The sequence below is a fragment of the Microcoleus sp. MOSTC5 genome (genome assembly GCF_036701825.1).
Lineage (GTDB): Bacteria > Cyanobacteriota > Cyanobacteriia > Cyanobacteriales > Microcoleaceae > Microcoleus > Microcoleus asticus.
On record NZ_JAUBRK010000003.1, the window covers coordinates 109,860 to 195,708 of the forward strand.

Annotated in this window: 69 protein-coding genes and 2 pseudogenes; 22 read left to right on the top strand and 49 right to left on the bottom strand. The window is 45.3% G+C overall.

What is annotated here, in order from left to right; translation table 11 throughout:
- Positions 1–238 precede the first annotated feature (238 nt).
- Entirely contained in the window at positions 239–1,144 is a 906-nt protein-coding gene (locus tag QUA54_RS02260; RefSeq protein WP_333197790.1) for an alpha/beta hydrolase, read from the bottom strand.
- A gap of 529 nt (positions 1,145–1,673) precedes the next feature.
- Between QUA54_RS02260 and QUA54_RS02265 the strand changes: the two genes are divergently transcribed.
- On the top strand, positions 1,674–2,291 hold the full coding sequence (locus tag QUA54_RS02265) for a hypothetical protein (RefSeq protein WP_333191631.1): 618 nt from the start codon (positions 1,674–1,676) through the stop codon (positions 2,289–2,291).
- A gap of 68 nt (positions 2,292–2,359) precedes the next feature.
- Here QUA54_RS02265 and QUA54_RS02270 read toward each other — a convergent pair whose 3' ends face one another.
- On the bottom strand, positions 2,360–3,853 hold the full coding sequence (locus tag QUA54_RS02270; RefSeq protein WP_333412934.1) for an IS5 family transposase: 1,494 nt from the start codon (positions 3,851–3,853) through the stop codon (positions 2,360–2,362).
- Between the two features lie 119 nt (positions 3,854–3,972).
- Complete coding sequence (locus QUA54_RS02275; protein WP_333412936.1) at positions 3,973–4,863, bottom strand: hypothetical protein; 891 nt, start codon at positions 4,861–4,863, stop codon at positions 3,973–3,975.
- 394 nt (positions 4,864–5,257) lie between these two features.
- Between QUA54_RS02275 and QUA54_RS02280 the strand changes: the two genes are divergently transcribed.
- The 4 genes from QUA54_RS02280 (at position 5,258) to QUA54_RS02295 (ending at position 9,686) form a co-directional block, all read left to right on the top strand.
- Complete coding sequence (locus QUA54_RS02280; protein WP_333412938.1) at positions 5,258–5,521, top strand: hypothetical protein; 264 nt, start codon at positions 5,258–5,260, stop codon at positions 5,519–5,521.
- A 741-nt stretch (positions 5,522–6,262) separates the two neighbouring features.
- Complete coding sequence (locus tag QUA54_RS02285; protein ID WP_333413043.1) at positions 6,263–7,171, top strand: MBL fold metallo-hydrolase; 909 nt, start codon at positions 6,263–6,265, stop codon at positions 7,169–7,171.
- A 228-nt stretch (positions 7,172–7,399) separates the two neighbouring features.
- A complete protein-coding gene (locus QUA54_RS02290) occupies positions 7,400–8,614 on the top strand; it encodes a bifunctional riboflavin kinase/FAD synthetase (RefSeq protein ID WP_333412940.1) in 1,215 nt (404 codons plus the stop codon).
- Between the two features lie 163 nt (positions 8,615–8,777).
- Positions 8,778–9,686: an AAA family ATPase gene (locus tag QUA54_RS02295; protein WP_172188278.1), complete on the top strand. Its 909-nt coding sequence runs from the start codon at positions 8,778–8,780 to the stop codon at positions 9,684–9,686.
- 392 nt (positions 9,687–10,078) lie between these two features.
- Here QUA54_RS02295 and QUA54_RS02300 read toward each other — a convergent pair whose 3' ends face one another.
- From QUA54_RS02300 to QUA54_RS02375, 16 genes are all read right to left on the bottom strand, one after another.
- Positions 10,079–11,278, bottom strand: a complete 1,200-nt coding sequence (locus QUA54_RS02300; RefSeq protein ID WP_333412942.1) for a glycosyltransferase — start codon at positions 11,276–11,278, stop codon at positions 10,079–10,081.
- A 220-nt stretch (positions 11,279–11,498) separates the two neighbouring features.
- Positions 11,499–11,633 (bottom strand): hypothetical protein, encoded by a 135-nt coding sequence (locus QUA54_RS02305; protein WP_333412944.1) that lies wholly within the window; start codon positions 11,631–11,633, stop codon positions 11,499–11,501.
- Positions 11,634–11,846: 213 nt separating this feature from the next.
- The gene (locus QUA54_RS02310) at positions 11,847–12,152 is read right to left on the bottom strand and encodes a transcriptional regulator (RefSeq protein WP_333412946.1); all 306 of its coding nucleotides are present in this window, start codon (positions 12,150–12,152) and stop codon (positions 11,847–11,849) included.
- Between the two features lie 16 nt (positions 12,153–12,168).
- On the bottom strand, positions 12,169–12,627 hold the full coding sequence (locus tag QUA54_RS02315; RefSeq protein ID WP_333412948.1) for a type II toxin-antitoxin system RelE/ParE family toxin: 459 nt from the start codon (positions 12,625–12,627) through the stop codon (positions 12,169–12,171).
- A 123-nt stretch (positions 12,628–12,750) separates the two neighbouring features.
- Positions 12,751–13,392, bottom strand: coding sequence for a hypothetical protein (locus QUA54_RS02320; protein WP_333412950.1), 642 nt, complete (start codon positions 13,390–13,392; stop codon positions 12,751–12,753).
- A 2-nt stretch (positions 13,393–13,394) separates the two neighbouring features.
- Positions 13,395–14,471: an RAMP superfamily CRISPR-associated protein gene (locus QUA54_RS02325; protein WP_333412952.1), complete on the bottom strand. Its 1,077-nt coding sequence runs from the start codon at positions 14,469–14,471 to the stop codon at positions 13,395–13,397.
- Position 14,472: 1 nt separating this feature from the next.
- Entirely contained in the window at positions 14,473–14,949 is a 477-nt protein-coding gene (locus tag QUA54_RS02330; protein WP_333412954.1) for a hypothetical protein, read from the bottom strand.
- Positions 14,946–15,911: an RAMP superfamily CRISPR-associated protein gene (locus tag QUA54_RS02335; protein ID WP_333412956.1), complete on the bottom strand. Its 966-nt coding sequence runs from the start codon at positions 15,909–15,911 to the stop codon at positions 14,946–14,948. Before QUA54_RS02335 ends, QUA54_RS02330 begins: the two co-directional genes overlap by 4 nt.
- Before the next feature lie 141 nt (positions 15,912–16,052).
- Positions 16,053–16,904 (bottom strand): type III CRISPR-associated RAMP protein Csx7, encoded by an 852-nt coding sequence (gene csx7, locus QUA54_RS02340; protein WP_333412958.1) that lies wholly within the window; start codon positions 16,902–16,904, stop codon positions 16,053–16,055.
- Between the two features lie 21 nt (positions 16,905–16,925).
- Positions 16,926–17,051, bottom strand: coding sequence for a hypothetical protein (locus QUA54_RS02345; RefSeq protein ID WP_333412960.1), 126 nt, complete (start codon positions 17,049–17,051; stop codon positions 16,926–16,928).
- A gap of 44 nt (positions 17,052–17,095) precedes the next feature.
- A complete protein-coding gene (locus QUA54_RS02350; protein WP_333412962.1) occupies positions 17,096–18,262 on the bottom strand; it encodes a putative CRISPR-associated protein in 1,167 nt (388 codons plus the stop codon).
- Positions 18,263–18,311: 49 nt separating this feature from the next.
- Positions 18,312–18,821 carry a hypothetical protein gene (locus QUA54_RS02355; protein ID WP_333412963.1) on the bottom strand — a complete coding sequence of 170 codons (510 nt, stop codon included), beginning with the start codon at positions 18,819–18,821 and terminating at the stop codon, positions 18,312–18,314.
- Positions 18,822–18,823: 2 nt separating this feature from the next.
- Entirely contained in the window at positions 18,824–20,086 is a 1,263-nt protein-coding gene (gene csx10, locus QUA54_RS02360; protein ID WP_333412965.1) for a type III-D CRISPR-associated RAMP protein Csx10, read from the bottom strand.
- Positions 20,073–20,798, bottom strand: a complete 726-nt coding sequence (locus tag QUA54_RS02365; protein WP_333412967.1) for an RAMP superfamily CRISPR-associated protein — start codon at positions 20,796–20,798, stop codon at positions 20,073–20,075. Before QUA54_RS02365 ends, csx10 begins: the two co-directional genes overlap by 14 nt.
- Positions 20,795–23,161 (bottom strand): type III-B CRISPR-associated protein Cas10/Cmr2, encoded by a 2,367-nt coding sequence (cas10, locus tag QUA54_RS02370; RefSeq protein WP_333412969.1) that lies wholly within the window; start codon positions 23,159–23,161, stop codon positions 20,795–20,797. Before cas10 ends, QUA54_RS02365 begins: the two co-directional genes overlap by 4 nt.
- 61 nt (positions 23,162–23,222) lie before the next feature.
- On the bottom strand, positions 23,223–23,429 hold the full coding sequence (locus QUA54_RS02375) for a hypothetical protein (protein ID WP_333412971.1): 207 nt from the start codon (positions 23,427–23,429) through the stop codon (positions 23,223–23,225).
- 114 nt (positions 23,430–23,543) lie between these two features.
- Between QUA54_RS02375 and QUA54_RS02380 the strand changes: the two genes are divergently transcribed.
- A complete protein-coding gene (locus QUA54_RS02380) occupies positions 23,544–23,870 on the top strand; it encodes an MgPME-cyclase complex family protein (RefSeq protein ID WP_333412973.1) in 327 nt (108 codons plus the stop codon).
- On the top strand, positions 23,867–24,604 hold the full coding sequence (locus QUA54_RS02385; RefSeq protein WP_333412975.1) for a hypothetical protein: 738 nt from the start codon (positions 23,867–23,869) through the stop codon (positions 24,602–24,604). Before QUA54_RS02380 ends, QUA54_RS02385 begins: the two co-directional genes overlap by 4 nt.
- A gap of 67 nt (positions 24,605–24,671) precedes the next feature.
- Here the strand turns inward: QUA54_RS02385 and QUA54_RS02390 are convergent, their stop codons facing one another.
- Positions 24,672–26,813, bottom strand: a complete 2,142-nt coding sequence (locus QUA54_RS02390) for a tetratricopeptide repeat protein (protein ID WP_333412977.1) — start codon at positions 26,811–26,813, stop codon at positions 24,672–24,674.
- Between the two features lie 609 nt (positions 26,814–27,422).
- Positions 27,423–28,364, bottom strand: a complete 942-nt coding sequence (locus QUA54_RS02395) for an NAD-dependent epimerase/dehydratase family protein (RefSeq protein ID WP_333191647.1) — start codon at positions 28,362–28,364, stop codon at positions 27,423–27,425.
- Positions 28,365–28,779: 415 nt separating this feature from the next.
- Here QUA54_RS02395 and dnaG point away from each other — a divergent pair, with 415 nt between their 5' ends.
- On the top strand, positions 28,780–30,807 hold the full coding sequence (gene dnaG / locus QUA54_RS02400) for a DNA primase (protein ID WP_333412979.1): 2,028 nt from the start codon (positions 28,780–28,782) through the stop codon (positions 30,805–30,807).
- Positions 30,808–31,088: 281 nt separating this feature from the next.
- On the opposite strand, the gene QUA54_RS02405 is transcribed toward dnaG, so the two are convergent.
- From QUA54_RS02405 to QUA54_RS02420, 4 genes are all read right to left on the bottom strand, one after another.
- Entirely contained in the window at positions 31,089–31,832 is a 744-nt protein-coding gene (locus QUA54_RS02405) for a HalD/BesD family halogenase (RefSeq protein ID WP_333412981.1), read from the bottom strand.
- Positions 31,833–32,124: 292 nt separating this feature from the next.
- Positions 32,125–32,607: an SET domain-containing protein-lysine N-methyltransferase gene (locus QUA54_RS02410; RefSeq protein ID WP_333412983.1), complete on the bottom strand. Its 483-nt coding sequence runs from the start codon at positions 32,605–32,607 to the stop codon at positions 32,125–32,127.
- A 21-nt stretch (positions 32,608–32,628) separates the two neighbouring features.
- Positions 32,629–33,630 (bottom strand): DMT family transporter, encoded by a 1,002-nt coding sequence (locus QUA54_RS02415; protein WP_333412985.1) that lies wholly within the window; start codon positions 33,628–33,630, stop codon positions 32,629–32,631.
- Positions 33,631–33,928: 298 nt separating this feature from the next.
- Entirely contained in the window at positions 33,929–34,450 is a 522-nt protein-coding gene (locus QUA54_RS02420) for a pentapeptide repeat-containing protein (protein WP_172186124.1), read from the bottom strand.
- A gap of 12 nt (positions 34,451–34,462) precedes the next feature.
- Between QUA54_RS02420 and QUA54_RS02425 the strand changes: the two genes are divergently transcribed.
- Positions 34,463–35,053: a YraN family protein gene (locus QUA54_RS02425; RefSeq protein WP_333412987.1), complete on the top strand. Its 591-nt coding sequence runs from the start codon at positions 34,463–34,465 to the stop codon at positions 35,051–35,053.
- 200 nt (positions 35,054–35,253) lie between these two features.
- On the opposite strand, the gene QUA54_RS02430 is transcribed toward QUA54_RS02425, so the two are convergent.
- Positions 35,254–35,643, bottom strand: coding sequence for a hypothetical protein (locus QUA54_RS02430; protein WP_333412989.1), 390 nt, complete (start codon positions 35,641–35,643; stop codon positions 35,254–35,256).
- A 147-nt stretch (positions 35,644–35,790) separates the two neighbouring features.
- On the opposite strand from QUA54_RS02430, the gene queA reads away from it, so the two are divergent.
- Positions 35,791–36,927, top strand: coding sequence for a tRNA preQ1(34) S-adenosylmethionine ribosyltransferase-isomerase QueA (queA, locus tag QUA54_RS02435; protein ID WP_333412991.1), 1,137 nt, complete (start codon positions 35,791–35,793; stop codon positions 36,925–36,927).
- Between the two features lie 42 nt (positions 36,928–36,969).
- Here the strand turns inward: queA and rpmF are convergent, their stop codons facing one another.
- Both rpmF and QUA54_RS02445 read right to left on the bottom strand, forming a co-directional pair.
- Positions 36,970–37,143, bottom strand: a complete 174-nt coding sequence (gene rpmF / locus QUA54_RS02440) for a 50S ribosomal protein L32 (RefSeq protein WP_006632406.1) — start codon at positions 37,141–37,143, stop codon at positions 36,970–36,972.
- A gap of 263 nt (positions 37,144–37,406) precedes the next feature.
- Positions 37,407–37,883: a TM2 domain-containing protein gene (locus QUA54_RS02445; protein WP_172186128.1), complete on the bottom strand. Its 477-nt coding sequence runs from the start codon at positions 37,881–37,883 to the stop codon at positions 37,407–37,409.
- A gap of 375 nt (positions 37,884–38,258) precedes the next feature.
- Between QUA54_RS02445 and acsF the strand changes: the two genes are divergently transcribed.
- Positions 38,259–39,335, top strand: coding sequence for a magnesium-protoporphyrin IX monomethyl ester (oxidative) cyclase (gene acsF, locus QUA54_RS02450; protein ID WP_333412994.1), 1,077 nt, complete (start codon positions 38,259–38,261; stop codon positions 39,333–39,335).
- A 136-nt stretch (positions 39,336–39,471) separates the two neighbouring features.
- Here acsF and QUA54_RS02455 read toward each other — a convergent pair whose 3' ends face one another.
- On the bottom strand, positions 39,472–42,063 hold the full coding sequence (locus QUA54_RS02455; RefSeq protein ID WP_333412996.1) for a CHAT domain-containing protein: 2,592 nt from the start codon (positions 42,061–42,063) through the stop codon (positions 39,472–39,474).
- 274 nt (positions 42,064–42,337) lie between these two features.
- On the opposite strand from QUA54_RS02455, the pseudogene QUA54_RS02460 reads away from it, so the two are divergent.
- Positions 42,338–42,565 (top strand): annotated as a pseudogene (locus tag QUA54_RS02460) (phospholipid carrier-dependent glycosyltransferase); the annotation flags it as partial.
- Positions 42,566–42,731: 166 nt separating this feature from the next.
- On the opposite strand, the gene QUA54_RS02465 reads toward QUA54_RS02460, so the two are convergent.
- Positions 42,732–46,094: a CHAT domain-containing protein gene (locus tag QUA54_RS02465; protein ID WP_333412998.1), complete on the bottom strand. Its 3,363-nt coding sequence runs from the start codon at positions 46,092–46,094 to the stop codon at positions 42,732–42,734.
- 308 nt (positions 46,095–46,402) lie between these two features.
- On the opposite strand from QUA54_RS02465, the gene QUA54_RS02470 reads away from it, so the two are divergent.
- Positions 46,403–47,917, top strand: a complete 1,515-nt coding sequence (locus QUA54_RS02470) for a phospholipid carrier-dependent glycosyltransferase (RefSeq protein ID WP_333413001.1) — start codon at positions 46,403–46,405, stop codon at positions 47,915–47,917.
- 149 nt (positions 47,918–48,066) lie between these two features.
- Here QUA54_RS02470 and trmB read toward each other — a convergent pair whose 3' ends face one another.
- From trmB to csaB, 3 genes are all read right to left on the bottom strand, one after another.
- Complete coding sequence (gene trmB / locus QUA54_RS02475; RefSeq protein ID WP_333413003.1) at positions 48,067–48,699, bottom strand: tRNA (guanosine(46)-N7)-methyltransferase TrmB; 633 nt, start codon at positions 48,697–48,699, stop codon at positions 48,067–48,069.
- Between the two features lie 159 nt (positions 48,700–48,858).
- On the bottom strand, positions 48,859–49,611 hold the full coding sequence (locus QUA54_RS02480; protein WP_333413005.1) for a Uma2 family endonuclease: 753 nt from the start codon (positions 49,609–49,611) through the stop codon (positions 48,859–48,861).
- Between the two features lie 28 nt (positions 49,612–49,639).
- Positions 49,640–50,686 (bottom strand): polysaccharide pyruvyl transferase CsaB, encoded by a 1,047-nt coding sequence (gene csaB / locus QUA54_RS02485; protein ID WP_333413007.1) that lies wholly within the window; start codon positions 50,684–50,686, stop codon positions 49,640–49,642.
- Between the two features lie 406 nt (positions 50,687–51,092).
- On the opposite strand from csaB, the gene QUA54_RS02490 reads away from it, so the two are divergent.
- Both QUA54_RS02490 and QUA54_RS02495 read left to right on the top strand, forming a co-directional pair.
- A complete protein-coding gene (locus QUA54_RS02490) occupies positions 51,093–51,404 on the top strand; it encodes a DUF2499 domain-containing protein (RefSeq protein WP_333307520.1) in 312 nt (103 codons plus the stop codon).
- A 16-nt stretch (positions 51,405–51,420) separates the two neighbouring features.
- Positions 51,421–51,840 (top strand): lysozyme inhibitor LprI family protein, encoded by a 420-nt coding sequence (locus QUA54_RS02495; protein WP_333413009.1) that lies wholly within the window; start codon positions 51,421–51,423, stop codon positions 51,838–51,840.
- 73 nt (positions 51,841–51,913) lie between these two features.
- Here the strand turns inward: QUA54_RS02495 and QUA54_RS02500 are convergent, their stop codons facing one another.
- Positions 51,914–52,777, bottom strand: coding sequence for a DUF4037 domain-containing protein (locus QUA54_RS02500; RefSeq protein WP_333413010.1), 864 nt, complete (start codon positions 52,775–52,777; stop codon positions 51,914–51,916).
- A gap of 260 nt (positions 52,778–53,037) precedes the next feature.
- Here QUA54_RS02500 and QUA54_RS02505 point away from each other — a divergent pair, with 260 nt between their 5' ends.
- Complete coding sequence (locus tag QUA54_RS02505; RefSeq protein WP_333413012.1) at positions 53,038–56,877, top strand: DNA polymerase III subunit alpha; 3,840 nt, start codon at positions 53,038–53,040, stop codon at positions 56,875–56,877.
- Here QUA54_RS02505 and QUA54_RS02510 read toward each other — a convergent pair.
- The 4 genes from QUA54_RS02510 to QUA54_RS02525 form a co-directional block, all read right to left on the bottom strand.
- Positions 56,854–58,941 (bottom strand): protein kinase domain-containing protein, encoded by a 2,088-nt coding sequence (locus QUA54_RS02510; protein WP_333413013.1) that lies wholly within the window; start codon positions 58,939–58,941, stop codon positions 56,854–56,856. The two genes, QUA54_RS02505 and QUA54_RS02510, sit on opposite strands and share 24 nt — an antisense overlap.
- A gap of 325 nt (positions 58,942–59,266) precedes the next feature.
- On the bottom strand, positions 59,267–59,605 hold the full coding sequence (locus QUA54_RS02515; RefSeq protein WP_172186139.1) for a DUF3593 domain-containing protein: 339 nt from the start codon (positions 59,603–59,605) through the stop codon (positions 59,267–59,269).
- Between the two features lie 297 nt (positions 59,606–59,902).
- Positions 59,903–60,553: an ATP-binding protein gene (locus QUA54_RS02520; protein WP_333413015.1), complete on the bottom strand. Its 651-nt coding sequence runs from the start codon at positions 60,551–60,553 to the stop codon at positions 59,903–59,905.
- A gap of 179 nt (positions 60,554–60,732) precedes the next feature.
- Complete coding sequence (locus QUA54_RS02525) at positions 60,733–60,861, bottom strand: hypothetical protein (protein ID WP_333413017.1); 129 nt, start codon at positions 60,859–60,861, stop codon at positions 60,733–60,735.
- 283 nt (positions 60,862–61,144) lie between these two features.
- Between QUA54_RS02525 and QUA54_RS02530 the strand changes: the two genes are divergently transcribed.
- Positions 61,145–61,888: a pentapeptide repeat-containing protein gene (locus QUA54_RS02530; protein WP_333192045.1), complete on the top strand. Its 744-nt coding sequence runs from the start codon at positions 61,145–61,147 to the stop codon at positions 61,886–61,888.
- A 108-nt stretch (positions 61,889–61,996) separates the two neighbouring features.
- Here the strand turns inward: QUA54_RS02530 and QUA54_RS02535 are convergent, their stop codons facing one another.
- Together QUA54_RS02535 and gatA are read right to left on the bottom strand one after the other, a co-directional pair.
- On the bottom strand, positions 61,997–63,055 hold the full coding sequence (locus tag QUA54_RS02535) for an alpha/beta fold hydrolase (RefSeq protein WP_333413018.1): 1,059 nt from the start codon (positions 63,053–63,055) through the stop codon (positions 61,997–61,999).
- Positions 63,056–63,173: 118 nt separating this feature from the next.
- On the bottom strand, positions 63,174–64,634 hold the full coding sequence (gene gatA / locus QUA54_RS02540) for an Asp-tRNA(Asn)/Glu-tRNA(Gln) amidotransferase subunit GatA (protein ID WP_172186143.1): 1,461 nt from the start codon (positions 64,632–64,634) through the stop codon (positions 63,174–63,176).
- A gap of 1,247 nt (positions 64,635–65,881) precedes the next feature.
- On the opposite strand from gatA, the gene QUA54_RS02545 reads away from it, so the two are divergent.
- The 3 genes from QUA54_RS02545 to QUA54_RS02555 all read left to right on the top strand — a co-directional run bounded on the left by QUA54_RS02545 (position 65,882) and on the right by QUA54_RS02555 (position 68,739).
- Positions 65,882–66,337, top strand: a complete 456-nt coding sequence (locus QUA54_RS02545) for a helix-turn-helix domain-containing protein (protein WP_015176621.1) — start codon at positions 65,882–65,884, stop codon at positions 66,335–66,337.
- A gap of 213 nt (positions 66,338–66,550) precedes the next feature.
- Positions 66,551–67,852 (top strand): serine hydrolase, encoded by a 1,302-nt coding sequence (locus QUA54_RS02550; protein WP_333413020.1) that lies wholly within the window; start codon positions 66,551–66,553, stop codon positions 67,850–67,852.
- A 56-nt stretch (positions 67,853–67,908) separates the two neighbouring features.
- The gene (locus QUA54_RS02555) at positions 67,909–68,739 is read left to right on the top strand and encodes an alpha/beta hydrolase (protein WP_333192053.1); all 831 of its coding nucleotides are present in this window, start codon (positions 67,909–67,911) and stop codon (positions 68,737–68,739) included.
- Positions 68,740–68,942: 203 nt separating this feature from the next.
- On the opposite strand, the gene QUA54_RS02560 is transcribed toward QUA54_RS02555, so the two are convergent.
- The 5 genes from QUA54_RS02560 to carA form a co-directional block, all read right to left on the bottom strand.
- Complete coding sequence (locus QUA54_RS02560) at positions 68,943–69,221, bottom strand: DUF1816 domain-containing protein (protein WP_333413023.1); 279 nt, start codon at positions 69,219–69,221, stop codon at positions 68,943–68,945.
- A gap of 300 nt (positions 69,222–69,521) precedes the next feature.
- Positions 69,522–70,988, bottom strand: a complete 1,467-nt coding sequence (gene rlmB, locus QUA54_RS02565; protein WP_333413025.1) for a 23S rRNA (guanosine(2251)-2'-O)-methyltransferase RlmB — start codon at positions 70,986–70,988, stop codon at positions 69,522–69,524.
- 321 nt (positions 70,989–71,309) lie between these two features.
- The gene (locus QUA54_RS02570) at positions 71,310–71,765 is read right to left on the bottom strand and encodes a Mini-ribonuclease 3 (protein ID WP_172186149.1); all 456 of its coding nucleotides are present in this window, start codon (positions 71,763–71,765) and stop codon (positions 71,310–71,312) included.
- 384 nt (positions 71,766–72,149) lie between these two features.
- The gene (locus QUA54_RS02575; RefSeq protein ID WP_172186150.1) at positions 72,150–72,506 is read right to left on the bottom strand and encodes an STAS domain-containing protein; all 357 of its coding nucleotides are present in this window, start codon (positions 72,504–72,506) and stop codon (positions 72,150–72,152) included.
- Positions 72,507–72,679: 173 nt separating this feature from the next.
- Positions 72,680–73,837: a glutamine-hydrolyzing carbamoyl-phosphate synthase small subunit gene (carA, locus tag QUA54_RS02580; RefSeq protein ID WP_333413028.1), complete on the bottom strand. Its 1,158-nt coding sequence runs from the start codon at positions 73,835–73,837 to the stop codon at positions 72,680–72,682.
- Positions 73,838–73,955: 118 nt separating this feature from the next.
- Between carA and QUA54_RS02585 the strand changes: the two genes are divergently transcribed.
- Positions 73,956–74,810: a retropepsin-like aspartic protease gene (locus QUA54_RS02585; protein WP_333413030.1), complete on the top strand. Its 855-nt coding sequence runs from the start codon at positions 73,956–73,958 to the stop codon at positions 74,808–74,810.
- A gap of 229 nt (positions 74,811–75,039) precedes the next feature.
- On the opposite strand, the gene trpD is transcribed toward QUA54_RS02585, so the two are convergent.
- Both trpD and QUA54_RS02595 read right to left on the bottom strand, forming a co-directional pair.
- Positions 75,040–76,155 carry an anthranilate phosphoribosyltransferase gene (gene trpD / locus QUA54_RS02590; RefSeq protein ID WP_333201415.1) on the bottom strand — a complete coding sequence of 372 codons (1,116 nt, stop codon included), beginning with the start codon at positions 76,153–76,155 and terminating at the stop codon, positions 75,040–75,042.
- 9 nt (positions 76,156–76,164) lie between these two features.
- Complete coding sequence (locus QUA54_RS02595) at positions 76,165–76,335, bottom strand: hypothetical protein (RefSeq protein WP_333192069.1); 171 nt, start codon at positions 76,333–76,335, stop codon at positions 76,165–76,167.
- A gap of 696 nt (positions 76,336–77,031) precedes the next feature.
- On the opposite strand from QUA54_RS02595, the gene QUA54_RS02600 reads away from it, so the two are divergent.
- The gene (locus QUA54_RS02600; RefSeq protein WP_333413032.1) at positions 77,032–80,013 is read left to right on the top strand and encodes a PAS domain S-box protein; all 2,982 of its coding nucleotides are present in this window, start codon (positions 77,032–77,034) and stop codon (positions 80,011–80,013) included.
- Between the two features lie 392 nt (positions 80,014–80,405).
- Here the strand turns inward: QUA54_RS02600 and QUA54_RS02605 are convergent.
- Both QUA54_RS02605 and QUA54_RS02610 read right to left on the bottom strand, forming a co-directional pair.
- Positions 80,406–84,977 (bottom strand): annotated as a pseudogene (locus tag QUA54_RS02605) (trifunctional serine/threonine-protein kinase/ATP-binding protein/sensor histidine kinase); the annotation flags it as partial.
- Positions 84,978–84,983: 6 nt separating this feature from the next.
- Positions 84,984–85,693 (bottom strand): IS1 family transposase gene (locus QUA54_RS02610; protein WP_333413036.1). Its coding sequence is split into 2 segments (ribosomal slippage): positions 84,984–85,408 and positions 85,408–85,693, totalling 711 coding nucleotides; the frame shifts between segments, so codons are not numbered across the junction.
- Positions 85,694–85,849: the final 156 nt, after the last annotated feature.

Below are 85,849 nucleotides of genomic sequence, written 5' to 3' on the forward strand. Positions count from 1 at the left end.
AAATTTTGGGATAAACCCTCAATAGCGTCGGGGGCTTGTGCCTGTTGTTGGGCGGGAGAATTGGGAATTAGGGATTGGCGATTGGGAATTGGGAATTAATCTTCCTTCTTCCCTCTGACTTCTTCCTTCTTGCCTCGAACCTCGAACCTCCATCCGTTACATCCGTTAAATCCCGTACATTGCTCGTTGCCGAACCTGCATCCTTTCAATCCGTTAAAAAATCCGTTGCCGAACTTCTTCAGCCTTCCGAAAGCAATTTTAGATATTGCCGAATTAAGCCAATAGTCACAGCGGGAATTTCTAACTGCGGAGTCAAACCTACGTTTTCCAGAGATTGAAAAACTTTGATTGCTTCGGGGTTGAGGTTGGCTAACCGCTGGCCGATATCGGGCCCGGTAAACTGCGATTTTTCTCCCCAAATAATCGCTGTCGGTGTTGTTAGCTGAGTGATGTACAGCGACAAATCAAAGCACAAATCTCCCCGCACAAAAGACAGGGCGGCATATTCTGCATTTGGTTCCAAAGCAGATTCGAGGTAAGCGTCTACAATTTCTTGGTAAACGCGACGGGAATCGGAAAATTGGCGCTGTTCTAGGAAGCTGCGGATGCCGCCGTCTGTGGCGATTCCCGTACTGTAGAGCAATTTGTCTAAAATTGGTGTGTTGACTAGCTTAGCGAAGAAACTGCTGCCGTAATCTTGTCCGAAGTCCGACAAACCGCTGGGTATTGTCAAAATTAGGGATTTGAAGAGATCCGGCCGCGCGATCGCAGCTCGAATCGCGATCGCCCCCGTCAGGGAAGAAGCGATCGCATCTGTCGGACTGTCACAAGTTTTTTCGATAAATTCGATCAAAGTTGTGATATAATCTTCAACTTGATAATTTCTCGGCGGATGTTCCGATCGCCCCCAACCGATTAAATCAGGTGCTAAAATTCGATATTCGGCCGCAAAAGCCGGATAAACTTTCGACCATTCGTAGGCACTCGACCCGCCCCCAAAACCGTGAAAAAATACTAAATTCGGTTTATTTTCCGAAGTTGAGGTCGGCAACCCGATCCAAGGCATTTTTTCAGCAGTGTAGTAAACCATTCTGCCGAGAGAAGTAACTACCGATCGCTGACCGAAGCCGAGGGGTACAAGCATAAATAAACCTCTATCACTGTTATATTTTAGATTTTTGTCCGCCGCCCCGTCTTTGTTTGAAAAAATGGCAAAGCAGGTGGCGTTTTTGTAAAGATTGAGTAATGATTTAAATCTATTTTAGTACAGGTGAAGCGTGAAACTACAGACAGCAAGTAAGTTTTGCGATTTGGGCAATTCGGCGGTGTAGTTATCCTCACCCTTGCAAACTACCGCCGATCGGAGATAATAGCAAAATGATGGGTAAGACCCCTCAACGCAATAGAGTCTGTTCGCCAACCCGGAAAGCAGGCGCTCGGAAAGCAGGAGTATTAGGACTGGCTTTCAGGCAGGCGGAAGGTTAGCCGACGCTCGCCAATCACGAATAATTAATCACGATATTTTGCGGAGCAGTGGCTTTTGAGGTCGAAAGTCTTTGTTGGAGGGGGGCGATCGGGTTTCGATTCCTAATTGCAGGTTTGGCAATCACGGGCCTCGCCGTTATTACTTCCAAAACAGAAGAAACAACTAATCTCAGGGAGGTCTACAAAAAATGCAACTGCTCAGGAAACGGGATCGCGAGGGTTTTATGGTTGATGCGAAAAGTCTTCAATCTGACGGGTTTGCAGAATTTGATACAGCCTATCGAAGCATGGATTTAAACGGCAAAAAGTCTGTAGTCGCCACTCCAGAACGCTCAGGCGCAGGGTCAGAGGTGCGATCGCGCGCCGCCACCGTACCGGCGATCGTCCGCCTAGCTTTAGAAGATTTGAAATGCTTTGAAGTAGTAGAGCACCAGTTTGCACATTGGGGGGTTACTTTTACCAATGCCGTCGCCATCCAACCTTCAAACCCAGCATTTTTCACGGGTTCTGGGACAACAGTGTTAATGGGAGCCCCAAAAAGCGGACTGATAGAAGTAACTTTTAAGCATCCAGTTCGCTGGGTGTCAGGACTTGTTACCAGTTCGCGGCGAACTGTTTTATCTGCTTGCGACATCGACGGCAACCCAATTGTTCAGGATGAAATGCCAGCGCCCAATCTGGCCGGGTCTAATTCTCCGATCGCTCCTAGCGCTCCCCTGCGCGTAAAAGCTCCGAATATTCATCGAATTACTTTTTACGCTTTTGACGGTCAGCTAGTAGTCGATGACTTGATTTTTGGATTTTAGAGCAAAGCCATAAGTAGGGCTTGCTGAATAATCGATCGCTTTCTGGCGATCGGGAGTGATCGATATATTCAAACCGAGTTAAAGATGAGTTTTTCCTGCCTTATTTTTAGTGAAATATAACTGCAAGTTATGTTAACTCCAAAAACAGGCATTGTTTGATCCGCTCGACATAAAAACACATAAAAAACCCGGCGCCACCAGGTAGAAAGGTTCATGACTAAAAAAGTGATAGCAATAGTTGTTTGTGAAGTATTATCAAGTTTTGCCATGATACGATTGAGACCAAATCTTCGTTTACCTTCCCCGAATTTACCCTCAATCGCCTGACGAATTCTGTCATCTTCCAACGCTTGCCTCTTTTTTTCTTTGCTGACATTTGCTGGAGGTCTTCCTAGGGGCTGTCCACTGATTCTAATGCCTTTTTCATGACACCAAGCTCGGTTTGATCTTGTTCGATAAATGCGATCTGCATGAACTGACTCTGGATAATACCCTGTGAATCTATAATAAGCTTCTACTTGGGCTTTTAAGTCTCCTGATTCGTTAAAATTATCCCAGCTCATTCGGTTTAAAAATACATATCCTTCAAAACAACTGGCTGATAGTTTGGCTCCAAACTCTACGCTTTTTCCGGCTTTTCCTCTGACTATGGGACGGATATGGGGTTGGCTTAAACTTACTATTCTATCTTCAATACTCTGTTTATTATTATCAAATAACCATTGCTGTTGGTGATAGACCTCTGTGAGGACTAGCAAGGTTTTATATTGCTTTTTGTTCAGGCGTTCTAGGGTCGCACCTGACTCGATTAGCTGTTCAATATGAGCGAGGTTTCTTTTGATATATTGAAGTTGTTTTTTAATTGCCTGTCTTTTTTTGTTACGGGATGGTCTTCTTTGTTTGGCTATTAATAAGTAATCTTTTCGGGCGAGATTACGGTAGGTTCTTGGTTTTTTACTGGTTTGACCTTTGATCTGTTTATACAGGATATCTATAATTTTTTCGGTATGAACTCTGGCTTTGTTTAATAGTCCTAAGTCGGTCGGATAGGTAATGTCGGCTGGGGCACAGGTAGCATCTACGATCAACTTGCCGCGATTGGCTGACTCATTTTTGGCGTCCGAATCCTTTTTTTTTTCGGGTTTAACTGGCGTGATGGAGCGGATTTTTTCAACCATTCGTTGGTTCACTTTATTAATTAGGTTCGGACTAATTCTTTGCCGAAAATGAACTAATAGAGATGGGTAAAAGGCGAGTTCGTTACTGTAGCTTGATTGACCAATAAAGTATTGTAGATAGGGGTTTTTCCTGATCTGTTCTACTGTTTCCCGATCGCTAACTCCCAGTTTTTCTTTGATGATTAATGCCCCCAATGCCATCCTAAACGATTTGGCGGGTGCCCCCATTTCTGTGGGAAAGTTTTTAGCATATTCTGATTCAAATTCATCCCACGGGATTAGTTGGGCTATTTTTACCCAACGGTTAAGGAGTGACAACTTTCCACATGAGGGGAGTTCAAAGTCGGAGGGTGAGGGGGGAGCAAGCTCAGCTTTTCTGTACACGAGCGCACTGGGTGATGCAAAGGTTTTGTACTATTTTACCTGTTTATCTTGCACACTTTTCTCGATCGCACGATCACATAACCAGGCTGTGTAACCTTTCTGCACTTATCCAGCAAGCCCTAAGTAGCGTCCCAAGTCTGCAAACCTTCGAGAAGGGCATTGCGGACTAAAGCTTCTGGTTCCCGACTCAGCATCAGGCGAAAGCACTCGGCAGCGCGGGAACGGGCGATCGAACTTTTGACAGAGCTCACAGGGCCAAACCCACCCTTATTCACCAAATCGGTCATTTGCCGCACTGCAATCAAACGCTTCACGGGGTCAGGATCGGTCAAATCTGCCAGGATGCGATCGAGCGCCACTTCATCTTTTGAGGCGCCCAGACTCAGCGCTTGCCGCAGCAACAGCCCTGCAATCGCGATCGTGCCCAAGTTCTGCAAAATCAGGCTCAAAGCCATCCAGTGGCTCTCGGAGTCCGCCCAAATCGCCAAACTCATGTAAGCGCCCAAGGTTGCAATCCCGCCGGTGCCCACGGCTAAAACAAATCGGCGGTTCGGGCCCTCCCAAAATTGCTCGCCTTTCGATCGCAGCAATTGCCAGTCCCACGACTGCCCTCGGTAAACCGCCATCATCGCTGCTATCCCCAGGCCCGTGGAAAACAGTAACTGACTGTTCCACCACCCCCAAACTGCTGCCAGGGTGACAACTGCCAGCCAACCTTTCGATCTAGTCAAACCCTCTAGCAGCCATTTGAGAAAGGCAGTAGAAACCACAGGCGATCGAGTCCTGGAAGTCTTGCCATCTACCCTCCGGCGCTTTGTTGCGGCATTCTGGCCTGTCGCTGCTGGGGTTCCCGGCGGGCGATCGTCCGAACTAAATTCCCTCAAAGCTCGGGCCTCAGTCATTTCTAAGGACAGCTCGCTCGACGGGTGCAGATCGAGTTCCAAAGTGCGATCGGACACTTTCACTGGCGATCGATTCAGCTTGGTTGTAGTTTTTTTAACTTGATCCATACTGAGTTTTTTGACAAATAACTTTAACTTATACCCGTTTCAATAAACTCTGCAACTGTCTGCCTGTTTCAAACCATTACACAATCAGTCTTTACCGATCTAAAATCTAAAATGGTACGATCCAGGCTTTTTTACGACTGATTTTGATTCTCGGAAACCAAGAGTCTTAGACTCTATAATACCAGAAATTTAAACTCGTGGTGACTACGGCAACTTGGTAGAATTCCGATAAATCATTACCAAAGATAGAGTAATTGAAGATTGTTGAGAAAAGCACAACAGTTCAACAACGAATAATATTTCTGAATCACTCTTGAGGCCCAAGGGCGATCGGAGTTGGGCTGAGGGCAAAAAAACGAAAAATTTTTAATTTCAGAAAATAGGGCTATTTTGGGTGATTGAATTCGTCCGCCGAGAAATGCGCGAGGAAAATTTAGGTTTTTGCCCGCAGCCCAGGGTGATGGCTGTCCTTGGGTGTCAAATGATGCTCGGTTCACAGCTTGACCCCGCCCAAAAACGGATACAAGTTTCCGACACTCGCGGTGCAGAAGCAAAAATTTTAGACTCTTGTTCAAGTTCCCAGATTCATCTGTGGAGTAAATCTCAAATCTCAAATCGTTCGACTGAGCGCGACTCGACGACGGCTCGACTCGGCTGAGCGCTCGCCGAAGTCTAAAATTTAAAATCGACTGAGGGTTAGCGGGACGGACAGCAGTCTCCGGGCCGGCAGAGAATCCAGACAGTATTGTTTGATAATTAATAGCAGGAGCATTCCTAAACTGCTAAGATTTTGGAATTAATGGGAGTTGAGTTAATTAAATCGGCTTCTTGTTAAAATGAGTCCCCGATCCTCATGGATAGGGATCCGGTGGCGGGAGCATATCAAGTCCGGTAAATTACCGTAATTATTTTAGGGGCCGTCCCGTCGCGCCCGATCGGCAATATCAGCCAGATATCGGCGTCAACCCGCTCCGGCGTCTGGATATTATGGTCGATCGACCCAATTAGATAGCAGGAAGGGCATCATCCGGGTTCAAACCCGTGAAACAGCAGCGCCAACAATCAACCGCGCGATCCTGTTCGGCAAGTGCGGAGGCTGGAAAAACAGCGGCTTTTGACCAAACTCAGGCACAACTTCTGCCCCAAACTGTGTCTGCGGAGGTTAGGCTAGTGAAGAGAAGAAAAGAAAACTTACGATCGAGACTTGATTAGTCTACCTTGTAATTTCTTGCTCAATTGTCAAGCCCAACAGTTTTGCATTCTCTGGCAAGCGAGACTCTTGGCACTTCCAACAAGTGCGTTTCTCGACCGTCAAAGAGCTTGGGTTTGATGGTAAAGCCCCTACCAGTATGTAAACACCTTACCGATGGCTCGCCGGAACAATCTTGCAGGAAAACCCATATCTAGTATGCAAAATCAATTCACGGTTCACTTCTGGGGCGTTAGAGGTAGCATAGCCTCTCCTGGGGCTGAAACAGTACGTTACGGGGGTAACACGCCCTGTATAGAAATGCGAGTGGGTGACAGTCGCCTAATTTTCGATGGCGGTACAGGATTGCGGGTTTTGGGACAAACTCTCCTGTCCCAGATGCCCGTAGAAGCTCATATGTTTTTTACTCACTCTCACTGGGATCACATTCAAGGATTCCCATTTTTTGTCCCAGCTTTTATTAAGGGCAATTGTTTTCATATCTATGGGGCAGTTGCTCCTTCTCCTAATAACGCTACTATCCAGCAGCGACTCCACGACCAAATGCTCCACCCGAATTTTCCGGTGCCCCTGCAAATTATGGGGGCAGACCTGAAATTTAACGATATAGAAGTGGGCCAACCGCTGGAAATCGGAGATATTAAGGTGGAAACTGCTTTGTTGAACCATCCCGGGGAAGCTGTAGGCTACCGCGTAAACTGGCGGGGGTATTCGGCTGCTTACGTGACTGATACCGAACATTTGCCCGACCGTTTGGACGAAAATGTGGTGTATTTGGCCCGCGATGCTGAGGTGCTGATCTACGACGCTACTTATACCGATGAGGAGTATTATTCGGAGAAGAGCAGCAAGGTCGGCTGGGGACATTCGACTTGGCAGGAAGCGGTGAAGGTGGCAAAGGCTGCTAATGTCAAAAAGTTGGTGATTTTTCACCACGACCCGCTGCACAATGACGAGTTTTTAGACAGGGTGGGAGAACAAGTGGCTCAAAGGTTCCCCAACAGTTTGATGGCGCGGGAAGGTTTGTCGTTACAGTTGCTGCCTCCCGATCGCGATTTGTCTGAAGAGTCGGTGCAAGCGCCTAAAGTGCCTGTCTGATGGATTTGAGATTGCCAGATAGTTCTGAAATCTTGAGGTCGGAAATCTCAAATTTAAGTTAGGGCTGACCTCAAAGAGGCATACAAGCCTCCGACTGCTGTTGTGGAAAACCAAAAAGTTGAGACCAAAGTTTAATCTCCCAGATTGAATCTGTGGAGTCAATCTAAAATCTAAAATCTAAAATCGACTGGCGATCGCAATCTGGCTAAGTATGTCAAAATATTAAGCGTGTGGGTAACTTCTTCTTGTACGGCTGCTCTGACTCCAACTTCTGTTGCCTTGGGAAACTTTGACGGTTTGCACCTAGGGCATCAACAAGTCGTGCAGCCAATTTTAAATCGATCGCCTGGGCCAAATTCTGCGACGGTTTTTGCGTCGGGAGAAAACTTGCGTTCAAACGCTGGCACAGATGAAAATTTGGAAAGCAAACCTCCGGCGACCTGCTACAACGACTCAGCAGCACCGCCGGATCTAGCCGGCAGCCGCGATAATTTCGAGGGTTTGATAGGCCCCAGGGCAGAGGGCAACAGCCTCTCTGGTCGCGATTATGATTGGGTCGATAGACTTTACAGCACTGTGGTGACCTTCGATCCCCACCCGCAAGAATTTTTTACGGGTCAACCGAAAAAACTGCTGACGCCTCTGGCAGAAAAGGTAGAATTGCTCGCAGCAATGGGCGTCGAGCAACTTGTGCTGCTGCCGTTCGATCGAGAATTGGCGGCTTTGACTGCTTGTGAGTTTGTCGAGAAAATTTTGGTGCGACAACTAAAAGCGAGTCGAATTAGTGTGGGGGTTGATTTTCGGTTTGGACGGGGACGCGCTGGGACGGCTGTGGGTTTGCAGTCGATCGCCTCGGGTTACGGTATTGATGTTGCTCTTGTACCCCTGCACAATTGCGGTGAGGGCGATCGGATCAGCAGTTCTGCAATCCGCGAAGGTCTGGCATCCGGCGACCTCACAAGAGCGAATCAGTTGCTGGGGCGACCTTACAGTTTAGTCGGGACTGTGGTTGGCGGACAGCGGCTGGGCAGGACGATCGGATTTCCGACGGCTAATCTCGAACTGCCGCCGGAAAAATTTTTGCCGCGTTTTGGCGTGTACGCGGTGCGAGTCTCGGTGAAACATGGATGGGAAAAGATGAAAGATGAAAGTTCTTCCTATCAGCGGGAAAACCCCAAATCTGTAATCCCCGACACAGCATCAAATTTATCTTTTGTCAATGGGGTGATGAATGTTGGTTGCCGCCCGACGGTAGACGGTCTGCAACCCACTGTGGAAGTTCACCTGTTAGATTGGTCTGGGGATTTGTACGGTCAAACCTTGAGCGCGAGTTTGGTAGAGTTTTTGCGACCAGAACAAAAATTCGCTTCTCTGGATGCTCTCAAAACTCAAATTCAGGCAGATTGCGATATTGCTAGAAGCCTCTTAACTGCTAAAGTCTAATAATTATGTGATCTAGAACGGGCGATCGGTTTTAAAAATGGTGCAAGATGAGTCAGACTAAATTCTAGTTGGACAAATCGGAAGTCCGCAAGACAAAGACTTAAGATTTGAGCAATTTGATGTTCGATCAACAATTAGCAATTAGCAATTAGCAATCAGGGATATGAGACAACATATTGAGCGGCTCAAACAAAATCTAGGCAAGACTATTGTTGGCAAAGCTGATGCTATTCGCTTGGTGCTGGTAGCCGTGCTTTCGGGTGGGCACGCGCTGCTGGAAGATGTGCCGGGTGTGGGAAAAACTCTGCTGGCGAAGTCTTTGGCGCGATCGATCGATGGGAAGTTTCAGCGGATTCAGTGCACTCCCGATTTGTTACCGACGGATATCACCGGTACTAATATTTGGAACCCGCGCAGCGGAGAGTTTGAGTTTTTGCCCGGGCCAGTTTTTGCTAATGTTTTGCTTGCCGATGAAATCAATCGGGCGACGCCGCGAACTCAGTCAGCTTTGCTGGAAGTGATGGAAGAAAAGCAGGTGACAGTAGATGGAGTTTCTCGGAATGTTCCGGCGCCGTTTTTTGTGATTGCGACTCAGAACCCGATCGAATATCAAGGCACTTTTCCGCTACCGGAAGCTCAAATGGATCGGTTTACTTTGTCTTTGACTTTGGGCTATCCCGCTGCATTGGAAGAGTTGCAAATGTTGGAACGGCTTTCTGATAGTTTTGCTGTTGAAGATTTGCAGCCTTGTATTTCTTTGGAAGAAGTGCAGGAATTGCGCCGTTTGTGCGCTGCTGTGAAGGTGGAAGGCTCTTTGAAACAGTATATTGTAGATTTGGTGCGATCGACGCGGGAGGATGAGGAGATTACTCTGGGGGTGAGTCCCCGGGGTGCGGTAGCTTTGCACCGGGCGTCCCAGGCTTTGGCGTTTATGGAGGGCCGGGATTATGGGACTCCTGATGATGTGAAATATTTGGCGCCGCACGTACTGTCTCACAGGTTGATTCCGGCGGGGGGAAGGAGGGCTAAGGCGATCGTTGACAAGTTGTTGCGGTCTGTTCCTATTCCTTAAAAAGTTTGTAAGTAGGTTGCTTTAATTAAAGGAACAGGCAAGATGCCTGTTCCACAAACAATTAATTTGCCTGTGGGGTGGGCAGGAGAACCCGCCCTTGAAAGACTTATTAATAATTGTGCAAGATGTCATATCAAATCCGGTAGCATCGTCGGGCGTAAAACCCAGTCAACAGTCAACAATCACGGACTGTGCAACCGGAATCGATCTAATTCATCTGCGTTAATTTGTGTTAACCTGCCTGTATCTGCGGTGAAAAAAAAAGAAGTTTTTCACCGCAGATGACAAGGGATGGACGCTGATTCACGCAGATGAAGAGAGGAGATATATGAATAATTCCGATGCTAACAGATAGATTTGATGTCAGTTAATCAATAGGTTTTGCACCATTCTCAAGCACTCTCAAACAGCGCGACTAATTTTTTTGCCTCTAAATCAACATTGTGTTGTTGAGCAACTCTCTCGGCTCCTGTTTTCCCCATTCGTTCTAGTTTTTCTACAGGTGCTTCCAATACCGCGCGCATCGCTACGGCTAATGCTTCTGCGGAACCGGGAGGAACTAACCAACCGCAAACACCGGGTTCTACGAGCTCCGGGATGCCAGCAACATAAGTGCTAATTACGGGCCGATTGAGAGCGAGGGCTTCCATAATTACGACGGGCAAACCTTCAGCAAAACTCGGCAATACCATTGCCCGCGAAGCTAAAATTTCTTGCTGAACTCGATCGCCACTGGCCCAGCCGGTAATTTCTATATGATTTTGCAGGCCGAGTTGCAGAATCTGCTTTTCAATATCCGATCGCAGCGGCCCGTCTCCTACGAGTACCAACTTAAACTCTAAGCCTTGAACTGCTAGCAAGTTAGCAGCTTCTAGCAATAACAAATGACCTTTTTGTTCGCTGAGCCGGCCAATGCAAGCTAAGCGGGGTGCTGCGGGTATGGGGACGTAGGGTGCAGCTAAAAATGCAGCATCTACGCCGCAGTGTATGACGTGAATTTTTGACCAAAAAGTGCGATCGCACCACCGAAAAAGCTGACTTTTACCGAAGGAACTAACCGCTGCTACAAAGGTCGATCGTTTAATTTTTTCGTCTAAGGAAAGAAGTGTGGCTTTATCAAATTCTTCAGGGCCGTGAACGGTGAAACTGTAAGTCGGGCCGCCAAGCACGCGGCACAGCATTGCGACTGTTGTCGAATTTGTCCCGAAGTGAGCGTGAACGTGTGCTGTACCCGATTCTGCAAACCAATTTAAAAGAATGCAAGCTTCTGCTAAATAAGCTAGATGCAGCAAAATCCCCCGTTCCGAGTGCCAGCCAACTTTGAACATTAACCGCACAGCTTCGATGAATCGAAGGGGTCTAGTTGCCGCAACGCGGAGCAAACCCCACGCTAACCCCTGTACACCAACTCCTAAGATTACTTTAGTCAATTCTTGCTCTAGTTTGTCGGCCCCATCAACGAGTTCAGACTCGCAGGATCGGATCGAAAAACGTGCGACTTTTATGCCGCAATTTTCAACGGCTAGCACTTCTCTGCGGACAAAGCTGTGGCTGACTTTGGGATATTGGTTAACTAAATAAGCGATGTTCATGAACGGGGAGAAAATTTTATGATAAAACTCTATATTAGTTTAGCCTCTAATCAATCGAAGTCAAGGCATCCTCATTCAAAGAAAAAGCTGGAGAGAATTGTGCCTGTCTGTCAAGCTGATTATCAATTACCAATTACTGATTACTGAATATTACCGATCGTCAAGGGGTTATTAAACTGAATTGGGTATTAGTTATTTAAGTATTTTATTGAGTAGATTCTTACATGAAAGTTGCGATCGCCCTTGACGGAATGGAGGATTGGGAAAGGGCGATCGCGCGTCTGAAAAAGTAGGATAAGGAATTAGCTCTGTCAACTAAAGTCCCCTTGCGGGGAAGTGGTGAAAACTGAATCAAGTGTTCAATATCACCTTACTAGAGGCGTGTTTCCATCCCCTTGCGGGGTAAGTTGAAAGACTTGTTGAAGTCTTTGGAAAATTTTCACTCTCCAGTCTTCTAAAGAATAGCTGTCATTTTGATAAAAGTCAACCCACTATTAGCATAAAAAAGAGCAGGATTTTTACAATCTCCGCCCTCTTTATATTGCTGCTTGATACGGCTGAGTAGCAGTTACTCAAACTGAGCAAGAACGAGTTCCTTGTCAGGGAAATCAGCTACTAATTTTAGAGTTCCCCCAAAAGCCTGGATGTAGCGAGAGAGGGTAGAAACCTGAATATCCTCTCTCGTATCCAACTCGGAAAAAGCAGACTCAAAAGTGCTAAGGTCTTTTTCCAGTTCTTCATCTGTACACCCCAAAGCTTTTCGCTGTTCCAAAAGAGTAAGATGGAGTAAGGCGAGTTGAACTCGCGTTTCAATCTTTGCCCTTCGCTCTGGTGTCATCCGCTCTTGCAATTCACTAAAAGGCTTTGTCTTCATATCAATCATTCATTTTTTAGCTTTTCAACCATTGGTCGTAGAGCTTATCGGCTTTGGGTATATTCTCTTTATACCAGCGATCGTTACCCTTTTTGTTACCTACTAAAAGGAGTATTGCAGTCCTGCCAGGATCGAACGCATACAAGATCCGATAAGGCTCTCCTTGATGTTGTACTCGAAGTTCTCGCATATGTTTGTGACGAGAGCCATTAACACGCGAACTGTAAGGAAAGGGAAGATTAGGCCCTCTTTCTTTGAGCAAACCTAGTGCGGTAAAAATATCGTCTTGCGTTTTTTCATCAAATGTTATGAAACACTGAGCGAACTCGTCCGTATACTCTACTTCGTATGCCATGTTGTCCTTGCCTTTTACAAAATACGTTCTAGTAGGTGGTGATTGAACAATTGATTCAGTTGGTCTAGCCTCAGCTAGAGCAATTGATGTAGGCAAGTCCGGATCTTTGAGCCTATACATAGGTCGATCGCTCCCAAAAAGTATCAAAGTGTACAAACAAGGCTTACAGTTTAAACTATAAGCCTTACTTTTCATATTACACTATATATTACATTCTGAACACGGTCAGTATCGAAATACATTTTATTCAGAGTATTTTACCTTCTTGGGACTCCCATCTTCCTTAATATCTAAAACCTCAACTTTCACCACTTGTCCTTCAGAGAGGGATTGAGCTTTTTTCGGTTCTTTCTCAGTTAGCCTGATATTTCCCAGAATTTCATATGTCACCTTGTTCCCTTTAATAGCAGTAACTTTGGCTTCGACAATTTGACCCACTGCAAACTCATGACTGCCGATCGCCTTAGCAATTTCAACTTGTCTCGCTGACTCTACAACTGGGGTCACAACTTCTCCAATCGGCCCCGCTTCTTTGTAGTAACGCATCAAACGAGATGCCCAACCTAAAATTTGCAGCAAAGTGCTAGCATCCCCTTGAAATCCTTTGAGACAATCGCTACAAGCTTTATCGATGCTGCGGTAATAATCTGTGGTTTTGCCACTGTATCCGATTTGTCTGCCATTACCGACAAGGGTTTTAAGATACTTGAAAAACCTGGAATTGGCATCAGCTTGATTTTGATTAACTGCATTGCGGAGATAGGCGATCGCCTTTCCCAATTCATTTACATCAGTTTCTTCTTTAACTAAAGTTTGAGCGATCGCGTGGGCAATTCCCCACTGGTTTTCGGTCAAAGCTTCTGTAACTAATTCAGTATTCGACATCTTTAATACATTCCTGTTGGAGGTTCGCGATCGGTCGGATATTTCAACACTTTAGCTAGTTGTTGCAATTGAGTTGCTTGCACTAAGCTAGAATGAGCAGCTTGAATATTTTTTTGCATAAATTGTTGCAATTTTGTGCCAGTCATGCTGTCAGATTCAGGAGGATTGTAGGAGGAATAGCGATCGCGCAAATCTCCCTTGTTTTGCAACACCCTTGCCGCTGTCACCTCCACAGTCATTGTTCCCATGCCGATCGGCTTCCCGCCGCCTACCTTGAGGGCGATCGGATACTTTGGATCTTGCCCCAACACAATCAAAAGCGTTCCTAACTCTGCTGCTGTTAAGTTTTTGAATTGTATCTGTGTTTTGAAAGTATACTCTTTAGCCGCTTGCTGAACAGTAATTCCTTGATTTTGACCTTTGTCGATCGCCCGAATTGTGTGATAGTAAAACTTGCGCCCTGCTACGTTGCCTCTTGCGTCAAAATATGCTCGTCTTTGATCGGGACGGGGACGATATAAAGATGGCATAAATCCCGTAGCAAAGCCCGTATTTTGGCATTTAGCATCGCTGAATTCAATTAGCCCTTGCCAATCTAAGGCACCGAATACTTGACTTGCCGGACAGAGTTCTTGTTTATTTTTACATGGCAAGCGTTCTTGCGGAATTTTATCTCTGTATCTTGATGTAATTACTGCTAAAGTGCTGTTAGTAATGGCTTCGTATGCTGACCGGATGCAGCCTTTGAGAGAACTACCTTGAATAGATAACTTTTGGTCAATATTTTGAACCATTGTTTTGATTAAAGGCAGGCGACTGCCTATGTCGCTACCCATGACAACTACGCCTGTAGAGACGTGCAAAGTAGTCTGAACTTTTAGAGTTAGAAACAAAGTTCCGTGCAGGCGATCGCCCAAATATTGGTGATGTCCTGCAGGAGGATTTTTTGGCGGTCGTTCCTTGGGGAAACTAATTAATTCATAAGGTTTAGGTTCTCCAGTTTCAGGGGGATTATTATTAGAAACCGGACTACTAGGCGGTGTAGAACGTCGGGGCTTGGGTGGGAGATTTGTAGTCATGTTAACTCCTGACTGTGAGGGCGACAAAATGAACAGTAGCAGTTCTTTTTTCTTGAAAGTATCGCTGACCTATGCTAATATTGTTAGAGACAATCTTTTCATCATTTTCTCCTTTATAGACAAAACTTTTAGGGAATTTGGGTTCGTCAAGGCGGTGAAAATAAGCCGCGCGATCGCAAATTTGCCACTCGCAATCTTTATCGATCGGCTCAAATCCTTCTAAATCGGCTTCAACTCGACTCAGGATTAACGCTTGATATGCACTTCCCTGCTTTTTCCAGCGCAATTCGCGATAGGCATTAAACATTTGCCCTTCAAAACCGGGAAAAAACTCTTCGGGCAATTTCATGCAAATGCCGCTGACTGCGTAGGGCGATCGCACAAAATAATAACTTTCCTCAGTTGCTAACTTTTCTAACAACTCTTTAACTTCATCTCGTGACAAACCAGAGCGAACGTATACAAAACCTTTGTTCATGCTGCGGCACCTGTTAAAAGCTTACTCCAAGCACAAACTGCACATTTAAATAAATTCGGTACACCAGTCTCACCGTCGCCTTGCCATTTTAGCTGCACTCCAAAACCTAAATCCATCGGTTCAGCAGCAATAGGGGTTTGTTCGCGATCGGGTTTAGAAAACCCATAACTTGCGGCTTCCTCAGTGTCTAAAAATTCTCCTGCACCCAGCAAGAAAGCGTGTCCCCATCGACCGGGTTTGACTATTTGTTGAATTTGGCGATTATCTTTATCTAATTTACAACCGGGATATTGAACTACGGCTTCGTTATATTTGACTGTCACCGTCCCCAACCCGCGAGATTTGGCAAAACCGATTCCAAACCAACCATCATTTAAGTCTCGCAAAACTAAGCCAATCAAGCCTAATTGTGCTAAGGAAAAGTTTTTGAGATGTATTTTAGTGCGAAATTCTCCGGCGGTGCAGACTTGGTAGTTAAAGGGCCCGACAGCTACGGAACCGAAAACGCGATCGATCGCGACTCCATTGCGTTCTTGAATTTTGAGCTGTTTCTTATCAATTGGGTAAGCATCTTGGATTCTAACTCTGCTAGCAATTGAAGTATTTCCAAACATTTGGTCTGTAAAAGAAGATAACCGATAAATGTCTTGGGAATCAGGGATACTATCAAGATACTTTAATTCATCCCGATTAAGAGGATTGCTCACCCATAAAGGATCTCCATTAGTAGGACGTTTGTCTGTACCTACTGTCCTGACAATTCTCTCAGCATGAGCGCGAATAGCACCTTTTAAACTGCTTCCCGGTAGATAAATTGACTTTCCTCCTGCATGGTAAGTCTCGACAAATTCCATATCGGGTTTAGTCGGATCGGCTCCTTCTTTGCCGGATTTGATGAGAATTGGGCCGTCGGGAATGAGAGTTAAGTCAATTGTACAGTGGTTGACAAATCGTTTGTGCATAGTTAAATTAGATTGAAACAAATTGAAAAAATTAAGCAGCTACTAAAGCATTTAGCTGCAATTCACACTCTTGAAATACATAATTGACAGCAGCAAAAGTGTATACAGAGCGTTTTGTAATTGCTAAAAGCCATATTTACTTCAGTGTGCCTGAGTTTGAGTTTCAGATAATTTAGTTTCTTTACGAGTCAGTCGATCGATCAGCTTTTGTACCCACTCATCTTTATAATCAGCCGCATCTTCATAAGCCGTTTCATCTCCCATAACTAACTTTTTTAAGTATTCTAACAAAAATTCGGGATGGTCTTCGACATCAACCCAGCGCATCTTATCAATTTCTAGTTTAACCACTCCTAAACCGCGCGATCGCCCTCCTCCTAGAGGTATTTGTTCGGTCTCAAATTGATGCAAACCAATCATTAATAAACCCAATTCCCAATCATGAGCATTTTCAACTACTGCTTTAAAATCAAAAGGTGTGCCTGCGGGGACTACTTGAAAGTCGTATAATTTGCCGTCTGCGGCGGTTTCAGTGTCTCTGTCAATGGCTACTCCATCTCGTTCTTGATATTGTCCGAACCACGCATCGGGTTGTACGGTTAAGTCGCGAACTTGGAATTTACTAGCCATCCAAGGAGTGCCAAATAAACTGCCAATATCGTCTGTTAGACCGATGAGTTCTTTTGTTAAAATTAAATCATTATTTTTGTATTTTTCTTTGAAAGCTTTGACTTGATTGTTTCTAGTTGAACTCGTGTAGTTAGCTGGATCTTCAGCTAGATTTGGGTCGATACCTCGGAGGAAGCTCTCTAAGCGCGATCGTAAAGCCCCTTTAAAGCTTGAACCGGGAATCAAAGGTCTGCTCAAAGCATCTTTAATTACTGGTAAATCGGAGCCAATTGGTTCGGTTGAACGTCCGGCACTAATGCGTAATGCGGTTATAGTTGTCAGCTTTCCTGTAATTTCCAGTCGATTTTTGAACGTGTCAAACATAAACTCACCTAGATAATTAAGTTAATTCAGACTCAACCAACTGAACACATCTTGTACTGATATCTGCCAATCTCTTAGCAAGCTGAGAACTGGTAATGTTTCTGCTTCTCTCTTGATTTCTGGTTGTTGTCCTGGTTTAAATACCATAATCATTCGCTCTTGAGGATCGATTAACCATCCCAGTTCTGTTATTAAGTGGTTTCTTTTCCCTCTACATACTTATGAGTTCCATAATGTCGTAGCTTTAAAATTCCATTTTGGATTTTACAACTGATTCGGAACTGGTCTCCTACATAAAAATGGTCAACTCCTTCTTTATCTTTGGATCCTTCGTATGGATAATACTCAACTTGTTTACCAACTTCTCTAGTATTACCATTAGATTCTTCTAGTATCCTTGAAACTTTAGCAATAGTTTTTTGTATCCGAATTTTATTATTTACATCTTTAATTTGTTTATACTCTCCTCTAAAATCACCTGCGTAAGATATTTTAGGAAAATCTAATAAGTCTTGCGATAAAAAATCATCTCCATATTTCTTCCAAATAAGTTGTCCCCAATTAGAAAGAGTCATTTTACCATCAATTTCTGCAATCATAGCTTCTGGAATTTTTTCGGTTTTTGATGGAAGTAGCCCAGCACCAGCATCGAGCAATGCGAGAGTAGGTACATGATCCGTTAGGCGGGAAGAATCTACGGTTATTGGCAAACGAGGTATAGTAATTAAATTTGAGCTGGCTCCTTCAAAAACATAGATAATTTTATCGGCATAAAACATCCCCATTGTATTCATACATCCTTGCAATGCTTTAAATCCACCTACCAAATTGAAATAGATTTCATATTTTTTTTCCTGGTATTCATTTACTCGTCTATGAAGCCAATCTAGTAAATTGTCAATTCCGTTATTAAAAGCTTTTGTATTAGCTGTTGAAAGTTTTTCAGGTGTATACACTTCAACACTAAATTTTCGCACTCGTAAAAATTTTTCTACAATATTGGCTGTGACTTGTCCCTGTGCTGTATCTGTAGTAATTAAAAAATGATGGTCTAGCTTACCGTTTTCTAGTTGATCCTCATACAATCCATAAATACCATTTAGTTCAGCACTCGCTTCTCTAATCTCGATTGTATTAGCTTTTTCGAGCTTTTTTTCAGCCCTCTGCTTTAAGCTTTGAATGATTTTGTCAATATCAGAACCCTTGTCAATTTCTGTTTCTGTTAGATTAGCAGTATCCTGCAAGCAAGAATACCAATCGGATTGAGACTTGCTCTTACTATCAATTTGATTAGTAAGTAAACTTGTACCAACAGTTGAAATAACTAAGCGACGTATCTCTTTATCTTTAGTAGACATAAATTTTTATACTAATTTTTGAGCGATCGATATTGATGTCTGTTTAACTTTATTGACCTAAATTTTTCTCTCCTACCATTGCTGTATGCTCTCGTGCCAGGTAGCCTAGATAGAGCTGTGCAATTTTGAGATGAATATTTCTTTCTATTTTCTCCCGATTCTGACTGTCGGTTAGATAAGATTCCAGAGGATTGCTTTTAGGTATAGCCTTTCTCAGTCTTTGTAAAATCTTTGTAACATCCTCATTTAAGTTGTCGAGTTCTTTAACTAATGCCATAGCAAATAGCTCTTGGTCGTTGGGGGCTTTCCAGATAGGACTGGAATCTTTGCGACCTATCTGATAGCGAATGTAGTTTTTGATAACTTCAAGGGAAGAACTGGAATCAGTAGCAACGGCCACAACATTTTTGAAGGGAGATTTTTTATCTTTGCTGGCAATTGAAAATTTTTTAGCTATCCTGTTTACCTTTTGAATTATTGCGTCCATCTGGTTACTGATTTGTCGCTCAATTCTGAGTTCTAATTGTTCTTGTAAAGATAGATCGAGAATTTCTAACATATCTACACTGCCTCCTCTCTAAATACATTATGAAACTGGTTACAAATTTGAATTTGACCGAAACCTTCGCAAGTTCGATCGCCCACTCCTCTTACTTCCAATTCTCCCAACACATTATCCCATATCTCCCGTTGAGTTGTGCTGAACAAATAAACTGAGCCTTTGTTGGTTATTAACTCTACATCTTTCATCAATCCCCAAGCCGCATTCCAGCCGGAAAGATAATCGTAACTGGTGTAAGCTGCTTCCAGTTTCAATGATGGGTCTTCAACTTTGGCAAATTGCTGCAACATCTTTTCGGATATTACAGTGGTGCGCCGCCAGTTTTCGGTGAGGATGGCGTCAGATTGCAAGTCGAGGGTGAAATAAGTACGATCGCCCGGTAACTCCTTTAACGGAACGCCAAAAATTTCCCATTTCTGCCAACGGTCTTCTATGGAATTGGTAAATTTAGTGAGTTTTTGCTCTACATCTATTTTAGCACTAACAGGCTGTTTTGCGGTAATTTCAACTTTTCCCAGTCCTCTGGAAGTCGAACCGCCCAAGCGAAAGTTTTGAGGGCGTTCCTGAATGAAGTCACGCAAAGATTCTGCTAAATGCTCCTGCACTAAAATCGCACCTCGATAATAAACAGGATTTTGTTTTTTCTCGTGAGATTCATTCAAAACTTCCAGACTGTAAAGTATTTCTTCCTCCGATGTAGCCCTGCGGCGATTAATCCCGACTCGCGTTAACAGGCGTTTGTTCGCCTTAAGACTGTGATACTCATCATCGAATTTACAGTAAAAACTAATGCTAGCAGCATCGACTCTCCCTCCATCTTCCGGGCAATTCGGATCGTAGGGATATCCATAACCTTCAGCACAAAAGCGATCGATTAAAGTGTCAAAAACGCCATTTTTTTCGGGTTCGTCCTCTTCGCTTTTGAAACCAGGCTTATTTTTAGAACTGAGTGCAGTTGCAGGTAAAACTCCATTTTCTTCTAATGTATCTTTAGAGACGAGTTCGCCATCACTTACTAATGCTGGATAAGCATTTTGGAAAATTGCTGGATTTTCACTCAAGAATAAAGCTTGAAAATCGCCGCCATTTTCGGTCAAATCGGTCGCTCGCCCATTCGATAGATCCAAAATTTGAGCAGCCACAGCACCCCGAATCACCGTACCGGGAATATACTCTACAGCTTCGCCAATCGAACCGCCCGCTTTCTGACGGGCGATCGCCAAAGCAGACAAAGCCTTAATTTGCAGTTCAATTCGCTGCATTTTTCCTTCCCCTCGCTAGAAAATCCCAATCTGCTTCAGTCCCTTCAAACTGCGGTAAATTTTCCCAACTCAGCCATCCCAAACCGGCCGATTTACTTCCACCCAGTGCGTGAATGTGTTTGAAACCAGCCAACATCAAAGGTTTCGCGTAGCTGGGGCAATTTGGCAATAGATGAATTTCACCTTCAAACCTCAGTGAAACATTAGGTGGAGAAGTCTCCAAAAAGTAGAGTTTTTTCTCTTCTGCGGTGCGGCGACGGCGATTCACTGTCACCCCCGGACGTATAAAATCTGCCAAATTTTCCGGGTCTTCCGTACAAATCAAATCGTCAAAAATTACCTGGGATGGCAAAACTGGATCGCCGAAAATTTGACTTATTAAACAGTGATAAGTCTCATCATATCCTGATATTTCGTATTCGCGGCGCTTAAATTTATCCGGTGCGTTTTCTCTGCGGATTACCATTTTTCCCGGACTTGGAGACTCGCAAATCTCCCAATCCAAACCTCTAGCAATTTTCTCGCATTCGTGGCGGAGGCGACCTTTGATTTGAGAACCAGGAATTAACAGGTTTCCTTCTGCATTGCGGACAATTGGCTTATCTGCAAGGGAACTGGCAGAACCGCCCGCGCCTACACACAATGCCGTATCGATTACTGCTGTAAGTGTGTAGGTTTCAACTAAATTTGACAGTTCATTGAGAACAATCATGAGTCTACCTCCATATTTGCTAAATCTTCTGAACTTGATTCGGAATCTTCCTCTGATTCAATGAAATCGTAAATATCCAGAAGCTCTCGCCAGATGGTTTCATAAACTCTTTCCTCTAAATCGTACATCCAAGGTGCTACATTGCCTTCATTAGTTTTAGCTTTACACCAAGCTTCTTCAAATTCTTGTCTTAATTCTTTATTTCCCTGCTTGAGTCTGGTTCGGAAATAGCGGTAGTTGAGAATTGTTGTTTGTTTTCCTTGTTCTAGGAAACTGCGAATTTGGTAGAGTTGCGATTTGGGAAATTCAGCTTTTTTCAGCGCTTTGACCGACTCAATCAATCCGCCAATTTCATGCAAAGTGTAAGGTGCGGCGTACAACTTAAGTTTTGGAGGACCATCTTTGGTTAATGCTTCCTTGCGGAAGTCTTCGATGCTGGAGGCGATCGCAGTTACAGATTTCATCACAAAAAAATCCACTGTACCTCCACAGTATCCGCGATCTTTTAAATCTTTAGCACGTTTTTTTGCTGACTTGAGCAATTGTTCGTAAAGTTTTTTTGCGTAGTAAATCGGAGTTTTATAGTCCGCAATCAACACGCCGATCGATGTACTTAATTGACAATTAGCAGTTCCTGCATTTTGACTTAAGTAGCGGTGACACTTACTGAGATCGATAGGTTTTTCTGATGGCTGAGTTTGATAGTCACCTTGGATTTCCACACGGGGTATCTGAACTTGTCTGAGCAAAATTTGTTCAAACTGTTCTCCGATGGTTTTGGCGATCGCCAATGCCCGATCTGCTGGTACAATCAAGATAATATCATCGCCACCAATGGTAATAATCTCAAAGGGATGAATCCAAGCACCATCTGGAAGAGTCGATTCTGACTTGTTATTTCCTTTAAGTTCGCGAGGCTGAAGATGCTCAGCTAAGGCTTGAAAAACAGCATATCTAGTAGCATTGTCAACATCTTCGCTAAATTCTTTATATTTTTGGGGAGTGCTAATTTTTTGAATATAGCCACCCATGTTATTACCATCGGCATAGATGTAGGCTACAAAGCCATTACTCACACTGCCAAGCTGAGTTAAAGATTGAGCTATTTCAACGTCTTCAAGGTTGTTGTCGCCCCAGTATTTCGGAAGTTTTTCGGAAGGCTTTTTTAAGAAATCCTCAAACTTGTCAACCCAACCTTCAATGACATCAGCAGCTTCTTTGTTTGTGTACCAATGAGTTTCCTTGGGTTTTCCATGCTTAGCCCGATCGCCCGCTTTGCGTTTGCGCGCAGAAACCTCCGAAAACCAAGGATTGCCCGGAAGACCTTTTTCATTGGGATTGTCGGGATTGTCTGTAGCGCGGGTAATAGCCGATCGGCGATCTGCCTCATCCCTTTGCAAATAAGGGTGCGTTTCCAACATCGGCGGGTAGCGGCGGCTGGGGCGATTTTCAAAGTCATTCCCACTGCGTCGCTGATTAAAAAGCACAGCCAATTTAGTAGTTAATTCATTAAAACTCTTGCGATTTGCAAAGGCCTCTTCCACACAAGATGGGTCAGCAATACAGGGTTCGTTTGGCTGTTTATCTAGCTTGCCAAAATAAGCCTCAACCAGCAGATTTTGATATTCTTGGCGGTATCGATCGAGCCAAAAGGTTTGTTCTATCGGGTCTCGCAGCAAACCAAATCGAATTTCTAAAAGCTTAAACGTATCTCCAACCGCGCATGAATTAGCAGTTAGGGTTACATAGGAATAGCGTTTTTCAATGGCATCAGCTAACTCATTCACAAAAGCTGCTGGACAGAAAGCTAAGATATTGCCGCCAGTAGAATAGACAATCATTTCAGGAATCAAAGCTTCTGAAAGCTTGGGTTCGCCACGCTTGGGTTCGCCTGGAAAGTTTTTATCCAACCAATCTCTTACTTTTTTGAAGTGAACATTGTAACGGTTTGATTCAGGAATTTTGTTAAAAAAAGCAGGCAAATCAACTAAGTTTATCCGCTCTAAAAGTGCAGAGGCACCGCGAATATCTGGGAGTTTCGCCTCGTCAAAAACATACTGCTTAATCTTAGTTGCACCGCCGTAAACTAAGCCAATTTTCCCGGTTTGATTCCACAAATTCTGGTATTTATTTTGCAAATCAGTAATTGTTTCGGGAAACTCTCCTTTGGGGATATTATCGGGAATATTCAGAAGTTCCTGAACCTGATCGACAATTTCCCTCACATCCTGCGGCACTTCCTCCCCAGAATTCAAAGCCTGTCGCATTTCGTGTAACACTTTGATATCAGGAGGTTCGCGCCCCTCACCCCAAGCCAGACACCAAGCAATACCAGTCGCGATCGAACTCCAACAACTTTTCATATGCAAACCACTCCCAATCAGGTTTAACAGCCCCCTGATTGCCTCAATAATTGGTAATTATTCAACCTGCAATTCCATCTAATTTCCTATTGTCACCTAAATTTTCACGAAAATCACCAGCCCGAAAAATAATCGCCCAAATCCCCAAAAAACCAGCAACTCTCGCAACTCTCACAACTCCCCCAACTCTCACCACCAAAGATTTTTCTGAGGCGACTTGCTCTGCATCTACCCAAGATGACAGCAAATAAGGTAAAGTAAACGGCACAAGAGTCTAGAACTCTCCAACGACCGCAACTGAGCCAACCCGCCCCTGACCTGCAAAACTGGTCGGTACAGGCGGCATTAACCACTAACCGTCAACCCCTAACAAGCGACCAAAATGCAAACCTACTACTACGTTTTAGCCAGCCAACGCTTTTTGCTAGAAGAAGAAGCCCTAGATGAAGTGTTTAAAGAAAGAACTCGCAACTACAATGAACAAGAAAAAGAAATAGACTTCTGGTTGGTCAAACAGCCCGCTTTCCTAGAAGCACCGACAATGGCAGAAGTTAAAGCAAAATGCCCTCAGCCATCAGCCGCCATTATTTCCATCGATCCTGTCTTCATCACTTGGTTGAAACTGCGATTAGAATATGTACTGACAGGTGAATTCAAAGCACCATCACCAACTATTCCCGATGCCCTTGCATCCCTACAGACAGCATGAACAAAATAGCAAAATATCAGACAAAACAACTAACAACAATTAGGGGTAAACTGTACAAATTTATTTTGTCTCTACCCCTATTTTCTGCTACTTCGATCGCCCTTTTGGTATTGACAATTTTATCGAGTTCTGTTAAAGCTCAATCGAGCTGCCAACCGCCGCAGTCCGATGAATATCTACTGTTAATTGTCACCCAAACACCCGAACAGCAAGAAAGAGCAAAACGCTCTTTCCCAGGAAATACTAACAACACAGTTTGTCGGTACATCAATGACACGGTGACGCGAGTTGGTGGCTTTCGCGACTCGCAAATCGCCAGCGATTGGGTTAAATACATCGAAGATGTTGTCGGATTGCAAGCTTACGTAGTACGATCGCCCGCAGCGGCGCTACCCCAAAATTTGCCAGTCTACAACCCTCAGCCAGCGCCCGATTCTGAACCAATCACCAATCCTCCAACGGGCAATCTTGCCTTCAATCCTCAACCCCTGGGCCCTGGTTATGCAGTGTTAGTAGATTACTTCAACCAACCGGAATTAGCCGCCCAAGTCAGGGAAGCATTAGGCACGCAAATAGGCTTAGCTTCCTACGGCCAGCGTCCCTTTTTATTCGTCGCTTACACAACGGATCAAAACGCCGCTACTGCTGCTGTAAAAACATTGAGCGATCGAGGTTTTTGGCCGATGTTAGTAGACAGCCGCCGAGTTACCGTAATTGCCCCTGCTGTTCGCTAAAAGATAAAAATTGGCAATTGAAATTGCTTCTTGTCAAACAAAGCCCGCCTAAGCGAATTAATAACAATTATTGTTGTTGTTGGGATTCTAGCGGGCTGCTTCCTAGCTGACTTTCTGCCCGCTTTTTTGCTTCCATTGCCGCTGCGTAATCCGGTTTGTAGCGAATTGCTTTGTCATAGGAGGCGATCGCATCTTCGTATCTTTTTACCGCCACCAGTGCATTGCCGCGGCTGTACCAGGCTTCGGAATAGTCAGGCTTGACATAGACGGCTTCATTGTAAGAGACTAGCGCATCTTCGTACCGCTTTAAATTGTACTGAGCATTGCCTCTATTGTACCACGCTTGATATTCTTTCGGGTTTAAATCTAAGGCTCTGTTATAACACTCAATTGCTTGTTCGTACTTGCGTAATTCGTGGTATGACCAACCTAAATTGTACCACGCTTGATAATAATCAGGTTTTAATTTGACAGCTTTTTCGTAAGCTTCTACCGCTGCTTCATGCCTCCGCATTTTCAGCAAAGCAATGCCTTGACTGTACCACGCTTGATAAAAGTTTGGCTGAAACCGCACGGCTTTTTCGTAGGCTTCAAAAGCTTCTTGGTTTTTGTTTAATTCTAGGAATATATTGCCTAAATTGTACCAAGCTTCATAATTATCGAATTTGATTTCAAGTGCTTTTTGATAGGATTCTACGGATCGATCGTACTGTTTTAATTTTTGGTAAGCTTGTCCCCGATTGTACCAAGAATGGTACAAATTGGACTGAAATTGTACAGCTTTTTCGTAGGATGCGATCGCTTCTTCGTACCGCTGCGAATCTAACAGAGTATCGCCTCTGCCTTCCCACGCTGCCGCATAGTCGGGCTGGATTTTCAAAGCGTTATCAAAAGATGCGATCGCCTCTTGAGACTGTTGCAACTTCTCTAAAGCATAACCGCGTCCCGTCCAAGCTTCCAAGTATTCCGGCTTTAATTCTATGGCTTGATCGTAAGCTGACTGCGATTCTCGGTATTTTTTTAATTCGTACAAAGTTTTGGCTTTTTCCTGCCAAACTTCCGCGTAGTCCGGCCTGAGATTTATTGCTCGCTCGTAAGCTGCCAGAGCTTCTTCAAATCGGCTTAAATTGTAAAGAGTATTGCCTCGGTTGTACAGGTCTGTTGCATTTGCCGCATTAAAAGTATTTACACCATAAATTGATGCTATAATACTGATGCCAATTAAACTGGCGATCGACAATATTTTAAAATACAGTTTTTTTCTGAATTTTACAGACTTATTCGCAGCAGCAACCGGAGGCGATACAGGAACCGTACCGCTGAAATAATTTTTTAATTGTTTAATAGCTTGCAGCGTTTCGCCGGCACTAGAATAACGTTGCCGAAAGTCGTACTTTACCATCTTATCTAAAATCTTCGCAAATTCAGGACTGACTGATGTTTTGTCCTGCCAAATAATTTCCTCTGTATCGGGATTTTTGGGCATTTGGTGAGGATTTATGCCAGTGAGGAACTGAATTGCGATCGCACCTGCGGCATAGATATCGCTGCTGAGTTTTGGGTTGCCGTGAGCTTGTTCGCTGGGCATATAACCTGGAGTACCGATGCTGACACTCAAGCTATTCTTGGGCTGAGGATTGCTGATTTGAGTAGTAATTTCTTTGACTGCGCCGAAGTCAATTAAAACTAATTTTCCGTCTCTATCTCTGCGGAGGATATTGCGGGGATTGACATCGCGGTGAATCACATTTTGCTGGTGTACAAAGTCTAAAATTTCGAGAAGTTCCTGCAATATACAAATGACTGCATCTTCCTGCATGACTCCCGCAGCCCCCCCTTGGTAAGGGGAACCCGCCCCAGCCCCCCCTTGGTAAGGGGGGCTTTGGGGGGGTATAATTTCTTGACTTAAATCGTGACCTTCTATAAATTCTTGAACTAGATAAAACTCTTGATTCTCTTCAAAAAAAGCAAAAAGTCGGGGAATGCGATCGTGATTTCCCAATTTGTACAAAACTTGTGCTTCGGTATCGAATAAACGTCTAGCTACCTGTAGAGTTTCGGGATCTGTTGCTTGAGGTTTAAGCTGCTTGACGACGCAGAGGTGATTGCCTGGTAGCTGCTTATCTTCAGCTAAATAAGTTTGAGCAAATCCGCCGCCTCCCAAGTGACGGATAATACTGTAGCGATTGCCGAGTGTTATTCCAAGCATGAAATTCACCTAATATTTCCTAGTCTTTTGGAGAATTAGCTTCCAACCAAGCTGTCAATCGATTTTAGATTTTAGATTTTAGATTTTAGATTTTAGAATTGAAGCATTGACCCCACGGATAAATTCGGGGGGCAAGTTTCATCGGATACAGGTTTTTTATTTCTGGACGGATGAATCCGGGCGCTTGTATCCTAGATGCTTTCGGTCACATCTTCCGCATTGGAAAATTCTAACATGGCCTCTCTAAATTTTTTAATGGGTCGAACCGCAACTGGGGAGTTTGAATTTCAATAAAATCAATTTTAGAGTGAAATCCCTTGTGCAGTTCTTCAATCATTAATTTAGTTCCATCAGTTTTTGCTGTATTGTACAAAGCTAGCTCGTCTAATGCCTACCGATTTAGAACTTTTCAATAATTACAACAGAGGTGTTGTTATTACGTTTTGCTATCACCTCTAGGTCGCTATCTTTGGCTGCGATGTAAGGGGCGCGGTGCGAACTTTACTGTGACAGTCTGTTTGCTTTCTTTTTTGTTCCCTCCCCTTAATAAGGGGAGGGTTAGGGTGGGGTTCTATATTTTTGCTGGCGTTGGGATGCTCCTACTCTAACTTAACTTTGAACCGATTTCAAAATTTCATCATCGACTGAAAAATCTATCTCCGCTTTGTCCCGCCCCGAAACTACATAATCATTCTGAAAAGAATCTTTCAATCCAGAAAGTAAGTCAAATTCCGGCTGCCAGTTAAGCTCGGTGACAGCTTTATTAACTGAAGCGAAAAAGTGCTGCAATCTCATCGGAAAAGCTTTCTTTTTGCCGAAGTCAAATTGTTTCGGATCGTAGTGTACAATCTTAATAGCATCAGGAGATTTGCCTGCCGCTTGAATGCAGGCACGGGCTAAACCGTCAAAGGTGACAAATCGATCGCCCGAAACGTTGTAAATTTGCCCGATCGCCCTTTCGTTGCCCAAAACCGCCGCCATTGCTTTAGCCAAATCCTGACAGTGCCCCAACTGCGTGAAGTGCATTCCGTTACCGGGAATCGGAATCGGTCGATCGCGCGCAATGCGATCGAAAAACCAAGCCTCCAAATCGTTATAATTTTGTGGCCCGTAAATGTAAGTCGGGCGAATAGAAGTCCAAGGCAAACCCGATGCGGCCAAGTAAGTTTCGGTTTCGCATTTACCCAAATGTCGGCTTTTAGGATCGGTAGCGTCCCCTTCCATATGAGGCATTTGATCAGACTTCAAATAAACCCCCGCAGAGCTCATGTAAACAAAGTGCTGCACCCGCCCTTTAAATATTTCAGCTAAAGGCTTTGTATCGCTGAGTTCGCGACCGTTGTTGTCAAAAACAGCGTCAAACTCGACCGTCGATAGCTTTTCTTTTAGTTGTTCGACATTTGTGCGATCGCCCTGAATCTGTTTCACGCCCGAAACCGGTACCGGCTTGTTGCCGCGGTTAAACAACACCACTTCATGCCCTTGTGCTGCTAAAATCTTAGTAAGATAAACCCCGATAAACCGAGTACCGCCCATCATTAAAATTCGCATTATTTTCGATGCTCCTTACAGTTAGTGTAAATATCTTACAATAAACTTATGCCTTACGGAAAAACAGGGTTTTTTACGCAAAAATATGGTAACAGCCATCGGCCCTGGTATAAAAACCTGGAACGCTATAGTTTTTGTGCGCAAGTCCAGAAAGTCAGTTTTGTGCTTTACTAAAGTGCGATCGCTCAAAATAAACATATAGCAATCCCTAAGACGATTCACACTTTCTCACTTGCTAAAACCCTGGCTTTTCTTCCTTCTTCCTCCTGTTTACCCGATGATCGCAAAGCAGAAGGGTTTTCTTCCTTCTTCCTTCTTCCTTCTTCCTTCTTCCTTCTTCCTTCTTCCTTCCTTCTTCCTTCTTCCTTCTTCCTTCTTCCTTCCGCTATACTTTCAATTTGCCTAAAATAGCCCTATGCAAGTTCCCCGGCTGCATCCAGAAACAATCGAAGAAGTCAAACAAAGAGCAGACATAGTAGACGTTATTTCCGGTCGCGTCGTGTTGCGGAAACGCGGGAAAGAATTCGTAGGTTTGTGTCCCTTTCACGACGAAAAATCTCCCAGCTTTACAGTCAGTCCCGGCAAACAAATGTACTATTGTTTCGGCTGCGGTGCAGGCGGCAATGCTTTTAAGTTTCTCATGGAATTGGAGAAACGCCCTTTCAGCGAAGTAGTATTAGAATTAGCTAAAAATTATCAAGTCCCCGTCAAAACAGTCGAACCAGAACACCGACAAGAATTGCAGCGCCAAATTTCTCTGCGGGAACAACTCTATGAAATCTCAGCACTAACAGCCAACTTTTACGAACACGCTTTGCGGCAAACCCCAGGAGAAGAACCCTTAGCATATCTCAAATCAGAGCGCAAGCTTAGCGAAGAAACTATCCAACAATTTCAATTAGGTTATGCGCCCCAAGGTTGGGAAGCACTTTACAGTTATTTAGTAGAACAGAAAAACTATCCGGCGCAATTAGTAGAACAAGCTGGATTAATTGTACCCCGAAAAAATGGCGGCAGCGGTTATTACGATCGCTTCCGCAATCGGATTATGATTCCCATACGCGACACCCAAGGCAGAGTCATCGGTTTCGGCGGCAGAGCTCTCGGCGACGAACAGCCAAAATACCTCAATTCTCCCGAAACAGAATTGTTCGACAAAGGCAAAACTTTATTCGCCTTAGATACAGCAAAAACAGCCATTAGCAAAGCCGATCGCGCAGTGGTTGTAGAGGGGTACTTTGATGCGATCGCACTTCAGGCAGCCGGCATCTCCAACGCCGTCGCCTCCCTCGGCACAGCCTTAAGTTTAAACCAAGTGCGACAGTTATTGCGCTACACTGACTCCAAACAAATTATCCTCAACTTCGACGCCGACAAAGCAGGAACTCAAGCAGCAGAACGCGCTATTGGAGAAATAGAAAAACTCGCTTATCAAGGAGAAGTACAACTGCGAGTGCTCAACATTCCCGACGGCAAAGATGCCGACGAATACCTCAAAACCTACTCCTCAGAACAATACATAGAATTGCTAGAAAATGCTCCGTTGTGGATCGACTGGCAACTGCAACAAATGCTCGTAAATCAAGATTTGAAGCAAGCTGATACTTCCCAGCAAGTTACCAAAAAAATCATTAATTTATTAACCAATATCACTGACGACAATCAGCTAGCACATTACCTGCAAAAGTGTGCCGAAATTCTTAGCAAAGGAGATTATAGACTCACCAAAATGCTCGCAGAGAACTTGCTCAATCAAGTAGGCAGCGATTGGGCAAAGCGGCAAAGTCAAGACGAATCTTTGACAATGCCCCTGTTAATAAGAAACAAACTGAAGCCGAACAAACAATATAAAAAGCAGCGTGCAAGCGGCGAAAACAAAAGCTCAAAATCAAGCTTATCTGCCGTAGCCCGCAGTCTTTTAGAAGAAGCAGAAGCGCAATTATTACAGATTTATTTGCACTGTCCCGAACACCGCCAAGATGTCAGAGAAGCAATAGAAGCTAGAGACGTGCAGTTTAGCCTTTCTCACCACAGATTTTTGTGGCACCAGATTGTGAATGCAGAAATATTGCACAAAATGTCTTTACAAGTAGCGCCTTCTGAGTTAATATTGAAATTGCAAGATAGCTTCATTGAATATCCCAATCAACTCAATCAAATCTCGCATTTATTTCACTTAAACGAGTTTTCAGAAAGGAACGTTTATCGCGCACCTCTAGTAATTAGATCTGCCCTCGCCTGTATCGAGCAAATTATCAGCATGAAGCGCCGCCGGATTGCACTCAATATGTGGGAAAAAGCCAAGGCCGCTAGCAGTGGCGAAGAGGCTATAGAATATCACCAACTATTCTGTGCCGAACAAGAATGGCTCAAGGAATTAGAGCGGCTGCGTCAAGTTAATTTTTATGATTTAACATCCGTACCTTGGGGTGTAAATTTCTAGAATTTCAGGACTTTAGTCCTTGCTACCAACCAAAATCAGGTTGGTAGCAAGGACTAAAGTCCTTTCTTTAAACGGAACTTACCCCCTTCTACCTTCCGACGGGGAGCGAGCGCCTACGAGCTATAGGTTTCCCGGGTTTAAGAGTGCTGCGCTCGCAGTCATGTAATTTGAGATTTTCTTAAGATTGTTTTGCTCCCAAGCGTGGAGAATTATAGTCATGCTATTGGACTCTCTTGACTGATTGGCGATCGCTCAAATTGGGAACCAGAAGTTAAGTATTATTAATCATATAATCCTGTTACCCTATCTGTATTAACTACTTCTAGAGTATAACTATAGTCGAACCCAACTATAGCCCTCTTCTCATTTTCTTTTTTAAGAGGAGTTACTCGATGCAATACTTGATTTGCTCTCATTAAATAGGCGTCCCCTGGAGCATGGTAAAACTCCTGAACTAAATGTTCTTTTCTACATTTTTCTACATAATTCCCTATTGGTTCATTTTCCTGATAACCCATTTTTTGAGCATAAGATACCCAGTTAGGAATACATTCCACAGTTCCTCCGTTACTTTTTGAGGGAGCATAAAATATCATGATGAGTATAAAAGGGTAATCATCTAAGTGCCATCCATGAGTATTACCAGTTTCTAATAGATAATGTAAACCTACAATTTCTTCATTAGTACTATGATAGATAGGCCCATCAGTTATTTCTTTAAGTAAGGTTCGCAGTTCATGATGAACATAAAGTATGCTAAGTGCAGGAGATTTTTCAAATACCTTCATCCCACCAAATACCTTCATGTTACGAGCAGTCTCTATTCCGTTTGTCTGATAGTTTTTATGTGTAGCAAATTCTTCTAATCTATCAACCTCTGATCTTAATATAGAAAATATTGTTGGAGTAAATAGATTGGGTAAATAAACATACTGATTTTTAGCAAACTGATGACGTAATTCGCAAAGCTGCAATGTTTGTTTGTATTCATTATTTAAAATGAATTGGTTGATTAAAGGTTTCATGCTTACTCCTTAGGTATAAAATTTCTGTTGTAAAATTGTGTTGCAACAATTAAAACAAATGATATCGCAAAAAACTTCTACTCTTGTCAAAAAATTTAATCCCCTCGTGGCTCTCCAAAAACAATCTGGATTTTCTAGCAGTGCAAAGAGCTGTAATAGAAGGCATTCTGGAAACATTGCAGTGGGTACTTCCCATCAAAGCTTTGCAGTCTAAGCAATTCGATGAGGGTGGCAATACCTACGCTACAAAATCTCAACGAGATGTTTCTCGCTCAAGCGAGAAACAGTATATTTATTTAATCGCCAAATCTTTCATAGGGAAACTTTCACGCTTAGTTACCTTGAGGTAATCGGCGATAAACTCACCATACGTTTTCCTAATTTCGTCAGGGAGAAATTTATATCCAAGGATCTGCGATCGACATTCAGGGGAGCCACAACAACATTTGGGAATGTCAATGAAACTGTACTCTGTTGAAGAGTAATCCCATGTAATCTCGCTTCCCGAAGGAATATCAACCAATGCCACGAAATCGTAGGCTCCGAATTGATTATTCCTCACTCCTGTGTTTGGGCTACAAGAATGATTGATCAATAATGCCGGTTCATCTAATTCTATATGCAGGTCAAAGTCCATCTGAATGGAGTGAGTAGTTCTTTCGGGCAAGATATCGACTCGGCGTCCAACCACCACCGTCTCACCTTTACGGAAGCCTCGGCTGGCAAAAACGCCTCTACCTTTCTCTGTTTGCTGGATCAAAGTATCGAAACCCATTTTCCTCACTCTTAATACAAATTACAAATCTAATTCTAATTCCACGAGGTTACTCTGAAGCGACACTGGAGCGTTAATGGGCTCAGTATCCGAATCTGACAGCGCTGCGACTATCGACTCGTTAACCTGGATTTCGCCATTGTGCTCAGCGTCCTGAGATTTGCTTTGACCAAAAACCATTGCCACCACTACAAGAGCTGCGCCAATCACACCGCGTATTCCAAGTTTCTCTCCCAGTAGTAGAAAGGAGAAAATCGCTGCGAAAATCGGATCGAGCGTATAAATTAGCGCCGTCTGGTAAGCGTTAACCCATCGTTGAGCTAATACTTGAAGCACAATCGTAGCAGCAGTATCAAATAAGCCAATATATAAAAGAATACCAAGATTCGCGCCAATTGCTTCCTGTTGTGTAACCAGATCTGGAGCGGCCCATATTAAAGAAAATATTGTTATCACCCAAAGCTGGATCGCGGCGAGTGGCAAAATGGGGTGGCGCAACGTGGTGGACTCAAGCTTAAGAGTGTAGATCGAGTAGAGGAAAGCGTTGCCCAAGATCAACAGATCGCCGATCGCGAGCTGTTCACTCTCCCAACACATCACTCCAATGCCCAAGATGGCAATTCCTGCGGCGAGGAAAGTTTTTGGGAACACCTGCCTACCTAGCAGTTGCCCTAGCAGAGGAACTAGGATGACGTTGAAACTGGCAATGAATGCAGCACGATCTGCAGAAGTCGTCTCAAGGGCAAGGGTTTGGAGGACTGATGCAGGAAACAGTATTAGTGATAAAAAGACTCCATCCCGTAGCAGGGAAAGATTAAGGAAGCGTAAATAGGGGGTAAACGGCAACGCTGCTATTACGTAGCGGGTTGCAAATATTGCAGAAGGAGAAAGACTGCTGAGAGCTCCCTTGATAACCGGATAGCTTGTACCCCAGATTAGGGTGACAAGGATCAACACTGCTATACCCCAAGCATGGAGAGTGCTTGGCGATCTTTGAGAACCAATATTTAATTCTGTAGTCATTGAGTAGCCTAATCGATTAGCAATTGAACTAAATTCCGTTAGTTAACCGTAAAGAGGTTGACTAGAGTAAGAAATATCAATATTTTTAACTCGAATGCAGCTTAAACTAGCGGGTATTGCAGTTAGTTTAGGTCTGACGACGCCCACTCGTTTACAGCATAAAGCCTTCGATTTGCTGGGGGTTCCGCTGATATTTTAGTCGTGTATCGGTCAGTGGATCGAACCCGATCGCCCTACTGCCAGATAGTTTACATGGAACTTACCCCGCGTGCGGGGTAAGTTTGGTTGGATTAGCCTTTTAATAGTCGCAAAAAAGAGTTTCGCGAGTATCTCTACCCGTCACGGGATTAGTACCTTTTGCAACTTTACAAAGTTTTTCTATCATATCGTCTCGCAGCAGTGTTTCTGTAAAATCAGCACCGTCAATCACAGCTCCTTCCAGCCTGGTATTGTAAGCGAAAGCACCCTCAAGGATAGCATTAGTTAAATTTACTTTCCTCATGCGAGCCAAATCTAAAGTAGCACCCGTTAAATTAGCTCCTTCTAAATTTGCCTCTTCCAGATTGGCACCAAAAAAGCTGACGCCGCGCAAATCTGCATTAGTAAAATTGCTGTTGCGAAGATTGGCTTTATTAAAACTGTCGTCAGTCAGAACTTTTCCTGTAAAATCAGCGCCGACTAGGATTTCTTTGTCGTGATCCAAAGCGAAAGCAGGTGCGGGATTAATGCCGATCGCCCCAGCGGCAATTACTGCTAAAATAACAAAACTCAGCAAGAAAGTATAAATATTTTTGCCATGTTGGCGAATTCGAGAATTCATAAGTTAAAGCTAATGGGCAGCAGTGACAGTTCAGAATTGAATTCTACCAGAAAGCGCGATCGCCCGATGATCGCGAAGCCCTCAAAGAGGATCGCGACGGCTGACTCCAATTCCCCCCAATCCCCAAACTCTCGGGATATCGGCACATTGGGAGAAAAATTAGTCGCCGAGTGGTTGCAGCAGCAAGGCTGGGAAATCCTGCACCGACAGTGGCACTGTCGGTGGGGAGAGATTGACATCATCGCACTCGGAAGAGATGAAGAAAGCGCAAAAAACCGAGTTCTTCCCAATCACAAATCCCCAACATTAGCGTTTGTAGAGGTAAAAACTCGCCGCCGAGGAAATTGGGATGCTGGTGGAATGCTGGCTGTTACTACCACAAAACAAGCCAAACTTTGGCAAACAGCCGAAATATTTTTAAGCACTCGTCCAGATTTAGCAAATAATTCTTGTCGCTTTGATGTCGCCCTAGTCCGGTGCGAACCTTCACGACCAAACACTAAACAAATATTACCGTTAACAGCAGCGAACTCTCAATCCGCCCTTGCAGAAAACTACCGCCTTACCCTGCAAGAATACATTCGATCTGCTTTTAGCAATTAAAAATATATAATTAAAAATTAGAGGGTAAAATCACAAAGCAATGCCACTAGGTAGTTTTTGATTGTTAATTTCCCTAGGCTCTCGCGAATTTCTCTCTCGATCTTTAACGGACGTGAAAAAAGCGTTAAATCTTCTCTCCCTCTCCCCCTTTCTCTCCCTCTCCCCCTCTGCCATAACAGCTAATTTATATGAGTAGAAGTCTAGGCGAGAGTTTCCGGGCAATATCCCAGGCCCTTGACAAACTGCTGGCGAAACGCTTCAATTTCCTTGCGGTCAGGGCTGCCGTGACAAACCACTGCCACCTGGTAGCGGCGCATCACGCTCAGCGGCGACTGTCCCGTTTCCAAACTCCAAAGTGCCATTTGCAAGCGAATTTCAGCATCGTAAGGAATCCCGAGTTCGTTCATAAAAGCCCGAAAATCCCCGTGCAATTCTGGAGTTAAATATTGGCTCATTTTCACCTTCACCACCCAGCCGTCTATTTGGTGAATAACAGTGATAAATTGCAAGGGAAGATGATGAGCTGTGCGCAGGTAATCTACGACTCTCAGAGTAAGGCTAGTATTGGCGATATAGTAGAGGTATTCCATAACGATCCTTCGAGCAAAGCTGATGCTATACCTCTATCATGGCGGGCTATACCCGCCGCCACAAGGGGAAAAGCACCCGACTTTGGATGGGGGTTTTTACCCAATTTGTTACCCAGTTGACAGATCGATCGCACAGGAATTCACTTGATGACAGAGATTGACTGGTCTTTGGACGGCTACGACTACGAACTTCCGCCCTCGCGCATTGCCCAAAATCCCGTAGTGCCGAGGGACAGTTCTCGGTTGCTGGCTGTAGATTCTCCCAGCAGCCAGCAACACCGGATTTTCCGGGATTTGCCAGATTTGCTGGAGCCCGGAGACTTGCTGGTACTCAACAACACCCGCGTGCTGCCCGCGAGGCTCTACGGGCACAAACCCAACGGCCCGGCTGTGGAGATATTGTTGATGGAAGAACGGCAGCACAACTGCTGGCTGGCTTTGGTTAAACCCGGGAAACGCTTAAAGTTGGGGTCGCAAATTGAGTTTGACCCGATCGCCCCAGCAAGTGAGGACTCCGCAGCAGCTCCTTGCTGTTGCCTTCCCCAAGCCGCCGTGCTCGATCGTCGATTGACTGCGACAGTTATCGCCAGGGACGACGCAACAGGAGGGCGGCTGCTGGAGTTTGACATCCCCACAGATGCGAGTCTGGCGAAGTTTTTGGACGAATACGGCCACGTACCCCTGCCGCCCTACATCGAAAATTCCCAAGCTTCAGCGGAACAGTACCAGACTGTTTATGCCGATCGGCTTGGGGCGGTGGCTGCCCCCACAGCAGGCCTGCACTTCACCGAAGAATTGTTCAGCCGCTTGGAACAGCGGGGAATCGAAAAAACTTTTGTAACCTTACACGTGGGAGTAGGGACGTTTCGCCCGGTGGAGGTGGCAGACGTGACGGCTCACCAAATGCACGGCGAATGGGTGGAAGTACCCCCCGCCACTGTCGAGAAAATCCGCGAAACTCAAGCTAGAGGCGGGCGAATCTTTGCGGTGGGTACGACAGCAGTGCGAGCTTTAGAGGGAGCGGCGGCGGCGAGCGGCGATTTTTCCTTGCAGCCTTTTTGCGGCCAGACAAATTTGTTTATATACCCTGGTTACAAGTGGCGGGTTGTAGAGGGGATGATTACCAATTTTCACTTGCCCCGCTCTACTTTGATGATGATGGTAAGTGCGATGATTGGAAGGCCTCGGCTGTTGGATTTGTACCGAGAAGCGATCGAGCATCAGTACCGCTTTTATTCGTTTGGCGATGCCATGCTGATTTTACCAACCGCAAAAATGGATTGATCGATCGGGCATCGGGTTCGCCCAATGCCCTGTATTCTGTTTCTATTCTTCCTCTTCTTCTTCATTGCCGGGATATACGAAGCTGTTGGAACGCCCAGTCAGAACAGATTTGCCCAGGGACAGAGCTTTCTGAGCTGCCACTACAGCTTTGCGCTTCCATGTGGCCTTGCGCATATTCTTCTTGGATTTGGAGGTTTTCTTCTTAGGGACTGCCATGACGCTAAATACTTTCTGCTTATATAGACAAACAAACATTCTAGCCGATTTTGCCAGCAATGCTTCCTCCACCAACGGCATTCGTCAGAAGGCATTCGTCAGAAGGCATTCGTCAGTCGATTTTAGATTTTAGATTTTAGATTTTAGATTTTAGGCGTGAGACGTGCGGCTAGTGCTCAGACGTTCGGCGAGTAGTAGGTTGCGTCAGCGATTAGCTTCTCGAACCACACATAAAATCCCCGATTCTGACGCACCCGCAGCCTCTAAAGTTCGTGAAAGTGGTAGATCACGACACCAGTTACTGAATCGTTCTCGATACTGACATAACCCGTTTTGAGCATTGCCGTGAAAGCTTCTTCCACTTCGGCAAAAGTAGCGCCGGTTGCCATCACCCCTTGGGTGACAGATAATCTTCCCTTCTTGGTATAAGCTGCCTTCAGGAGTTTAACCCCTAACTGGTCGGGAGTTTGCTTGGGGTATGTCGCGGCGATCGCCCCGCTGCTGGGATATAGCGGTATACCTTCGCGAGATACGCCGAGTTTGCCCCTGAGAGTGGCATTGTGTTCGTCCACCATGTTCGGCAGCAGCAGCAAGTCAAACAATTGCCCGAACCCAAACAAACCAAAGGTAAACAGCCACAGTAAACCCGTACCAATTTTGCCGTTGTAGAGGCGGTGGAGTCCGAATGGGCCGAAAAAACAAGCTGCCCATAAAAGGTAACTAACACCTAAATTGCTCATTTTCTGACCGTCCTGCTTGGTTATTCTAACTATTGGACTCCCTCTCTATATTTTGTACTTTCTATTTAGTGTTTGAACAGTTTGACACGAGGAGAGATTTGTGCATCATCTGAAGGAAGAGAGAACACAAAAATTGCAATTCTCCCAGTCTCCCCACTCCCAGTCTCCCCCACTCCCAGTCTCCCACACTCCCATGAGTAATTCTGCGTAGCAATTCTTAACGCCAGCAATATATTTCCAGGGTCGAGAGCTTGGTAAAGTATAACGAGGCCGATCGGGCGGTCTGACGAAGACGAACAGACAGGGGCGATCGATCGCCCGCAGTAACAGGCAACTGAAACTCTGAGTAGTTATAACCAGAAATCCAATAAACATATGGTAGATTCCCTCAAAAAACCCACTTTTGAAGAAATGCGGCCGGGAGTGAAAGCCCCAGCCAAAGAAACTATTCTCACGCCGAGATTTTACACAACAGATTTTGACGAGATGGCCAAAATGGACATCTCGGTAAATGAAGCCGAACTAGAAGCAATTATCCAAGAGTTCCGCGTTGACTACAACAAAAACCACTTCGTGCGGGATGCCGAGTTCGATCAATCTTGGGAACACATCGACGGCGAAAAGCGCCAATTGTTCATTGAGTTTCTGGAACGTTCCTGCACCGCTGAGTTTTCTGGATTCTTGCTTTACAAAGAATTGGGACGCAGGCTCAAAGGAAAAAATCCCGTGCTGGCCGAAGGTTTCATGCTGATGTCCCGGGACGAAGCGCGGCACGCCGGATTCCTCAACAAAGCTCTCTCGGACTTTAATTTGTCCCTAGATTTGGGTTTCTTGACAAAGAGCCGCAGTTACACATTCTTTAAGCCGAAGTTTATTTTCTACGCGACTTACTTGTCGGAAAAGATCGGTTATTGGCGCTACATCACCATTTATCAGCACTTAAAAGCCCATCCTGAAGACCAGATTTATCCGATTTTCCGATTCTTTGAAAATTGGTGCCAGGATGAAAACCGCCACGGAGATTTCTTTGATGCGGTGATGAGAGCTCAGCCTCAGATGTTGAACGATTGGCGCGCTAAGCTTTGGTGCCGTTTCTTCTTGCTGTCAGTGTTCGCGACAATGTATCTCAATGATATCCAGCGCGCCGGTTTTTATCGATCGCTCGGTCTCGATGCTCGCGAATACGACATCGAAGTGATTAAAAAGACCAACGAAACAGCAGGCCGCGTATTCCCCGTCATGCTCGACGTGAACAACCCAGAATTTTATGAGCGCCTGGATGTTTGCCTCAAGAACAATCAGCAGTTGACAGCAATTGTTGCTTCTAATACTCCGAAATTTTTGCAGTTCTTCCAAAAATTGCCTTTGTATTTGTCGAACGCCTGGCAGTTGTTGAAGCTGTACTTCATGAAAACAATTGAATCACCTTCAGTACAGGGCGCTGTGCGTTAAGTTTTGATTTTTCATCCTCTGTGACGGCGGTTCTGCGACAAGCGGAGCCGCTTTTTTTTGGTATCCAGATTCACCGCAAAAAGTTCTCGCCAGACTTACACTCGCCCGGAGTTGATGCTGGTTTTTTTCATAAAATTTATCGCCATTCCCCCTGAAGGTTAAAAGCCGCCCAATAATAAGGAGAACGCCACTCTTCCTGCTTCCACATTTCCAGTTGTGCTGCCCTCAATGCCGCCGCTGGCGTTAACCCTTTTTGCAGCATTCCCTGATAGAAACTCGACATTAACGTAGCCGTTCCTTCATCGTCCACAGTCCACAAACTCACCACGACTCGCTGAGCCCCTGCATACATAAATCCCCGTGTCAATCCTACCAAGCCCTCGCCTTGAATGTTCTGGCCCATTCCGGTTTGACAGGCACTTAACACTACTAAATCGGCTGCTAATTTCAGATTGAAAATATCAGTAAGTCGCAGAAATCCGTTTAAGGGATTCCCCTTTTCGTCTACCAGCGACAGGACGATTCCCGACAGTTCCGGGTGAGCGCTATTGGCGAAACCGTGAGTGGCAACATGAATGATTTTATATTGGCTTAAATTGGGGCTAGTTGCTGTGGCACGACTGGCTGCAAAATCCAAAAATTCAGTGCGAGAATTAGCCGGGAATAACGCTTGAATAATCTGAGATTCTTGGCGTGTAAAATTTAAACGGTCAAACTGTCCGGTCTTATCGTCTCTGGCTCGACTTAAACCAGGATTTGCTGATTCGACTGCTTGCTGAGTTGTGACTGAAGAAGCGTTTTTAACTCGTTCATCGTTAGCGCTAAAAACAGGATCTGCCAGTATTGCTAAAGTCCGATTAGGAGGTTGTCTGTCACTGTAGTTTTCTCTTAAGATTCCCAAGGTGGAAGCTGAAGGCAGCAGCACGATTTCATGGTCTACTATTAAAGGCGGATTCCCATTCTCACCGGATTTTCCGGGGAGGGAAAGGGCAGCAAAAGGGAGGTAATTCAAAACGCCATCGCCAACAATCAGCAGGCGCTTTTGACCGAGTTGGGCAGCAACGGGCTGTAAGATAATTTGACTGATAGCATCGTTGGCTTGGGCGATTTGATTGGGGCTGTTTCGGGAACTTGGAGCTGTGACAGCATCGCGGAATTTTTTGGCAGTTTTCTCGATGTCGGCAGCTTTTGGTAATTCATAAGTGGTGATGCTGGTTTTAGTCACAGCCCACAGATAGCTGCGATCTTTTCCTAGAGAATACTGGAGTAAAATTGTATTCTCATCGAGGATTTGTTGTTGAAGCTGTGAAAGGGTTAGGGGTTGCGGTTGGGTGAGAGCGGCGTACCGGGGGCTGGTGGCGCGAATTTGAGCTTGAATGTCTTGATATTGTCCTAGTAAAGTTTGCCGTTTTTGGTCTAATTCTGCTTGTTCTTCGGGGGTAGCATTGGGGCGACTTAGAACTTCGACTCGGCGTTTTTCCATTGCGTCGAGTTGTTGTTGTAAGCTGCGTTCTTTTTGCAGTAAATCTGGGGCGACACCTTGGCGAATATCGGCATTTGCTTCTTGAAGAAGTTCGAGGAGGCTACGGGCACGAGAGCGTTCGCTGGCTTCAAAAGCTTTGGTATCATAACCAGATTTGGGTTGCTTTTTGTGCAGTTGCATTAACAGATCAATGTAGAACTGGTAATAGTTTTGTACGGTGGCAAAGTAAGAGGTGCGAAGTTCAGGGCTGACAATTTTGGTGCGGAGGTCTTCAACAATTTTGAGAGCCGCTTCAATGTTAGTGAGGGCTTCCGTGAGATTGCCTTGAGCGCGTTTGGCAGAAGCTATGTTGCTGAGGGTGAGAGCTTCCTGTATGCGATCGCCCACGACCCGACTCATGGGAAGGGACTGACTGAAATACTCCAGGGCTTTCTGGTTTTCTCCCAATTCTGAGTAGACAACGCCGATGTAGTCAAGGGTGGTAGCTTCCCCATTGCGATTGCCTACTGCCCGACTCAGGGAAAGGGACTGGTTGTAATACTCTAGCCCTTTCTGCTTTTCTCCCAATTTTGAGTAGATACTGCCGATGCCAAGGAGGGTGAGAGCTTCCCCACGGCGATCGTTTGCTGCCCGTCTCAGGGGAAGGGACTGCTTGTAATACTCTAGGGCTTTTTGATTTTCTCCCAAATTTAAGTAGACAGTGCCGATGTTGGTGAGATTGGCAGCTTCGCTACCGCGATTGCCCTCAGCCCGTCTCAGGGAAAGAGCCTGGTTGTAATACTCTAGGGCTTTCTGATTTTCTCCCAAGTCTCCGTAGACAATGCCGATTATGTTGAGAGTGAAAGCTTCCCGGTGGCGATCGCCTACTGCCCGACTCAGGGGAAGGGACTGGCTTAAATACTCTAACGCTTTCTGTTGTTCTCCCAATGCTGCGTAGACACCGCCGATATTGCTGAGGGTGCGAGCTTCCCCACCGCGATCGGCCGCTTCTCGATACAGCTTTACTGCTTCTTCATATTTGGCGATCGCTTTTCTTAAAGATTCCGCTGTCCCTTGCTGGTAAAGTTGCCCTCCTTCTCTCAAAGCTCTTTCAGCAGCAGCGGCCGCAGGATTTCCCCCTCCCTGCTGCGATACCCCTTGACTAATTTTAATCGCACGGGGTGCAGCCACCGCCGGGACTCCTAGCAAAATCAGAGCACTTACAGCGAGTCCGTAACGCCCCCAAACCCAAAGCGTGATATTCATAAATACCTGCTCAAAGAAGACCTTGTTAACCGGTATCATAGTCGATCGCAGCTTATCAGGTGCGCTTTCCCTTCCTGCGTGCCGATTGCGTCGGGGGCATATTGTGCAATCCCGCCACTGCACCTAGTGCGGCACCCTCCAAGCGCGATCGGCCGCATCGGATTTGCCTCCGCGAAGGTTAAAAGTCTTAATTGTAATTTTTACGCTATTCTCAACTCAGTATTTTTAAATTAGCGAGCGCTCAAACCTAGCATCTACTATTTTTTGATGTTTTATGAACCCCAACAAAAAACAATTTCACAAATCTATTTTTGTTTTTGCCCTGGGAATGCTCGGTGTGTTCCTCCGAGCCTTAACTCTCCGCTTTTGGGAACTAGAGCGATTTAACACTTTTGTTTTTGACGAGGTTTATTACGCTAAATTTGCCAACGATTATCTCACCAAAACTCCGTTTTTCAACGCTCACCCGCCTCTGAGCCAGTACATAATTGCGATCGGCATTTAGATCGGCACTCATCTTCCCTAATGATTGGCGCGCTAAGCTTTGGTGCCGTTTCTTCTTAAGGAAGACTGTTGACTGTTGTTCATGGCAAACCCAATGCCCGATGCCCCTATAGGTTTTATCAGCCATTAATCAAACTTAATATCATAACTGTTTTTCATACAATTTATCGCCATTCTCCCTGAAGCGTAAAAGCCGCCCAATAATAAGGAGAACGCCACTCTTCCTGCTTCAACATTTCCAGTTGTGCCGCCCTCAATGCTGCCGCTGGCGTTAACCCTCTTTGCAGCATTCCCTGATAGAAACTCGACATTAACGTAGCTGTTCCTTCATCATCCACACTCCACAAACTCACCACCACTCGCTGAGTCCCCGCATACATAAATCCCCGCGTTAATCCTACCATGCCCTCGCCTTGAATGTTCTGTCCTAATCCGGTTTGACACGCACTTAACACTACTAAATCTGCTGCTAACTTCAGATTAAAAATATCAGTAAGTCGCAGAAATCCGTTTAAGGGATTGCCCTTTTCATCTACTAGCGACAAGATGATTCCCGATAGTTCCGGGTTCGTGCTATTCGCTAAACCGTGAGTGGCAAAATGAATGATTTTATATTGGCTTAAGTTCTGACTGGTTGCGACGGCGCGGCTGGCTTCAAAATCCAAAGATTCGGTGCGAGAATTTGCTGGTACTAACGCTTGAATTATTTGAGCTTCTTGGCGTGTAAATGTTAAACGGCTCCACTGTATATTATTGTCGCGGCTAGAGCGGCTTAAACCGAGATTTACTGATTCTATTGCTTCCCGATTCGTGGCGGTTGACTCGTTTTTTACTCGTTCATCGTCAGCGCTAAAAACTGGATCGGCGAGCATTGCTAAAGTCCGAGTTGGGGGTTGTCTGTCACTGTAGTTTTGTCTTAATATTCCCAAGGTGGAAGCGGAAGGCAGCAGCACAATTTCATGGTCTACAATTAAAGGCGAATTCCGATTTGTACCGGGTGTTTCCGGGATTGAGAGGGCGGCAAAGGGGAGGTAATTGAGAATGCCATCGCCAACTATCAGCAGGCGTTTTTGACCGAGTTGTGCTGCTACGGGTTGTAAAATAATTTGACTGAGCGTGTTGTTAGCTTCAGCAACTCGATCGGGAATGTTTCGGTAGCGCGGGTTAGTCACAGCATCGCGGAAATTGCGGGCGGCTTTTTCGATTTCGGCACGTTTGGGCAATTCATAACTGGTGATACTGGTTTTAGTCACAGCCCACAGATAGCTGCGCTCTTTCCCCAAAGAATACTGGAGTAAAATTGTATTGCGATCGAGGATTTGTTGTTGAATCTGTGCCAGGGTTAAAGGTTGCGGTTGGGTAAGGGCGGCGTACCGGGGACTGATGGAGCGGATTTGGGCTTGAATGTCCTGATATTCTCCTAGTAAAGTTTGCCGCTTTTGGTCTAATTCTGCTTGTTGTTCAGGGGTATGATTGGGGCGGCTTATAGTTTCGATTCGCCGTGTTTCTAAGGAATCGAGTTGCTGTTGTAAATTGCGTTCTCGCTGCAATAATTCCGGGGCTACACCTTGGCGAATATCGGCGTTTGCTTCTTGAAGAAGTTCCAATAAAGTGCGGGCGCGGGAGCGTTCGCTAGCTTGAAAGGCTTTAGTATCATAACCAGAATTGGGTTGTGTTTTGTGCAGTTGCATTAACAGGTCAATGTAGAACTGGTAATAGTCCTGCACGGTGGCAAAGTATGAGATGCGGATCTCGTGGTTGGTAATTTTGGTGCGGAGGTTTTCGATGATTTTGATGGAGGTTTCAATGTCAGTGAGGGCTGCGATTAAATTGCCTCGATCGCCTTTGAGAATAGCCATATGGTAGAGGGTGAGAGCTTCCCCAGGACGATCGCCCACAGCGCGAAACAGCGGCAGGGCTTGGTTGAAATATTCTTCTGCTTTCTGCTGTTGTCCCAATTCTGAGTAAGTAATACCTGTATTGTTGAGGGTGAGGGCTTCTCCACGCCGATCGCCCGCTTTTTGTCTCAAATCGAGGGCTTGTTTGTAGTAGTCGAGGGCTGTTTGTTTTTCTCCCAAATCTGAATAGACTAAGCCAATATTGGTGAGGGTACTTGCTTCTTTAGCCCGATCGCCCATAGCGCGGAATAAGGGAAGGGCTTGGTTGAAATACTCTTTTGCTTTCTGTTTTTCTCCTAAATCGTTGTAGGCTAAGCCGATGTTGTTGAGTGTGGTGGCTTCCGGACTGAGAGCGTCCAAAGATGTGTCGCTGTTTGCGGGTATGTTCGAGATGTTGCTGAGGTTGATACTTGCTTCAGGGCGATCGCCCATTTCCCGAATTAAGGAAAGGACTTGCTTATAGTAGTCGATGGCTTGCTGTTTCTCCCCCAAAGCATAGTAGACGGCGCCGATATTGTTGAGGATGACGGCTTGTTTAGGGCGATCGGCTATAGTCTGATGCCAAGAAAGAGCTTGCTTGTAGTAGTTCAGGGCTTGCTGTCTGTCTCCTAATCTATTAATAATTAAGCCGATTTGATTCAGCGTGTAAGCTTCGTACTTCCAATTTCTAAGCATTCGATAAAGCGAACGCGCTGCATCAAACTTTTGCAAGGCCTCCTGGTAAGATGCTGCTGTTTCCTGAGCCAATAGTCGCTCAGCTTCCTGAAGCAATCGCTCGGCTTCATCTGTTTTTTGATTTAATCGTTGTTTGTTTTTCTGAATTAATCGCTCGGCTTCCCCATCCGGGATTTGATTTATACTGAGATCGAGGGTTGTCAGATTTACCAATCCCGCTAAAGGTTTGGCATCTGCGATTTGATTTCTACTGAGGTCTAGGGCTGTCAGATTTGTCAATCCCGCTAAAGGTTTGACATCTGCGATTTGATTTGATGCGAGGAAAAGCAGTATCAGATTTGTCAATCCCGATAATGGTTTCACATCTGCGATTTTATTGCCACTCAAATAAAGAAAATTTAACTCAGTCATTGTCGATAAAGGTCTCACATCTAGAATTTGATTAGATGCGAGAGACAGCCCTGTTAGATTAGTCAACCCAGCTAAAGGTTTTACATCTACGATTTGATTGGCTTCGAGGAAAAGCTCTGTCAGATTAGTCAGCCCCGATAACGGTTTCACGTCTGAGATTTGATTGAAATTGAGGACGAGAAATCTCAGATTAGTCAGTCCCGATAATGGTTGCACATCTGCTATTTGATTTAAACTGAGGTTGAGCTTTCTCAGATTGGTGAATTTTGATAAGGGTTTGATATCGACTATTTGATTGCGAATTAGGGAAAGTTCTGTGAGATTAGTCAGGGTTTTTTGAGCGCGATCGCACTCTTGTGTTTTTGCTTTTGATAGCAACACCTCAACCGTATGTCTGGCTTCCGGGGTCAAATTCTCTTTGTTGGTACAGAAATCAGCAAAACTTTCAAATGTCTTGGGATTTGGCGCGGCGGCAGATCCCATCAGGATAGTCGCACCTACAGCTAAGCCCCAACGCCCCCAAATCAAAAGTATGGGATTCATAAGCACTCGCTCAAAAAAGACATGATTAGCTGCTATCATAATCTATCGCACCTTGTGATGCGCGCTTTTCCTTCCTGCTTGCCAATTAGATGGGGAGCATTTGGTGAAACAATAGTCGCTACTGCTTCTCGCTGCACTCTCCAAGCATGATTAGAAACCGGGTTTAAGAAACTGGGTTTTTCCAAAAAACCCGGTTTATCCTCAAAAATTCGGTTTCTGCACAAGTCCTATTTTACTTTACTCTCAACTAAGGAATTTCAAATTAGGGATCTCTATAAAATCTAGCATCTACTATTTTCTGCTGTTTTATGAAACTCAACAAAAAACAATTCAACAAATCTACTTTGGTTTTTTGCTTAGGAATGTTCGCTGTATTCCTCCTATCTTTAACTCTCCGATTTTGGGAACTGGAGCGATTTAACACCTTAGTATTTGACGAGGTTTATTACGCTAAATTTGCCAACGATTATCTCACAAAAACTCCTTTTTTCAACGCTCACCCACCTCTGAGCCAGTACATAATTGCGATCGGCATTTGGATCGGCACTCACCTTCCCTTCGGCAAAACCGCCGTCAACAGTATGGCAGGTTCCCTGCTTTCCCCTTGGGATTACCGCTGGCTGAATGCTCTTACAGGTTCCTTTATTCCCCTAGTTGTGGGAGGGCTAGCTTATCAGCTAGTTCGGCGCCGCACCTTTGCTTTTCTTGCTGCTTTGTTTATCGCCTGCGACGGTTTGTTTTTAGTTGAGTCTCGCTACGCGCTGAACAACATTTATCTAGTTTTGTTTGGAATTTTAGGTCAGTTATTTATTTTAAAAGCCGTAGAAGCAGAAGGCAAAAAGCGCTGGCTTTGGCTGGTTTTCGCCGGAATAGGTTTCGGCGCATCTGCTGCTATCAAATGGAACGGCTTATGGTTTCTTTTCGGTACTTATCTAATTTTAATCTGTGCTTGGGCAGTTCGTTTTATCCAGGGTAACAGAGGAAATGAAGAACAAAGCCGCGAGGTAGATTCACCTCTACTTCCTGCCGAAAGTCCCGTACAAAAACTGACTAAACTCAATTTTATAGAACTCTGCTTAAGTCTAGCTATTATTCCTATTCTCGTTTACAGCATTTCTTGGATTCCTCACCTGCACTTTAATCCAACTCCCAATTTCTGGCAGATGCAGACGGAAATTTTGACTTATCACCAGCGGATTAAAAGCGGCCCAGATGTACATCCTTACTGTTCCACGTGGTACAGTTGGCCTTTGATGCTGCGCCCCATAGTTTACTTCTACAAAACTGCTAGCAGCAATGCCCAACCAGATCCGGTTTTGCCGCCTTTACCTGAAGGTGCAACTCAGGCAAATTTTGACGTTCACGCAATGGGAAATCCCTTCCTTTGGTGGTTGTCAACCTTAGCTTTACTGCTAGTAATAGGAGTTTTAGTTCACCGGATTTTGGTGTGGCTGCAAACGCGCAACGCGGCTTCTGTTGACACGATAGAACAGCAGCGGCCGATTTTGTTTCCGCCGACTGCTGAAATGTGGCTGGGGTTATATTTAATAGTTAATTGGGCCGCTAATTTGCTGCCTTGGGTGAAGGTGACTCGCTGCATATTTTTGTACCATTATATGGGCTGTTCTGTATTTGCAGCTTTAGCACTTGCTTGGTGGGTTGACAGGTGGTTGCACAGCCCTCAAACTCGACTCCGAGGGATGGGGGTAACAATTATTTTTCTGGTTTTGGGTGCTTTTATTTTCTGGATGCCTATCTATTTGGGACTGCCTTTGTCGCAAATGGAATGGAAAATTAGGATGTGGTTGCCGTCTTGGGTTTAAGTTAAAAATAATTCTTTTATTAACGGGCAAGATGCCCGTTCAACAAGAAAATTAAGTTTTGTGGAACAGGCCGGAAAGCCTGTTCCTAACAAAGGTGCAAGATGTAAGTTATAACGTTTATTACCAAGGTGAGTTTGCAAAAGCGAGCATTATTTTTGATAGAGTGCTCGATAAACTGGTTCGCCCCGTTTCAGAGTAGCAATTTCTCTTTCAGTAGCCACAGGTAGGGGATTTTCTGCTAGCCATTTGTCGCCGCTTTGACGTTGAAAACTAGGGTGAGATGAAAAGCGATCGCACATTTCCCTTTCGACTTCCTCAATATCTGACTGGATAAACACTTCACCGCCAACTGCGAGATAAATTGCCAATTCATTGACTAATTCCTGCTGCACCACCCGCCGTTTGTGGTGCTTTTTCTTGAACCAGGGATCGGGAAATTGAATGCTAACTCGCTGCAAAGTGCCTGCGGGTAAAGTTTCTAAAATTGGTTTCAGGGAACTATTCGCATTGCAAAACAAATAGTGCAAATTAGTCAAGCCTTTTTCGTCCCGCCAAAGATTCGCTTCTTCTACCAGCGGTTCCCGAATTTCTAATCCGAGAAAATTCCAGTCAGTTTGTACTTGCGCCATATGCCACAAAAACCGTCCTCTGCCACAGCCGATATCTAAATGCAGCGGTAAATTTAAGTCGGCATAGATTTTAGTCCAATCCGGGGGACTTGCAGATGCTTGATATCTAATTGATAGGGGATTGACGTGTTCCCGCACTCTTACTCTTGCCAATTTTGCTGTCTCCTGAATATAATTTTTAACCGCTGATGAAGGCAGATTAACGTGGATTTACGCTGAGAAATATTGATTTTTGCGATGTTGTCTAATACTTTTTAATTAATGACAAATTAAAAATTGTATCTCTGCAACTTTTAATTGCTCATTATTGCATTAGGCTTCTGGTTCAATGCCTGCTGCTCTTAATTGCGCGGCTAATCTTTCCGATCGTTCTCGTTCTTGTTCGGCTTGATGTTGAGCGATATCCCTTTGCTGCCGTTCCCTTTCTACCATTTCAGCTCCCCACAATAACATCTCTCCGCTTTCATCCCACCACCGCAACCAATATCCGGTTCTTTCGGCTTTTGTTCCCTGCCAAATACCCAAAAATAACCCAACTCCTTCAATCCAATAACGATTGTTTGAATCCGGCTGCTGTACTTGATATCGTCCTGATGAATTCAACTGATAGACTTCGAGAACTCCGGCTGCAGGTTCAAAAAGTGCATAGATAGGCACTCGCAATACTTGCTCGTAAAAAAACCATTTTCCCGGCGGATACGTGGGTTTTATTGAATATTCATCGTTGGCAGTAGCTGACAAAAATTCCATGACAATCGCCGGGACTTCTCCTTCTAAGTTGGGAGTGTAACTGCGACGAATTTCTTGACTGGAAAGCGGCTGGACGTTGCGGGCATAAAACCAATCGGGAGCTTTAATAACTAGCTTGTTATCTACAGTCGCACAAATGCCCATGTTTGGAGCAACTAATATTCCTGTGACAATTAACCCCGCGATTTCTAAGATTTCTCGCAAGGCGGCGGCTAGCAAGGGTTGGTCGATATTTTCCACTGGTTCTTCGTCTAAAATAAAGTCGTCTGGCAATTTTTCCCAGGTAATTTTTAAGTCGGCTGTAGTGGCTGTCACGGTATTTTACCTCTTATTGAGACTGCTATTACTGAGACTGCTCGAGTGCGGTTTGCAATACTTGCTGGTGAAAGAGCGATCGCCCTACTATAAATTTTATCCTGTCTGGCGATAAGGCGTCGCCGTTGGCATAGTGTTCCATCCAGGTTTTGCTAATTAAATAAGGATCTTCTGGCAATTCTGATAATAAGTATCCCGGCATTTCTAACTCGTCCATCAATTGACTGACTTTGGGGTCGTAGCTGAGGGCAAAACAGCGGCATTCTTCGGATGCGGCCATAATTAAACTGTGGTAGCGCATCCCGATCGCCATTTCGACTCCCCGGAACACTCCTTTCAATTTTCTGGGGTCTTCTAAACTGAGGATGCGGCTTCTTTTGGGCAGGGCTTCGTGCAAATGTTGGGCAATCTCTAAGTCATGAGACGCTTGAAAAGGCAGCAGCAAAATTAAGGTGCGAGTTGCTTTTTGGAAGTCAACTAAAGCTTGAGTTAAGATTGACAAACGCGCGGGAGTTAGTGTAGAATGAGAACGCAAACAAACAGCAACTCTGGGCGCCGGTAAATCCCACAAACCCGACACAGGGGAATTCTCCAAAGCCCACACGGGATCTGGCGCTAAAGTAAAGGGAATTTTCCAATCTGCAAGTAAAGTAGCTGAACCTTTATCCCGCACGCTGACGGCGCTGCATCCAGCAAAACACCGCTGAGATAACTTGCGAGTCATTTCCCGCTTTAAAGGGCCAATTCCCTGGGCCCAGGCAATAGTTTTTAAGCCCATCCGCTGCGCTATTCCCATCAAACCGCCATAATAGAAAGGGCTCGCAATGCTAGTAGCGTCTTGGATTAAACTACCGCCGCCCCAAATTAGCGCGTCGGAGGTGCGGAGTGCTTCGAGAACTTGGAACGCATTCATGCGATCGCGCGCAGCTACCCCGTACCGCTGATTTGTCTCGACAGGATTGCCAGACAGGACGATCGGCGTCACGCCATCTGGTAACATTTGCAGTAGCGATGCCAACAGCGCCTCGTCGCCGCCGTTGCCTTTACCGTAATAGCCGCACAAAATTGCTCGCATTTCTACTCTTTTCTTTGTTTGTGATGGGGAATTTAACTATTTTAGATTTTAGATTTTAGATTTTAGATTTTTTTGATATTTGAGATTTGATCCTACTACCAAAAAAATGCTACTGTCAGCAAGCTTCAAGGCTTTACGTCATCAGTCAGCTCAAATCGCAAATCTAATAAAATCTCAACTCGCTAATCTAAAATTGTATGACCAGCCCAAAAACAGGTACAAGCCCCGACTTAAGTCGTGGATGCTCCTAAAATTTTAGACCAAAGCTCAAGCTCCAAGATTCATCTGTGGAGTAAATCTAAAATCTAAAATCTAAAATCTAAAATCGACTGACTCATCATACTTTATATGACAGTTGCGTAAGTCCCGATCGATAAATCTTTCATCTTCGTTCACGATACAAAAAATGCACGCTTTGTCAATTCCCACCTGGATTATTCACATCTCTAGCGTCGTCGAGTGGATTGCCGCCATCTGGTTAATTTGGACTTACGGCGAAGTCACTCAAAACCGAGCTTGGTGGGCCCTTTCCGCCGGAATGCTGCCCGCTCTTGTCAGCGCTATGTGTGCCTGTACATGGCACTATTTTGACAACTCTCCCGCCCTAGAATGGATCGTTACCCTGCAAGCGGCGATGACTCTCATTGGCAATTTTACTCTATGGGCGGCGGCTTGGTGGATTTGGCGATCGGCTCAACCAGAAAAAATTAAAGATTGAAAAAGAGGTAAATATTTTGAAAAAAATCCCTATTTGGGTCAAATTAGCCGCGAGTTCGCTGTTGTTAACAGCCGGCTTTTTGCTTCCCAGCAAAGCCAGCAACACTTCCTTGCAACTCGCCCAACAGCCTAACTGCAAAAGTCCTCAAACTACACAGGAGCAGAATGCGTGTTCTAGTCAAGAGTTTCAGGCAGCAGACAGAAAACTCAATCAAGTATATCAGCAACTTCAGCCGAAACTCAACAGCAAACAAAAGCAAAGATTGATAGTAGCACAGCGTAGTTGGCTCAAGTTTAGAGATGAATCTTGCAATTATGAAATGGGGCAGTTTGAAGGTGGAACTTTGGCTGCTTCAACCTACGGTTATTGCAGAGCGAGGGTGACACAAGAACGGGTTAAAGACTTGGAGCGTTATTTGCAACAAGCAAATTTGTAAAAGTTCGAGCGCTATTTAGGGAGGTGCACAGTGCTAACCCTAGGATATGGAACTATGGTTCTTTTACACTTACCTAGTTAGCGAAAGAATTAGTCGCAATTAAACCTGCCTCAATCAACAATCGATCGAGACTGTCAACCAGTCCATCAAGACAATCTAAAATTTGGCGATCGCCCGCCGGTAACGAAATAGAATTAGTTAGACTGTGAATTTGGCTATCCAAATCTTCCGGCAATTTTGAACACAAAGCTGTTGCCCTTTCTACCAGGCGCTTTTCGCCCGGATGAGGGATAGAATTAATAGCAAAAACAATATCAAAATAACTGCCTAAAAAAGCTGCTGTTCGATGGATAATACTTACTGAATCGCGGCGCAAAACAGCGGATTCTAACTGGTGGCGAAATGAAAAAATCAGGTGGCGCAAAATCGGATAATTTTTGGCAATTATCGCTTGACGGAGTTGTTCGGGATAGGGTCGATCGACATTGGCTTGCAATTGCTGAAACCAACCGTCTCTGTCATACAATGATACTGAGGTGAGAACGTTCCACCAAAAGCAGGTTGAATAACCTACTGATGCTTGATGTTTGACCAGGACGCGATCGAGTTCTTCTTCGATCCATTCGGGCTGGCGGTACATAATATCTATACCGTATCCAGTGTTAATATCTATCCACTCGTCCCCAGGTTCCCAAAATTGATTGTTGATTGCGATGCGATCGGAAAATTGTCTCGCTATTGCCTCCCGTATGTCAACAGGAATTTCCTCTTTAACATACACGTAAAAATCAAAATCAGACGACTCATCCGTAACTAGAGTTGTTCGAGAACCTGCTAAAACGACGGCTACAACTTGAGGCAAACAGCTAAACGGCTCCCCAATAGTTTGAGCCTGTGATGGAATTTCTGCGAGAGCTAGTTGATAATTGTGCAGCATTTAATTACCTTGTTTTGCACTTAAAAAATCACAGCAAATGCTTAACTCTAGCACTCAATATTTTAACGCATAACTTTGAACTCGTAATTCAACAATTGATAATTGTTAACAAATGCGGCGGAGGCGAACTGATGCGCTGCTACATCAGACCTCCAACCTAAACCAGCTCAAAAGTGATATAAAGCTTTGTTTTTTATTTGACGCTTTGACACGCCAATGGTGTAGAATCTAAAATCTAAAATCTAAAATCTAAAATCGCTATGTCCTTCGTTGGTTTGCACATTCACAGCGATTATAGCCTGCTGGACGGGGCGTCTCAGCTACAGCAGCTCGCAGAACGGGCGGTGGAATTGGGGATGCCCGCGATCGCCCTTACAGACCACGGGGTGATGTACGGGGCGATCGAGCTAATCAAAGTTTGCCGAAATAAAAATATCAAGCCGATTATTGGCAATGAAATGTATGTCGTCAACGGCGACATTGAAGTAAAAGTTCGAGGTAGAAGAAAATACCATCAAGTTGTTTTAGCTAAAAATACCCAAGGTTATAAAAACCTCGTCAAACTAACCACAATTTCCCATTTAAAGGGAATGCCAGAAAGAGGTATTTTTGCTCGACCTTGCATCAACAAGGAACTGCTAAAACAATACTGCGAAGGTTTAATTGTCACCAGTGCTTGTTTGGGCGGCGAAGTTCCCCAAATGATTCTGCAAAACAAGCTAGATGCTGCCCGTGAAGTAGCCACATGGTATAAAGAAGTATTTGGGGAAGATTATTATATAGAAATTCAAGACCACGGTTCCCCGGAAGACCGGATTGTTAATGTTGAAATCGTCAAAATTGCCCGCGAACTCAACATTAAAATAATTGCCACCAATGATTCTCACTATATTTCCTGCAACGACGTAGAAGCACACGATGCTTTGCTGTGCATTAACACCAACAAACTGATTGAAGAAGACAAGCGGATGCGCTACAGCGGCACTGAATATCTTAAGTCTGCTATGGAGATGGCGCAACTGTTTCGAGACCATTTGGATGATGAAACAATCAAAGAGGCGATCGAAAATACCCTAGAAGTCGCAAATAAAGTATCGAGATACGAGCTGACAGGAGAAGCTCGGATTCCCACAATTCCAATTCCCCCAGAACATACAGCCGATACTTATGTAGAAGAAATATCCTGGCTGGGACTCTTAGAACGCCTCAAAGCCCGCACCAGAAATGAAATCACCCCAGTCTACAAACAAAGACTAGAATACGAACTGAAAATGCTTCAGCAGATGGGCTTTTCGGAATACTTTTTAGTAGTTTGGGACTACATAAAATATGCTAGAGACAACGATATTCCCGTAGGGCCAGGACGCGGTTCTGCCGCAGGTTCTTTAGTTGCCTACGTCCTCAAAATCACCAATATAGACCCCGTACACCACGGATTACTATTCGAGCGATTTCTCAATCCCGAACGCAAATCTATGCCAGATATTGATAGCGATTTCTGCATAGAAAGGCGGGACGACATGATTAAATACGTTACTGAAAAATATGGTAGCGACCGCGTAGCGCAAATTATCACTTTCAACAGGATGACATCAAAAGCTGTATTGAAAGATGTTGGGAGGGTGTTAGGTATTCCCTACAAAAAAGCCGACGAAATGGCAAAATTAATTCCCGTGTCCAGGGGCAAACCGGAAAAACTTAAAGTGATGATTTCCGATGACACACCTGCACAGGAATTTAAAGACAACTATGAAAATACAATTTGCATAAATGCAGAAACTGGTACTGAAGTCCCCGTTCGTCAGTGGATTGACATGGCAATTCGTATTGAAGGAACCAACAAAACCTATGGGGTTCACGCGGCAGGTGTGGTAATTTCTTCAGAGCCGTTGGATGAACTTGTACCGCTGCAAAAGAATAATGAGGGTGCTGTGATTACCCAATATTTCATGGAAGATTTGGAATTTTTGGGGCTGCTGAAAATGGACTTTTTGGGATTGAAAAATTTAACAACGCTCCAGAAAACTGTTGAATATGTTAAGCAAACCCAAGATATAACCATCGATGCCGAAGCCCTGCCTTCTGAGATGGAACGCAAAGCTCAAGAGACATTTACTAGAATCAAAAAGTTGCCCGCTGATGTAGCCAAAACTTATAAACTTTTAGAAAAAGGAGATTTAGAAGGTATTTTTCAGTTGGAATCTTCCGGAATGCTGGATGTAGTAAAAAAAATCAAACCTTCTTGTCTGGATGATATTTCTTCTATTTTGGCACTTTACCGACCCGGCCCGCTGGATGCAGGTTTGATTCCTCAGTTTATTGACTGCAAGCACGGTAAAACAGTTGAGTACGATCATCCGCTACTAGAACCGATTTTAAAAGAGACTTACGGAACGCTTTGCTTTCAAGAGCAAATTATGCGGATGGCTCAAGATTTGGCGGGCTATTCTTTGGGTCAAGCTGACTTGCTGCGGCGCGCAATGGGCAAGAAGAAAGCTGATGAAATGCAGAAGCAAAAAGAAACGTTTATCGACGGCGCAACTAAGAATGGAGTCAGTCAAAGAATAGCTGATAAACTGTTCGCGCAGATGCTGCAATTCGCCGAATATTGCTTTAATAAATCCCATTCAATGGCCTATGCCTATATCACGTATCAAACTGCCTATTTAAAGGCGAATTATCCTGTAGAATACATGGCTGCACTGCTGACTGCTAACAGGGGCGATCAGGATAAAGTACAGAAATATATTGCCAATTGTCTCAAGCTGGGTATTGAGGTTGAGCCGCCAGATGTTAATAGCTCTCAACTTACTTTTACACCGCTGCCTAAACAGATGACTGGATGTGCAAAAGATAAAATTTTGTTTGGGGTTTCGGCGGTTAAAAATGTGGGAGAAGCGGCAATTGAAAATATTTTGGCGGCGCGGCAGGAAGGGGGTAAGTTTAAATCGCTGCCGGATTTGTGCGATCGCGTAAATCTCCATTCTGTGAACCGCCGTGCTCTAGAAGCTTTAATTCAATGCGGAGCTTTTGACAAAATTGACGACAACCGTCATCAATTAGTAAACGACCTCGAAGGGGTAATGAAATGGGCGCAAGACCGCAAAAGAGATCGAGAAAGCGGGCAAGGTAATCTCTTTGACTTGTTAGGTACGAATAGCTTTGGCAAGTCGGTCAATACCTATGAGTCTGCGCCCAAATCTAAATTGGTCAAAGATTTTGACAAACAGGAGAAATTGCGCTTAGAAAAAGAATTGCTCGGTTTTTATGTATCAGAACATCCCCTAAAGTTTCTGATTCAAGTAAACCAAGACCCCGATGTTGTGACTCTCGAACAGTTAGCAGATAAAAAGGGGAAAGTAGCGGTTATTGTCATGCTCAGCGCTATTAAACTTGTAGTAACAAAAAAAGGCGAGGGGATGGCAATTTTGCAATTAGAAGATTTGACACATCAAATAAAAGCTGTTGTGTTCCCCAAGGCTTACGAACAAGTGAAGCCTTACATTGTAGAGAATGCTATCTTACAGATTAGTGGAAAAATTGAGAAAGATGGGGAGGAAATTCAGATAATTGTAGACACTGCAAAGCCGGTTGAAACAGTACAGGTTACAGAGGAAATCGAGAGGGCGGAACCGGAAATAAACAACCCTTGGCCGGCGGAACCAGTCAACATTGTACGATCGACAAAACCTGTGGAAGTTTTAGAAATGGTGATTGTCAAGCTTACACTGCAGCAAGTACAAGATGGGGAAAAACTCAATGACCTCAAAGCCCTTTTGGAAGAACTTTCCTATGGGGGAGAAGATGCTAGCGTTTCTGTGGGGGGAATTGTTGTCGGTGAATATTCCTGTCAACCTCTTCGCATTAACCGTCAATTGTGGGTGCAAGATGGCGAGGGAACTGTTAGCCGTCTCAAGTCGGCTAAATTTGATGCTTGGGTTTTTCCTCTAGACAATCGCGGGGATGCTGCGGTATTTCGAGAAATGCGATCGCAACTTAATGTACATTCTTGGGCCAGTCATTTACTTGACACTGAAACCGATCGCCTTCACAAGTATCTCAATTATCTCGCCCAATTAAACAGACGCCCGCCAAACTAACACTTCGCCGCCATCGCCACCGGTGACTAAAGTTTGACCGTCAGGACTAAAAGCCACCGGATTGCACCCAGCAAGACTGCACAAACATTCTCCTGTTTGCAGGTTCCAGAGTTTCACCGTACCGTCTCGACTGCCGCTAGCCATAGTTTCGCGATCGGGACTAATCGCCACCGAAATCACCGCATCAGAATGCCCCCTCAAAGTATTAATCAATTCCCCTGTATCGGCATTCCACAATTTAACAGTAGCGTCGGCACTTCCACTGACAATCGTCTTTCCATCTTGACTAAATGCGATCGCATAAACCCAATCTGAATGACCGACAAAAGTCCGTACACTCTCCCCAATACCTACAAGCCACATCTTGATAGTTTTGTCAGCACTGCCGCTGGCAAGCATCATACTTTGAGGGCGAAAACTAACAGATAAAACCTTGTCAGAATGTCCCGACAGTTTTTGAACCAATGCTCCGTTGCGCTGGTTCCACAATTTAATACTCTGGTCGCCGCTAGCACTCGCAATCGCTCCGGAGTCGCAACTAAAAGCCACCGAGTACACGGAGCCGTAGCGGTGACTGTAGGGCGAACCAAAATCGCTGTAAAATTCGCGAATCATCGCCTTTTTATCCAGCTTCCACTCAATGACTTTTCTGTCAAAACTACCGCTAACCATCATTCTCCCATCTGGGCTGATTGCCACAGCATCAACCCTGGCGGAATGGCCGAAAAAAGTATGGATGAATTCACCTGTTTGCAGGTCCCACAGCTTAATTGTTTTATCGTCGCTGGCGCTCGCGAGAATATTGCCTTGAGGATTAATAACAACAGCATTAACCGAGTCTGAATGACCGTGGAGAATGCGCGCGCACCGCCAGTTATTAGACAATAATTTCGGATTGCTAGCGGATGGCGGAACATGAATATTTTGGGCCGGCGCGGCCGATACGGCGGTTGCTGTATTTGGCTGCGAGTTAGTTAAGGGCGAATTTATAGCTATTTTGGTTCGATAATTATAAGAAATTTGAGAGCGGGGATATTGCCCAAATTTTACCAAGTCTTGCAGCACTTCACCAGCGGACTGATATCGATCTTTTACCGAATCTTTGAGCAATTTATTCAAAATAGTTGCTAATTTTTGGCTGACTTTTATGCCTTTTTGCGCCAAGTGCGATCGCCAAATCCATTTGCATTCCAAAGCATCGAACAAATCATTCAGTACCGCCCCAGTTAGCAGGTGAATGCAGGTAACGCCCAAACTGTAAAGGTCGCTCGCCGGATACGCTTTGCCGCTGCGAATTTGTTCGATCGGCGCATAGCCAGCAGTTCCAGTTATCGTCCCTGTTTTCGCCTCAGAAATGCCGGTAATGTGCTTAGCAACTCCAAAATCTACTAGCACAAACTGACCCCCCCTCGCCTTCCCCTGTACAGCAGGGGATTCAGCAACAATTATCCCTTCTATACCAGCAGAAGATTGAGGTAAAGTTGCCCCTCCTTTTTCTTTACCAGGAGTCGAGCTGCCATATCCCGCCGCAGCCCACAAGGTTTGGGGAGTTCTCCGCACAATATTTTCCGGCTTAATATCCCGATGAATCACCTGCTGCTCGTGAACAAATTGCAAAACAGGCAACAAATTGATCAACAATTCCCAAATCTGTTCCTCGCTAAAAGCACCCCGCTGCTGCAACTCCTGAAACAAATTATTTCCCTCGATTAACTCTTCCACAAGATACAGACGTTTGGCTTGTTCAAAAGAAGCCAGCAAACTTGGAATCTGCGGGTGCTCTCCGAGTTCGTGCAACCGGTGAGCTTCTTGTTTGAACAGTGCAGTTGCCTTTTCTAATTCTTCCTTCTCTTGAACTTGGGGGAAAAATTGTTTGATGGCGCAGCGAGTTTTCAACCTATCTTCATCGACAGCTAAAAAAGTTCTGCCAAATGTTCCTTCACCGATAGGTTGAATGGCGCGGTAACGCTCTTTCAGTAGCAATTTAGAGCCGCACGCCAGACAAAAATTGCTTGAGTCGGCATTCTGCGGCTTTTGGCAATGGGGATTGAGGCAATAGCTCATCTTTTTTCCGGCCTGGAGATTCCCACCACAGCTAAACTTAGCAACATGGTAGTCTGTTTCCACTCACGCCCAGAGCACCATTCTCGATAATACCTGAGCAACTGGCTTTCTTAACCCAAAATCTCGGCTCTCAGGTTGAGCCTGTGGCAAGAAACCAAGGTGATGACACTAGAAGTGCTTGATGTGAGTTTCCATATATTCTAATGCTTTCCTAAAATTTTGCAGGTTGGCGGAGCACAAACTGGTATGTCAACATTTAACTGTTAACTGCGGCTATTCGGGAGCTTTTCTGCAGAAAGCAAATACAAAGCTGAGACGATCCCGGCTATTCTCCCCCATCTAGAAGACACTCTTGCTCCCCGCCGCCATTCTGTGAGGATGCTTTGGCTTTAATCACCGCTTCCCTAAAGCCTAAAACTACTAAAATATTGGCAATTGTTAAGAATAATTCCGCAGAACCGTGCAGCCAATCGACATTTGCTAGCGACTCGTTGTAGGCAACTTTTGCGTAAATTGCGGCGGGAATAGTCACAGCCACAAAAACGAGAGTGCCGTAAAATCCCATCAGAGCTAAACGGGGTGTTTTTCCCGATCGAGTCAAAAACCAGAGAAATCCCAAGTATGGAAATAGAGACAGAACAAATAAAGTTTCTTTGGAAATCATTAGTAATTGGTGAGCAACCAGATACTATGATAAATTAAAAAATCCCAAATTAGTGTGAATAATTTTGAACTTTTAATTTTGAGTTTTTAATGTTTAATTCGACAGAGGCACCGGTTGCTCTCGAATCGCTAGAGAATCACCCAAGCCCATAGCTTTTAAGCAAAGCCGCAGTAGGTCGGAAGTATTCAAAACCCCTCACGCACATGGAGACAAAACCCGTCACTCGTCCCCTAACAGCGTTTTTAGCATAACACATTTTCAACCGTGGCAGTCTGTTAATTGTCTCTCACTCCAAAGCTATCGAGCAATTATAAACTGAGACAGTTCCCAAGTTTTCGGTCTGCTAGGCATTAAGCAAGGATGGTTCAAAACCTCTAAATCCAAGCAGCGTTTTCTATCTGCTGCGATAGTTTCCTTCAGCTTAGCATCAAAATCAAAATACGGGCCGCAATCCCAAATTTTGAGTTCCAACCGTCCGTTAAACACCATAATTTCCAGTTTAACAGGAGTTTCAACTGGCAGATGTTTGTGAGCGTGGCGAACTGCATTAGTGAAACCTTCAGCCAAAGCTAACTGAAACTTCCACCAAACCTCATTAGGTATCGATAAATCTTTCAACTGCTCAAACCACTCCAAAACTAGAGTTAAAGCATTCACATCTGTGTTGACTTGCAGGCTAATGTGTTGAACACAACTGTCATGCAGTTCTTGTTCCTGCTGTATTTCATTCTGCCAATCCCAGGTATTTAAGCAATTCATTAACTCATCTAAAAGGCTAGCATTTTTTATATTTTGCGATCGATTGCGACCTTCTACTTCGTAACTTTTGCTCAGGGACAAACAATTTCGACCGTCGAGAGTCCGGGTGTAACTTAGCTCGTCTGCAACCTGCCACATGAGTTTGATCCCCCTGCCGCCCTCTGCAAGTTGATCTATGCTGTTCGACATCTATTTTCCTCGTCTGAAAGTGTTAGCTGTACCCAATTTTATCACCCGCCGAGACACGCGGTATTTTTTTGATACTTCTTGGCTCGGTATTATTTCGGGGGTCACACCAGAATGCTATCTTTTTTACAGAAGGCAACGCATCAGCAATAAGTCTTAAAAGTCTAAGCCAATTGGCTTATTTACCGATCGCCTGTACGGAGAACGATCGCCCTACCCAGCACAATCCAACTGCATCGAGTACAAATACTTATCCGCTGTCGGAGCCAGCCACTTGCTGCAGCCGTCGCAAGCTCCTGAATCCCTGCCATTCAGCGCCGGCTTCCTGCCGTGGGAAGCTGCAAGGGAGCCTGGAAGTGCGCGATCTCATCCCCAAGGCGTAGGTAATATCCGTAAGCGCGAGCGCGATCGAACCTTATACCGTCGAGCCGCGTCAATCCACTAAATTAGGACTTGCGCAAAAAACCCGGTTTCTGCTAAGAATATTGGGTTTGACAGCGAGGAATTAACGAGGAAACTGAGTTTTTAGTGCCCCGCGTGTAAGTCCAGCAGACAAATCGGTGATGAAAGGCAGTTACAGGACTTACCCAGACTATGACCAAAATCAACCTGAAAATTCTCGCTGCAGCAATACTGCTACTCCCATTTTGCGCCGCACTTCCCTTACAAGCTCAAAATCTGTCTCTAGTCAAGCGGCTGCTAGAAACAAGAGGATGTCCCGGATGCGACTTATTTGGCGCTTCCTTGAGCCGTGCAGATTTGTTTGGCGCTTCCTTGAGCCGCGCCACTCTCAGCAGGGCCGACTTAGTTGATGCCGACTTGACTGCGGCTGACTTAATGGAAGCTAATTTAAACAACGCCAACATGAGAAACGCCTTTTTGGCCGACGCCGACCTCAGCAAAGCCGACATGAGCAGGGCCGACATCAGGGGAGCCAACTTAGAAAATGCCAACCTCAGCGAGAGTTTTCTTCGAGACGCATCCCTCCAGTTGGCTAACTTAAAATGCAGTAATTTGAGCGCCGCCAAACTAAGTCGAACCGATCTGAGAAATGCCGATTTAAGCGGTGCAAATCTCACAGGTGCAGACCTCAAAGAAGCCGATTTAAGCGGTGCAAATCTCAGCGGTGCAGACCTGAGATCTGCCGACTTGAGGGATGCGAGATTGAACAAAGCTAATCTCACAGATGCCAATCTTTGCGGTGCCCGGATGCCAAACCAAAAAATATCTCGGCGAGGCTGCGAAGTTAAGAAAGAACAAGCGATAAGCACGAACAATTACTGTAATTACTGCTATGCCTTGAATGACTGGTGGCTTAATGTATTAAGATTCTACTAAGCAGTATCATCGCGATAACTGCTCTGTTTCAGATATGTACTGTTAGAAAGAAGTGCGAGCAGGCGGTACAGATCTCCAACTGAACCTGTTACCGCCAACAGTTTTTATCTAGTTTGAAGAACCTAAAAATTGGCTCACTATTTGCAGATATTCTGCGCCCCCGATATGTGCCACATTAGTGTGGCCTCCATCAGGAACTATGTAAAGCTGTTTGGGCTCAGGTGCTGACTCAAACAGTTTTTTGCTCATTTCCACTGGAACTACATTGTCAGCAGCCCCGTGAATAAACAGTACGGGCATTTGCAGGCGATCGACTTTTGAAAGAGAATCAAACCGCTGTGTCAGCAAAACATCGATCGGAAACATCCAAAACAGCCCTTTTTGGAAATTCACCATCGCTCGTGTCGAAGTAAAAGAGCCTTCTACGATTAACCCCGCCGCCTCCGGGTGACGCACGGCTAGATCGATCGCGATCGCCCCTCCCAAAGAATGACCGTAGATATAAATTTGATTCGGGTTAATCCCCCGCTGTTTCACCAAATAATCCCAAGCAAGTTGAGCATCCTCATAAACCTGAGATTCACTCGGAAAATCGCCCTGGCTTTTTCCATAACCGCGATAATCCATCACAAATACCGACAAACCTAATCGATGAAATCGATGAGCGTGTTCGACATTTGATCCCACATTTGAAGCATTGCCGTGCAGGTACAAAACTACCCCCCCTAACCCCCCCTTGTTAAGGGCGGGAACCCGAGCGACTGCCGGTCTCTCACTTTGCGGGGACGTTCCGACTCCTCTAGCTCCCCCCCTTGGCAAGGGGGGGCTGGGGGGGGTATCCGAGTCTCCGGTGTTAACAGAGGGAACAGCCTCTCCCTTTCTGGCTCCACCCCTTGCTAAGGGGGGGCTGGGGGGATTTTCCGAGGCAGGAATCCACCACCCGTGCACGCTTTCTAGCGCACCTGTTTTAGTTGAAATTGGCAGCCAGACATCTTGATATTTCAACTGAAAATCATCTGGCGTAGTTTCGATCGCGCGCGCGGGAAAAAAGATAAACTTACCTTGTGCTACAAATAGGAATACACAAGCAGCAGAATAAGCAACGGCCAAAACTATCCCAAAAGCTATTAGCGATTTAGACAAAAGGAATACTAGCAACTTGTTCATAGATAGAGCACGCGGGAAATTAGAGATCGCTCAAAAGCTAATGGCAAATGATTAATTCAGACAATTAGCCAAGATCGATTACTAACTTCCGCCGCCGCATTCCGCCGAATTTCAAAAATTAATGCAATTCAGGGTGGTGCAAGTGCCAATTCGTAGACTGTTCGTAAGCGTGAGCCACTTGAAACAGCCGAGATTCTTGCAAAACATTACCAATTAGTTGTATACCCACTGGCAGTCCTTTATCATCAAATCCGCAGGGCAAACTCAAAGCTGGTAAACCAGCAAGATTCACCGGAATAGTCATCAAATCTGACAAATACATACTCAAGGGGTCATTAAATTTTTCCCCTGCCTTAAATGCGGTAGTAGGAGCAGTGGGACAGACTAAAACATCAACTTGAGAAAAAGCTTTTTCAAAGTCTTCTTTAATCAAAGTCCGAACTTTTTGAGCTTTTAGATAATAGGCGTCGTAATATCCAGCAGACAATACGTAAGTACCGATCGCAATCCGGCGTTTAACTTCCGCACCGAACCCTTGAGAGCGAGTTTTGGCATACATATCCAAAAGATTATCGGAGTCTGGAGACCGAAAACCGTATTTGACTCCATCATATCGCGCCAAATTTGCCGAAGCTTCCGAGGGAGCAATAATGTAGTAAGTGGGCAAACCGTAGCGGAACCGGGGACAAGAAATGACTTGAATTTCTGCGCCCAATTGTTGAAATTGCTCGATCGCCTTAGTAACAGCGTCTTTAACCCCCGAGTCCAACCCGACACCAAAAGTTTCTTTAATTACACCAATTCTAATCTGACCCTTCGGTCGCAAACTGGGTCTTAAAGCTTGGGCGTAGTCAGGAATTGGAACATTCAGACTCGTGGAATCTCTCGGATCGTAACCTGCGATCGCCCCCAACAAAATCGCCGCATCCTCAACAGTCCGGCCAAACGGCCCGATTTGATCGAGAGAAGAAGCATAGGCGACCAAACCGTAGCGAGAAACCAATCCATAAGTCGGTTTCAGCCCCACCAAACCGCAAAAAGCAGCAGGTTGGCGGATTGAGCCGCCTGTATCCGAACCCAAACTCACCACACATTCTTCGGCGGCTACCGCTGCGGCAGAACCGCCAGAAGACCCTCCGGGCACGCGCTCCAAGTCCCAAGGATTCGCGGTAACTTGATAGGCAGAAGTTTCTGTCGAGCTCCCCATTGCAAACTCGTCCATATTCGCCTTACCCACAATCACCGCACCGGCTGCTTGGAGTTTCGAGACGACGGTTGCATCGTAGGGAGGCACAAAATTCTCCAAAATTCGAGAGGCGCAGGTTGTGGGAACGCCCTCGGTACACATATTGTCTTTAACGGCGATCGGGATGCCGGCCAACAGGCCAATTTGCTCTCCGGCTGCGATTTGGGCATCCACTTTGTGGGCCTGCGCCAATGCGCTGTCTGCTGTCACGCACAGAAAGCTTTTCAACTTCGGCTCTAGCTGGGTAATTCGGTCTAATGCTTCTTGAGTAATTTCCACAGCCGAGCGTTCTTTATTGACCAGTTGTCGGTGCAACTCGCGGATGGATGCCATGCTCGTACCTTTATCATTTCTACTTTGAGACAATACAGTTAATATAACTGGCAATTGCACGCACTTACAGCTATTCGGCAAAGTCCGCTATTTTTGTGGCTTTGTTCGATCGCGCGATCGATCCTTTTACATACAATAGATTAAATTCCCAAAATCGCACCAGACAAAAAATAGCACTAGAGCTTTTTACCTAATGTTTTAAAAACCAAAGAATGCAACTGTATTAGGACTTAGGCAACAAGTGGTTTGACGTGGCCATTATAAGGGTAAGGCGCGCAAGGCGCAGCCTACATAATTAGGTTCTGCTTCCACAACTGTGTATGCAAGATTAAAATCCTTAGAAAATCACCCATTACGAATTCTTTAATCTAAAACTTAAAAGCAAATTAGCCCTTTCCAAAATTTTAAATTTATCACCCAGGTTGTATTCTACGCAACCAATAATTTAGCGTAAAAAAAACATCAAAAAAATTTTTCTTCCTGATTGTTGCTGCTACCCTTTATAGGGAATATAACCAGGTAATATTGGCAAGATTGCTCCTGAACTCTTACCCCCTTTCGCTAGATACAATTAATCCATGGTTTAAAAGCATATTTAGATATGAAGCGGATTTCAACTTAGATTACCCCCCTGATAGCCCTGAAAAAACTGAAGAAGAAATAGAAACTTATTAGCCAATACGCTTGAGTCAACACTGTTTATTGCCCGGAGATCCCCCTCGTATACCCCCAATCGTTGGGGGGATGCAATATCGAGTTCTTGTTGCCTCCTTGGTTCGGGGGGCTAGCGAGGATCGGGCTTAACTAAACCGTATTGACTTATGAGCAACAAAATATTAGCTTGTGGCTGCAACTTCAAAAAGAATTATCCCCCGATAATGAAGTGCACTACTTTAGCCAAAAATTACGAAAAGTTATCAGTCATCCGACTGAATTAATGGCTGCAGCGTAATTACAGAAAAGATCGAGCTTTTCGCATCCACGCCCATTGTGCCACGGGTCAAAAAGCCGATCGGAAATGTGGGGTTCACAAAAAAGCTCGGAACGCTCACCGCCACGCCGAGGTCTTTGGTTAGGCGCACCTGCAAAAAAACAGCAGTGCTTCCTCACCTGCATCTATCTGCGTGCATCAGCAGCAAAAAAAGCTAGGTATTTGCCCCCACGATCCCCAGGAAAACAATTTCATCCGGAATTATCCCCAAAACCAAAGATATATGGTAAGAAGTTCCCGATGCCCCGTTGGAGGAATGCCACCTAAAGCTCACTTAGAATCCCACCTGACGGCAGAGGAACTCAAAATTCGCTACCGGCAGGCACAAAACACCACAGAGTCGCGCCGCTGGCACTTGCTGCTCTTAGTTTCCCGAAATTGGACTATCAAACAAGCAGCTCAAGTCGTAGGTCTCAACTACGACTACGCCAAAGAAATTGTCCAGCGCTATAACCGAGAAGGCCCTAACTCTGTCAGGAACCGCAGCGGAGACCGCCAGCCCCCTCCTGCGAAATCCTTGCTGAATCCTGAACAGCAAGAAGAACTGCGACAAGCGCTGCAAGGATCTGCCCCCGACGGCGGAGACTGGACAGGCCCCAAAGTAGCTCGCTGGATTGCCGAAAAAATCGGTAGCGATCATGTCTGGCCCCAACGCGGCTGGGATTACCTCAAGCGGTTGGGTGCTGACTGGCGACGGCGGCGCAGAAAGTAGATAGTTCGCAATGTTTAGAGGGGGTTGATTAGCTTCGTGCGATCGCTCCCTTTATTTTGGTTATCTTAGCGCAGTGCCGCGATCGAACGATTTTAGATTTTAGATTTTAGATTTTAGATTTTAGATTTGTTCTCCTATCTAAAATCTTAAACCGTTTGACTGATGTAACAATAGCTGCTTATATTGAATTTGGTTGTGTTGAGGATGTTAAATATGCGAGGGATCAGGCCTTTTTTGTCGATCGCTAACAAGACTTTGGCAGTAGTAGCTGGCATCGGACTGGTTCAGATGTTAACCATCGCAACTTCATTCTCTCAATCATCTAACCCGCGTTCCCTAGACGAACTCTACAAAATTCGCGACCGGCTCGTCAGCGAATTAGAACAGCCCCCCTCTCCCTCCCCAGAACCAACCCTGCTCTCCCGCTTAGTTCCCGTCGTCACCAATCCTCAAGAACAAGTCCTACAGCAGTTGCAGGCGGTGGAAGCTCAAATATTAGTAGAACAGAGGGCTAATGACAACTTACAGCAAGCAGTCCGTTTAGCCAACCGAGCCGTAGAAACTACACGGCAGCAAAATCAGTCGATCGAATCTTCGCAGCAAACTCAATTTTTGTGGCATCAGGCCCTCAACAACTTGCAGGAAGTTCCTCAAAATTCATTTTTAGCTTCCCTCACTGCCTCAAAAACTCAAGAATACCGGGAAAATTTTACAGCAGCAACCTCTCAAGTGCAGCAAGCAAAATCTAATTTTTTGGCTGCGGTTGCCCGGGAAAGCGGTTTGTCTGGGCAAGCTTCGATCGGCATTTGCCACCTTTCTAGAGAGTGCGTGCACCTGCGGGGCGATGTGCCTCCTGTCAGTCCGGCCAGCTTAATTAAATTGCCGATTGCTGTCGCCCTGATGCAAAAAGTCGAAAAAGAAAAAATTAGTCTGAACCAGGAAGTATTCGTCAGTCGCGGTAATTTCACCGAAGACTCATCGGCGAAGATTACGTCCAATCGCAATTACCCGCTACAGCTACTGTTAGAAGAAATGATCTATCGCAGCAGCAATATCGCCACCAATCAACTGATCGATTATTTGGGATCGGATTACATCAATCAATTCTTAGATAATCGCGGCTACGAAGTCACCCGCGTCAACTTCAAATTAATGGGGGAAAAAACTATGCCCACCAACCCCGGTTCTGGTCGCAACCGCGTGACTGCTAACGAACTCACCGAAATGATGGTGCAAATTTACAACGGCGAAACACCCGGTGCTAAACTGTTAATAGAAACTCTCAACCGCCAGTACGATCACGCTCTGGGATTTGCCGCCTTGCAAGGAACTAAAGCTCAGTGGTTGGGGGAAAAAACAGGCCAAAATTCCTGGGTGCTCGGCACAACTTTAGCCATGAGCATTGACGACGAGGCCTATGTGATGACTGTGATTGACAGCCGCAGCAGCGATCTGCAAATGCGCCAGTCTATTTCTAAAATAGCCGATTACATTGTCCGAAACCCCAGCTTTTAACGGCTGGAATATAAAATTTATAGCTGGGGAAAACGCACCGCCCAAACAGTTAAAAAATGCCGCATCAAAAACTCAGTGTTTCCGTCAAAGGCAAAGGGTTTCCGATTCTCTGCTTGCACGGCCATCCAGGTTCCGGTGATTGTATGTCCGTCTTTACAGAACACTTATCAAAGCGGTTCCAGACGATCGCACCTGACTTGCGCGGATATGGCAACAGCCGCACCTCAACTTTCTTTGAAATGACCGACCACCTCCTCGATTTAGAAGCTCTTTTAGACCGATTGGGAGTCGATAGGTGTTTGGTGATCGGATGGTCTTTGGGAGGGATTTTAGCCCTGGAATTAGCCATGAAATATCCCCAGCGAGTCACGGGTTTGATTCTACTTGCATCCGCAGCCAAACCGCGAGGAAGTCACCCTCCCATCTCTTGGCAAGATAACCTTTACACCGGTTTAGCCGGAATTATCAATTGGGCGATACCCGGTTGGCAGTGGAATATTGATACTTTTGGTAGGCGATCGCTCTTTCGCTACTTGATACAGCAGCAGAAAGCCACCCCTTACCGCTACTTAGCACAGGCAGGTACCCCCGCCTACCTCAAAACTTCCAACACGGCCACCAAGGCGTTAAATACCGCTCTCAGGGCCGGATACGATCGACTGATCCACCTCGACGACATTCAATGTCCGAGCTTGGTGTTGGCCGGAGAGGGCGATCGGCACATCACCTCGGCATCGAGTTTAGAAACAGCCCGCCACCTTCACAATTGTCAGTGGCAGTGCTATCCAAATACAGCCCACTTGTTCCCTTGGGAAATTCCCGATCGGGTACTCGCAGACATCGATCGTTGGATTGAGAAATTCCCCCAAGCAGTTGGTAATTGCTAGTCTTAAGTTTGGAGTTTGTCAGCAGCAATTAATCACCCAACAGTCAAGAATTTTGAATTTATATCGTTGCCGTTTACCTCCGAATCATAAATTTCCGAGTGCAGTGCGAGCTTCCCGCTCGCTATCAGCGCTCGCAAGCAATGTATAATTCCGCAGTTACCGGATTTTAATTTACAACTCAAAACTCAAAATTTCCCCTGCTTCTACTGACCGCTCAAAACAGGCCACAGCCCTCCATCAGTCAGCTTTCCCAAATCATCTGCAACCGTCAAAGTAACAGGTTTGCAGCGAAGAATTGAAACACGAAGACCTTCTGCCCCTTCATTTTCTATGTCTTCTACATATCCTGCTTTTGCAGCTTCCGCTTCTGGAGCCGTCAAAAACGGCCCAAAATAGTAAATGCACCGCGGGGCTGAAGTTTTCACTTCAACCCACCAAGCCAATCCGAAAAAATTGAGCAAGCTAATCAAGAATTCTTTCATGTGCTTTTCTAACGTATTTGACGGTGTTTTCAGGGTGCTGCGAACACGCCTAGGCTTTTGTTATTTACACGTGGCTGACTGCTACCAAGAACCTATCCAAACCTATTTAAAGCTGATATCTAAATAGATTGGTATTGAATTCCTGTTTGAACGTAGGGGGAAAGCCCCTTGTACTTTCGCCTGTCCGTAACGAAAGCCGATCGGCTCTCCTTACTTGTTCAAAGTGTGCTGCCGCTCAATTCTGGGCGGCACCCACAATAAACTACTCTGTTGTGCTCTTTTTTTCAAGCACCTTTACGATCAGTGTACGTGAAACTTTTTGGGCCCGCGCTGGCGGTAAATTTCGTATAAAGCCATCCCCGTTGCTACCGAGACATTGAGGCTAGGAGTCTTCCCCCTTAAAGGAATTGAAACTAATCCGTCACAGCCGCGCTGTATCAAAAGGCTCAAACCGTCAGCTTCACCCCCCACCACTAAAACAGTGGGCCCAGAAAACTTGATTGTCTCTACCGAGTCACCCACGCCGGCAGCAGTGCCATAAATCCAGAATCCCGCCTCTTTCAATTCTTCCAGCGCCCGGTTAAGATTGACAACCCTCGCCACTGGCAGGCTTTCCAATGCCCCTGCTGCCACTTTTCTCACTGCCGAGGTAATCCCAACAGCCCGCCGCTGCGGAATCACCATGCCCTGAGCTCCCAATGCTTCTGCGGTGCGAATGATCGCCCCTAGATTGTGGGGGTCGTTGAGTCCTTCTGCCACCACAATTACTGGATCTTCGCAAGCAGACTTAGCGTTTGCGATCAGTTCGCCCAAATCCAGGTATTCGTATGCTGATACTTGAGCGGCTACGCCTTGGTGGTTGGCTTTGCGCGTGATGTAGTCGAGGCGCAAATCGTCAACTTCATCAATGATACTGCCGTTAGCCTTGGCTTCGGTTAGCAAGCTGTGAAAGCGGGGATCGTACCGCAGGTGCGGGACAACCCAGATCCGGTTCAGGACTTGGTTTGTTTCTAAAGCCGCTTGCACCGCATGGCGGCCGTAAATCATGTCGTCTGTGTCTGCGTCTGGTTGCACGACTGTATTTGAGGCAGTGTCAACAGGGCGAGTGTCTCTGTCTTTGTCTCTGTCTCTGAAATGGTTGCCCCGGAATTCCTGCGGGCTGCTGTCTCTGTCTCTGTCTTTGTCTTTGTAATAATTGCCCCGGGATTCCTGCGGGCTGCTGTCTCTGTCTTTGTCTTTGTAATAATTGCCCCGGGATTCCTGCGGGCTGCTGTCTCTGTCTCGGAAATTGTTGCGAACCGGCTGGGGGCTGCTGTCTCTGTCTCGGAAATTGTTGCGAACCGGCTGGGGGCTGCTGTCTCTGTCTCGGAAATTGTTGCGCACTGGCTGGGGGCTGCTGTCTCTGTCTCGGAAATTGTTGCGAACCGGCTGCGGGCTGCTGTCTCTGTCTCTGTCTCTGTCTTGGTAATAATTGCCCCGGGATTCCTGGGGGCTGCTGTCTCTGTCTTTGAAATGATTATTTCTGCGAATTTCCGGTTGGCTGTCGGAATTGGCTCTCCGTTTGAAAATTGCTCGCACGGGCATTTCTCGGGATTGGGGGGCGAAGGTCGATCGCTTTTGAGGCGCATCTACTCCGCGAGTGTCGGGACGGGGCTTGCGTTCAAAGCGGGGAGAGGACGGTTGTGAGTCCTGACGGCGACCTTCGCTTTTGAATGGCTTGCTGTCGGAATTTGAGCGCGAGGAGCTTGGTTTGGTAAATTTTCTCATGGGTTTTTTGTGGCAGTCAAAACGATTTTTGATTTTCGATTTTTGATTTTCGATTGAAGAATTGACGGATCAATCTTGGGGCTTTGAGATTTTAGATTGGCTGGGGAGGAAGCATCGATTGAATAATTGAAGAATTGACGGATCGATCTTGGGGCTTTGAGATTTTAGATTGGGTGGGGAGGGAGCAAGGATTTTGCTGTGCTAAAGTTGCTAATTAATGGCTGATAAATCCTGTTTGCCCGATCGAGATTTTTGCTGTTTTAGGTTTGTCGCCGTGCAAGGGTTGTTAATTAATCCTTCCTCATTCCCAACTCTTAACTGCTAAATCATTTCATTCTCAAGTTCTAAAAGTGCCAAAAGTTCGGTCAATCTTTCGGGATCGGTGAGGTACAAATATCCGATCAAAGTTTCTAAGCTGCTGGCTTGTTGGTATATCTCTGGATCTGCTCGCTTAGAACGGCCCGATGCGGCATTGCGGCCGCGCTTGACAACGGCTAATTCTATACTGTTCAAGTAAGGAGAGATCGATCGCAAGTGACGCGCTTGAGTTTCGGCTCGTACTTGCCCCACCACCAATTCATGATAAGCTTGCAATCTTCTGGGCGGCATTAAATACAAACTCCGAATGTAGAGTTCGTATACTGCATCCCCCAAATATGCCCAGGCTGCGGGCGAAATTCTTTCTATTTCTGCTGGTGTCGCCCTCGCAGGATGCACTCGATTTAAACTGATATCCGTCAGACTCAGTTTGAGCCCGTCATCTGCGATCGGCAACATACTTTTTTAAATAAAACTTCCGCACAGCTTGGTTTTTCTAGTCACTGACTTATTTCGTCTTTCGTCACTTCAGCAATTATAGCTTTCACAGGAGTGTTCGCTCTCAGAGCACGAAGCGAGATATACAGGCAAAGCTTTGCGCGACGCTCGCAGTCCTAAAAAAGGCTTTTTACACTCATCGGGATGCTCTACTTCTTATACCATTTTTCCGCATTTTTGCAACACATATTTTACTGCCCTGCCACCGGAGTTCAAAGCATAGGGGGAAATAGCGGCAAGACTTGTCGCAGCTTCTGGGAAAATCGGTATTGCTTTACCAGCACAAAAATAAAAATTTGCTATCCAGCGCTGAGAACCGGATAGCTAATTTAGTCCACTTTGGCGTCAAGCATCCTTGACGTTTTTTACCGCCTCATCAACCGAAGGCTGCAAAGACAAAAATTTCTCTAAGCGAACCAGTTTAACAGTCTGAGTTACGCGGGGATTTGAGACAATTTGCAATGTCCCCTCCAAGGTTTGGGCTTTTTTGACAAGTTGCACAAGCGCACCCAAGCCTGAACTATCCACAAAGTCTATCTGAGACAAGTCCAAAATTACGTGTTTTGGGCCCTCGTCAATACATTTGCTCAGTACCTTCCGAAAAGTTGCCTCAGAAAAAGCGTCCAGCAGGCCAGTCAAGCGAAATAACTGATAGTTATTCTTGACTTCGCGAGTGCCTCTGAGGCTAACGGTCAGGGTCAATGACTCAGGAATGACACCCTCCTAGCTAGATATGGCTTAAAGTCGAGGCTTCATTATAGGAGTTTTTTGGTCTTTTGTCTACAGTTTTTTTAGTCAGCGGTTTTTAGTTTTTTTTTGAGGCAGCAGTCATTAGCGGACTGCTGACTGCTGACTGATGACTGCTGACTAAGAGACTACTTTCTGCTGGCTACTTTCTGATTGTCTCGCATTGACTGCACGAATCGATCGAACAAATAGTCAGCGTCGTGCGGGCCGGGACTGGCTTCTGGGTGGTACTGGACTGAGAACAGCGGCAGAGTTTTGTGCTTCAATCCGGCTACGGTGCGATCGTTCAAATTGAGATGAGTAATTTCTACTTCGGGGACTAGGGAATCGGGGTCGATCGCAAAACCATGATTTTGGCTAGTAATTTCTACTTGCTGAGTTAAACCGGCTGGATGATTCAATCCCCGGTGGCCGAACTTAAGTTTAAAAGTTTCTGCACCCAAGGAAAGTCCCAAAATCTGGTGTCCCATGCAGATGCCGAATACGGGTTTGTCCGACTTTAACAAAGCTTTCGCAGTCGCGATCCCTTCCGTTACCGCCGACGGATCTCCGGGGCCATTGGACAGAAAAATGCCGTCCGGGTTGTATTTGAGGATTTCCTCTGGCGACGTGTCAGCAGGTACAACGATGACCCGACACCCGTAACTCGCCAGACGCCGCAGGATGTTGCGCTTGATCCCAAAGTCTAGCGCCACCACCGTCCACATTTCGCCGCTAGCAGGTTTGACTGTAGGACTGAACTCCCAAACCGAGTCCGTGGCTTCAGACCACTCGTAAACCTTGCGGGTGCTGACTTCCTGAACCAGATTCAGCCCGTCCATGCTGGGGGCATCTTGCACTTGCTCCAAAAGCTCCGCCTGGTCGAGAATCGCGGTCGAAATGCCGCCGTTGATCGCTCCCACCGTGCGAATTTTGCGAGTGAGGGCGCGGGTGTCGATGCCGTAAATTCCGGGGATATCGTACTGTTTCAGGTAGTCTTGCAGAGATTGCGAGCAGCGCCAGTTGCTGGGGCGGCTGCATACGTTCCGGGCGATCGCACCCCGAATTTGCGGGCGCGAGGATTCTTCGTCTTCGAGATTTACCCCGGTATTGCCCAATTCTGGATAAGTAAAAGTTACAATTTGCCCACAATAGCTGGGATCTGTCAAGACTTCTTGGTAGCCCGTCATTCCGGTATTGAATACTACCTCCCCGACGACGGTAGCGTTAGCGCCAAAGGACCAGCCGCGGTAAGCAGTACCGTCAGCCAGGACTAGGAGAGCGGGTTGTGCAGTTGAAAGTGACATGGCATCCTTAATTACTTTCGTTTGGTTTAATTCTTACCACTGCCAGAGATTTGATGCTAGCCGGCAAGATACAAATATTATTTTAATTTGTGCAAGAGTTCGGTAAAGCAAGGCACTTATGCCGGAGGCAGAAGCAACAGGTAATCAAAAAGCTGCAACAAGTGCAAATTGTCCCACTCCTCACCCCCGGCATCTTCTACTCTCTCCATCTCCCTCTCGACCAGCAATTTATCTACCAGCAGCTTGTGAGGGCGGGCGGAAAGTCAAATCTATACCAAAAGGCAGTTGTCGCTGTTACGATCGAGCTACACCGTTTAATCAAACTATGGCTAGCAAATCTCCCTTGCCTTTACTCTCAAACTTATACAAGCATCTACTGAACGCTCAAAACCTGCGCCAACCGTTACTGGTGTTAACAACAGTTATTTCTCTGAGCAGTTCAATTTTAGTAGGGACTGTTGCCAACTCCTCGCGAGCAGTGGCTCAAGAAAGTGAGGGATGCTTCATGCGCAGCTCCTCAGGCCGAACCCTCAACCTCAGCCAATCAGTTTGCGGTTTTCTCCCCGAAGCATTGAATCCCGCTACTTCGCCCGCGGCGGCCAAGTCAGGAGTATTTCAGGCAAAAATCAAACGCCGAGAGGCTAATATCCCCGTCATAGAAGTCACATTTAACGGCAAACAAAAGTTCGAGATGATGGTAGATTCTGGAGCTAGTGGCACAGTAATTACACCAGCAATGGCTAAAGCCTTGGGCGTTGTTCTTCAGGGAACAGTGCAAGCACAAACTCCGAACGGAGTTGCTACTTTTCCCCTCGGTCGCCTGACTTCTATTGAAGCTGGGGGCCTGGCAGTTCAAAATGTAGTTGTTGCCATCTCGCCATCCCTAGATATCGGACTTTTGGGTCACGATTTTTTTGGTAATAAAGACATAACGATTAAGCAAGATGTGATTGAATTTCGACCGCGCTCTTAAAAAGAGGGAAGAAGGAAGAAGGAAGAAGGAAGAAGGAAGAAGGATTTTTTTTACTAACCAACAAGAAGAGAAGAGAGAAAAAAGTTTCCCAACTTGAAAAAGTATGAATGCAGAAGGCTGAGTTTTAGATGGTTAGATCGGGAAGATTTTGGCATTCTAAATTTTTCTTTACTTCTTCCCTCTTCCCTCTTCCTTCTTCCTTCTTCCTTCTTCCTTCTTCCCTCTTCCTTCATTTCAAAAACTCAATCAACTGCTGCAACTTCAACCAAGATTCGCCGCTCAATAAAATGTCCTTAGCCAGAGAAACTCCTGCTGCGTGAGAACCCATAGGAATTGCACCTCCCACCTGAAAAGCCAAAGACGCATTCAAAGCTACAACATCCATTTGTGCTCGCGTACCTTTGCCTTGCAAAACGTTGCGCAAAATCTCGGCGTTTTCCTCAACATTTCCGCCTTTTAACGAGCCGATCGCACTTGGTGTCAATCCTACCTTTTCAGGATCTAAAGTAGTGAGTTCGACTTTGCCATCCGACAAAACCGCCAAATCAGTCACATCACCCAAACCCGCCTCGTCCAATTTTTCTCTGCCGTGAACGACTACAGCTAACTCAGTCCCCAACTCGCCCAAAGCTTGAGCAATAGTTGATACCAGACTGGGATCGAACACCCCAATTACCTGCCCTGTAGGGCGCATAGGATTGACAAGGGGCCCTAAAAGGTTAAAAACAGTGCGCACCTTCAAAGTGCGCCTGAGCGACGCTACAGCCTTAAGTGCTGGATGCCACCCCGGCGCAAATAAAAAGGTGATACCCACGGAGTCTACCGCAGCTCTTACCTTCGCGCCATCGGCGTTGAGGTTGACTCCGAGTGCTTCCAACACGTCAGCAGAGCCCACTTTGCTCGATGCCGATCGATTTCCGTGTTTGGCAACTCGAACTTTGCCCGCGGCGGCCACAAAAGCTACAGCAGTGGAAATGTTAAACGTGGAAGCGCCGTCGCCGCCAGTGCCGCAAGTATCAATTAATTGGAGATTGGAGATTGAGGATTTGGGATTGAAAACGCTCTCGGATTCGCCTGCAAGCGACTGAGAATGCAATACCTGAGCCATTCCTGCCAATTCTTGGGCAGAGATGCCTTTGGCTTGGAAGGCCACTAAAATTGCTCCTGAAAGGACGGGGGGAATAGCTTCTGCTAGCCATCCCTGCATCAAGTCGGCTGCTTGGGCGCGTGAGAGAGATTGTCTGTCTAACAGTTGTTCCAGCAGGGCCGGCCACAGAGGAGAATCCGCCGTGTGGGTTGAAGCAGGAGATAACTCTGGCGTTGCTAGTAGAGGGGAATCTGTCATTTATTAGTTCTAGTCAAATTTAGCCCGATCGAGCTTTTCGGCCAAACCGAGAATCGATCGGGATTTTACCAGACTTGCCGACCAAATTTTGCGCACCTGCACCCAGATTTTTGCCCAAATGCCAGCAGCGCAACAGAATTTGTCCCCCCGCAGCAGCCGAATATGAATTTTTTGATACAACAATTACCCTATTGTTGTGCCAACTTTACAGAGAAACCCCCGATCGTACAACTGCCAGCAGTCTGCTGTATTATCTATCAGAAAGAATACTTAACAGTAACTCAGAGCACCCAAAGACCGATAAAAGTTTCCGACAGGAGTTGTGGAGACCAAAAAATTTTAGACATTAGGGAGCCCCAGATTCATCTGTGGAGTCAATTCTTTAATCTAAAATCTCAAATCTCAAATCGACTGACAGCACGGACAGGGAGCGTTTAGCTCATACAGGCAGGTTAGTTGTCTTGGGTAAGAGTCGATCGCACTCTCCCCCAAATCATAAAAATAGACTTTTGCGGTTCTAGAAGTCCCTAATTTTTATTGTAACAACAGCCTTGCCGCTAATTTATATCAGGGTATTCAACTGCTAATATATTTCAGGGAGATTTCAACGAGCGGGTTTTCTTCCGATACCTGCACCGCAGGCCGATCGATTTGGCGATCCGATTGTGACAGCCAGTCACGGCTCAAAGAAAGACAGACCGGATAAACTAAACTTCGATCTGCAACAACTAACAACTAACAGCCCTGTATGACAGATGAATAAACACATTTGTGTCCGGCTGTGCCACAGCATCTTTCTGCCTCATTAACGGCTCAAGTTTAACAGGCGGTAGACCAAAAATATTCAACTCACATCCAAGAGCAGGGTATTCACAAGTGGGAAATCAAAAATTAGAAAATAAAGCGATAGAATGCCTGAATGTCGCGGAGGCACTGCACCAAATGGAAGCAAAATATTATAGTATGTTTGAAAATGCTGTGTCGGGCATTTTTCAAACAACCGAATCCGGTCGCTACATCAGCGCTAACCCAGCTTTGGCTCGTATCTACGGATATAATTCCGCAGCAGAATTGATGAGTTGTCTGACTGATATCAGCGATCAGCTTTACGTCAATCCCGATCGGCGCGATCAGTTTGTTTCTGCTTTGCAAGAACAGGGCATCGTATCTGATTTTGAGTCGCAGATTTATCGGCGGGACGGAACAATAATTTGGATCGCTGAAAATGCGCGAGCTGTCTGCGATGAAGCAGGTAAATTGCTCTACTACGAAGGTTTTGTAGAAGATATCACCCAGCGCAAGCAGGCAGAATCTGGACTTCGAGAAAGCGAGGAACGCCTGCGTTTAATAATTGAAGGCGTTAAGGATTATGCTATATTTATGTTAGATACTGAGGGGTATGTAGCTAGCTGGAATTCGGGTGCAGAACGCATTTTGGGATACAGAGCTCATGAAATAGTCGGCAATAATGCGGAGTGTTTTTTTACGAAAAAAGATCTTGAAATTGGCAAGCCCCAAGAAAAATTAATCGGGGCGGTGGCAGAAGGTCGATACGAAAATGAAGGCTGGCGGCTTCGCAAAGACGGATCGCGATTTTGGGCGAATATTATTGTTACTCCTTTGCGCGATGAAAGGGGAAAGTTGCAGGGCTTTTCTCAAGTAATGCAGGATATTACTGAGCAAAAGCGGGCGGCTGAGGAAAAGATGCAATTGATTGCTTCTTTGCAGGCGTCGGAAAAAAAGTTTCGCACTTTGTACGAATCGACGACTGATGCGGTAATGCTGCTAGACGAAGAGGGTTTTTTGGATTGCAATCCGGCTACTTTAAAGTTATTTGGATGCAGCACTGAGTCGGAGTTTTGCGGCAAGCATCCTTCGGAGTTCAGCCCGCCGTTGCAACCGGACGGGCAAGATTCTATGAGTCTTTCTCAAGATCGAATTAATACGGCTCTGCGATCGGGAAATTGCCGTTTTGACTGGCGGCACTGCCGTTTGGATGGTTCTGAGTTTCCGGCGGAAGTGCTGCTAACTTCTATGGATATCGGCGGCAAAATAGGGCTGCAAGGCGTGGTGCGCGATATCACTTATCGGGTGCAGGCTGAGGAAGCCCTGAAGCAGGCTAATGAGGTATTGGAATGCCGGGTTAAAGAGCGGACAAGTCAGTTGGAAGAGGCTATTAAAAAGTTAAGTTTATCGGAAGAAAAGTTTTCTAAGGCTTTTCGATCGAGCCCTGATCCGATGATTATTACTACTTTTGCTGAGGGTCGTTTTATTGAAGTTAATGATAGTTTTCTGTCGATGATTGGTTATGCTTTAGAAGAAACTATCTGGAATACAGTACCGGGGTTAAATATTTGGGTAAGGTCTCAAGACCGAGTTAATTTTAGACAAAGTTTGCACGAACAAGGTGTTGTTCGCAATCAGGAATGCGAGTTTCGGATGAAGTCGGGATCGGTGGTGGTGTGTTTGCTGTCAGCGGAATTGATTAACTTGGACGGCGAACTCTGTATGCTGGCGGTGATGACGGATATTACCGATCGCAAACACGCCGAAGAAGCCCTACGGGAAAGCCAGCGGGCCTTGGCGACGCTGATGAGCAATTTGCCGGGGATGGCCTACCGTTTTCGCAACGATGCCGATCGCAGTATGGAGTTTGTCAGCGAAGGTTGCTATCAGTTAGCAGGCTATTCTCCTGAAGAATTTATCGGCACTCGGCAAATTTCTCTCTCGGAATTGACTCACCCGGACGATCGCGATAATTTGTGGAATGCCGTGCAAGTTGCGTTGCAAGAAAATCGACCCTATCAGCTAAATTACCGAATTACTTCTAAAAATGGCGAATTAAAATGGGTTTGGGAGCAAGGTTTGGGGGTGTTTTCCGACTCGGGAGAGTTAATAGCTTTGGAAGGGTTAATTACTGATATTTCCGAGCAGAAACGCAGTGAAGAAGCTTTGCTGCGATCGCAAACAGAGTTAACCCAACAAAAACTTCAATTAGAAAATACTTTGCACGAATTGCAGCAAACTCAAGCTCTATTAATTCACACAGAGAAAATGTCTACTCTCGGTCAAATGGTAGCTGGTGTCGCTCACGAAATTAACAATCCCGTTAGCAGCGTCTGCGGCAATCTCGTCCACGTCGGCCACTACACGGAAGATTTGCTGAATTTGATCGATATGTACCAGAAGCACTGCCCGCAGCCGCCGGCAGCAATTAAAGGTAAAATTCAGGATATCGACCTAGAGTTTCTGCTAGAAGATTTGCCGAAAGCGATGTCTTCGATGCAGGTTGGGGCCGATCGCATTCGGGAAATCGTGCGCTCTCTCAGGAATTTTTCCCGCAAAGATGATTCTCAAATGAGCAAAGTTAACCTGCACGAAGGGATTGAAGGAACGCTGCTGATCCTGCAAAGCCGCCTGAAAGCCAGAGGCAACTATCCGGAAATTGCGGTAATTAAGGACTATGGAAATTTGCCTTTGGTTGAGTGTTATGCGGGGAAAATCAATCAGGTATTTATGAATTTGATCGGAAATGCGATCGACGCGATCGAGGAATACAACGAAGGGGATTCAGTTCCAGAAGTCAAAGCTAACCGCAGCAAAATTAAAATTAGGACAGAAGTCCAAAACTCCAATGCTGTAATTAGGATTTCTGACAACGGCCCCGGTATGCCAGAAGAAGTTTCCCAGCAGCTATTCGAGGCTTTTTTTACCACCAAACCCGCCGGCAAAGGCACCGGTTTAGGCTTGTCAATTTCCTACAAAGTTGTTCAAGAACACGGTGGCAAACTGAGCTGCGTGTCTGCACTGGGCCACGGAGCCGAGTTTATCATAGAATTGCCGATCGAACACCCGTAAAGTGCGATAGAGTTTTTAGGTCGGAAATTCAACTTTCAAATTATGAAATTCAACTCCACAATCTCAGTAGCATGATAGTGGCCTTCATTTTGGTAAGGTAGAGGCTTAAAATCTCAAGGGAACTTTTAACTCGAAACTGGGAACAAAAAAAAAGGGAAGAGGGTTTGTAAAGCAGGCGGTTGCAAACCGCTGTCTCAATCACGAATAAGGTGCGGGCGGAGGATAAGGGAATTAGTATATTCTTTCTTTCCCTAGTCCCAAGTCGCTAATTCTTAGCAAGAGAACCCCTAGACGGTTGCTCGTTCCCCATTTCCCGTTCGATCTTTCTTCTAATAACTGGGCTCGCAGTTGCGAGGCGGCGCTAATTGCGCTAAATAGCTATTACGAACTGCTCACCCCGGAATAGAAATCACAAACTCCGAACCCTGTCCCACGGAAGAATTCACGAGTAACGTACCTCCATGTTTTTCCACCACAATTTGGCGGGCTATAGACAATCCTAGTCCGGTTCCTTGACCCACAGACTTGGTTGTGAATAAGTGGTTAAAGATGTTTTCCTGGACTGAGTTCGACATCCCCACTCCATTATCCTTAATCCGAATCAAAACCTGATTGTTGGATTCGCTCAGAGCAGTTTGAATCGTAATTTGATTGGGTAGGGCTTTAATTTCACTAAAACTGCGCCCCTTATTTGACTCCTCCAGAGCGTCAATGGCATTAGCCAGTACGTTCATAAATACCTGGTTCAACTGTCCGGGAAAACATTTCACTAGGGGCAAGTTGCCATACTCTTTCACAACTTCAATGGCAGGGCGGAACTCGCTGGCTTTTAAACGGTGCTTGAGAATCAGCAGAGTGCTTTCGAGTCCGTCGTGAATATTGAAAGAAACTGGTCGATCGCTATCTGCCCTTGAAAACGTTCTCAAACTCGTACTGATATTGCGGATGCGATCGACTCCCTCTTTCATTGAGCTAATCAATTTGGGCAAATCTTCTCGCAAATACTCTAAGTCTATATCCTCGATTTTTTCTTCAACTTTAGCTCCTGGCTTGGGAAAACTATCTTGATATACATCGATTAGCTCGAACAAATCTTGTAGGTATTCTTGAGCTGGCTGTAAGTTGCCGGCAATAAAACCTACGGGATTGTTAATTTCGTGGGCTACCCCTGCGACTAAATTTCCGAGAGCAGACATCTTCTCACCCTGCACCAATTGCAACTGCATCTGTTTGAGATCGTGAAGATAAAGCTCTAGTTTTTGGGCATATTCCTGAGATTGTTGATACAGTCGCGCGTTCTGTAAGGAAATTGCAGCTTGCGAGCAGAGGATGTTGAGGATGGCGACGCGATCGCGCGTAAATGCTCCGATTGTGAGATTATTCTCTAAATACAGAATCCCCATGACTTTGCCTTGATGGAGAATGGGAGTGCATAAAACACTCTTAGGTTGCTGTTGGATGATGTAAGAGTCAGAAGCAAACGTGGTTTGAGTGCTGACATTATCAAACACTAAGGTTTCTTTTGTGCGTTTGACGTAATTAATTAAGCTCAGAGGAATTGCTTGACTCTCTTCAACTAGCAGAGAGTCTAGATGGCAATCTTGACGATTTGTACAGTGGACGGAAACTCTCCAATTTCCCTCCTCATTTAAAATTAATGCTCCCGTTTCAGCCCCAGCATTCTTAACAACCACTTGCATCAAAGTAGTCAGCAATTGCTCTAGCTCGATTTCGCTGGAGAGAGTTTGAGAAGCTTCGATTACAGTTGGCAAATCTACTAACTCCGAACTGCTTGTGCTGCCAATAATAGTCTTATTTGTGCTAGAGATATATGATGCACCATTGGTAGAGGTGTGAATGGTTTCGTTCGGATGCTGGCGAACTTGATTTGGTTGTAGGATAGCAGCCAGCAATTGGGGATAACGCTTTTCTAGATGGTCAATTTTCGCTTTTGCTCCCCAACGAGCATAAGCATAGTAAGCATCGATTAGATAGGGTTGTGCTAGTTTTTCTTTGCCCCATTCTAAGTAAAATTTGGCGGCGAGTTCGTTAGCAAGCGCTTCTTCGTTGACATACTCATTTTCTTTCGCCAGGGCAATGGCGCGATCGTACATCTCGATCGCTTCTATTTTTTCCCCTAAAACCCGATGCCGTTCTGCTTCTACCAAATAGAATTTATGCAGATAATTCATGGGGGCATGATGCGCCCAATTTTGCATTTTTTCTTGATTAGCTTGAACTCTGTCAAGAATACCCTGTTGTTGCGCCTTCGTCGCCGCTTCGCTAACAGACTCTAGACTATTGCTATACACCGCCAATTGTATTAAAGAATCGTAAAAATGGAAGACAGGAACCAAGGGCAATCCTATCACTGTGTCTAAATACTTCTCTGCTAAAGCTGTATTTTCAATCGCTTCTGAGTAATTTTCAAACCAGTAGTTAAGTAAAAATTTGTTCCAATATATGTAGGCAATTCCCGATCTGTCATTTGCTTGCTGGTGCAATGGCAACCTTAATTGTTCATCGCAGGCTTCGCCCTTTAGAAGGCAAGTATTTTCACTTTTTCCGAGCAGATTTAAGGTAGCTTGCCAATAGATTTCTATATAATTAAGGGCTGTTTTTTGCTGGATTTTATAAACAGCATTTCTGTAAGTTGCTATCTCTCTTTCCAGGCCAGTCAGTTCTTTACCGCTAAAGTAAGCAGAATAGGAGTACACAGCTAGACCATAGGCAGCATATTGTAAATCTCCTGTCTCTAGTCCGCTAGAGTAAGCTGATAACAAAGATTCTAAGGTTTTTCTCAAATTCTCTTTCCAAGGTCGGATAAATGTATTTACTGTGGCGACTGTCTTGGCTTTAATTTCTTGAGCATTTATCTTTGACACTAGATTTAAAGCCAATTGACCGAACTGATAACCTGAATCTATATCTCCCACAACTCCGCAAAGCAGAAGACCATAATTGGCATAAACAAAGGGAGACACGGAAGCATTACCATATTGGACGGACAAGTTTACTTGTTTGCATACCATCAAGGGCACCAGTTCTGGCGCAGCAATGTATGCCGCACCAAAGATACTTGATAAAAGTCTCATAGCTGCTAGTTTATAGGGATCGCTCATTTGAGGCAGGTCAATTAAATCCTCAATTCGCTTGCAGTTCAAAATTGACGCAGTTTCCCCTAGTGTCTGCCCAATATCTGAGGCGTTCGGCTCTTGGGGAAACTCCACCCCCAACAGCTTTAAAACTTGTAGCGCCGTATTAACTGCTTCTAGTAACTTGTTCTGAGCTATATAGACTTCAATCTGGACTTCATACACTATGATTTTGTCCAGTAAGGTTTTGGCGCAGTTTTGTACTACCTCAACGAACCTCTGCATTCCTTCAAAATCACCGCTCAAAAAACCTGCTTCTGCTGCTTCGTTATGTAGCGCTAATGTTATTTCATATTGATTTTGCCAACTATTTGCTATCAGTAATTCTCTGCCGAATTTGAAATATACAACAGCAGCCAAATAGGCAGTAGCAGCTTTGGCTTTCTTTCCGGCAACTAGATTCAAGTGTGCTAATTGCTCCCGTTCTGCTTCTTGGGTAATTAACTCAACTCCCACATTCAAGTGGTTGACAATATCAAATATTCTTTCTTCTCGTTCGGCTTCTGGCGTATTCTTTAATAACAGTTGACCGATTTTTAAGTGAGTCGAGCGCTTTTGGTCTTCTGGAATCAGAGAATAAGCAGCTTGTTGGACGCGATCGTGTAAGAATTTGTATTTGGGTAATTGATCGTGGGTAATAGGTAATGGGATAGATTTGTCCCTATTACCGTTTTCCCCGTTTTCATCTCCTTCTGCTTGGTAAAACTTATAAACCTCGCTAATGGGTAATATTAGCCCTTCTTGGAGAGCTTTCCACAGGTTGAGTGCAGTTTCTTCAAGCGATTTCTCCTCAACAATTGCCAGTGTTGCTAGGTCAAATTGATTGCCAATACAGGCTGCCAACTTCAAAACTTCTTGAGTTTGGACGGGCAACTTCCGTAACTGAATTGCTACGAATTCGACTACATCATCTGTCAGCGCTAATGTTCTTACTTTTGCAATATCGCACTGCCAGTGACGGATATCAAAATTAAACGAAATTAATCCATCTTCATGCAATGATTTGAGAAATTGGCTGCTGAAAAATGGATTGCCTTTAGTTTTCTGATAAACCAGTTCTGTTAAAGGTCGTGCTAGCACTTTTGAACAACCAAGAGTATCGGCAATTAAACCATTCAAATCCGACTGCTGGAGCGGCGCTAGAGTAATGGTATTCACCGTTGCTGAGGCTTTTTCAATGTCCGTCAAGGTCAGCATTAACGGGTGTGCTGGAAAAACTTCGTTATCTCGATAAGCTCCCATCAAGAAAAGATAGCGACTCCCCAAGTTGCTCATTAAAAGTTGTATCAACTTTAACGATGCTGAGTCTGCCCATTGCAAATCATCCAAGAAAATAACTAGGGGATGTTCCTTTGTAGTAAAAACTTGAATGAATTTTTCAAATAACAAATTAAAGCGATTTTGGGCGGCACTGCCGGAGAGTTCTGGTACGGGAGGTTGTTCTCCAATCAAAAATTTTAATTCGGGTACAACTTCCACAATTGCTCCCGCATTTTCGCCCAAAGCGGCTAAGATTTCTGAATTCCACTGCTCGATTTTTGCGTCGGTTTCCGAAAGCAACTGCCCGATTAAATCTTGAAAGGCTTGGACAAAAGCTGAGAAGGGAAGGTTGCGTTGAAATTGGTCGAATTTTCCTTTAATAAAGTAGCCGCGCTGCCGCACGATGGGTTTGTGGACTTCGTTGACGACGGCGGTTTTACCAATGCCGGAGAAACCCGCCACTAGCATCATTTCAGTGCTGCCTGCACTCACCCGGTCAAATGCTTCTAGCAGGGTTTGCACTTCGGCTTCTCTGCCGTACAATTTTTGGTAGTGCTAAACAAGTAATGATGCATTGTAATAATGGATGAAATACCAGATTGCACCGATATGATTTTCTAAAGATTTTGAAAAGGACAAAGTTTTTCGGACTAGCCGAGACACCCGTTGCCTCAACGTATTGTTGAAGCGCTCAATGTAGCTGGTTTTGCCTGTTTCTTTTCCCACCGCTTGATGTCGTTTGGTGGGTAGAACAGCCCCATACGCTGCCCAAAAGTCCGTGTATGCAACTGCGCATTGGCGGTAGACAGGTGGTAACGATTGCCACAATTGGCGGGCTGCGGCTTCATCCCGGCTTCCAATGTAAACACCCACAATCTCGCGGGTGTCTGCATCCAGGGCCAACCAGACCCACTGTTTGTTTCCCTTGTTATCGACAAAGGACCACAACTCATCACACTGGATTGTTAGCCTCCCCTTTTTTTGGGTGTCACTTGGACTTGGCGTGACACCCCAGCATATTTCTTATTGATGTAGGTTTGTAGCCATTGCTCAGACACCTGAGTTGCACGGGCAATGCCCGCGAGGGAAATGCGTTCCAGCAGCAAGCGGTCAATCAATGCCCGGGTTGCTGTATCAATCACTTTCTTGTGTGGATGCTCAACAAATTGCCGTCCACACTCATGACACTTAAAGCGCTGTTTACCGTTGTGGATGCGACCGTTTTTGACAGTTCGGGAAGATGTACAGATGGGACAAGCAGGCATGAGCAGACAAAGATAACCAGGAAATCAACTTTAACTGTTATATCACTTATCATTACATCTTGAGCGCTACCTGGATTGGGGTAGTGCTAAATATGTAATGATAGAGGAGTAGAATGAAGTGCTGATGCTTTCCTATCATGCCACCATGCCCCATTT

Excerpts from the sequence above, each read along its gene's own strand:
- cas10 (WP_333412969.1), bottom strand. The coding sequence starts at position 23,161 with ATGAAAAGTTGTTGGAGTTCGATCGCGACTGGTATTGCTTGGTGTCTG.
- QUA54_RS02385 (WP_333412975.1), top strand. The coding sequence starts at position 23,867 with ATGAACAAAATAGCAAAATATCAGACAAAACAACTAACAACAATTAGG.
- QUA54_RS02265 (WP_333191631.1), top strand. The coding sequence starts at position 1,674 with ATGCAACTGCTCAGGAAACGGGATCGCGAGGGTTTTATGGTTGATGCG.
- QUA54_RS02555 (WP_333192053.1), top strand. The coding sequence starts at position 67,909 with ATGCCGCATCAAAAACTCAGTGTTTCCGTCAAAGGCAAAGGGTTTCCG.
- QUA54_RS02295 (WP_172188278.1), top strand. The coding sequence starts at position 8,778 with ATGAGACAACATATTGAGCGGCTCAAACAAAATCTAGGCAAGACTATT.
- QUA54_RS02410 (WP_333412983.1), bottom strand. The coding sequence starts at position 32,607 with ATGGGTTTCGATACTTTGATCCAGCAAACAGAGAAAGGTAGAGGCGTT.
- QUA54_RS02350 (WP_333412962.1), bottom strand. The coding sequence starts at position 18,262 with ATGTCTACTAAAGATAAAGAGATACGTCGCTTAGTTATTTCAACTGTT.
- QUA54_RS02490 (WP_333307520.1), top strand. The coding sequence starts at position 51,093 with ATGCACGCTTTGTCAATTCCCACCTGGATTATTCACATCTCTAGCGTC.
- trpD (WP_333201415.1), bottom strand. The coding sequence starts at position 76,155 with ATGACAGATTCCCCTCTACTAGCAACGCCAGAGTTATCTCCTGCTTCA.
- dnaG (WP_333412979.1), top strand. The coding sequence starts at position 28,780 with ATGCAAGTTCCCCGGCTGCATCCAGAAACAATCGAAGAAGTCAAACAA.
- acsF (WP_333412994.1), top strand. The coding sequence starts at position 38,259 with ATGGTAGATTCCCTCAAAAAACCCACTTTTGAAGAAATGCGGCCGGGA.
- QUA54_RS02345 (WP_333412960.1), bottom strand. The coding sequence starts at position 17,051 with ATGGTATTTAAACCAGGACAACAACCAGAAATCAAGAGAGAAGCAGAA.
- csaB (WP_333413007.1), bottom strand. The coding sequence starts at position 50,686 with ATGCGAGCAATTTTGTGCGGCTATTACGGTAAAGGCAACGGCGGCGAC.
- QUA54_RS02405 (WP_333412981.1), bottom strand. The coding sequence starts at position 31,832 with ATGAAACCTTTAATCAACCAATTCATTTTAAATAATGAATACAAACAA.
- QUA54_RS02505 (WP_333413012.1), top strand. The coding sequence starts at position 53,038 with ATGTCCTTCGTTGGTTTGCACATTCACAGCGATTATAGCCTGCTGGAC.
- QUA54_RS02520 (WP_333413015.1), bottom strand. The coding sequence starts at position 60,553 with ATGTCGAACAGCATAGATCAACTTGCAGAGGGCGGCAGGGGGATCAAA.
- QUA54_RS02430 (WP_333412989.1), bottom strand. The coding sequence starts at position 35,643 with ATGGAATACCTCTACTATATCGCCAATACTAGCCTTACTCTGAGAGTC.
- QUA54_RS02275 (WP_333412936.1), bottom strand. The coding sequence starts at position 4,863 with ATGGATCAAGTTAAAAAAACTACAACCAAGCTGAATCGATCGCCAGTG.
- QUA54_RS02560 (WP_333413023.1), bottom strand. The coding sequence starts at position 69,221 with ATGAAAGAATTCTTGATTAGCTTGCTCAATTTTTTCGGATTGGCTTGG.
- QUA54_RS02395 (WP_333191647.1), bottom strand. The coding sequence starts at position 28,364 with ATGCGAATTTTAATGATGGGCGGTACTCGGTTTATCGGGGTTTATCTT.
- rpmF (WP_006632406.1), bottom strand. The coding sequence starts at position 37,143 with ATGGCAGTCCCTAAGAAGAAAACCTCCAAATCCAAGAAGAATATGCGC.
- QUA54_RS02425 (WP_333412987.1), top strand. The coding sequence starts at position 34,463 with ATGGGCAGCAGTGACAGTTCAGAATTGAATTCTACCAGAAAGCGCGAT.
- QUA54_RS02545 (WP_015176621.1), top strand. The coding sequence starts at position 65,882 with ATGCCACCTAAAGCTCACTTAGAATCCCACCTGACGGCAGAGGAACTC.
- csx7 (WP_333412958.1), bottom strand. The coding sequence starts at position 16,904 with ATGTTTGACACGTTCAAAAATCGACTGGAAATTACAGGAAAGCTGACA.
- QUA54_RS02310 (WP_333412946.1), bottom strand. The coding sequence starts at position 12,152 with ATGAAGACAAAGCCTTTTAGTGAATTGCAAGAGCGGATGACACCAGAG.
- QUA54_RS02455 (WP_333412996.1), bottom strand. The coding sequence starts at position 42,063 with ATGAATATCACGCTTTGGGTTTGGGGGCGTTACGGACTCGCTGTAAGT.
- carA (WP_333413028.1), bottom strand. The coding sequence starts at position 73,837 with ATGTCACTTTCAACTGCACAACCCGCTCTCCTAGTCCTGGCTGACGGT.
- QUA54_RS02535 (WP_333413018.1), bottom strand. The coding sequence starts at position 63,055 with ATGAACAAGTTGCTAGTATTCCTTTTGTCTAAATCGCTAATAGCTTTT.
- QUA54_RS02585 (WP_333413030.1), top strand. The coding sequence starts at position 73,956 with ATGCCGGAGGCAGAAGCAACAGGTAATCAAAAAGCTGCAACAAGTGCA.
- rlmB (WP_333413025.1), bottom strand. The coding sequence starts at position 70,988 with ATGAGAAAATTTACCAAACCAAGCTCCTCGCGCTCAAATTCCGACAGC.
- QUA54_RS02325 (WP_333412952.1), bottom strand. The coding sequence starts at position 14,471 with ATGACTACAAATCTCCCACCCAAGCCCCGACGTTCTACACCGCCTAGT.
- QUA54_RS02415 (WP_333412985.1), bottom strand. The coding sequence starts at position 33,630 with ATGACTACAGAATTAAATATTGGTTCTCAAAGATCGCCAAGCACTCTC.
- QUA54_RS02445 (WP_172186128.1), bottom strand. The coding sequence starts at position 37,883 with ATGAGCAATTTAGGTGTTAGTTACCTTTTATGGGCAGCTTGTTTTTTC.
- QUA54_RS02390 (WP_333412977.1), bottom strand. The coding sequence starts at position 26,813 with ATGCTTGGAATAACACTCGGCAATCGCTACAGTATTATCCGTCACTTG.
- gatA (WP_172186143.1), bottom strand. The coding sequence starts at position 64,634 with ATGGCATCCATCCGCGAGTTGCACCGACAACTGGTCAATAAAGAACGC.
- csx10 (WP_333412965.1), bottom strand. The coding sequence starts at position 20,086 with ATGCAGCGAATTGAACTGCAAATTAAGGCTTTGTCTGCTTTGGCGATC.
- QUA54_RS02420 (WP_172186124.1), bottom strand. The coding sequence starts at position 34,450 with ATGAATTCTCGAATTCGCCAACATGGCAAAAATATTTATACTTTCTTG.
- QUA54_RS02300 (WP_333412942.1), bottom strand. The coding sequence starts at position 11,278 with ATGAACATCGCTTATTTAGTTAACCAATATCCCAAAGTCAGCCACAGC.
- QUA54_RS02465 (WP_333412998.1), bottom strand. The coding sequence starts at position 46,094 with ATGAATCCCATACTTTTGATTTGGGGGCGTTGGGGCTTAGCTGTAGGT.
- QUA54_RS02260 (WP_333197790.1), bottom strand. The coding sequence starts at position 1,144 with ATGCTTGTACCCCTCGGCTTCGGTCAGCGATCGGTAGTTACTTCTCTC.
- QUA54_RS02315 (WP_333412948.1), bottom strand. The coding sequence starts at position 12,627 with ATGTATAGGCTCAAAGATCCGGACTTGCCTACATCAATTGCTCTAGCT.
- QUA54_RS02570 (WP_172186149.1), bottom strand. The coding sequence starts at position 71,765 with ATGTTGCCGATCGCAGATGACGGGCTCAAACTGAGTCTGACGGATATC.
- QUA54_RS02365 (WP_333412967.1), bottom strand. The coding sequence starts at position 20,798 with ATGATTGTTCTCAATGAACTGTCAAATTTAGTTGAAACCTACACACTT.
- QUA54_RS02525 (WP_333413017.1), bottom strand. The coding sequence starts at position 60,861 with ATGGCAGGGATTCAGGAGCTTGCGACGGCTGCAGCAAGTGGCTGGCTC.
- QUA54_RS02500 (WP_333413010.1), bottom strand. The coding sequence starts at position 52,777 with ATGCTGCACAATTATCAACTAGCTCTCGCAGAAATTCCATCACAGGCT.
- QUA54_RS02355 (WP_333412963.1), bottom strand. The coding sequence starts at position 18,821 with ATGTTAGAAATTCTCGATCTATCTTTACAAGAACAATTAGAACTCAGA.
- queA (WP_333412991.1), top strand. The coding sequence starts at position 35,791 with ATGACAGAGATTGACTGGTCTTTGGACGGCTACGACTACGAACTTCCG.
- QUA54_RS02380 (WP_333412973.1), top strand. The coding sequence starts at position 23,544 with ATGCAAACCTACTACTACGTTTTAGCCAGCCAACGCTTTTTGCTAGAA.
- QUA54_RS02510 (WP_333413013.1), bottom strand. The coding sequence starts at position 58,941 with ATGAGCTATTGCCTCAATCCCCATTGCCAAAAGCCGCAGAATGCCGAC.
- QUA54_RS02530 (WP_333192045.1), top strand. The coding sequence starts at position 61,145 with ATGACCAAAATCAACCTGAAAATTCTCGCTGCAGCAATACTGCTACTC.
- QUA54_RS02515 (WP_172186139.1), bottom strand. The coding sequence starts at position 59,605 with ATGATTTCCAAAGAAACTTTATTTGTTCTGTCTCTATTTCCATACTTG.
- QUA54_RS02550 (WP_333413020.1), top strand. The coding sequence starts at position 66,551 with ATGCGAGGGATCAGGCCTTTTTTGTCGATCGCTAACAAGACTTTGGCA.
- QUA54_RS02330 (WP_333412954.1), bottom strand. The coding sequence starts at position 14,949 with ATGAACAAAGGTTTTGTATACGTTCGCTCTGGTTTGTCACGAGATGAA.
- QUA54_RS02320 (WP_333412950.1), bottom strand. The coding sequence starts at position 13,392 with ATGTCGAATACTGAATTAGTTACAGAAGCTTTGACCGAAAACCAGTGG.
- QUA54_RS02335 (WP_333412956.1), bottom strand. The coding sequence starts at position 15,911 with ATGCACAAACGATTTGTCAACCACTGTACAATTGACTTAACTCTCATT.
- QUA54_RS02470 (WP_333413001.1), top strand. The coding sequence starts at position 46,403 with ATGAAACTCAACAAAAAACAATTCAACAAATCTACTTTGGTTTTTTGC.